General features: G+C 68.0%; 113 protein-coding genes, 1 pseudogene and 1 riboswitch (2 of these 115 cut by a window edge). Of the genes and pseudogenes, 58 read left to right on the forward strand and 56 right to left on the reverse strand.

From position 1 onward, the window contains the following. A protein-coding gene (locus G6N67_RS32305; RefSeq protein ID WP_051579190.1) for a cytochrome P450 crosses the window boundary here: on the forward strand, positions 1-1166 show its 3' portion. The gene continues 115 nt to the left of window position 1, outside the view; only the last 1166 of its 1281 coding nucleotides appear in the window; its start codon lies off the left edge, out of view; its stop codon occupies positions 1164-1166. Here the strand turns inward: G6N67_RS32305 and G6N67_RS32310 are convergent. Then, a complete protein-coding gene (locus G6N67_RS32310; protein ID WP_036440775.1) occupies positions 1123-1443 on the reverse strand; it encodes a hypothetical protein in 321 nt (106 codons plus the stop codon). The two genes, G6N67_RS32305 and G6N67_RS32310, sit on opposite strands and share 44 nt — an antisense overlap. Before the next feature lie 161 nt (positions 1444-1604). Here G6N67_RS32310 and G6N67_RS32315 point away from each other — a divergent pair, with 161 nt between their 5' ends. The 3 genes from G6N67_RS32315 to G6N67_RS32325 are packed head-to-tail and all read left to right on the forward strand — an operon-like array spanning position 1605 to position 3763. Then, positions 1605-2339, forward strand: coding sequence for a helix-turn-helix domain-containing protein (locus G6N67_RS32315; protein WP_081812794.1), 735 nt, complete (start codon positions 1605-1607; stop codon positions 2337-2339). Positions 2340-2387: 48 nt separating this feature from the next. Beyond that, positions 2388-3110, forward strand: coding sequence for a FadR/GntR family transcriptional regulator (locus G6N67_RS32320; protein ID WP_036440090.1), 723 nt, complete (start codon positions 2388-2390; stop codon positions 3108-3110). Then, the gene (locus G6N67_RS32325) at positions 3107-3763 is read left to right on the forward strand and encodes a sterol desaturase family protein (RefSeq protein ID WP_036440087.1); all 657 of its coding nucleotides are present in this window, start codon (positions 3107-3109) and stop codon (positions 3761-3763) included. Before G6N67_RS32320 ends, G6N67_RS32325 begins: the two co-directional genes overlap by 4 nt. On the opposite strand, the gene G6N67_RS32330 is transcribed toward G6N67_RS32325, so the two are convergent. The 4 genes from G6N67_RS32330 to G6N67_RS32345 form a co-directional block, all read right to left on the reverse strand. Continuing rightward, entirely contained in the window at positions 3747-4526 is a 780-nt protein-coding gene (locus tag G6N67_RS32330) for a L,D-transpeptidase (RefSeq protein ID WP_036440084.1), read from the reverse strand. The genes G6N67_RS32325 and G6N67_RS32330 overlap by 17 nt on opposite strands. Before the next feature lie 126 nt (positions 4527-4652). Further along, on the reverse strand, positions 4653-5222 hold the full coding sequence (locus tag G6N67_RS32335) for a Pr6Pr family membrane protein (protein WP_051579224.1): 570 nt from the start codon (positions 5220-5222) through the stop codon (positions 4653-4655). A 45-nt stretch (positions 5223-5267) separates the two neighbouring features. Continuing rightward, positions 5268-6605 carry a DUF7159 family protein gene (locus G6N67_RS32340; protein ID WP_419724281.1) on the reverse strand — a complete coding sequence of 446 codons (1338 nt, stop codon included), beginning with the start codon at positions 6603-6605 and terminating at the stop codon, positions 5268-5270. Positions 6606-6984: 379 nt separating this feature from the next. Next, complete coding sequence (locus G6N67_RS32345) at positions 6985-7950, reverse strand: threonine ammonia-lyase (protein ID WP_036440074.1); 966 nt, start codon at positions 7948-7950, stop codon at positions 6985-6987. A gap of 158 nt (positions 7951-8108) precedes the next feature. Between G6N67_RS32345 and G6N67_RS32350 the strand changes: the two genes are divergently transcribed. The 4 genes from G6N67_RS32350 (at position 8109) to G6N67_RS32365 (ending at position 10269) form a co-directional block, all read left to right on the forward strand. Then, positions 8109-8528 (forward strand): acyl-CoA thioesterase, encoded by a 420-nt coding sequence (locus G6N67_RS32350; protein ID WP_036440072.1) that lies wholly within the window; start codon positions 8109-8111, stop codon positions 8526-8528. A gap of 107 nt (positions 8529-8635) precedes the next feature. After that, a complete protein-coding gene (gene speB, locus G6N67_RS32355; protein WP_370466294.1) occupies positions 8636-9625 on the forward strand; it encodes an agmatinase in 990 nt (329 codons plus the stop codon). An 85-nt stretch (positions 9626-9710) separates the two neighbouring features. Next, a complete protein-coding gene (locus G6N67_RS32360; RefSeq protein WP_036440066.1) occupies positions 9711-9923 on the forward strand; it encodes an Rv3202a family protein in 213 nt (70 codons plus the stop codon). 28 nt (positions 9924-9951) lie between these two features. After that, the gene (locus tag G6N67_RS32365) at positions 9952-10269 is read left to right on the forward strand and encodes a hypothetical protein (RefSeq protein ID WP_036440064.1); all 318 of its coding nucleotides are present in this window, start codon (positions 9952-9954) and stop codon (positions 10267-10269) included. Here G6N67_RS32365 and G6N67_RS32370 read toward each other — a convergent pair. The 3 genes from G6N67_RS32370 to G6N67_RS32380 all read right to left on the reverse strand — a co-directional run bounded on the left by G6N67_RS32370 (position 10175) and on the right by G6N67_RS32380 (position 12598). Beyond that, positions 10175-11110 (reverse strand): cytochrome c biogenesis CcdA family protein, encoded by a 936-nt coding sequence (locus G6N67_RS32370; RefSeq protein ID WP_051579189.1) that lies wholly within the window; start codon positions 11108-11110, stop codon positions 10175-10177. The genes G6N67_RS32365 and G6N67_RS32370 overlap by 95 nt on opposite strands. A 7-nt stretch (positions 11111-11117) precedes the next feature. Continuing rightward, the gene (locus G6N67_RS32375; protein WP_036440062.1) at positions 11118-11615 is read right to left on the reverse strand and encodes a disulfide bond-forming protein DsbE; all 498 of its coding nucleotides are present in this window, start codon (positions 11613-11615) and stop codon (positions 11118-11120) included. 104 nt (positions 11616-11719) lie between these two features. Beyond that, the gene (locus G6N67_RS32380) at positions 11720-12598 is read right to left on the reverse strand and encodes a TIGR03854 family LLM class F420-dependent oxidoreductase (protein ID WP_036440060.1); all 879 of its coding nucleotides are present in this window, start codon (positions 12596-12598) and stop codon (positions 11720-11722) included. Between the two features lie 75 nt (positions 12599-12673). Between G6N67_RS32380 and G6N67_RS32385 the strand changes: the two genes are divergently transcribed. Continuing rightward, entirely contained in the window at positions 12674-13102 is a 429-nt protein-coding gene (locus tag G6N67_RS32385; RefSeq protein WP_036440058.1) for a DUF6188 family protein, read from the forward strand. A 63-nt stretch (positions 13103-13165) separates the two neighbouring features. Here G6N67_RS32385 and G6N67_RS32390 read toward each other — a convergent pair whose 3' ends face one another. Continuing rightward, on the reverse strand, positions 13166-13627 hold the full coding sequence (locus tag G6N67_RS32390) for a hypothetical protein (protein WP_051579188.1): 462 nt from the start codon (positions 13625-13627) through the stop codon (positions 13166-13168). 170 nt (positions 13628-13797) lie between these two features. Between G6N67_RS32390 and G6N67_RS32395 the strand changes: the two genes are divergently transcribed. The 3 genes from G6N67_RS32395 to G6N67_RS32405 all read left to right on the forward strand — a co-directional run bounded on the left by G6N67_RS32395 (position 13798) and on the right by G6N67_RS32405 (position 17785). Next, positions 13798-15252, forward strand: a complete 1455-nt coding sequence (locus G6N67_RS32395) for a glycosyltransferase family 39 protein (RefSeq protein WP_063835188.1) — start codon at positions 13798-13800, stop codon at positions 15250-15252. Between the two features lie 70 nt (positions 15253-15322). Beyond that, complete coding sequence (locus tag G6N67_RS32400; protein WP_036440051.1) at positions 15323-16591, forward strand: cytochrome P450; 1269 nt, start codon at positions 15323-15325, stop codon at positions 16589-16591. Positions 16592-16672: 81 nt separating this feature from the next. Beyond that, positions 16673-17785, forward strand: a complete 1113-nt coding sequence (locus tag G6N67_RS32405; protein WP_036440048.1) for an Rv2629 family ribosome hibernation factor — start codon at positions 16673-16675, stop codon at positions 17783-17785. On the opposite strand, the gene G6N67_RS32410 is transcribed toward G6N67_RS32405, so the two are convergent. The 6 genes from G6N67_RS32410 to G6N67_RS32435 all read right to left on the reverse strand — a co-directional run bounded on the left by G6N67_RS32410 (position 17778) and on the right by G6N67_RS32435 (position 24425). After that, complete coding sequence (locus G6N67_RS32410; protein WP_036440046.1) at positions 17778-18170, reverse strand: cupredoxin domain-containing protein; 393 nt, start codon at positions 18168-18170, stop codon at positions 17778-17780. The genes G6N67_RS32405 and G6N67_RS32410 overlap by 8 nt on opposite strands. A gap of 78 nt (positions 18171-18248) precedes the next feature. Beyond that, positions 18249-19454 (reverse strand): acyl-CoA dehydrogenase family protein, encoded by a 1206-nt coding sequence (locus tag G6N67_RS32415; protein ID WP_036440767.1) that lies wholly within the window; start codon positions 19452-19454, stop codon positions 18249-18251. A 17-nt stretch (positions 19455-19471) separates the two neighbouring features. After that, positions 19472-20815, reverse strand: coding sequence for a glutamine synthetase family protein (locus tag G6N67_RS32420; protein ID WP_051579186.1), 1344 nt, complete (start codon positions 20813-20815; stop codon positions 19472-19474). Further along, positions 20812-22239, reverse strand: coding sequence for an APC family permease (locus tag G6N67_RS32425; RefSeq protein WP_036440043.1), 1428 nt, complete (start codon positions 22237-22239; stop codon positions 20812-20814). Before G6N67_RS32425 ends, G6N67_RS32420 begins: the two co-directional genes overlap by 4 nt. 88 nt (positions 22240-22327) lie before the next feature. Then, positions 22328-23431, reverse strand: a complete 1104-nt coding sequence (locus G6N67_RS32430) for a glycosyltransferase (protein WP_036440040.1) — start codon at positions 23429-23431, stop codon at positions 22328-22330. Between the two features lie 94 nt (positions 23432-23525). After that, complete coding sequence (locus tag G6N67_RS32435) at positions 23526-24425, reverse strand: dienelactone hydrolase family protein (protein ID WP_036440761.1); 900 nt, start codon at positions 24423-24425, stop codon at positions 23526-23528. Between the two features lie 66 nt (positions 24426-24491). On the opposite strand from G6N67_RS32435, the gene G6N67_RS32440 reads away from it, so the two are divergent. From G6N67_RS32440 to G6N67_RS32450, 3 genes are all read left to right on the forward strand, one after another. Continuing rightward, positions 24492-25418 (forward strand): SDR family oxidoreductase, encoded by a 927-nt coding sequence (locus tag G6N67_RS32440; protein ID WP_036440036.1) that lies wholly within the window; start codon positions 24492-24494, stop codon positions 25416-25418. A gap of 100 nt (positions 25419-25518) precedes the next feature. Next, positions 25519-27309, forward strand: a complete 1791-nt coding sequence (locus G6N67_RS32445; RefSeq protein ID WP_036440035.1) for an N-acyl-D-amino-acid deacylase family protein — start codon at positions 25519-25521, stop codon at positions 27307-27309. Continuing rightward, complete coding sequence (locus G6N67_RS32450) at positions 27299-27742, forward strand: nuclear transport factor 2 family protein (RefSeq protein ID WP_036440033.1); 444 nt, start codon at positions 27299-27301, stop codon at positions 27740-27742. The genes G6N67_RS32445 and G6N67_RS32450 overlap by 11 nt, the downstream gene beginning before the upstream one ends. Here the strand turns inward: G6N67_RS32450 and G6N67_RS32455 are convergent. The 5 genes from G6N67_RS32455 to bfr form a co-directional block, all read right to left on the reverse strand. Next, positions 27739-28104 carry a VOC family protein gene (locus G6N67_RS32455; RefSeq protein WP_036440031.1) on the reverse strand — a complete coding sequence of 122 codons (366 nt, stop codon included), beginning with the start codon at positions 28102-28104 and terminating at the stop codon, positions 27739-27741. The two genes, G6N67_RS32450 and G6N67_RS32455, sit on opposite strands and share 4 nt — an antisense overlap. A gap of 48 nt (positions 28105-28152) precedes the next feature. Beyond that, positions 28153-29508, reverse strand: coding sequence for a type I glutamate--ammonia ligase (locus tag G6N67_RS32460; RefSeq protein WP_036440027.1), 1356 nt, complete (start codon positions 29506-29508; stop codon positions 28153-28155). Between the two features lie 29 nt (positions 29509-29537). Then, positions 29538-30020, reverse strand: coding sequence for a carboxymuconolactone decarboxylase family protein (locus G6N67_RS32465; protein WP_036440025.1), 483 nt, complete (start codon positions 30018-30020; stop codon positions 29538-29540). 42 nt (positions 30021-30062) lie between these two features. Then, positions 30063-32117: an MDR family MFS transporter gene (locus tag G6N67_RS32470; RefSeq protein WP_036440023.1), complete on the reverse strand. Its 2055-nt coding sequence runs from the start codon at positions 32115-32117 to the stop codon at positions 30063-30065. A 147-nt stretch (positions 32118-32264) separates the two neighbouring features. Then, a complete protein-coding gene (gene bfr, locus G6N67_RS32475) occupies positions 32265-32744 on the reverse strand; it encodes a bacterioferritin (RefSeq protein WP_036440020.1) in 480 nt (159 codons plus the stop codon). 240 nt (positions 32745-32984) lie between these two features. Between bfr and G6N67_RS32480 the strand changes: the two genes are divergently transcribed. Both G6N67_RS32480 and G6N67_RS32485 read left to right on the forward strand, forming a co-directional pair. Continuing rightward, a complete protein-coding gene (locus G6N67_RS32480; protein ID WP_036440017.1) occupies positions 32985-33629 on the forward strand; it encodes a hypothetical protein in 645 nt (214 codons plus the stop codon). Further along, complete coding sequence (locus G6N67_RS32485) at positions 33629-33889, forward strand: (2Fe-2S)-binding protein (RefSeq protein WP_036440015.1); 261 nt, start codon at positions 33629-33631, stop codon at positions 33887-33889. The genes G6N67_RS32480 and G6N67_RS32485 overlap by 1 nt, the downstream gene beginning before the upstream one ends. Positions 33890-33933: 44 nt before the next feature. Here the strand turns inward: G6N67_RS32485 and G6N67_RS32490 are convergent, their stop codons facing one another. Both G6N67_RS32490 and G6N67_RS32495 read right to left on the reverse strand, forming a co-directional pair. Continuing rightward, positions 33934-35079, reverse strand: coding sequence for an oxidoreductase (locus tag G6N67_RS32490; RefSeq protein WP_051579185.1), 1146 nt, complete (start codon positions 35077-35079; stop codon positions 33934-33936). A gap of 84 nt (positions 35080-35163) precedes the next feature. Next, positions 35164-35667: a YkgB family protein gene (locus tag G6N67_RS32495; protein WP_036440755.1), complete on the reverse strand. Its 504-nt coding sequence runs from the start codon at positions 35665-35667 to the stop codon at positions 35164-35166. 162 nt (positions 35668-35829) lie between these two features. On the opposite strand from G6N67_RS32495, the gene G6N67_RS32500 reads away from it, so the two are divergent. Beyond that, positions 35830-36762, forward strand: a complete 933-nt coding sequence (locus tag G6N67_RS32500; protein ID WP_036440011.1) for an AraC family transcriptional regulator — start codon at positions 35830-35832, stop codon at positions 36760-36762. Between the two features lie 21 nt (positions 36763-36783). Here the strand turns inward: G6N67_RS32500 and G6N67_RS32505 are convergent, their stop codons facing one another. Beyond that, positions 36784-37542: an enoyl-CoA hydratase/isomerase family protein gene (locus G6N67_RS32505; RefSeq protein ID WP_036440008.1), complete on the reverse strand. Its 759-nt coding sequence runs from the start codon at positions 37540-37542 to the stop codon at positions 36784-36786. Positions 37543-37570: 28 nt separating this feature from the next. Next, on the reverse strand, positions 37571-38284 hold the full coding sequence (locus G6N67_RS32510; RefSeq protein ID WP_036440751.1) for a hypothetical protein: 714 nt from the start codon (positions 38282-38284) through the stop codon (positions 37571-37573). A gap of 87 nt (positions 38285-38371) precedes the next feature. Here G6N67_RS32510 and G6N67_RS32515 point away from each other — a divergent pair, with 87 nt between their 5' ends. After that, positions 38372-40360: an FUSC family protein gene (locus tag G6N67_RS32515; RefSeq protein ID WP_036440748.1), complete on the forward strand. Its 1989-nt coding sequence runs from the start codon at positions 38372-38374 to the stop codon at positions 40358-40360. Between the two features lie 11 nt (positions 40361-40371). On the opposite strand, the gene G6N67_RS32520 is transcribed toward G6N67_RS32515, so the two are convergent. Both G6N67_RS32520 and G6N67_RS32525 read right to left on the reverse strand, forming a co-directional pair. Continuing rightward, positions 40372-41001: a PaaI family thioesterase gene (locus tag G6N67_RS32520; RefSeq protein WP_036440006.1), complete on the reverse strand. Its 630-nt coding sequence runs from the start codon at positions 40999-41001 to the stop codon at positions 40372-40374. Between the two features lie 36 nt (positions 41002-41037). Beyond that, positions 41038-41619, reverse strand: a complete 582-nt coding sequence (locus tag G6N67_RS32525; protein WP_230022734.1) for a DUF5701 family protein — start codon at positions 41617-41619, stop codon at positions 41038-41040. 170 nt (positions 41620-41789) lie between these two features. On the opposite strand from G6N67_RS32525, the gene G6N67_RS32530 reads away from it, so the two are divergent. The 3 genes from G6N67_RS32530 to G6N67_RS32540 are packed head-to-tail and all read left to right on the forward strand — an operon-like array spanning position 41790 to position 45300. Then, positions 41790-43469: a hypothetical protein gene (locus G6N67_RS32530; protein WP_036440001.1), complete on the forward strand. Its 1680-nt coding sequence runs from the start codon at positions 41790-41792 to the stop codon at positions 43467-43469. 40 nt (positions 43470-43509) lie between these two features. Further along, the gene (locus G6N67_RS32535; protein ID WP_036439998.1) at positions 43510-43989 is read left to right on the forward strand and encodes a nucleoside deaminase; all 480 of its coding nucleotides are present in this window, start codon (positions 43510-43512) and stop codon (positions 43987-43989) included. A gap of 3 nt (positions 43990-43992) precedes the next feature. Next, complete coding sequence (locus tag G6N67_RS32540; protein ID WP_036439995.1) at positions 43993-45300, forward strand: alpha-amylase family protein; 1308 nt, start codon at positions 43993-43995, stop codon at positions 45298-45300. Here G6N67_RS32540 and G6N67_RS32545 read toward each other — a convergent pair. Continuing rightward, entirely contained in the window at positions 45293-45724 is a 432-nt protein-coding gene (locus G6N67_RS32545; RefSeq protein ID WP_036439991.1) for a DUF1810 domain-containing protein, read from the reverse strand. The genes G6N67_RS32540 and G6N67_RS32545 overlap by 8 nt on opposite strands. A gap of 81 nt (positions 45725-45805) precedes the next feature. Here G6N67_RS32545 and G6N67_RS32550 point away from each other — a divergent pair, with 81 nt between their 5' ends. From G6N67_RS32550 to G6N67_RS32560, 3 genes are all read left to right on the forward strand, one after another. Next, on the forward strand, positions 45806-47971 hold the full coding sequence (locus G6N67_RS32550) for an adenylate/guanylate cyclase domain-containing protein (RefSeq protein WP_036439988.1): 2166 nt from the start codon (positions 45806-45808) through the stop codon (positions 47969-47971). Then, on the forward strand, positions 47968-49368 hold the full coding sequence (locus G6N67_RS32555; protein ID WP_036439985.1) for a mechanosensitive ion channel family protein: 1401 nt from the start codon (positions 47968-47970) through the stop codon (positions 49366-49368). Before G6N67_RS32550 ends, G6N67_RS32555 begins: the two co-directional genes overlap by 4 nt. A gap of 178 nt (positions 49369-49546) precedes the next feature. Beyond that, entirely contained in the window at positions 49547-50554 is a 1008-nt protein-coding gene (locus tag G6N67_RS32560; RefSeq protein ID WP_036439980.1) for an esterase family protein, read from the forward strand. Positions 50555-50614: 60 nt separating this feature from the next. On the opposite strand, the gene G6N67_RS32565 is transcribed toward G6N67_RS32560, so the two are convergent. Then, positions 50615-51361 carry an SDR family oxidoreductase gene (locus G6N67_RS32565; protein WP_163642383.1) on the reverse strand — a complete coding sequence of 249 codons (747 nt, stop codon included), beginning with the start codon at positions 51359-51361 and terminating at the stop codon, positions 50615-50617. Beyond that, positions 51358-52284 carry an NADP-dependent oxidoreductase gene (locus G6N67_RS32570; protein ID WP_036439974.1) on the reverse strand — a complete coding sequence of 309 codons (927 nt, stop codon included), beginning with the start codon at positions 52282-52284 and terminating at the stop codon, positions 51358-51360. Before G6N67_RS32570 ends, G6N67_RS32565 begins: the two co-directional genes overlap by 4 nt. Before the next feature lie 78 nt (positions 52285-52362). Between G6N67_RS32570 and G6N67_RS32575 the strand changes: the two genes are divergently transcribed. Beyond that, positions 52363-53016, forward strand: a complete 654-nt coding sequence (locus G6N67_RS32575) for a VC0807 family protein (protein ID WP_230021265.1) — start codon at positions 52363-52365, stop codon at positions 53014-53016. A gap of 37 nt (positions 53017-53053) precedes the next feature. Continuing rightward, the gene (gene lon, locus G6N67_RS32580; protein WP_036439971.1) at positions 53054-55375 is read left to right on the forward strand and encodes an endopeptidase La; all 2322 of its coding nucleotides are present in this window, start codon (positions 53054-53056) and stop codon (positions 55373-55375) included. Positions 55376-55429: 54 nt separating this feature from the next. Here the strand turns inward: lon and G6N67_RS32585 are convergent, their stop codons facing one another. Then, positions 55430-57007 carry a PucR family transcriptional regulator gene (locus G6N67_RS32585; protein WP_235684077.1) on the reverse strand — a complete coding sequence of 526 codons (1578 nt, stop codon included), beginning with the start codon at positions 57005-57007 and terminating at the stop codon, positions 55430-55432. A 147-nt stretch (positions 57008-57154) separates the two neighbouring features. Between G6N67_RS32585 and G6N67_RS32590 the strand changes: the two genes are divergently transcribed. From G6N67_RS32590 to G6N67_RS32655, 14 genes are all read left to right on the forward strand, one after another. Further along, complete coding sequence (locus tag G6N67_RS32590) at positions 57155-58522, forward strand: MFS transporter (RefSeq protein WP_036439967.1); 1368 nt, start codon at positions 57155-57157, stop codon at positions 58520-58522. Between the two features lie 44 nt (positions 58523-58566). Then, positions 58567-59598 carry an agmatinase gene (speB, locus tag G6N67_RS32595; protein WP_051579184.1) on the forward strand — a complete coding sequence of 344 codons (1032 nt, stop codon included), beginning with the start codon at positions 58567-58569 and terminating at the stop codon, positions 59596-59598. Between the two features lie 88 nt (positions 59599-59686). Continuing rightward, positions 59687-59784: riboswitch (glycine riboswitch) on the forward strand. Positions 59785-59950: 166 nt separating this feature from the next. Further along, the gene (cycA, locus tag G6N67_RS32600; protein ID WP_036439964.1) at positions 59951-61417 is read left to right on the forward strand and encodes a D-serine/D-alanine/glycine transporter; all 1467 of its coding nucleotides are present in this window, start codon (positions 59951-59953) and stop codon (positions 61415-61417) included. Between the two features lie 19 nt (positions 61418-61436). After that, positions 61437-61826: a nitroreductase family deazaflavin-dependent oxidoreductase gene (locus tag G6N67_RS32605; protein WP_036439961.1), complete on the forward strand. Its 390-nt coding sequence runs from the start codon at positions 61437-61439 to the stop codon at positions 61824-61826. After that, positions 61826-62158 (forward strand): TfoX/Sxy family protein, encoded by a 333-nt coding sequence (locus G6N67_RS32610; RefSeq protein ID WP_036439959.1) that lies wholly within the window; start codon positions 61826-61828, stop codon positions 62156-62158. The genes G6N67_RS32605 and G6N67_RS32610 overlap by 1 nt, the downstream gene beginning before the upstream one ends. Positions 62159-62197: 39 nt before the next feature. After that, on the forward strand, positions 62198-62845 hold the full coding sequence (locus G6N67_RS32615) for an endonuclease (RefSeq protein WP_036439957.1): 648 nt from the start codon (positions 62198-62200) through the stop codon (positions 62843-62845). An 85-nt stretch (positions 62846-62930) separates the two neighbouring features. Continuing rightward, entirely contained in the window at positions 62931-63155 is a 225-nt protein-coding gene (locus G6N67_RS32620; protein WP_036440736.1) for a hypothetical protein, read from the forward strand. 14 nt (positions 63156-63169) lie between these two features. Further along, complete coding sequence (locus tag G6N67_RS32625) at positions 63170-64045, forward strand: oxygenase MpaB family protein (protein ID WP_036439953.1); 876 nt, start codon at positions 63170-63172, stop codon at positions 64043-64045. A 6-nt stretch (positions 64046-64051) separates the two neighbouring features. Continuing rightward, a complete protein-coding gene (locus G6N67_RS32630; RefSeq protein ID WP_036439950.1) occupies positions 64052-64303 on the forward strand; it encodes a hypothetical protein in 252 nt (83 codons plus the stop codon). Beyond that, positions 64279-64893 (forward strand): hypothetical protein, encoded by a 615-nt coding sequence (locus tag G6N67_RS32635; RefSeq protein WP_051579183.1) that lies wholly within the window; start codon positions 64279-64281, stop codon positions 64891-64893. Before G6N67_RS32630 ends, G6N67_RS32635 begins: the two co-directional genes overlap by 25 nt. Before the next feature lie 9 nt (positions 64894-64902). Beyond that, positions 64903-65637 carry a DUF72 domain-containing protein gene (locus G6N67_RS32640; protein ID WP_036439944.1) on the forward strand — a complete coding sequence of 245 codons (735 nt, stop codon included), beginning with the start codon at positions 64903-64905 and terminating at the stop codon, positions 65635-65637. A gap of 6 nt (positions 65638-65643) precedes the next feature. Next, positions 65644-66864 carry an NAD(P)/FAD-dependent oxidoreductase gene (locus G6N67_RS32645; protein WP_036439941.1) on the forward strand — a complete coding sequence of 407 codons (1221 nt, stop codon included), beginning with the start codon at positions 65644-65646 and terminating at the stop codon, positions 66862-66864. Between the two features lie 106 nt (positions 66865-66970). Beyond that, positions 66971-67600, forward strand: a complete 630-nt coding sequence (locus tag G6N67_RS32650; protein WP_036439938.1) for a hypothetical protein — start codon at positions 66971-66973, stop codon at positions 67598-67600. Beyond that, positions 67600-70755, forward strand: coding sequence for a helicase HerA domain-containing protein (locus tag G6N67_RS32655; RefSeq protein WP_036439935.1), 3156 nt, complete (start codon positions 67600-67602; stop codon positions 70753-70755). The genes G6N67_RS32650 and G6N67_RS32655 overlap by 1 nt, the downstream gene beginning before the upstream one ends. A gap of 87 nt (positions 70756-70842) precedes the next feature. On the opposite strand, the gene G6N67_RS32660 is transcribed toward G6N67_RS32655, so the two are convergent. The 10 genes from G6N67_RS32660 to G6N67_RS32705 all read right to left on the reverse strand — a co-directional run bounded on the left by G6N67_RS32660 (position 70843) and on the right by G6N67_RS32705 (position 81257). Then, the gene (locus G6N67_RS32660; RefSeq protein ID WP_036439932.1) at positions 70843-71892 is read right to left on the reverse strand and encodes a substrate-binding domain-containing protein; all 1050 of its coding nucleotides are present in this window, start codon (positions 71890-71892) and stop codon (positions 70843-70845) included. 89 nt (positions 71893-71981) lie between these two features. After that, on the reverse strand, positions 71982-73031 hold the full coding sequence (thpA, locus tag G6N67_RS32665) for a sugar ABC transporter xylitol/D-threitol-binding protein ThpA (protein WP_036439930.1): 1050 nt from the start codon (positions 73029-73031) through the stop codon (positions 71982-71984). Between the two features lie 52 nt (positions 73032-73083). Then, positions 73084-74124: an ABC transporter permease gene (locus tag G6N67_RS32670; protein WP_036439927.1), complete on the reverse strand. Its 1041-nt coding sequence runs from the start codon at positions 74122-74124 to the stop codon at positions 73084-73086. A 2-nt stretch (positions 74125-74126) separates the two neighbouring features. Then, positions 74127-75668 (reverse strand): sugar ABC transporter ATP-binding protein, encoded by a 1542-nt coding sequence (locus G6N67_RS32675; RefSeq protein ID WP_036439922.1) that lies wholly within the window; start codon positions 75666-75668, stop codon positions 74127-74129. Further along, a complete protein-coding gene (locus G6N67_RS32680; RefSeq protein WP_036439920.1) occupies positions 75665-76714 on the reverse strand; it encodes a zinc-dependent alcohol dehydrogenase in 1050 nt (349 codons plus the stop codon). The genes G6N67_RS32675 and G6N67_RS32680 overlap by 4 nt, the downstream gene beginning before the upstream one ends. Next, positions 76708-77475, reverse strand: a complete 768-nt coding sequence (locus G6N67_RS32685; protein WP_036439917.1) for an SDR family NAD(P)-dependent oxidoreductase — start codon at positions 77473-77475, stop codon at positions 76708-76710. The genes G6N67_RS32680 and G6N67_RS32685 overlap by 7 nt, the downstream gene beginning before the upstream one ends. After that, complete coding sequence (locus G6N67_RS32690) at positions 77472-78500, reverse strand: NAD(P)-dependent alcohol dehydrogenase (RefSeq protein ID WP_036439913.1); 1029 nt, start codon at positions 78498-78500, stop codon at positions 77472-77474. The genes G6N67_RS32685 and G6N67_RS32690 overlap by 4 nt, the downstream gene beginning before the upstream one ends. Then, positions 78497-79144 (reverse strand): ribulose-phosphate 3-epimerase, encoded by a 648-nt coding sequence (locus G6N67_RS32695; RefSeq protein WP_036439910.1) that lies wholly within the window; start codon positions 79142-79144, stop codon positions 78497-78499. The genes G6N67_RS32690 and G6N67_RS32695 overlap by 4 nt, the downstream gene beginning before the upstream one ends. Beyond that, positions 79141-80628: an FGGY family carbohydrate kinase gene (locus G6N67_RS32700; protein ID WP_036439907.1), complete on the reverse strand. Its 1488-nt coding sequence runs from the start codon at positions 80626-80628 to the stop codon at positions 79141-79143. Before G6N67_RS32700 ends, G6N67_RS32695 begins: the two co-directional genes overlap by 4 nt. After that, positions 80625-81257 (reverse strand): SIS domain-containing protein, encoded by a 633-nt coding sequence (locus G6N67_RS32705; protein WP_036439904.1) that lies wholly within the window; start codon positions 81255-81257, stop codon positions 80625-80627. The genes G6N67_RS32700 and G6N67_RS32705 overlap by 4 nt, the downstream gene beginning before the upstream one ends. 168 nt (positions 81258-81425) lie before the next feature. On the opposite strand from G6N67_RS32705, the gene G6N67_RS32710 reads away from it, so the two are divergent. Together G6N67_RS32710 and dthD are read left to right on the forward strand one after the other, a co-directional pair. Beyond that, positions 81426-82367: a sugar-binding transcriptional regulator gene (locus tag G6N67_RS32710; RefSeq protein WP_036439901.1), complete on the forward strand. Its 942-nt coding sequence runs from the start codon at positions 81426-81428 to the stop codon at positions 82365-82367. A 27-nt stretch (positions 82368-82394) separates the two neighbouring features. Beyond that, on the forward strand, positions 82395-83168 hold the full coding sequence (dthD, locus tag G6N67_RS32715) for a D-threitol dehydrogenase (RefSeq protein ID WP_036439898.1): 774 nt from the start codon (positions 82395-82397) through the stop codon (positions 83166-83168). 4 nt (positions 83169-83172) lie between these two features. Here dthD and G6N67_RS32720 read toward each other — a convergent pair whose 3' ends face one another. Both G6N67_RS32720 and G6N67_RS32725 read right to left on the reverse strand, forming a co-directional pair. Next, positions 83173-84648 carry an acetyl-CoA acetyltransferase gene (locus G6N67_RS32720; RefSeq protein WP_036439895.1) on the reverse strand — a complete coding sequence of 492 codons (1476 nt, stop codon included), beginning with the start codon at positions 84646-84648 and terminating at the stop codon, positions 83173-83175. 121 nt (positions 84649-84769) lie between these two features. After that, positions 84770-85657, reverse strand: coding sequence for a TIGR03619 family F420-dependent LLM class oxidoreductase (locus tag G6N67_RS32725; RefSeq protein WP_036439892.1), 888 nt, complete (start codon positions 85655-85657; stop codon positions 84770-84772). Positions 85658-85752: 95 nt separating this feature from the next. Here G6N67_RS32725 and G6N67_RS32730 point away from each other — a divergent pair, with 95 nt between their 5' ends. Further along, entirely contained in the window at positions 85753-88122 is a 2370-nt protein-coding gene (locus G6N67_RS32730; RefSeq protein WP_036439889.1) for a phosphoketolase family protein, read from the forward strand. A 38-nt stretch (positions 88123-88160) separates the two neighbouring features. Further along, complete coding sequence (locus G6N67_RS32735; RefSeq protein ID WP_036439887.1) at positions 88161-88928, forward strand: CPBP family intramembrane glutamic endopeptidase; 768 nt, start codon at positions 88161-88163, stop codon at positions 88926-88928. Here G6N67_RS32735 and G6N67_RS32740 read toward each other — a convergent pair. Then, complete coding sequence (locus G6N67_RS32740) at positions 88925-89506, reverse strand: CGNR zinc finger domain-containing protein (RefSeq protein WP_036439885.1); 582 nt, start codon at positions 89504-89506, stop codon at positions 88925-88927. The genes G6N67_RS32735 and G6N67_RS32740 overlap by 4 nt on opposite strands. Positions 89507-89628: 122 nt before the next feature. Between G6N67_RS32740 and G6N67_RS32745 the strand changes: the two genes are divergently transcribed. Continuing rightward, complete coding sequence (locus G6N67_RS32745; protein ID WP_230021253.1) at positions 89629-90192, forward strand: hypothetical protein; 564 nt, start codon at positions 89629-89631, stop codon at positions 90190-90192. Positions 90193-90195: 3 nt separating this feature from the next. Here the strand turns inward: G6N67_RS32745 and G6N67_RS32750 are convergent, their stop codons facing one another. Together G6N67_RS32750 and G6N67_RS32755 are read right to left on the reverse strand one after the other, a co-directional pair. Further along, the gene (locus tag G6N67_RS32750; protein WP_110798656.1) at positions 90196-91209 is read right to left on the reverse strand and encodes a zinc-binding alcohol dehydrogenase family protein; all 1014 of its coding nucleotides are present in this window, start codon (positions 91207-91209) and stop codon (positions 90196-90198) included. A 13-nt stretch (positions 91210-91222) separates the two neighbouring features. Further along, positions 91223-91525: a GlsB/YeaQ/YmgE family stress response membrane protein gene (locus tag G6N67_RS32755; RefSeq protein WP_036439883.1), complete on the reverse strand. Its 303-nt coding sequence runs from the start codon at positions 91523-91525 to the stop codon at positions 91223-91225. A 448-nt stretch (positions 91526-91973) separates the two neighbouring features. Here G6N67_RS32755 and G6N67_RS32760 point away from each other — a divergent pair, with 448 nt between their 5' ends. Further along, positions 91974-92231 (forward strand): CDGP domain-containing protein, encoded by a 258-nt coding sequence (locus G6N67_RS32760; protein ID WP_036439881.1) that lies wholly within the window; start codon positions 91974-91976, stop codon positions 92229-92231. A 16-nt stretch (positions 92232-92247) separates the two neighbouring features. Here the strand turns inward: G6N67_RS32760 and G6N67_RS32765 are convergent, their stop codons facing one another. From G6N67_RS32765 to G6N67_RS32775, 3 genes are all read right to left on the reverse strand, one after another. Next, a complete protein-coding gene (locus G6N67_RS32765) occupies positions 92248-93264 on the reverse strand; it encodes an alanine and proline-rich secreted protein Apa (protein WP_163642385.1) in 1017 nt (338 codons plus the stop codon). A gap of 221 nt (positions 93265-93485) precedes the next feature. Then, complete coding sequence (locus G6N67_RS32770; RefSeq protein WP_036439878.1) at positions 93486-94568, reverse strand: sulfate/molybdate ABC transporter ATP-binding protein; 1083 nt, start codon at positions 94566-94568, stop codon at positions 93486-93488. Further along, positions 94565-95359, reverse strand: a complete 795-nt coding sequence (locus G6N67_RS32775; RefSeq protein WP_081812810.1) for an ABC transporter permease — start codon at positions 95357-95359, stop codon at positions 94565-94567. The genes G6N67_RS32770 and G6N67_RS32775 overlap by 4 nt, the downstream gene beginning before the upstream one ends. A 174-nt stretch (positions 95360-95533) precedes the next feature. Between G6N67_RS32775 and G6N67_RS32780 the strand changes: the two genes are divergently transcribed. The 3 genes from G6N67_RS32780 to G6N67_RS32790 all read left to right on the forward strand — a co-directional run bounded on the left by G6N67_RS32780 (position 95534) and on the right by G6N67_RS32790 (position 98636). Beyond that, positions 95534-96208 (forward strand): SDR family oxidoreductase, encoded by a 675-nt coding sequence (locus G6N67_RS32780; protein ID WP_036439874.1) that lies wholly within the window; start codon positions 95534-95536, stop codon positions 96206-96208. A gap of 18 nt (positions 96209-96226) precedes the next feature. After that, positions 96227-97153, forward strand: a complete 927-nt coding sequence (locus G6N67_RS32785; protein WP_036439871.1) for an LLM class F420-dependent oxidoreductase — start codon at positions 96227-96229, stop codon at positions 97151-97153. Between the two features lie 97 nt (positions 97154-97250). Continuing rightward, the gene (locus tag G6N67_RS32790; protein WP_036439869.1) at positions 97251-98636 is read left to right on the forward strand and encodes a type II NADH:quinone oxidoreductase Ndh; all 1386 of its coding nucleotides are present in this window, start codon (positions 97251-97253) and stop codon (positions 98634-98636) included. Here G6N67_RS32790 and G6N67_RS32795 read toward each other — a convergent pair. The 8 genes and pseudogenes from G6N67_RS32795 to G6N67_RS32830 form a co-directional block, all read right to left on the reverse strand. After that, a pseudogene (locus G6N67_RS32795) lies at positions 98633-99279 on the reverse strand (urease accessory protein UreD). The gene G6N67_RS32790 and the pseudogene G6N67_RS32795 overlap by 4 nt on opposite strands. Next, the gene (gene ureG / locus G6N67_RS32800) at positions 99279-99953 is read right to left on the reverse strand and encodes an urease accessory protein UreG (protein WP_036439867.1); all 675 of its coding nucleotides are present in this window, start codon (positions 99951-99953) and stop codon (positions 99279-99281) included. Before ureG ends, G6N67_RS32795 begins: the two are co-directional and overlap by 1 nt. 10 nt (positions 99954-99963) lie before the next feature. Further along, positions 99964-100599 (reverse strand): urease accessory protein UreF, encoded by a 636-nt coding sequence (locus G6N67_RS32805; protein ID WP_036439864.1) that lies wholly within the window; start codon positions 100597-100599, stop codon positions 99964-99966. Further along, entirely contained in the window at positions 100600-102321 is a 1722-nt protein-coding gene (locus G6N67_RS32810; RefSeq protein ID WP_036440723.1) for an urease subunit alpha, read from the reverse strand. Further along, positions 102314-102631 carry an urease subunit beta gene (locus G6N67_RS32815; RefSeq protein WP_036439861.1) on the reverse strand — a complete coding sequence of 106 codons (318 nt, stop codon included), beginning with the start codon at positions 102629-102631 and terminating at the stop codon, positions 102314-102316. Before G6N67_RS32815 ends, G6N67_RS32810 begins: the two co-directional genes overlap by 8 nt. 9 nt (positions 102632-102640) lie before the next feature. Then, a complete protein-coding gene (locus G6N67_RS32820) occupies positions 102641-102943 on the reverse strand; it encodes an urease subunit gamma (RefSeq protein WP_163642387.1) in 303 nt (100 codons plus the stop codon). Between the two features lie 54 nt (positions 102944-102997). Then, positions 102998-103402: a PaaI family thioesterase gene (locus G6N67_RS32825; protein ID WP_036439858.1), complete on the reverse strand. Its 405-nt coding sequence runs from the start codon at positions 103400-103402 to the stop codon at positions 102998-103000. 156 nt (positions 103403-103558) lie between these two features. Further along, complete coding sequence (locus G6N67_RS32830; protein WP_036439856.1) at positions 103559-104329, reverse strand: hypothetical protein; 771 nt, start codon at positions 104327-104329, stop codon at positions 103559-103561. 225 nt (positions 104330-104554) lie between these two features. Between G6N67_RS32830 and G6N67_RS32835 the strand changes: the two genes are divergently transcribed. The 8 genes from G6N67_RS32835 to G6N67_RS32870 all read left to right on the forward strand — a co-directional run. After that, a complete protein-coding gene (locus tag G6N67_RS32835) occupies positions 104555-104971 on the forward strand; it encodes a BlaI/MecI/CopY family transcriptional regulator (protein ID WP_036439854.1) in 417 nt (138 codons plus the stop codon). Positions 104972-104985: 14 nt separating this feature from the next. Next, a complete protein-coding gene (locus tag G6N67_RS32840) occupies positions 104986-105936 on the forward strand; it encodes a M56 family metallopeptidase (RefSeq protein ID WP_036439851.1) in 951 nt (316 codons plus the stop codon). Between the two features lie 57 nt (positions 105937-105993). After that, positions 105994-107448: an NADP-dependent phosphogluconate dehydrogenase gene (gene gndA, locus G6N67_RS32845; protein ID WP_163642389.1), complete on the forward strand. Its 1455-nt coding sequence runs from the start codon at positions 105994-105996 to the stop codon at positions 107446-107448. Positions 107449-107493: 45 nt separating this feature from the next. After that, positions 107494-108930 carry a GuaB1 family IMP dehydrogenase-related protein gene (locus G6N67_RS32850; RefSeq protein ID WP_036439847.1) on the forward strand — a complete coding sequence of 479 codons (1437 nt, stop codon included), beginning with the start codon at positions 107494-107496 and terminating at the stop codon, positions 108928-108930. A 243-nt stretch (positions 108931-109173) separates the two neighbouring features. After that, complete coding sequence (locus G6N67_RS32855; protein WP_036439845.1) at positions 109174-110535, forward strand: hemolysin family protein; 1362 nt, start codon at positions 109174-109176, stop codon at positions 110533-110535. Continuing rightward, entirely contained in the window at positions 110535-111587 is a 1053-nt protein-coding gene (locus G6N67_RS32860; RefSeq protein ID WP_036439842.1) for a hemolysin family protein, read from the forward strand. The genes G6N67_RS32855 and G6N67_RS32860 overlap by 1 nt, the downstream gene beginning before the upstream one ends. 212 nt (positions 111588-111799) lie before the next feature. Then, a complete protein-coding gene (locus G6N67_RS32865) occupies positions 111800-112735 on the forward strand; it encodes a 3-methyladenine DNA glycosylase (RefSeq protein WP_235684078.1) in 936 nt (311 codons plus the stop codon). A gap of 51 nt (positions 112736-112786) precedes the next feature. Further along, on the forward strand, positions 112787-114298 hold the 5' portion of the coding sequence (locus G6N67_RS32870; protein ID WP_036439840.1) for a malate synthase G. It continues 687 nt past the right edge of the window; 1512 of the gene's 2199 nt are visible here — the first part of the coding sequence; it begins with the start codon at positions 112787-112789; its stop codon lies beyond the right edge, outside the window.

Genomic DNA, 114298 nt, shown 5'->3' on the forward strand with positions numbered 1-114298 from the left:
ACGAGCAACCGATGGGGACCGGCGGTTTCGATGACGGCGGGTTCTGGGTGGTCACCAAACACAAGGACGTCAAAGAGGTGTCCCGGCGCAGCGACGTGTTCTCGAGTCAGGAGAAGACGGCTCTCCCCCGTTACCGCGAGGGGACCGTGCCGCAGCAGATCGACCAGGGCAGGTTCGTGCTGTTGAACATGGACGCCCCGCATCACACCCATCTGCGCAAGATCATCTCGCGAGCGTTCACCCCGCGTGCGGTCGAACAACTCAGGGACGACCTGCGCACGCGGGCCCGGGCCATCGTGCGGACCGCGCTCGCCGAGGAGCGCGGCGACTTCGTCGAGCAGGTGTCGTGCGAGTTGCCACTGCAAGCCATCGCGAGCCTGATGGGCGTGCCCCAGGAGGACCGCAAGAAGCTCTTCGACTGGTCGAATCAGATGGTCGGCGATCAGGATCCGGAGTTCGCGTCCAACGACGCGATCAGCGCCTCGGTCGAACTGATCATGTACGGCATGAAGATGGCCGCCGATCGCACGGCCAACCCACGTGACGACCTGGTGACCAGACTCGTACAGGCCGACGTCGAGGGACACAAGCTCTCCGACGACGAGTTCGGCTTCTTCGTGATCCTGCTCGCGGTTGCGGGCAACGAGACGACCCGCAACTCGATCACGCAGGGGATGATGGCCTTCACCGAGTTTCCCGACCAATGGGAACTGTTCAAGGAACGGCGCCCGGTGACCGCCGCCGACGAGATCGTGCGGTGGGCGACTCCGGTGACGTCATTCCAGCGCACCGCGTTACAGGACACCGAATTGGCCGGGGTGCCGATCAAGAAGGGCCAGCGGGTCGTGATGTTCTACCGCTCCGCCAACTTCGACGAGGACGTCTTCACCGACCCCTACAGGTTCGACATCCTGCGCGACCCGAACCCGCACGTGGGGTTCGGCGGCACCGGCGCGCACTACTGCATCGGCGCCAACCTGGCCCGGCTGACCATCGACGAGATCTTCAACGCGATCGCCGACGAAATGCCCGACCTCGCGCCGCTGGCCGCGCCGGAGCGGCTGCGGTCCGGCTGGCTCAACGGCATCAAGCACTGGCAGGTGGATTACCGCGGCGAAGCCGCTACTGCCTCGAAAGGCGCTGCCCGGCAACGGGATAGTCGATGATCGAACGCCAGTAGTCCTCCGGTATCTCGGTGTTGGACCGCAACACCATCGCGAGCCCGGTGGCCATCGCGATGCCGAGCAGCCCGAGCCAGAGCCCCGCCACGGCGATCACACCCCACAGCACCGCGGTCAGCGCCGGCCACGGCGACACCACGATGAGAACCGGAGCGAAAAAGAAGCCGGCCCCGATATAGGCCGCCGACCCCGAGCGATCGGCGATCAACACGAACCGCAACCAGGCCGGAATCGTACTGTCGGACCTGAGCTTGTCTCGCATCGTCATCTCCTTCACCTGCGAACGTCCCAACGGTCGCGCACCCTGGGTAATGGCGGCAATTACCTCACAGGTAGTGGCCCGGGATCGACTCCTCGACGACACTGAGTCGGGTGACCACCGTTTCGTCCCGCTCGCTGCAATTGACGTCGTTCGGCTCACTCATGCGGTCGTGGCGGCAGCGCCGCAGGATCAGTCAGCTCGACCTCGCGATCGAGGCCGACGTGTCGGCCCGGCACGTCAGCTTCATCGAGACCGGCCGTTCGGCGCCCAGCCGGGCCATGGTGCTGCGGTTGGCCGCAGCCCTCGACGTGCCGTTGCGCGAACAGAACCAGCTCCTGCTGGCCGCCGGGCTGGCGCCGGTGTACGCCGAACGCACGCTCGACGACCCCGACATGGCTCCGGTCCGTGCGGGCGTCACGCGAGTTCTGGACGCCTACAACCCTTTTCCCTGCGTGGTGGTCGATCGCGCATGGAACCTGCTGCAGGCCAACGCAGGTACCGCAATCATGCTCGAAGGCGTGGCCGAACATCTGCTGGTGCAGCCCAACGCATTACGCATAACCCTGCACCCCGAGGGCATGGCACCCCGCATCCGCAACCTGGCCGAATGGCGCCACCACCTGATCAGTCGGTTACGCCGTGAGGTCGCGGTGAGCGGATCTACCGATCTCGCCGCGCTCCTCGACGAAATCGATTCCTACCCAGGTGGATCAGACAGCTCACGAGATCTCGGCGGCGTCGTCGTGCCACTTGAGTTGGCCACCGCCGACGGCGGCACGCTGACGTTCCTGAGCACTGTGACGACATTCGGGACGGCGCTCGACCTCACCGCGGCCGAGCTGAGCATCGAGGCCTTCCTGCCCGCCGACGAGGCAACCGCGGCCGTACTACGCTGACTGGTCTTACCACTTGACCTCTTACCGGTGTCGGTGCATTGTGTACGCATGGCCCTGCAACCGGTGAACCGCCGCTCGGTACCCGAAGACGTGTTTTCACAGATCGTCACCGAGGTACTCAGCGGGCAAATGCAACCCGGCGAGTCCCTGCCCAGCGAGCGGCGCCTGGCAGAGGTGCTCGGGGTGTCCCGCCCCGCGGTACGTGAAGCGATCAAACGCCTGACCGAGGTCGGGCTGGTCGAGGTGCGCCAGGGCGATGCCACCACGGTGCGCGACTTCCGCAGACACGCAGGTCTCGACCTGCTGCCGCGTTTACTGATCCAGGGCGGCGAGCTCGATGTGGCGGTCGTGCGCAGCATCCTGGAGACCCGCCTGCACAACGGCCCCAAGGTGGCCGAGCTGGCCGCGCTACGGCGGTCACCCGAACTGGCCGCGCAGCTGAACGAGGCCGTACGGACATTGCGGGAGGAGTCGGATCCCGTTGAGCAACAACGACATGCGCTCACATTCTGGGATCACGTCGTCGACGGGGCGGATTCGATCGTGTACCGATTGATGTACAACACGCTGCGGGCCACGTACGAGCCTGCGCTACCGGCCTTGGCCGCGATGATGGCCGACGAGGTGGGCCGCCCCGAGGCCTATCGGCGCCTCGCCGAGGCCATCACCGCGGGCGAACCCGCCGCCGCCCGACACGCGGCCGAGGAACTCCTCGGACCTGCCACCCGCGGACTGCTCGCGGCCCTCGATGCCTTGGGAGACAACCGATGACGCGACGTGGTTTCACGCTTGGCGCCGCCGCGCGAGAATTCGCCAAGCACCCCTCCCCTTTGATGATCGGCGCGACGCTGGTGGCGGCGGTCTGCGCGCGAATCATCGCGGGCGACTGGCAACCGACCGATGCGCTGGCCCCTGTGGTGATGGTGGCACTGTTCCCGTTCTTCGAATGGATCGTCCACGTGTTCGTACTGCACTGGCGCCCAAAACGAGTCGCGGGCTTCACAATCGATCCGCTGCTGGCCCGTGACCATCGCAGACATCACGTCGACCCCCGTGACGTGCCGCTCATCTTCATCCCGTGGCGGGCGCTGCTGTGGGTGCTGCCCGCGGCAGTGGCGATCGCGCTCCTGGCGTTTCCCCGGATGGGGCTCGGGCTGACCTTTCTGGCCTTCCTCGCAGCGCTGGGCCTGGGCTACGAATGGTGCCATTACCTGATCCACACGGACTACAAGCCCAAAACCGCGGCCTACCGCGCCATCTGGCGCAATCACCGGCAGCACCACTACAAGAACGAGCACTACTGGTTCACGGTGACCAGTGCAGGCACGGCCGACCGGGCACTGGGCACCTATCCGGAGCCCTCGACCGTGCCCACGTCACCGACCGCGAAGAACCTCCACGCCGGCGCTACTGCCGGACGATGATGGGGTCGCCGACGTGCACCGTGTCGAAGTACCACGCCGCGTTGTCCGGGCTGAGGTTGATGCAGCCGTGGCTGACATTCGCATAGCCCTGGGAGCCGACCGACCACGGAGCCGAGTGCACGTAGACCCCGCCCCACGTCACCCGCACCGCGTCGTTGACCGTGAGCTTGTAGCCCTCGGGATCGCTCAGCGGGATGCCGATGGTCCGTGAATCCATCACCACCACAGGCTCTTTCGCCAGTGCACTGAACGTACCGATGGGAGTCGGGAACTTCGGCTTGCCCATGGAGGCGGGCATGGTGCGCACGACCTGGTCATCGATGCTCACGGTGAAGGTGTGCGCGTCGATGTCGGCGACGCCGACGACGGCCGAGCCCGTCTCGAAGCTGGTCTTCGCGCCACCGGCCATCGCCGAGATCGTCGAATGGGCCGGCCAGAACGAATCGGGTGTCCACTGCATGACGTCGTTGCCGAGCCACGTGAACGTGCCGGTCGGAGCGTCCGGCGACGTCACCTTGAAGCTGCGTTCGGCCGCCGGCCGATTGCTCACGGGCGCGGCGAACGTGACGGTCAGCGGGTGCGCGACGCCGACCACCGAACCGGGCGCCGGCTCGATGGCCGCAACCGGGTTGGGGGCGCTCGCCGCGGCCGAGGCGACGTTAACCGAGCTGGTCACAGCGAGCGCAGCGATGCCGATCGCCGCAAACGCTCTTCGAACCGATCCACGCGCGAATCGTGGTCTGGGCGACACGGTGTTCAGCATTCCTCCAGTGTAATTCGTGATGAGAGATGAACCCGGCAGGCGCAACTCGGAGCCGACCGGCGTCGGATGCCCGGAATGCGGATTTCTGCCCATGATCAAGCCATCGCGAGAGCAGGTGAAAACGTTTCACACGACCTCCCGGGCGACCGTCACCGGCCGGCGGCCGAGCGCCATCAGCGCATAGCCGAGGCAAACGAACATCCCGGCGAGAAGACCGACGGACAACGCGACACCCGCGCCACCGACGGCCGCGGGATCCAGAAAGTAATACGGAATTCGCCGGCCGGCCATGGTCAGCACCAGCAACGCGAATCCGATGTAGGCAGCCGGATACGCGAGCCAGACCAGCGGTTGCCACCAGCACATCGGGCGTTGGCCGGCACCGATCAACAGCCACTCCGCGACCGCCACCACGGGCACGACGACGTGCAGCAACACGTTCGCCGCGGTGTACCCCATGCTCACGTCGGTCAGAAACAGATTCCACACGACGCCTGCCGCCACCACGTAGACCACCACGGCGCCACGAATCCCGGCACGGGCATCGGCCTGCTGCGACATCAAGGACCACAGGTAGAACACCGCGGCCAAGAGGTTTGCCTGGTAGGTGAACGTGACCAGGCGCCACGACACACCCGACCGCGTGGACAGCTCGACGAGCACCAGCGCCAGCACCACAGCCGCGATCGCGGTCATTCGCAGGGCCGCCCGCGCCCCGGTCACCGTCACGGCATCACCCTGTTACGGGACCGGCTGTTGCGGCGGCACAGGCGCCGGCGCGGGCTCGACCGGCGGCACCGGCTCGACGGGCGCCGGAGTCGTCTGTTCGGGCGGCGGCGGGAGTTGTTCGGGCGGCGGCGGTTGTTGGGGTGCCGGCGGTTGTTGGGGTGCCGGTGCGGGCGGAACGGCGTCAGGTTGCAAGACCTGCTGCTGGATCTCGTGTGGTCCTGCGACGCCGGGCTCCGGAACCGGCGCGACCACAGGCGCTTCGGCCGTCGCACCGTCGACAGGCGGCGGGACGACCTGCTCGGCGTGGGGATCCGTACCGATCTCCGGCGCGGCGGGCACGACCGCAGGCATCTGGTTGAACACACCGGATTGCGGTGCCGTGGCAGGCTCGCTGACCGGCGGCTCGACCACGAACTGGGCGGCCTCCTCCGACTCGGGCTCGGGCGGGGCCGGCGGGATCACCACCGGCGGCGGAGCGTGTTGTACGGCGACCGGGGAACCCGACGTATTGGAAACCGGTCGCGGCGGTTTGGGGGTCGGCTCCCGATCAGGTGAGATCTGCAGGCTGATCGCCAGCGACAACGAACCCACGAATGTCACGACGCCGCCGGCCAGCAACGCCACGGGCGCCATCCGGGCCGGTTTCTTGCGGACCGAGCGCGCGCCGGATCCCGGCTCGGCCGCAACGAAGCGACCCCGACGGATCGAGGCCAGCGCCGCGCCACGCGCCAACGGTTGATCGGCCTCGGCCGGGGTGAACACGGGAACGTCCAGCGCACTCTGCAGCTCGGGCAACATCGCGTCGAGGTCGTCGTCAGGGCCGACCACCACCAGGGCGTCGGGACGCCGGTTCGTGGTCGCGAAGACCATCCCGAGCCAGTCGATCAGGGCGCCTGCCCCGGCGATCGCGTGGTTGACCGCGGTCTGTATCGAGCCCCGCGCGGGATTGACCATGTACGCATACGCCGCGTCACCCTCGACGACGCACACCGCGGTGGTCTCGTAACCGACGACGTCGGCGATCCCCCGGGCCAATGCCTCGGTCGCCTGCGGCAACCGCACCGGGATGACGTTGTCGAAGCCCGCGTCTGCGAGCGTCTTGAGCAAAACCGTCGCCTCGCTGTCGGCGTCGGCGGTCCAGGTCACCCCGATGACCCGCAACCGGTGACCCTGGTTGGCGGCCGTCGACTCGGTCCGAACCACTGCCGTGGCCGCCTGCTGACCGCTGTCGGCCTGCACCGAGAAGGACTCATGGTCGATGGTCACGCCGTCGGCGTCATGGCCTTCGACCAGAACCAGACTGACGGTGGAGGGTGTCATCGACACGCCGAGCACCGCGTCCACATGCACCCCCTCGGAGCTGTGGCCACACAAGAACAGTTGTCCGCCGAAGCATCGGAACGGACCGGGAAAACGGTGGCCGTCGTCCACTTTGTCCCGGTGACATTACCTGTGCCCGTCGCGGCGGGTACACCGCGGACCGTTCCCATGGCCGGGACCGGACGTACCCGAAATGTGCTGTGCCGCAAAACACCGAGGACACAGCGTGGCATCGGTTTGCCCGCGGGGCCGCGAAATTCGTGCCCACGAGACCGTGGCGAGGCGGCTGGAAACCGACCCCGCGTCAGACCGGTTGCGTGGATGCGACGGCCGGCGTGCCGGTGCCGCCGCGGCAGGGTGTCCGGGCTCACCGCAGGGCACCCATGGCAAACCAATTGCCTTTGCTGTGTCAGCCGGCCGATGGGACGTGTGCACCGAGGATCTCGCGCAGCAGCAGCGGTTCGACGTTGCCGCCCGACAGCACGATCACGGTGGCGCCGGCCGAGGTGCCGCCCTTGCGGTAACCGGCCAGCGCCACCGCACCGCTCGGTTCGGCAACCAGATGCGCGCGGTCGGCCAATTCTGCTACTGCTGAACGGATTTCGTCTTCACTCACGGTGATCACCCCGTCGAGCACCTGTTGCAGATGGGCGAACGTCAGGGCGGACGGTGTCGACCGCAAGCCATCGGCGATGGTCCGGTTGCGCTGTGCGACAGGCCAATCCACGCGTTCACCGCGGGCCAGGCCCTCGGCGGTGTCTGCCGCGAGTTCGGGTTCGACGCCGAACACCTTGGCCTGTGGGCACAGGGCGCGGATGGCGGTTCCGATGCCGGAGGCCAGCCCGCCGCCGCTGACCGGCACCAGAACCGTGGCGACATCGGCCAGATCCTCGGCGATCTCGAGTCCGATGGTGCCCTGCCCGGCGATGATGTCGGGATGGTCGAACGGCGGGACCAGCACACCGCCGGTCGACTCGACCAGGTCGGAGGCAACCCGCTCACGTTGCCCTGCCCCGCACAGCACCACGTTCGCACCGTGGCGCCTTGTGGCTTCGACCTTGACGGCCGGTGTCTCCTCGGGCATGACGATGTGGGCCGCGACACCGTATGCGGCAGCGGCGTAGGCGACCGCCTGGGCGTGGTTGCCGCTGGAATACGCCACCACTCCCCTGCTGCGCACCGCGGGATCCAGCCGCCCGAGGGCGTTGAAGGCGCCACGGATCTTGAACGCACCGATCGGCTGCAGGTTCTCCGGCTTGATCCACAGCGGCCGGTCCGCGTCACCCCAGCTTGCGGGGAGCAACGGCGTGCGCACGATCTCCGTGGAGATACGGCGCGCCGCGGCGCGGATGTCGTCGACAGTCACGAGTTCCACGGCGTCCAGTCTCGCCCACCCGCTCGGCGCGCACGCGACGAGTCACCGGAGGCGTCGCCAGGGGCGACATCGGGCACCTCGTCCGTGGTCGGCAAGATCTATGGTCACCGGCGCCGGCCGCGCCGGTGACCGACGATGCCGTCGCAGGAGGAGCACCAGTGACCGGGTTCAGTTTTCCGATCGTGCCGCGCTACGCCGAGATCGACCAGCAGGGCGTGGTGTTCAACGGTCATTACCTCACGTGGTTCGACGAAGCGATGACCGGCTTGTTCGACCACCTCGACGTGAGTTATCCCGGTTTGATCGGTTCGGGCTTCGACCTGCAGGTCGTGCACAGCGAGATCGACTATGTGTCCCCGGTGCGGTGGCGGGATGCGGTGCGGGTGGCGGTCGACTGCCGGCATCTGGGGACGACGAGCTTCAGCCTGGGCTTCACGGTGCTGGCCGCGGGCCAGGCGGCACCGGAACGGGAGGCCATCCGGGGACGCAACGTCTATGTCGTGGTGTCGACCGAGGACTGGGGTAAGCGTCCGATCCCCGAGAAGCTGCGCGCGGCCCTCAGTTCTGTTGCGGGGTAATAGCTGACGAATTCCGCGAGGTTCGCTCGGCGCGGCAGGCGCGGAGCTAATGTCGGCCCATGGGTGACCACCACGAACACGGGCCACAGCGTGATCTGCCGCCGGGAATGGCCGAGCAACTCGATCTGCCGCACTCGGGGCTGGTTTCGTTCGGGCACCGGCCGTTTCTCACCGAGGTCGAACAACTCGACTCATGGCGACCCGACGTGGCCATCGTCGGTGCCCCGTTCGACATCGCGACCACCAATCGTCCGGGTGCCCGGTTCGGGCCGCGGGCCATCCGCGCGACTGCCTACGAACCGGGCACCTATCACCTGGATCTCGGCCTGGAGATCTTCGACTGGCTCGAGGTCGTCGACTTCGGCGACGCGTACTGTCCGCACGGGCAGACCGAGGTGTCCCACGCCAACATCCGGGAGCGGGTGCACGCGGTGGCCTCGCGCGGCATCGTTCCCGTGGTGCTGGGCGGCGACCACTCGATCACCTGGCCGTCGGCCACCGCGGTGGCCGACGTGCACGGCTACGGCAATGTCGGCATCGTGCATTTCGACGCGCACGCCGACACGGCTGACACCATCGAGGGCAACCTGGCCAGCCACGGCACGCCGATGCGGCGGCTGATCGAGTCGGGCGCCGTGCCGGGCACCCACTTCGTGCAGGTCGGCCTGCGCGGATACTGGCCACCGCAGGACACGTTCGAGTGGATGCTCGAGCAGGGCATGACCTGGCACACGATGCAGGAGATCTGGGACCGCGGCTTCAAGGAGGTCATGTCCGACGCTGTCGGGGAAGCCCTCGCCAAGGCCGAAAAACTTTATCTCTCAGTGGATATCGATGTACTCGACCCGGCCCACGCGCCGGGTACCGGCACCCCGGAGCCGGGCGGTATCACCAGTGCCGATCTGCTCAGGATGGTGCGCCAACTCTGCTACAGCCACGACGTCGCAGGCGTGGACGTGGTCGAGGTGTCGCCCGCCTACGATCACGCCGAGCTCACCGTGAACGCCGCGCACCGCGTGGTCTTCGAAGCCCTGGCGGGCATGGCGGCCCGCAGGCGCGATGCCGCCCAGGCCCGGCCGGGCCCGCCCGCGCGGTGATCGACGACTCACCACGTTGAAACGTCCGTAGGCTGGTAGGACAATCGTGAATGGTCATTGACGGGCCTACCAGGGAGGGACGATCATGCCAACTGCCGCCGATCGTGGGTTCGATGACGATGCCCCGGAAGCCGACGCGGTCGAGCAACTCACCCCCGTCACCGTCGACGACGATGACGATGCCGCGCTGAGCCCTGGGCGGGTGCGGATCTCGCCGTTCACGGAGGCCGACGAAGCCGACCTGCTGGAGCAGGCGATCGCGGTGCCGTTGGACGACGATCTCGAATTCGACCGCTAGAGCACCCGAACACGAAGGAAACCCGAATATGCGCTTGCCCGACACGATCGAGGAATTGACCGCCGATGGCTCCCGGGTGTTCGGTGAGCCGTATCAGACCCCGGACGGCGCCACAGTCATCCCGGTGAGCACCGTCAGGTCACGCGATGGCCGGGTCACGGCCAAACCCCTCGGCGTGTTCGTCGTCAAGGACGGCAAGCCCACCTGGACCGCGGCGGTCGACCACACCCGGGTCGCGCTGCTGGGCGAGGTCATCGGCCTGGTCGCAGCAACTTTCGCGACGCTGGCGATGGTGCGCCGGCCGCCGTGGCCGGACGTGCGCGCCGATTTGACCCGCCGAATCTGACCACCGTCCACCAGATCAGCGCCAACGCGACCAGCCCGCCCAGCGTCACAACCCACGGCAATGCCCCGTGGCGATGGACCCATCCGGCGAGCGTGCCCTGCAGCCGGCCCGCGGCGGCGATCACCGGATCCGTCGGGTTGCCACCCGCGGTGAACAAGCGAACCTCGTAGAGGCCGTAGTAGGTGACGTAAGCGCCGACCACGATCAGCAGCGCACCGCTGATCCTGTTGACGTACGGCACAATTCGACGCAGCCGGTCCACCACGGCGGTGCCTGCGAGCGCGGCGGCCACTGCCAGCACACCGACGATCAGCGCGAAACCGGCTGCATAGGCGAGGAACACACCTGCCGTGTGCGTCGGCGTCCCCGACCTCATCCCGGCGCCGGTGACGGCGAGGAACGGGCCGGCCGTGCACGACAGCGACGCGACCGCATAGCCGACGCCGTAGCCGAACATCGAGCCCAGCCGCGCACTCGGAGCCCACCGGGTGCGGCGTGCGAGCACGCCGGGCACGAGCAGGCCGAAGTGCCGCCCGGCCAGCAGCCAACCACCCAAGCCGATCAGCAGCAGGCCGATGACCATGGTGGCGTAGGGCAGGTAGCGCTGCACCGTGCCGGCCGCCGCCACCGTCAGCGCCCCGAACGCGCCGAACACCGCGACGAACCCCGCAGTCATCACCGTGGTGGCCAGCACCGCCCGGCTCAGCGCGCTGAGCGCCCCTGAGGACGATCCGCCCCGCACGGCGAACGCGAGATAGCCAGGGAGCAAGGCGAATCCGCATGGATTCAGCGCGGCCACCAGACCGGCGCCGAACGCCAAGCCCAGCAGGTTGTCATTCACCGAGGAACTAGGCGTTCAACGCCGCGACGCGGCCGGCCAACTCCTGCTGCGGCATCGCCGAGGTGGGGTTGTTGACGAACGTCGACGACCCGTCCGGACGGTAGAAGACGTAGGCCGGCTGCCAAGGCACGTCGTAGCGGGCCCAGATCGAACCGTAGGCGTCGTTGAGATTGGTGAAGTTCAGGTGGTACTTGTCCACGAAGGCCTGCATTGCCGCCACGTCGGACCGCGCTGCCACCCCGACGAAGGTGACTTGCGGATTCGCCGCGGCCACCTGGCTGACCGACGGCGCCTCGGCGTTGCAGAACGGACACCACGGTGTCCAGAACCACAGCACCGCGGGACGGCCCGCCAGCGTGGCCCCGCTGAACGGGGCACCGGACAATGTCGTGCCGGTGAACTGCAGCCGGTCGTCAGCAGTCGCGTCAGGCGCGGCGACCAGCGCCACCGCCACGGACAACGCCGCAAGGACACCGGTCACAAGCCGCCAGAATCGCGTCCTCATCACACCATCTCCTCGGCTCGGCGTGCAGCGCGCGTGCGCTGATCACACCCATGACACGACCGTAGGCACGGCAGGGTTCAACGGGACCGGTTTCAGCACAACACTCAGTTCTGTCTGGGCAGCAATTCGTCGACGAAACGGCCGAGGAACACCTCGCGGTCCATCGCGCCCGCGGGACGAACGACGAACTTGCTCAGCCCCGCGGCGAGGTACGCGTCCAGTTGGCGGTGCAGCGCGGGCCAGTCGGCGGCCACCAGCTCGGTGGGATCCACGTCGGGTCGACGCCGCCGGACCGCGCCGAGCACGTCGTCGGACACGGTTCCGTCGCCCACCGCGAGCGACAGACCGAAATGGTCGGGTTCGATCTCGCGGCCGGCGGCAGCGGCCTCGTGTTGGATGCGGGCCCGGGCAGCGCCCGCTTCGGCCGGGGTCAGGAAGCTGCCCAGCCAGCCGTCGCCCAACCGGCCCACGCGCCTCAGTGCGGCGGGCGCAGAGCCGCCGAGCCAGACGTCGATCGGCCGGCTCGGCAGCGGTTGCACCCGCGCCGAGCGCACCGTGAAGTAGTCGCCGTCGAACGACACGTCGTCACGCCCCAGCACGGAGCGCAACAGCTGCAGCGCCTCGTCGAACACGGCGGCACGACGGCCGGGCACCACGAAGACGTCGCGCTCCTCCGGTATCGCCGAGTGCAGGCCGAACGCGGGCAACACTCGCTTGGGTGCCAGCGCCGCCAACGACGCCAGCTGCTTGGCCACCAGCACCGGGTGCCGGCCGGGCAGGATCGCGACCGAGGTACCGACCTTCAGCCGGCGGGTGCGCGACAGCGCGTAGGCCATGCCGATGAACGGATCCACGGCCGGGGTGTAGACCAGTTCGGAGAACCACACCGAGTCCACGCCGGCGCTTTCCAGATGGTCGACGATGCCGTCCAGTTCGCTGGGCTCGGTGTCGGCACCGAGGCCGACACCGAAACGGATCTTCACCTCTTCAGTCACGCCTACCACAACACCCGGAGCGGGCCACTTGTGCCCGGTGTTCAGGAGGTTCACAGTGAAGTTATGTCCGAATTGTGGATCCAGGGGTGCTTGGTCCAGCGGATCATGTTTCGCGACGGCCTCGTACTGAACCTGAGTGATTACAACGAACTCGTGATCTCGGTGCCGATCGACCTGACCCTGCCGGCCACCGAACACGACGCATCCGAAGTGGTCACCGTCGACCCGACCGCGATCACCGACGTGCAGCGCCCGCTGTTCGACTTCGCCGGCCAGCAGTGCAGCGTCGCCGAATGGGACGACGACGACGGCAGCCTGCACCTGCAGTTCTCCGACGGGCATCGGATCGACGCGCGGGCCGCAGCCCACCACACCGCGTGGGAGCTGTACGGCAAGTACCACGGTTACGCAGCCTGTCAGCCGCGCGGCAAAGTCCACGTCGTCCGGCATGACGTCGAGGACGACTACGGTCAGAACCTGGAAACGGGCTGACGGGCACCCGGTCGCCGCGTCACCTTCACGCAGCGTCCGGATACCCGCCTGCCCGCGGTCCGATCAGCCGACGCCGACTCCGAAAATCGGGATCCACACGCCGAACAGCCACACGCCCCACTGGCGGAACCCGTTGTCCCACACCGGGTTCAGGTTGTACCCCCAGTAGTTGATGGTGGGTGGCAGCGGACCACCGCGCCACTGTACCGGTGGCGGCGGACCCCAACCCCACGGCGGCGGGCCGTTGCGGTCGTCCCACCAGTCGTGCCGGTTGTTGGCCCACCACGGGCCCTTGTCATCCCAATGGTCGTCCCAGTGGCCACCGCGATTGAAATCTGGGCCAGGGCCACCCCGCCCGGGCCCGCCCCCGTCACAGAACGGGAAGCAATCGTCGTTGCCGTGTCCGGGCTTGAGTGGGGCCGGCGCGATGGGGCTCGCCGAGGCGGCAGGCATACCGTATGCGGTGGCGCCGAAACCCAGCGCACCCACTGTCAGCCCCGCAGCCACGATCTTCGTCAAATTCATCCAGAACCTCCTACTGTGGCGACCCAGGTGCTGGGTCATCCCCCAATGGCCCAGCACCGCAACGCCTTGCGACTTCACCGCAGCGAGACGTCCACCCCTGTGGCATATCGAGCGGAGCCGACGCCGTGTTACGCCCGGCGGTCGTTGCGTTCGCCACTAGTCTGGGCCGGATGGCCGAGCACCAGGGTGAGGAGCCGAGCCGGCCCCTGCCACAATTCGCTGCAGCCGCAGTTCTGCCGATAGCGGCGCTGACCGCGTTAGCTCATTGTGGCGCAGCGCTGTTGGGCCGCGGGTACTGGTTCGACGAGGTCTACATGCTGGCCATCGGCCGCTTTCACCTGGACTGGGGCTCGGCCGACCAGCCCCCTGTCACGCCTGCACTGGCAGCACTCGCCGACGGGCTCGCGCCAGGCGCGCAGTTGGTGCTGCGGGCGCCCGCGATTCTGGCCACCGCGGCCGCGGTGGTGCTCGCGGGCCTGATCGCGCGCGAGCTCGGCGGTGGCCGGGGTGCGCAGGCGCTCACCGCGCTCGCCCAGGCGACCGCACTGTGGCCGAGTCTGACCGGGCACTGGCTGACGCCGTACAGCCTCGAACCCGCGCAATGGTTGCTGCTCGTGTGGCTGCTGATGCGGTGGGTCCGAACACGCCGGGACCGAGTGCTGATCGCTGCCGGCATCGTCGTCGGGGTGGCCGCGATGACGAAGTTTCAGGTGGTGCTGCTGAGTTTGGTGATGTTGGCGAGCATCGCAATGTTCGGGCCGCGCGCGATGCTGTGCCGGCCGGCCTTGTGGCTCGGCGCCGTGATCGCGGTGTTCATTGCCGCCCCGACCGTGTGGTGGCAACACACCCACGGTTGGCCCCAACTGCAGATGACCGAAGTGGTGGCGGGCGAGGCAGGAGCGCTGTACGGCGGCAGACCGGGCATCGCGGTGCAGCTGATCCTCTACGCCGGGGTGCTTGGCGTGGTCCTGATGGGCTACGGCGCATGGCGACTGCTGCGGGACACCACGATGCGTGACTATCGGTTCATCCTCGCAACGGGCGTGGTCCTGTTCGTCGCATTCATCGCACTGCAGGGCCGTCCCTACTATCTGGCCGGGCTGTACGCGCCGTTCGCCGCCGCCGGAGCACTCGGCCTGCAAACCCGATGGGCGCGCGGGCCCGGGCGGGGCCGCCGGTGGCTCCATGCGGCGTGCGTGGTAAGTGTGATCGCCGCCGTCGCGATGCTCGTGCTGTCGGTCCAGATCAACCGGTCCGACATCGGTGAACGCATCGCGCGTGACACCGCCCAGGTGTTCCGCGGGCTGCCGCCCGCCCAGCGGGAGCACACCGCATTGCTCGGCGAGTCCTACATCGTGGCGGCCTATCTCGACGGCTACGCATCGCAGTACGGACTGCCGAGCGCGTACAGCCCCAACCGCAGTTACGGCTACTTCACCCCACCGCCGGACACCGCCGAGACCGTGCTCTTCATCGGCAAAGACCCCGCGGCCCTACGGGAATACTTCACGAGCGAACACACCGTCGGAAAAGTGGGCGACGACATGCGAATCCACCTGCTGACGGGACGCGGCCAACCGTGGTCGGTGATCTGGCCACGCCTGCGCACGCTGACCGTGTCGTGACATCCGGGTGCGCAGCCCCGTGCGCCGTACCCTGAAAACCAGCATTCTTCGACGACGAAGGGCGGCCGCCGTGACACTGACCATCCGGGCGAACGGGACGGCACCACCCGAAGTACCGCTGGCCGACGTCGACCTCGGTTGGGACTTCTGGGCCCTGGACGACGACTACCGCGACGGTGCCTTCGCGACACTGCGACGTGAGGCGCCGATCTCCTATCACCCGGCGTTCTACCAGGAAGGCTTCTCCGACAGCGCAGGTCACTGGGCCGTGACACGATACGACGACGTGTTCTACGCCAGCAGGCACCCGGACATCTTCTCGTCCGCGTCGGGCATCACGATCGGCGACCAAACCCCGGAGCTGGCCGAGTATTTCGGCTCGATGATCGCAATGGACGATCCGCGGCACACCCGGCTGCGCAACATTGTGCGCAGCGCGTTCACCCCGCGAGTCGTGGCACTGATCGAAGATTCGGTGCGGGACCGGGCGCGCAGACTCGTCGCCGACATGGTGGCCCGCCACCCGGACGGTCAGGCGGAACTGGTCACCGAGCTCGCCGGTCCGCTGCCGCTGCAGATCATCTGCGACATGATGGGCATCCCGGAAGCCGACCATCAGCGAATCTTTCACTGGACCAACGTGATTCTGGGGTTCGGCGACCCGGACCTGACCACCGACTTCGACGAGTTCTTCCACGTCGCAATGGACATCGGCGCCTACGCCACCGCGATGGCCGACGATCGGCGGTCGTCGCCGACCGAGGATCTGACCACCAGCCTCGTGCAGGCCGAGGTCGACGGGGAGCGCCTGACCTCGGCCGAGGTGGCCTCGTTCTTCATCCTGCTGGTCGTGGCGGGCAACGAAACCACCCGCAATGCCATCAGTCACGGCGTCCTGGCGCTCACCCGCCACCCCGAGCAGCGTCAGGATTGGTGGGCGCACTTCGACGAGCTCGCCCCCACCGCGGTCGAAGAGATCGTGCGGTGGGCCTCACCGGTGAGTTACATGCGCCGCACCGTCACCCGCGACACCGAACTCGGCGGAACACCGCTCGCCGCGGGCGCCAAGGTCACATTGTGGTACGGGTCGGCCAACCGCGACGAGTCGAAGTTCGACAACCCGTGGCTGTTCGATGTGCGCAGGCATCCCAATCCGCACGTCGGGTTCGGCGGCGGCGGCGCCCATTTCTGCCTCGGCGCCAACCTGGCACGCCGTGAGATCACCCTGGCGTTCGAGGAACTGCACAGACAGCTGCCGGGTATCGCGGCGGTCGAGGAGCCCGACCGTCTGCAGTCGGCGTTCATCCACGGCATCAAGCGGTTGCCGGTCGCCTGGTAGGTGGGGGCGGACGCGCTGGTTTGCCGAGCCGCCAGGCGGGCACCCCAGTGGAAGCGCGCAACTTCCACGAAGGGAGGCACCATGCACTCTGAACGCTTCCGTCCACTGTTGACCGGAGCCGGGCCGTACGCATCGGTCTACTTCGACGATTCGCACGACACCGCCGATGCCACCGCTCAGCTCGAGCTGAAATGGCGGGGTCTCCGCGAAGAGCTCGAGCGTCAGGACGCACCCGCCAAGGTCGTCGAGCACCTGCAGCGGGCGGTCGTCGAATCCCGGCCCGGAGTGGGCCGCGGCGGCCGGGGCCTCGTGGCGAGCCCGGACGGAGTGCTGATCGACGAGGTTCTCGACTGGGCGCCGGCCACCCCGGTCGTCCGGTTCTCGGAATTGCCCTACGTCATGCCGGTCATCGAGCACGGTACCGACGAGGTTCCGTATGTCCTGGTCGCCGTGGACCACAACGGTGCGGACATCGAGGTGCACAGCGGCGGCGTGAACACCGAAACAGTCGAGGGCGGAGCGTATCCCGTCCACAAGGCCGGCGGCCCGGAGACGTCCGGATACGGCGACCCTCAGCCCCGTACCGAGGAAGCCCGACGGACCAACATCCGGGCTGTCGCGGACAGGCTCACCACGATCGTCGACGATTGCGCACCCGATCTGGTCTTCGTCGTCGGTGAGGTTCAGTCCCGCAGTGATCTGGTCGCCGCACTGCCGAAACGGGTCGCCGCACGGGTGGTCCAGTTGCACACCGGCGCGCGGCACACCGGGTTCGACGAGCTAGAACTCGCCGACAGCGTCGCCACGCACCTCGCTGCGCGACACCATGAGCGGCTCGGCGAAATCGAAGAACAGTTCCGGACCGCGGTCGGACAAGGCTCGGGACTCGCGGCCGAAGGGCTTCCCGGTGTGTGTGCCGCGCTTCGGGCGGGCGCGGTCGAGACCCTGATCGTCGGCGATGTCGGAGCTGCAACCGTGTTGGCCGGTGACAATCTGAGCACACTCGCCCCCAATGCCGAGGTGTTGTCCGAGCAGGGCGCGGCACCGACGCACACGTTCCGGGCCGATGAGGCCCTGCCGATGGTGGCGATCTCGATCGACGCCGACGTCGTGGGCGACGACGGCATCTCGCCCGCTGACGGCGTAGCCGCCGTCCTGCGCTACCCTCCGCGCAAGGCGGCCGAGGTCAGCTGACCGTCAGCGTGCCCTTCATCGCCGGGTGGTAGATGCAGTAGAAGGCGTAGTCACCCGGCTCCGACGGCGCGGTGAACGTCGCCCGCTTCTTGCCGTCCACATGCACGTCGAACAGATCCTTGGTGCGCGAGGTCACGGAATGCTCGACCTCGTCGTCGTTGACGACGGTCACGGTGGCTCCCGGCGGCACCGTGAGGGATCCGCTGAAGCCCATGCCCGCGATGGTGATCGCCGGCCCGCTCGGCGGCGGCTCGGGCGTGGGACTGGCAGTCATCGTGTCGGTGCCCGACTCGCGCGTGGCGGTGCTGCCCGGCTGATCACACGCCGCCGTGAGCACCACCGCCAGACACGCTGCCACGCACAGCAGGAACTTCGTGAGTTTCATGGCGGCCCCTGAGGTTTACGTCCAGACCGATTATCGATGCGGCACGCACCACGAGTGCCCCCTTTCGCCGATCCCGGGTCAGAAGTACCCGTTGGCAGGCGGCCACACGCCATTGACCGCGTAGTTGCCTGCGGCATGGGACTTGTAGGCCAGCGGGTTGTGACTGGCCACCGTGCGAGCGTTGCGCCAGTGCCGGTCCAGATTGAGCGCCCGGGACGTCGCCGACGCCCCTCCGGTGTCGAACAACCGCTCGGCGGCAGACAGCGTGAGGCGCTCGGCGACCAGCTGCGCGTGTGCGACCGTTATCGCGAGGTCGGCCAGCGCCGGCGCGTCGTGCCCGCGGCCGCCGTCCACCACAGCGTCGATCGCGTCGGCGGCGGTGAGCACCAACGCTGTGGCCGCCGCCGCTTCGGCAGCGATGTCGCCGACCGCCTGTAGCACGAACGGATCCTGCGCCGCGGTGCCGGCCAGGGCGTGGGCCGCCGGACGTGCCCGGTTCCGGACGTAGGCGACCGCGTCGTCGACCACGCCGCGCGCGATACCCGCAGCGACCGCGGCCAGGTACAACTGCAGGAATGTCGTGCTGTGACCGATGTGCTTGCCGTCCGACGCGGTCGTCACCTCGTCGGGTTGCACGACGACGTCGGTGAACCTGGTTCCGCCGCTGGCGGTCAGGCGCTGGCCGAAACCGTCCCAGTCGTCGAACAATTCGACCCCGCGACGCTCGGTCGGCACGATCACCTGCACGTCGCGGCCTTCGGCGTCGATCGCCGAGACGGCGATGACGTCGGCGAACAGCGATCCGGTCGAATAGAACTTGTAGCCGTTGAGCCGCAGCGTTCCGTCCGCAGCGGGCAGTACGGTGGTGTCGGCACTCGACGGCGACCGTCCGGTGCCGTCGGTTATCGCGTTGCCGAACACCAGCCCCTCGTTGACGCGGGCGAACCACAGCTTGCGCTCGGCCTCGTCGGCTCGGTTGCTGAGCAAACGCTCGGAGTAGCCGAAGTGGGCACGCAGTGCTTGCGCCACATTGGAACTGGCCCGCGCGACTTCGATGACCACCCCGAGCACGTCGCGGACGCTGCCGCCCGGCCCGCCGTAGCGGACCGGTACCCGCATCCCGAGCAGACCCGCTGCGCGCAGGCGGTCGACCGCGCCGTACTGCAAGACCCGGTCGCGCTCGGCGGCAACATCCTCGCGAGCGAGATCCGCGACGATTCCCGGCAGCCGGGCCAGCCGGTCCCCCACCGAACCGCCCAGCGGCTGCCGGCGACTCGTTCCCACCCGGGGTGTGGTCGCCGTCATGAGGTGGCCAGGTAACGCCGCAGTTCCCAATCGCTGACGTGCTGGGTGTACGTCTGCCATTCGCTGCGTGCGATCGCCGCGAAGTCGTGTACCGAGTCGGTACCGAGAATGTCGGTGATGGTGTCGTCCTGGGTCGCGAGCGCGATCGCCACGCCCAACGACTCGGGCAGCGGCGTGCCCTTGCCGTACAGGTTGCCACCCTCTGCTGCCGGTGGCGTGCGGTCGGCCCTGATCCCGGCGATCACCGCCGCCAGTGCGGCGGCGATCAACCAGTACGGGTTGGCATCCGATGCGCCGCTGCGCAATTCGATACGGGTGGCGGCCGGATCGGATTCCACGAGCGATCGCACCGCCGCGCTTCGGTTGTCGCGGCTCCACGTGACCGTCGCGGGAGCGAACGAATCCGGGGTGAACCGCCGGTAGGCGTTGACCGAGTGCGCGCCGAACAGCGTGATCGACGGCAGGTGTTCGAGCAGCCCACCGATTGCGTTGAGCGCCAACGCGTTCTCGGAACCGTCGGTCGACGCGAACGCCGGCGCTCCGTCCCGCCACAGCGATATGTGCAGGTGCGCCGAGCTACCCGAGTGTTCCGTGAACGGCTTGGGCATGAAGCTCGCGATCTTGCCGTGCCTGCGCGCGACCTCCTTGGCGGCGTACTTCAACCGCGCCGCATCGTCGGCGGCTTCGAGCGCATCGGTGTAGATCAGGTTGGTCTCGATCTGCCCTGGGCCGTACTCGGTTTCGATGCCCTCCAGGCGCGTGAACGCGCAGAGGGTCTCGTGCAGATCGCTCAGCAGCGGGTCGAGCGCGTTGGCGTTCTCCAGCGAATAGGCATGGATGTCGTGCTGGAACGGCGAACCGTCCGGATCGAGCAGGTAGAACTCCAGCTCCACACCGACTTTCGCGGTGTAACCGAGCGCGGCCAGTTGCGCGAGCACGCGCTTGAGCACCGCCCGGGGATCGAGCAGGGAGGGCCGCCGGTCATGGGCGACGATGTCGGAGATCACGTGGCCGGCCGTGGGCCGCCATGGCAGGCGGCGGAACGTCGTGAGGTCCGGCACCGCGTGGACGTCCGGATAGCCACCGTCCCAATTGGTCAGCCTAAGTGAGTCGATCACGGTGCCGTCGGTGTTCCAGCCCAAAGAGGCTTCACAGAAGGCGAATCCACTGCCCCGGGCCCGGTCGAGGAAACCCGTCGCAGGAATGCGCTTGCCCTGCGCATGACCGAACGGATCACTCCAGGCCACCTCGACTTCGGTGATCGAGCCGTCGTCGAGGCCGCGCACCAGCTCCCGCTCGGGTGTCTGGGTAACCCGCTCGACAATGCCGTTGACGGTCATGCGCTCTTCCCCGCCCGGGTACCGACCACGGCGCCCGCTGCGAAGGCCGCGATCAGCACCCCGACGATCACCCACGCGAGCACGCTCGAGCCGCCGACGAGATCGTTCAGGTTGGCCAGGATGAGCACCAGGGCACCCAGCAGCCCCACCAAACCGAGCGCAGGCGCAACCCGTACGCGCCACCCGGAATTGCCGCGCCGGTCACGGGCGAAGAACACCAGCACCGCGATGCTCGTGGCGATCATCAGCACCACCACGCCGACCGTCGTCGCGCCGGCGAACCACGTGTAGAACTGCGCGGCCGGGTCGAGGCCGAACACCACCGCCAGCAGCACGCTGACCGCGACCACGCCGGAGATCCACAGGGACGCCTGATGTGGTGAGCCGTGCCGATCGTGCGGCCGGCTGAGGGTGGCAGGCAGCACGTCGCGCTGCGACAGCGCAAAGACATAGCGCGAGGCCACGTTGTGGAAGGCCAGGATGCATGCGAACAGGCTCGTGAAGTAGAGCACCGTGATGATGTCGGCGCCTGCCACTCCGAGGTAGCGGTGCGCGGTGTCACCGAGGAACGTGCTGCCGGAGTCTGTGGCTCGCGCGACGGCCTGGTCGTCGCCCCAGCCGGAGATGAGCGCCCAGCTGGTCACCGCGTAGAAGACGCCGATCAGGATCAGCGCAGCGTAGGTGGCCCGCGGGATCGTGCGCTCGGGTGTGCGGGCCTCGTCGCGGAAGATCGCGGTCGCCTCGAAGCCCACGTAGCTGATGATCGCGAAAAGCAGTCCGATGCCGAGACTTCCGGAGAAGACCGCGCTCGGGTTGACGATGCCCGATGACAGCCCGTGATCCCCACCGCGCGCGACGATCACCAGATCGAGCACCAGTACGATCGCGATCTCCGCGGTGAGCAGGATCCCCAGCACCCGGCTCGACAGCTCGATGTTGCGGTAACCGAGGTAAGTGGTCACCGCGAAGGCGACGGCCGCGAACAGCCACCACGGCAGCGCACGGCCACCCACCAACTCGACGATGCTCGCACCGGCCGGGCCCAGTAGGCCGTACACCCCGGCCTCCAGCGCCACGTAGCTCACCAGCGCGACGAACGCGACACCGATGCCCGCGGGAAACCCAAGCGCCTGACGAACATACGAGAAGAACGCGCCCGCCTCGTCGACGTGCGGGGTCATCGCGGTGAACCCGACGGCGAACAGCAGCAGCACGACGGTCGAGACGATGAACGTCGCGGGGAAGCCCGCACCGTTCCCCGAGGCGATGCCCAGCGGCACGACGCCGCCGATCACGCCGAGCGGCGCGGCCGCCGCGACAACCATGAAGACGATCGACGACACCCCGAGGTGGCCGCGCAGTTTTCGGTCACCCGGTGCTTGCGGGCTGTCTAAAGACTCGGGGACCGTGCTGGTTTCGGACATGACCGGGGACCATAGGATCGATGCGGGGTGCACACCAGATCTGTGGTCATCGTGCGCAAAAACCCGGCCGGTTACCGCTTGGCGTCGGTCAGGCGCCGAGCACGTCGAGCATTCCGGCGGCCGCTCGTGGCCAGGTGAACTGTTCGGCCCGTCGTCGCGCACTGCTGCGGCGCAGCGATTCCGGCCTGCTGATCACGGACGTCACCGCGTCTGCGATGGCCAGCGGATCGTTGTCGGCGGTCGCGCCGCTGTCCGACGTGAGGATCTCCGCGAGCGCCGACGTGCGCGACACCACCGCGGGTGTCCCGCTGGCGAGTGCCTCAAGCGCGGCGAGCCCGAAGGTCTCATGGGGCCCGGGAGCCAGCGCGACATCGGCCGACGCCAGGATCGTGGCCACGGTGTCGCGGCATCCGATGAACCCCGTGAAATCGACAGGAAGGCGCGCCGCCTGGCGTTCCAGCCGGGCCCGCATCGGCCCCTCACCGACCACCACCAGCCGGGCATCGACACCGGAATTCCTCAGTGCGGCAACCGTATCGATGCTGCGATGGGCGTGCTTCTCGACCGAGAGCCTGCCGCAGTGCACCAACAGCGTCTGCTGCGGCGCAGCCCACCGGCCCCGCATCTGCGCGCTGTGCCGCCGCGGGTGGAACTGTTCGAGATCGACACCGAGCGGCACGGTCGCGACATTCTCGGCACCGATGCGGTCGAACTCCTCACGCGCGAACGCGGTCGTGCACACCACGGCGTCGTAGTTGGCCGCGGTACGGCGGTTGGCGAAGTTGGCCACGGCCCTGGCCGCCGAGCGCGGCAGCACCTGGCCGACCAGCCGGTCCAGGCGTTCATGCGAGATCATCACCGTGGCCACCCGGTGCCGCCTGCCCCATGGTCCGAGCGAACGCAACGTGAGCCGGTCGGAGACTTCGAGCGCGTCGGGTTCGAGCTGGCGCAACAGCGCGGTGACCGGCCCGGGAAGAACCGCACGGTAGCCGCCGGTGAACGGGATCCGTCTGGCAGGCAACGAGATTCGCACGACTCCCGAAGGCAGCACATGCCGTTGCGATTCGGCACCGGGGACGATCAGGTACACGTCGTGGCCGGCGGCACTGTATTCCGCGCCCAGCCGGTCCACCGCGGTTCGCAGGCCCCCCGAGCGCGGGCCGTAGAAGTTGGCAACCTGGACAACCCGCATTGCAGAATCAGAACCGGACTGTGTGTGCGGTCAACAAAGCGACTCCGACCGATGGGCGAACACGCGTTGAACAAGGCAGGAGGGCATCACCGGATCAGCCGACGTACTTACCGAGCCAGTCCCGCACGCGGGTCCAGGCGTCGGCGGCCGCGGCCGCGTTGTACCGGTCGCCGGTGTCGTTGAAGAACGCGTGGTTGGCATCGGGTTCGGTGACGAGGTCGTGGACCAGGCCGGCCTGCTCGAGCGCGGCGCGCACGACCGGCTCGGTGGCGTTGACGCGTTGGTCGAGCGCACCGTAGAACGCGAGCACCGCCACACCTTTGGAACCCGCGAAGTCGGGATTGTCCGGGGCAGGCCCGTAGAACGGCATCGCCGCCGCGAGTTGCGGCGCGCCCGCGGCCAAGAGCTGCCACACCAAGCCACCGCCCATGCAGAACCCGACCGCCGCCAACCTGCGCCCGGGCACGCGGCGCTGCAGCTCGTCGACACCGGATCTCAAGTTCGCGACGAACTCGTCCTGACCGATCTTGCTGAGCGCCGCAGTCGCTTCGGCCGGGTCGGCAAATGCACCGGTGCCGCCCTGCCCGGACAACAGGTCGATCGCCAGCGCGGAGTACCCGATACCGGCGAAGCGGCCTGTCACCGAACGGATGTAGTCGTTGAGGCCCTTGTTCTCGTGGACGACGAGCACGCCTCCGCGAGGTTGGGTGACATGCGCCCAGGCACCCTGCAATTCACCGGCCGGGCCGGCCCAGGTGACGGGCTCGGTGGGCAGTGCGCCCGCGGCGCCCGGCGGCGCTGCGGCGGTCGCGCTCGTGCTGGTCGTGGACGGCGCCGGCTGCTGCTTCTCCCCGCACGCCGCGATCAGGGCGCCTGCCGCCGCCGCGGACATGCCCAGCAGCGCGAGCCTGCGCAGGGCCTCACGCCGTGACAGCAACCCGTCGATGTGATCGGTGGCGATTTCCTCCGCGATGTAACGCTGTAAAGGAGTCACCACCCGAGTATGCGCGGTAATGCCGAACTGCCATGACAGATCCACTTGCGGCGGGATACTCATGCGGTGACGTGGACACCGGACCCCAATGCCCTGCGGGGTCGGCTCGCTGTGGTCGCCGGCGCGACCCGCGGCGCCGGTCGCGGCATCGCCGCGGGCCTCGGTGAGGCGGGAGCCACCGTCATCTGCACGGGCCGCAGCAGCGTCTCCGGCAACCGGGACTCCGACTACCAGCGGCCGGAGACCATCGAGGAAACCGCCGAACTCGTGTCTACGCTGGGCGGAGTCGGCATCGCGATGCAGGTCGACCACCTCGACATCGCGCAGGTACGCGAATTGGCGCGGCGCATCGCCACCGAACACGGGCACATCGACATCCTGGTCAACGACATCTGGGGAGCCGAGATCCTCAAGGGCCCGCCGCCCACCTGGGGCAGGCCGATGTGGCAGCACGACCTCGACGACGGACTGCGCATCCTGCGGCTCGGCATCGACACCCACTTGATCACCTCCCATTGCCTGCTGCCGCTGCTGGTCGACCGCCCGGGCGGCCTTCTTGTCGAAATCACCGACGGCACAAGCGAATTCAACCTGGAAAACTACCGACTCTCAGTGTTCTACGACCTGGCGAAGGTCGCGGGAAACCGGCTGGCCTTCAGCCACGGCCACGAGCTGAGCCCGTTCGGCGCGACCGCCGTGGCCGTGACCCCGGGCTGGCTGCGCTCGGAGATGATGCTCGACAACTACGGCGTCACCGAAGCCAACTGGCGGTGCGCGCTCGAACCGGCACGCGCCGACGGCTATCCGATGGCTCCGCCCGGGTTCGCCGAGTCCGAGACCCCGCGTTTCGTCGGCCGCGGCGTTGCGGCCATCGCCGCCGACGTCGAGAAAGCACGCTGGAACCAGCGCTCGGTCAGCTCGGCCGAGCTCGCCCGTCAGTACGGGTTCACCGATCTCGACGGCCGTGTGCCCGACGCCTGGTCACCGCTGTAATCACAGGTCAGGGCATATACACAAGCGCTAGTAGACATTTTTCTGAATCTGTTCACGATTTTCGTTGACACTGACGCTCGCGCGCTGTTCTGATGTCGGGGTGAGCTTCGACACAATCATTCGCAACGGCCGTTGGTTCGACGGCGCGGGCGCTCCGTCGGCGGTGCGCAACATCGGCATTCGCGACGGGCACGTGGTTGCCATCTCGCCCGAAGAACTCGACGAGACGGACTGCCCGCAGGTGATCGACGCGACCGGCAAGTGGGTGCTGCCCGGCATGCTGGACATCCATACGCATTACGACGTCGAGGTGCTGGACGGGCCGGGGTTGTCGGAGTCGCTGCGCCACGGCGTCACGACCGTGATGCTGGGCTCGTGTTCGCTGTCGACGGTGCACGTCGGGGGTGTCGACGCCGGTGACCTGTTCGGCCGGGTCGAGGCCATCCCCCGGGACCAGGTCATCGCCGCGGTCGACAACAACAAGACCTGGTCGAACTGTGACGAGTACGTGGCCGCACTCGAATCGCTGCCGCTCGGGCCGAACCTCGCCGCGTTCATCGGGCACTCTGACATGCGGACCGCAGTGATGGGCCTCGATCGGGCCACCCGCAAGGACGACGGCCCGACCCGCGCCGAACAGGTCAGGATGGAGCAGATGCTCAAAGAGGCGATCGACGCCGGATTCGTCGGAATGTCGTCGCAGCAACTACTTTTCGACAAGATCGACGGGGAAACCTGTCGGTCCCGGACACTGCCATCGACGTATGCCAAACCGCGCGAACTGCGTCGGCTCAAGTCTCTGCTGCGCCGCTCCGGACGCGTGCTGCAGTCCGGGCCCGACATCCAGAACCCGCTCAACCTCATGTCGCAACTGGCCCAGTCGCTCGGCATGTTCCGCAACCCGTTGAAGACCAGCCTGCTCTCGGCCGCCGATGTCAAGGCCAATCCGTACGCGATCCTGATGATGGGCCCACTCGCCCGCGCCGTCAACGCGCTCGGCGGCAATTTCCGCTGGCAGCACCTTCCGGTGCCGTTCGAGGTCTACGCCGACGGTATCGATCTCGTGGTGTTCGAGGAGTTCGGCTCGGGTGCCGCGGCGTTGCACCTGCGCGACGAGGTCGAACGCAACAAACTGCTACGCGACGAGTCCTATCGCAGGCAGTTCCGCAAGGACTACGACAACAAGTTCGGCGTGCGGGTGTGGCACCGCGACTTCTTCGACGCCCAAATCGTCGCCTGTCCGGACGAATCCGTGATCGGCAAGTCGTTCGGCGAGGTCGGCCGGGACCGTGGCAGTGTGCACCCCGTCGACGCGTTCCTCGATCTCGTACTCGAGCACGGCACCTCGCTGCGGTGGCGCACCACGATTTCCAACCACCGCCCCGAAGTGCTCAAGAAGCTCGCCCGCGATCCGGGAATCCAGATGGGCTTCTCGGATGCCGGCGCCCACCTGCGCAACATGGCGTTCTACAACATGGGCCTGCGACTGCTGCGCCACGTCCGCGACGCCGAGCAGGCGGGGCAGCCGTTCATGACCATCGAGCAGGCCGTGCACCGGCTCACCGGCGAGCTCGCCGACTGGTACCGCCTCGACGCGGGCCACCTGCGTATCGGCGATCGCGCCGATGTGGTGGTCATCGATCCAGAACGTCTCGACGACTCGCTCGACGCCTACCGCGAGAACCCCGTCGACCACTACGGCGGGCTGTCGCGGATGGTGAACCGCAACGACGAAACGGTCAACGCCGTGCTGGTCGGCGGGCGCGCGGTGTTCCTCGACGGCAAGCTCACCGACCTCGTCGGCACCCGCCGGACCGGCCGGTTCCTGCGGGCCGCCCACCGCGCCCCGTCCATCCCCACGGAGAAAGGCGAATTCGCCAGTGTCAGTTGAAGACACCGTTCGCGGTATGTGGCAGGCCCTGTCCGACCGCAACTGGGATCTGCTCAAGACCTACCTGTCGGAGGACTGTATCTACCTCGACATGCCCGTCGGCCCGGCTGCTGCGGCAAGAGGACCGGACGACATCGTCAAGCGCCTCAAGATCGGCCTCGAACCGCTCGCGTCCTACGAGAACTTCTCCGGCCTGCTGCTGGCGAAGGACGGCGACGTGATGTACGAGCATCACGAGGAATGGCACTGGGTCACCGGTGAAAGCGCGGTGCTCAAGTTCGTCACCGTGCACCGCGTCGAGGCGGGCAAGATCGCGCTGTGGAAGGACTACTGGGACATGGGGGCGCTGGCCAACCATGCGCCGCCGACCTGGATGGCGGACTTCGCGAACGCCGACATGTCCTGGGTGTTCGACGCGACGGGGCTCGTCTAGTCCGTACCCCACACCAGGCAGAACGTGTGCCCCGCGGGATCGCGGAACACCCGGAAGGTGTTCTCGCCGACCGCGTCGGTTACCCGGGTCGCGCCGGCCTCGACCACTGCGCGCGACGCGGCGTCCGGATCGTCGACCTCGATGTCGAGGTGGAACTGCTGGGATCCACGCGGATCGGGAAACGTCGGCGGCTCGTGTTCGGGTGAGTACTGGAACGCGAGCCTTCGGCCGCTCGGATCGGTCAGGACCACCCACGTGTCGTCCTGGACCGTCACCTCTCCCCCGATCACGTCGGCGTAGAACGCGGCCAGGGCGCGGGGGTCGCGACAGTCCAGAACCACGGAACGAAGATTTCCGATCATCTCGCCAGTATTACCACCGCCGCCGGCAGGCAAACCCTAGGCGCTCACTCACACGCTCCAGGCCATCCGGAACTTCGCGGCAAGCTCGTCGGGCGGAAGGTGACCGAAATTCTGTTGTTCGTAGCGCCGCACCGCGAGCACCGCGTCGACGGGCTCGTTGCCCAGGATCTCGCGCAGCAGCGTTGACGCGTCAAGTGCGGTGAGCGCATCGGCCTGCGTGGCGGGCAGTTGCGCGACGGCGTCGTGCGCGCGCTGCGCGTCGTTGAGCGCGGCCGGGTCGACCGTGGTCTCGGGGCCGAGCTCAAGGCGCTGTTCGATGCCGTGCAGGGCCAGCCCGAGGATGGTCGCGCTGGCCAGGTACGGGTTGGCCGACGGGTCGATGACCTTGACCTCGACGTTGGCGCCGTAGGGGTTGCTGGGACCACCGATCAGGAAACGCACTGCGGCTTCCCGGTTCTCGGTGCCCCAGCAGTTGTACGCGCCGGACCAGTGGCCCGGTTGCATCCGCAGGCCCGACAGCACGGAACCACACAGCACGCCTTGCGCCGCGGGCAGCCCCGCGAGCAGCCCGGCCACTGCCGCTTCACCCTCCGGGGTCATGCCGCGTGTCCCGGAGCCGCCGGAGAACAGTGGTGTATCGCCCTTGCTCATGGAAAAGTGTTGGTGCGCGCCTGATCCCACACTGCCCGCGAACGGCACTGGCGACAGGCTGACCCGCAGACCATATTTCCTGGCGACCCGCCCCGTGATGATGCGCATGAGCACCAGCTGATCGGCAGCAGCGACGGGCGATTGCGGAGACAACGATATCTCGAACTGGTTGGCACCGTATTCGGGGTGGAACTGCTCGATGGCCACGCCCGACGCGGTCGCGGCATTGGTGACATCGCGCACGAAGCCTTCGAATTCCAGCAGCCCCGACAAGCCGTACTGGGCCCACAGCACCGACGGCAACCGGGAGCCATCCGGCCCCACCAGAACGAATTCCATCTCGTGGCCCACGAGGGCTGTGATGCCCGCCGCGCTCAGACGGTCCTGTACCCGGCTCAGCGTGCCGCGACTGCAGTACGGGTCCGCGGATCCGTCCTGGTTGAAGAATGCGCCTGGGGCCCAGGCCAATCCGTCGCCCAGGATGCGCAGGGCCCCGAGGTCGATGCGGATGCGCTGGTCTCCGACGACGCCGATGGCGTCGCTGAACACGATGCCGGTCTGGTCGATGGTGAACGCGTGGAACACCGGGCTCGCGCCCAGTCCGGGCTCGGCGAAGATGCCCATGCGGCGCAGCGGAACGGTCTTCGCGTGGATCAGGCCGGCCGGGTTGACGACCGTACCGATCAGCGTCGCAACGCCGTCGGACTCGAGCTGGGCGATCGCAGCCGCGGCAAGAGGTTTGGCGGATGTCACAACCTCATTCTGCGCTGCCGGGCGGTGAGCTACAGCGTGATCTTGCAGCTTTGGCCGATATCGAGCGTGCGCAGCATGCGCCCCATGCCGAGCCACATGGCACACGACAGCGCCAGGTCGGTCAGCAGTTCGGCGTCGAAATGCTCACCGGCGCGCTCCCAGAAATCCTCGTCGTCGCGCAGCTCGGTGTGGCCGGTGGCGAACCGGTGGGCGAACTCGGCGGCGATGCGTTCCTGCGGGCTGTACCCGGGCCAGCTCTGCCATTCGCCCGCATGGTCGTACAGATCCTCGTCCACTCCGGCCGCCAATCCGTCGGAGTCCCGGGTGTTCTGGCACACCACGCACTCGTTGTCGAGCGCGATCACCATGCGCGCGAGTTCGCGCACGCGCAACGGCAGGCGACCTTTCGTGTACACCGCGTTGGTGAAGTTGGCCATCGCGGTGCCGATGTCGGGCGACCTCAGCACCCAGCCTGCCACGTCGTCGTCGGGAAACTCTCCGATACGGCTCATGCGCCGAATGGTACGCGCGCGACGCCGGATCTGGAACAGGTTCTAGTTTTTCGTTCCGGCCCCGGCCAGTTCGGCGCGGTCGTCGCCCCAGTCCCGTTGCAGCACAAACCGATGGGCGATCCGCTCCAGGGCCGCTTCGACCTGGATGCGGTCCGGCCTGCCGTCGAAGGTCGGTGACTTGGCGAGCTTGTCCACGATCCGCCCCACCAGCGCGGCCGACACCGCGTCGACCTGGCTCAGCCCGTGCTGCGTGAGCCACAGCTGGTCGCCCGTACGCAACGCGTAGCCGTCGGCCACCAGCCCCGCGAAGGTCGGTTCGAGGACTTCGTGCGGGACGTGCAGCCGCTCGCCGATCTCGGTCAGCCGCGCGGTGCCGAACACCTGGCTCTGCCGGTAGATCTGCAGCAGCGCCCACAGCCGGGCCACGTCCAGTTCGCACCCGGGCCCGCCCGCGACGGTGCGCAGCCGGATCTCCGGCGAGTTGCGCATGAGCCGGCTGATCGCCGTTTCCAGCACTTTCTCGGCCGATTCGGTGCTGGGCATGCCGAACCCCTCACCGAGGTCGAGCGCTGCCGTGGCATCCATCTCACGCAACGGCACCTCTTTGAGGAACAGCGCGACGACGAAGCCGAGCAGCGCGACCGGCGCGGCCCACATGAACACCATGCCGAGCGAGTCGGCGTACGCGTCGACGATCGGCGCCGCGACGTCGGCGGGCAGCTCGTGCAGGGCCTTGGGAGAGTTGGCCGCGGCAGGCGGGGCGCCGCTCGCCGCGAGCGCCGCCGGGATGCGCCCGGCCAGGAAGTTGGCGAACAGCGAACCGAATATGGCTGCGCCGAAAGAACTTCCGATGGTCCGGAAGAACGTCACACCTGATGTCGCCACGCCCAGATCGGAGAACCGGGAGGTGTTCTGCACCGTGAGGATGAGCGTCTGCATACACATCCCGATGCCGGTGCCGAGAATGAACAGGTACAGCGATTGCAGCGGCATCGGTGTCGCGGCATCCATCCGGGACAACAGCAGGAACGCGACCACCATCACGGCGGTGCCGACCACCGGGAAGATCTTGTAGCGGCCGGTGCGGCCGACGAGGGCACCGCTGCCGGTCGACGTGATCAGCAGCCCGGCCACCATCGGCAGGGTGCGCAGGCCCGACTCGGTCGCCGAGACGCCGTCGACGAACTGCATGAAGGTCGGCAGGAATGTCAGCGCGCCCAGCATCGCGAAGCCGACGATGAACGACAGCACACAGCACATCGTGAACACGGGGCTGGTGAACAACCGCATGGGCAGGATCGGTTCGGCCGCGTGGAGTTCGGCGCGAACGAACAGCGCCAACGCGATGACCGACCCGACGAACAGCCCGATGATCGTGGGTGAGGTCCAGGCGTACTCCGCGCCACCCCAGCTGGTGGCGAGCGTCAGCCCGGACGCGCCGAGCCCGACGAACAGAATGCCTGCGTAGTCGATCACCGGCCGGTCGGTGCGAGCCAAGGCCGGGATGGCGGTGGCGGCGACCATCACCACGACGATGCCGACGGGGATGTTGATCCAGAAGGCCCACCGCCAACTCAGGTGGTCGGTGAAGAAGCCGCCGAGCAGCGGCCCGATCACCGTCGTGACGCCGAACACCGCACCCAGTGCGCCCTGATAGCGGCCGCGGTCGCGCAGCGGGATGACCTCGCCGATCAGTGCGGTCGCGGTGACCATGATGGCGCCACCGCCGATGCCCTGCAGGGCCCGCGACGCCACGAGCATGGTCATCGATCCCGACAGTCCGCACAGCACCGAACCGACGATGAAGAATCCGACCGCACCCTGGAAGACCACCTTGCGACCGAACAGGTCACCCACCTTGCCGACCACCGCCGTGACGATCGTCGACGCCAGCAGATAGCTGGTGACTACCCAGGACTGGTGGCCCGCGCCGCCCAGATCAGCGACCACCGTGGGTAACGCGGTCGCCACGATCGTCTGATCCAGTGCCGCGAGCAGCATCCCGAGCAGCACCGCGACGAAAACGAGGTTGCGTCGTCGCGGGCTCAGCAGCACATCGGCCGGTTGCCGGTCCTCGGTGGTGGGTGGGCTCGTCATAGGCATCCTTTCGCCGGCCGGGGTGTCCGGCCCAGCAGTCATATCGTTAGATGCACTAGAAAAGTTACGGCGCAAACACCACTGCCCCGGGTGACCGGCGGTTCACCGGCTACCCGAGGCAGTGAGAGCTGAAACGTGCGCGAGGCGCTACTGCGGCGGCCTCGACACGCACTGCGCGGCGTAGAGCTGCTCGCCGAGCTTGTCCATCAACTCCAGCTGGGTCTCCAGGTAGTCGATGTGGCCTTCCTCGTCGCCGAGGATCGTCTCGAACAGGTTGGCGGTGACCGCGTCCTGCTTCTCACGGCACATGATGATGCCCGGCTTCAACCGGGCGACGACCTCGTATTCGATGGCGAGGTCGGCCTCGAATTGCTCACGCAGGGTCTGCCCTACGCGCAGGGAGAACAACCGCTGATAATTCGGCAGGCCGTCGAGCAACAGAATTCGATCGGTAATCGCCTCGGCGTGCCGCATCTCTTCAAATGATTCCGAACGGGTGTGTGCCGCCAGTTCGGTGAATCCCCAGTTGTCCTGCATTTTGGAATGGAGGAAATACTGGTTAATGGCCGTGAGTTCGCTCGTCAATTGCTCGTTGAGCAATTTCAGAACGTCCGCATCCCCTTGCATCGTCGCTCCTAAGCACCTTGAGGGCTGATCAAGTGTTGCTGTTTGCCGTGCACATCCAATGTAGTGCAGAAAACCCGGTGTGGCGCAATGGTTAATCGGCATTGCGAGGTGTCGCGCGGTGATCGGACGAACCCTGATGCCCGGCCGACCCGTGCGTGGCCACGAAGGCTGGACTGCCTGTCCTAACTAAGGTTAGACTCCGCTAACACGCTGAACGGTCGCCCAGAAAGGTCAGGAATCATGAGTGAGTACGATTTGCACTCGCTCATTCTTTCCTGCGATTTCCGGGTCGACGACGTCGATCAGATGTGGAAATGGATGAAGAAACATCGCGCGGCATTGTCGACGATCGGCGCGCACCACGTGGTGTTGTACACCTCCATTTGGGAACCCGGGCGCGTTCTCGTGACCATCGGGATCCGGCAGGCGCGCTCGATTCGGGACGTGTTGCGCTCGCCGGCGATATTCGAATGGTTCGACATCTCCGGTGTCGAGGACATCCCGCCGATATTCGGCGGTGAGGTGGTCGAGAAAATCGATCTGGCCGAACCCACTCCGCACGAGTACGTGGCCGGCGTCATCGTCGGCGCGGTCGCCGTGGTCGACGACGTGTCCACCCTGATGCGCAAGGTGCACGACGGGCTGAGCCGCTTCGAATACAGCGGTATCCGCAAGGTATGGGTCTACCAGGCCCTCGACGACGGCCAGGAAGTCATGATCCTGCAGGAGGTCGAGGACGAGGTCAGCGCGCGACGCTGGATCGACCACCCCGACGCGGCCGCCGAATGGATGACCAAGGCCGGGTTCGGCGGATACCCGAGCCTGTTCGTCGGCAAGTTGGCGCACATCATGACCGTCGAAGAGCCGGATGACCGGGTGAGCTGATGTTTGTCTGCCTGTGCACCGGAGCCACCAGCCACGTCGTCAACGAGGTCATCGCGGCGGGCGCCGCCACGTCCAAACAGGTCGCCGACGCGTGCGGCGCGGGGGCCGACTGCGGCCGGTGCAAGCGCACCATCCGCGCCATCCTGGCCGCCCACCGGGTCGACGGCTGCACGACTCAGTTCAACGGGTGCCCGGCACGCACCCCCGGGGCCAACCGGCTCTGCAGCGAGAACATCAAGTCGTCGCAGAACGCCCCGTAGTCGGAGGCGAGCCACGTTCGAGTTTCTCCTGTCCCGCAATGCTTTTAGCGCCCGGAAGGCTGGCCTGCCAGGTTGGGCGAACGGGTCACTTCCCAGTCTTTGACGGTTGCGGTAGGACCGAAGAGATCGGCCGGCAGGTCGGGCGACAGCGGTTGTCCTGAGCGCACGCGACGCGGCCAGTCCCGATTGGCCAGCGCAGGTTTGGCCAGGGCGACGACATCGGCGGCCCCCGATTCGATGATGGCGGCGGCGTCGCGGGGATCATCGAGGTGGCCGTTGGCGATGATCGGCAGCCCACTGTAGCGCTTGGCCAGTTCCGCCAGTGAGCTGGCGTTGCCTTCGAAAGCCGGTGCCAGAGCTCGGTATTCGGTGGTGTGAAGGTAGTCGATACCGGTTTCAGCCAGAGCGCCGAAGATGGCAGCGGCGTCGTCTTCGCGGCCCGCCCACCGATGATCGTGGTCTGAAACCTTGCCCTGGGAGATGCGCATACCGACGGCGATGTCCGCACCGACTGCCGCTGCGACATCAGAGCCCACCTCGGCGGCCAACCGGACGCGGTTGGCGATGCTTCCCCCGTACTCGTCCGCGCGGGTGTTCATGTAGTCGGTGAGGAATGCGTCCAGCAGGTAACCGTTGGCCCCGTGGATCTCCACGCCGTCGAACCCCGCGTCGCGTGCCAACCGGGCCGCATTGACGAACGCCGCGCGGACCTGGCCGATCTGCTCAGCGGTCATCGCCTCGGGTATCTGGTAGGGCCCCGACCCGCGGTACATGGCCACCTGCTCGCCTCTGGGACGCACGGCCGAGGGGCCCCACGTGGTGGTCGTGTGCACGTTGCCTTGTGACTGGCTGCCGGCGTGCATGAGTTGGGCGAAGAACTTCGCCCCAGCGCCATGTACGCCGTCCACCACTCGTTTCCACGCCGCGACCTGAGCGGCGTTCGAGATGCCGGGCTGGAAGTAGTAGCCCTGACTGGTCTCGTCATCGATGTAGAGGCCTTCGGTGAGCAACAGGCCGAACCCTCCGTCGGCGAACTTCCGGTAATAGGCGCCGATCCGATCGGTGGGAACACCTTCAGCCGTCGCGCTGACGCGGGTCATCGGCGCCAGGGCGACGCGGTTGGCCAGGTCAACTCCTCCGATCGACGTGGGCCGGAAAAGGGACTCGTATCGCGCATTCTGGACAGACATGGGGTTGGTCGCCTTCCTCGTGGAAACACGTCGGGGCCGAACTGGCCACTGGGGTTGGTGGTGGTGCTCACCGGGTCCGGACGGTCACCTGCGGCCCCCGGCCCATCCCGACCTGATCGCATCGGCCAACGTCCAGAACGAAGCACCCAGCAAGACAACGTCTTTCAGAAGAAACTCCGCGAGGAGCGAAATCGCGGGAAACCCACCGCCCGCCGGTTCGCCGATGCCCGGGGTGGTGAACAGGAAGCTGATCGTCGCGAGGAACAACAACACCGACAGCAAGCTTCCGAGCGCCGAGACGCGTGGCGCGAACGGCTTCACCGCAAGCAGTACCGCCGCGGTCACTTCCACGACGCCCAGGAGCACGGAAAACGTGTATTCGGGGAAGATCCCATAGAGCCAGCCCATGAACGGGCTGTGCGCGACCAGGGGTGCTATCTGATGCGCCTCGTAATGGGCGAACTTCAGCAGGCCGATCCAGCCGATGACGACGACGAGTCCGTACCGCAGCAACACCGCGGCAACCACGTCGACAGGCGGCAGTACGCGCACCGCGACGCGATCGAGATCTGTTCTGCGGGTGGACATGTCCCTGGGGTCGATCTGTTCGGTCATGACGACTTCCTTCCTGCTGCGTGCAGGCGGCGCTTCTGGAGCGCCGACCTGCGATGACATGTCTGGAAACCGTAGGCAGCGAAGATTAATACCAATAGATCGAGATAGCTCATTTTTATGCTCTAAAGTCTCATCATGGACGCCGTCAGTCGTTTGTTGGACCTGGCTCGGCTTGGCGCCAACGTGGACAAGCGCTGCCTCCTGGGCGGCACCACCCGAATGGATGTCGAGGGGTACCGGGAGCTGCAAGCCCCATTTCACGCCGTCCTCGAGGGCGAGTGTCAACTCGTGGTCGGCACCCGGGTGCTGGAGATGCGGCAGGGAGATGTCGTACTGCTACCCGGTCGGGCTCCCCATCGAATCGTCACCGGCGGCCCAGGTCGCCTCCGGGGCACAATCGACACCGCCGGAGATGCGTTCGTGAGCACCCGCAGTAAGGGCAGCGGGCCCGCCGTCGTCGATTTGTTCTGCGGACACTACACGTTTGACGCGGGCGCGGGCGCGGTGTTCTTCCGCAGCCTGCCTGATCCGCTGCACGTTTCGTGCGGGGAGTCCGACGGCGACGCCGAGATGCTGGCGATGCTGAGCACGATGATGCGCGCAGAGGCGCAGCGGGGAACCAAGGGCACTGCGGCGATCCTGTCCGCCTTGGCCACGGTGCTGCTGACAATGGTGTTGAGATCCGCCAGGACTGTGACGACGACGCCGGCCTTGTGGACCGCCGCGGCCGACCCGCGGATCGCGACGGCGATCGAGAGCATGCTGGCCACGCCGGGCGCCGACTGGACCATCGAGCGGCTCAGCCGCACCGCCGCCATGTCACGGGCGACATTCCTGCGTCATTTCAGTCAGGAGACCGGCATGACCGTGGGCGTTTTCTTGGTACGTGCCCGGATGATGGCTGCCGCCGACCTTCTCAGTTCCAGTGACGCGACAGTCGGCGCCATCGCCGACCAGGTCGGCTACCAGTCCGAGTCGGCATTCTCCCGCGCCTTCCGTGCCGAGATCGGGATGACCCCGGCACGTTTCCGGCGCTACCAGCAACGGCGACGGCAAGTGACCCGCTGAACGCCGACCCGCCGCGGAGCGCTAGCCGCCCTTGCGGTCGGAGAACGCCGCGAGTGCGTCGACGTTGGCCGCCTGGCCGACGAGTTCGACGAACAGCGCCTTCTCCCGCTCGGTCGCCGCGACGATGGCGTCGCGGATCGGTGCGACCATGGTCTGCTTGACCGCCATCAGGCTCGATATGGGCTTGGCGGCAAGGATTTCCGCGTGCCGGCGGGCCTCGGCCAGCAGCTCGTCAGGCTCGCACACGCGCCACACCAGACCCATGTCCAGGGCCTCCTGCGCACTGATCCACTCCGAGGACATCAACAGCCACGCCGCGTTCTGCCGACCGATCAGCCGCGGCATCAGATAGGACGACGCCGCCTCCGGCGCAACGCCGAGGCTGGTGAAGGGGCACTTGAGCCGTGCGGTCGACGCCATGAACGCCAGGTCGGCATATCCGAGGATGGTGGCGCCGATCCCGACGCCGACGCCGTTGACCGCGCAGATGAGGGGTTTGGGGAACGTGGTCAACGCGTCGAGCATCCCGTAGAAGCCGTGCTCGCCCGGGGTGAACGCGGGGTTGGTGATGCGGCTCTGCATCTCGACGAGATCGTTGCCCGCACTGAACGCTCGGCCGGCGCCCGTCAACAGCACCACCGCGACCTCGGGATCCTCGGCGGCCGCCCGCAAAGCCTTCGTCGTCTCGTCGTACAGCGCCTCGTTGAACGCGTTGAGCGCGTCGGGGCGGTTGAACGTCAGGGTGCGTACCCGGTTGGCGTCGTCGATCGTCAGGTTCACCCTCGCAGCGTAACTAGAACACGTTCCACTACGGCCGGTCGGGTGTGACGAATGGACTGCGAAACTCGTACCGGCTGGTCGGCACGGTGTCGATGTTGCTGCTGGCGCCGAAGGCATCCGTACTGGCCACCATCCGCCGCATCCGGTCGGCGAGATCGGCGTCGTCGGCCGCACCGAAGAACGCGTGCAGGTCCGACACGGCCTGCTGCGGGAACAGCTCCTCGACGATGGCCGCCAGCACCGGCGCGTCGTCAGTGAGCGCCCGCACCACGGTGTTCTGGGTGTACCCGAACGTGGCCTGGGTTTCGATCGCGACCGGCGTGTGGTCGACGTGCCAGCGGCGCAGCCACGTTACCGGGTCGAGTTCCGCGGGCCGGCGCAGCAGCGCGATGTTGGCCAGTCCGTCGACACGCTCGCCGGGCGCCGTCCGCGGTACGGCCATCGGCACCGACTCGGTCACCAAATAGGCAGCCGCATGGTCACATTCGGCACTCAGCCGGTCGATCGCGGCCCGGGCCACCTCGCCGTAGTACTGCTGAACCCACAGGCTCACCACCGCGACCACCGGCGGGTCGAGCGTGGTCAGGGTCATGAGTGAATCGCGCACCGCGTCGTCACGCACGTTGACCGTCAGGCCCGGCACCCCGAGCGCCAGCAGTTCGTCGGCGACCTGCGACCGCAGGCGCACACACCAGTTCTCGTCGGACCGTGCCGCCCGCAACGTGACGATGACCTTTTCCACGCACCGAACGTACAACCGGCGCACCGGTGCCGCGCCACGGTGCACCAGTTGGCGGCCTGCCGGCCCGGATCGCGCCAGAATGGATCCGTGCAGACAGGCGGGCAGGCAGCGGACGCGCTGCGGCTGAGTACGCCGGACGCCGGGGCGGTGGCGCGGAGCCTGACCGGGGTGCTGGCGGTGACCGCGATCGCGATGTTCGCGGTGTCGACGGCGACCGCGATGTGGACGCTCGCCGCGGGCATCATCGCGAGTGCCATCGCGTTGCAGCGCAGCCCTGGCGGCCGGGTACCCCTGGTGGTCACCGGATCGATCGAACTGGCGATCGTCGTGTTTCTCGGCACGGTGAGCGGCTCGCACAGCATCGTGTTCGTCGTCGTGGTCGCGCTGTGGTGTTTCGCGGCAGGCATGCAGTGGTCGCTCGGGGCCAACGCGGGCCTGGTCGCGTCGGCCGCCAGCGCACTGCTGGTGATCGCCCCGTCCACCGCGCCGACACTGGGCGACGTGCTGCTGGCACCGGTGTTCGTGATCGCCGCGGGCGTGGTCCAGGCGCTGCTCATCGCGATCTGGCCGCCGCGCCGGTGGCGGGCCCAGCGCGAGGGACTCACGCGGGCGTACCGGTCGCTGGCCACCGATGCGCGCAACGTCGCCGCGAACTCCTCGGCCGATGTCGACGATGCGCCGCTGACCTGGCTGCGTGAGGTGTTCGCCGACAGCCAGGTGGCCCAGCGTCCCCGCGCCTACCACGGTGGCTACCGGCTGCCCGAGCGGCTTGCCGCGACCGTGGCGGCACTGCGCTCGACCGGCGACGCCGACCGTGCGGACGGCGTTTCGCAGGTGCTCGCAGCCGCCGCGGTACTGCTCGACGCGATCGCGGATCACGGGCACACCGCGCGCCGCGACGCCGAGCACGCGCTGGTGCGCGTCGACTCCGCGGTCGCCGCCGTGACCGGGCCCGAAAAGTCCATGGCGCAACGACTCTCCGAACAGCTACGGGAGGCCGCGGTACTGCGGTTCGGACAACTGCACCGACCCGATCTGATCGGTTCGCTGGCCTCGGCGCCCACGGTGGTCCGCTCACACCTCACGTGGAATTCACCCATCCTGCGGCACGCGCTCCGGCTTTCGGTGACCACGGCCATCGCCGTCGCGGTGGCCCGCTTCACCGGTATCGAGCACGGCTACTGGATGGCACTGGCCGTCGTGGTGGTGCCGCGCCCGGAGACCGCGCACACCTACACGCGCTGCGCGGGTCGCATCGCCGGCCTCGCGGTGGGCATCCTGATCGCCTCGGTGATCGTCCTGGCCTGGCAGCCCGGCCCCATGGCGTCGGCCGTGTGTGCCCTGGCCTTCACCGGACTGGCCTACGGCCTATCCCGGTTCGGCTATCTCGCGGTCGGCGGAGCCGTCGGGGCCCTTGTCGTCTACGTGGTCGGGGTCGGGCAGATCGGACCCGCCGTAGGCCTCACCGACCGGCTGTTCAGCGTCCTCATCGGCGGCGGCCTGGCCGTGATGGCTCATGTGGTGCTACCCGACCACGCCCTGATCCGGTTGCGGCAGCGCGCCGGCGAGCTGCTCATGACCGAGATCGATTACGCGGCCATGGTGGTGAGAGCCTTTGTGCACGAGGTCGACCATCCGGCCGAGACCCTGTCGGCGGCATGGCAGCGGGCGTTTCGGGCCCGCGCCGCGTTCGAGGCGGCCTGGGGCGCGGCCCGGCTGGACTCCCCCACGCTGCGGCGCTGGTTACGGTCCTACCGCACCGCACTGAACACCGTGACCAGTGCGTGCACCACCTTGGAGAACAGTCTGCCCACTCACCCGTCCTCGGCGCTGCCCGGCGAATTCATCGCTGCCGTGGACGATTACGTGGAGGCGCTGCGCGGGGCGCCGCCGAGCCCGGCCGTGCCGTGGAGCCTCGACACCGCCGAGCTCAGCTCAGCCCTCAACCGCGTGCACGACGTGGTGTCGAGCCTGGCCGCCGACAACGGCGCGGCGCGCATCCTGGTCGCCGAACTGACGACCATCACCCGAAGCCTGGCCGACGTCGCAATCGACCGGGTCGATTCACCGTCCTGAGCGCCCCGGCGTCAGCGCCGCGCCCACTTGGGCAGGATGAAAACGCCGTCCGCCTCGGCCGTGACGCCGTCGGCATCGGAAACCCGGCCCGACGCAAACGCTTTGATGCCGTCGGTGCGCGTGATGCGGCCTTCGGCGTGCAGTGCGCCCAGCGGCGTGGCACGCAGATACCGGATCGTCAGCGTGCCCGTGAACCGGGGACTGTCTGGGTCACTCGCGGCAACCTCGCCGAGCACGTGGTCGAGCACCATCGCGACGATGCCGCCGTGCACGTGCCCCGGCGGGCCCTCGTAGGCGGCCCCGAGGTGAAAGTCGGTGTGGATGGCGCCATCCGGATCCTTGACCATCACCAGCGGTGGGGCGATCGGGTTACGGAGCCCGATCGCCGGATTGCCCCACGGCAGCCGATCCCCGTCGGACGTGAAGCGGACACCGAACGGTCCGTCGATCTGTTTGGCCTGCAGCCGCGCCGTCGCCCTGTCGATGTCAGCCTTCACCGCGGCCACCTCGTCGGCGTCGACCTCGGACCGGATCGTGGCGTCGATCAGGTGCCGCACGGACTCGGCGAGCGGCGCGTAGGTCGCACGCAGTCGCGCGATGTCGGCAGAGGTCAGACCTTCGAGATGGGTGTAACCCGGCATCCCTGAACTAGAACACGTTGCAGCGACGGTGTCGAATCACGCCTGCCGCGGGGCGTGCCGCCCGCCGGCCGACGCGAAACCCAGCCAGGTGTGCCGATTGCCCGCCCAGCACCACCCAACCTTGGCAGCATCGCGATGCTCGATGCCGTCGCGACCGGTGCCGTTGCTGATCCACAGCGCGGGCGTACGGGGATCCCAGGAGCCGTCGGGTTTGCGCACCCGGGAACCGATGGTCATGAAGCATCGGCCCCGTTGCAGGATCTCGGGCTTTTGCAGCACCCAGTGCAGTCCCTCCGTGAGGGTCAACGGAGTCCGGCCCGCGTCGAGGATCGCGGGCAGTGCCTCGTCGGGGGACCAGTTGCGCATGGCGTCACCGCGATCCAGCGACGTCACCACGTAGACCGGCGCATCGGGCGGCGCGGCGGACTCGACCGCGCCGAACGTGTCGACGTCCGTCATGTCCGACACGACGAATCCCGCCTTGCCCCCGAACCGCAACAACGGCGCCAGTGCGCTCGCGGCGAGCAGCTCCGGCCGGACGACCAGCAGGGCATCGCCTTCCGCGGTGAAGTCTTCGAACGCCGCGGGGTCGAGACCGCTCACCCCGAGTGACGTCAACCGTTCAGCTTGGGCAGCAAGTGAGGGCAGCACGGGAGCGCTGGATACGGTAGTCGGCATGGGTGACCAACGGCCGGCACCCGGCCGTTGGTTCCCACTTGCGCACCTTTCGGCTCACCGGTTGACGCAACGCTTCTCGCGGTCCGGCTCGCTCAACTATCGTGCGAGCCGTGACGGAACTCGCGCCGACCGAGCCGTATTACGACCTCGGATCCCATGGCCGGCCTGTCGACACCGACTCGGCCGAGGCACAAACCTGGTTCGACCGTGGCCTGGTGTGGGCATACGCGTTCAACCACGAGGAGTCGATCCGCTGCTTCGAACGCGCGTTGGAATTCGACGGCGAGTTGGCGATCGCCCGCTGGGGCATCGCCTATTCCATCGGGCCCAACTACAACAAGGCCTGGGACGCATTCGACCCGGCCGACCTCGCGAGTTCGCTGGCGCGGGCCCGCAGCGAGCTCGAGCTGGCTGACCGAGGCCGGGCGTCGGATCTCGAGCGGGCCTTGATTTCCGCTCTGCGGCAGCGGTTTCCAACAGCGGATCCCGACGATGCGGCGGGTCTTGCCGCGGGACACACGGCCTACGCCGACGCCATGGCCCAGCTCGCGCAGGAGTACCCCGACGACGTCGACGTGCAGGCCCTGGCCGCCGATGCGCTGGTCAACGTCACCGCGTGGGCACTGTGGGACACCCGCACCGGCGAGCCCGCCCCCGATTCCCGCGTGCTCGCGGCCAAGCGGATTCTCGACGACGCCCTGGCCACTCCCGCGGGCCGGGCCCACCCCGGCATCCTGCACCTCTACATCCACACCATGGAGATGGCGCGCACGCCGCAGGAGGCACTGCCCGCCGCCGACCTGTTGCGCGGACTGGTGCCTGACGCCGGACACCTTCAGCACATGCCCAGCCACATCGACGTGTTGTGCGGCGACTACCGTAACTCGATCACGTCGAATCTCGCTGCGGTCACGGCAGATCGCAAGTTCGTCGAACGGCAGGGGCCGCTGAACTTCTATTCCCTCTACCGCGCGCACGACCTGCACTTCGTGGTGTATTCGGCGATGTTCGAAGGAAGTTCGCAGATCGCGCTGCGGGCCGCGGACGAACTCGCGGCGCAACTCACCCCCGAGTTGCTGGCGATCGAATCTCCTCCGATGGCCGACTGGCTCGAAGCCTTCGTACCGCTGCGGATCCACGTGCTGGTGCGCTTCGGCCGCTGGGACGATCTGATCGCCGAGCCACTGCCCGCCGACCCGGCCCTGTACTGCACCACGACGGCCACCATCCACTACGGCCGCGGCGTGGCCCATGCCGCGAAGGGCCAGCTCGTGAAGGCCCGCGCCGAACGCGACGCGTTCGCCGCCGCCTACCGGCGGATCCCGGATTCGCGGTACCTGTTCAACAACACCAGCCTGGACATCCTCGCGATCGCCGGGGCGATGCTCGACGGTGAGATCGCCTACCGGGAAGGCCGATTCGACGACGCGTTCAGCCGGCTGCGGCGCGCGATCGAACTCGACGACGCGCTGCCCTACGACGAACCGTGGGGTTGGATGCAGCCCACGCGGCACGCATACGGCGCGCTGTTGCTCGAACAGGGCCGGGTGGAGGAGGCCGCCCAGGCCTACGCAGCGGACCTCGGCCTCGACCCGACGCTGAGCCGGTCCAGCCACCATCCGAACAACGTGTGGAGCCTGCACGGCTATCACGAATGCCTGCAGCGGCTGGGCCGCGACGCCGAAGCGGCCATCATCGGCCAACAGTTGGAACTGGCGAGCGCCCGCGCCGACGTGCCGATCATGGCGTCGTGCGCGTGCCGGCTCGACGTCGGCTGCTGCGGTGCGTGATCTGCCCGGTCCCGAGGCGATCCGCGCGTAAACTCCGGCTGTGGCCATCAGCGACAGTGACCTCCGGCATCTCCGCAAGTGCGTCGACCTCGCCCGGGAAGCCCTCGACGACGGCGATGAACCGTTCGGATCGGTCCTCGTCGACTACACCGGCGCGACCCTGTTCGCGGACCGCAACCGCGTCAAAGACGGTGACGCCACGCAACATCCCGAGTTCGCGATAGCCCGGTGGGCGGCCGAGCACCTGCCGCCGCAGCGGCGTCCCCGCACCACGGTCTACACGTCCGGTGAGCACTGCCCGATGTGTTCGGCCGCGCACGCGTGGGTGGGGCTCGGCCGCATCGTCTACGCCACGTCGTCGGCCCAACTAAGCGGCTGGCTCGGCGAATGGGGCGCTCCACCGGCGCCGGTGGCTGTCCTGCCGATCACCGCGGTGGCACCCGGAATCGAGGTCGACGGCCCGGTGCCCGAACTCGAGGAGCCGATGAAAGAGTTGTACGCAGCGAAATTCCGGCCCTGAGGCATGGGCGAACCGGCGTGGGTCGAACACGCGATCTGGTGGCACATCTATCCACTCGGCTTCGTCGGCGCATTTCCGGCCGATCAACCGCCCACCCCCGATGAGCACCGGCTGAGCCGCGTCGTCGAATGGCTCGATCACGCCGTCGCGCTCGGCGCGTCCGGCATCGCGCTCGGCCCGATATTCGCCTCCCGCACGCACGGCTACGACACCACCGACCACTTCCGCATCGACCCGCGCCTGGGTGACGACGGCGACTTCGATCGATTGGTCACCGAGGCGCACGGCCGCGGGCTACGGATCCTGCTCGACGGGGTCTTCAACCACGTCGGCACGGATTTCGCCCGCTACCGCGAAGCCGTCGACGGCGGACCCGAGCATCCGGCGTCGGCCTGGTTCCGGCGCCGCGGCGCCGACTTCGACACGTTCGAAGGCCACGGTGAGCTCATCGCACTCAATCACGCCAACCCGGAGGTGGTCTCCTACACCGCCGACGTGATGCGGCACTGGTTGGGCCGCGGCGCCGACGGGTGGCGGCTGGACGCCGCGTACGCGGTCCCGGACCGGTTCTGGGCCCAGGTGCTGCCCCTGGTGCGGCGGGATTTCGGGGACGCCTGGTTCGTCGGCGAGGTGATCCACGGTGACTACCCGGCGACCGTGACCGCTACGGGATTCGACTCGCTCACCCAGTACGAGCTGTGGAAGGCGATCTGGAGCAGCCTCAACGACGGCAACTTCCACGAGCTCGATTGGGCCCTGCAGCGGCACAACGAGTTCCTGCAGACGTTCGTACCGTTGACGTTCATCGGGAACCACGACGTCACGCGCATCGCGAGCCAACTGGAGAACCCCGCGCATCTGGAGCACGCCCTGGTGCTGCTGACCACCACCGGAGGCACGCCGAGCATCTACGCGGGTGACGAGTCGGCCTATCGGGGCGTCAAGGAGGACCGCCGGGGCGGAGACGACGCGGTGCGACCCGAATTCTCCGCGCCGCCAAGCGATTACACCGACATCGAACGGTCACACCAGTACCTGATCGGGTTGCGCAGGCGCCACCCGTGGCTGCACACCGCGACCACGTCGGCGCTGATGCTGACCAACACGCAGTACGTGTACCGCAGCGCCGCGGGGTCCGAGTCGCTGGTGGTCGCGCTCAACGTGGACGACGCGCCGTTACCGGTGGCGCTGCCCGAGCTCGGGGTGGCGTCGGGTCGGGTGATCGCCGGTTCGGGCGCGCCGCCGCAGGAGCAGATCACCCACACCGAGGTGCCGCCGCAGGGCTGGCTGATCGTCGCACCGCTCAGCTGAGCAGTTCCAGCGTCCGTGGATCGGCGTGCCCGTCGTAGAGCCGGTCGAGCACCCGCGCGAATTCCGCGTTGTCATCGGTGACCGCCGCGAACAACGTCATCGACGACTGCAGCTTGAGGCAGTCCGGCCAGCCCATGATCTCCTCGGCTGTGCGGCCGTCGATCTCGGATACCAGCCGGGCGCACTCGCGCAGGCGCGGACCGAGAACTTCGTGCGCGAGGTATGCGTCCGCCTCGGCGCGCGACGAGATGCCATAGTGAACGGCCGTCGCGCTGTGACCGAGCCCGCGCAGCTGCGGAAAGACGAACCACATCCAATGCGTGCGCTTGCGTCCGTGGCGCAACTCGTCGAGCACCTGTGGGTAAACGCGATCTTGAGCTTCCGTGAATCGGCCCAGATCGAACGGATCGTCAGGGGGCGTCATCCTTCGAATGTCGCATACGCTGCCGCCGGAGCCGGGCAAAAGCGCGCTGCCCAGCCGGTTTGCGGCTAATGTTCCGTCCCGATGACGACGACCGAGCCGGTGGCCACCGAGGCTGCCCCGCCCGCAGCGAAACCCGCGCGTCGTCGTGTGCTGTCGCGAATCAGCATCCAGTCGAAATTGCTCACCATGCTGCTCGTCACGAGTGTGCTGTCGGCCGCCGTGGTCGGATTCATCGGCTATCAGTCGGGCCGTAGCTCGTTGCGGGCATCGGTGTTCGACCGGCTCACCGAGATCCGGACCGCGCAGACGCGTCAGCTCGAAGCCGAGTACCGCTACATCCGCAACTCGCTCGTCGTCTACACCAGGGGCACGACCGCCACCGAAGCCGTGCGCGCCTTCACCGCGGGTTTCGACCAACTGGCGGACGCCGCGATCAGCCCGGCCCAGCAGCAGGCGCTCACCGACTACTACAAGTCGCAGTTCGGCACGGCCGAGGACACGCAGAGCGGATACGAGACAGATGTCGACGCACTGCTGCCGACGTCGAACCCGCAGAGGTACCTGCAGGCGTACTACACCGCGCCCTTCACCGACTGGGACAAGGCCCTGGCCTTCGGCGACGCGCATGACGGCAGCGCCTGGTCGGCGGCGAGCGCCCGGTTCAACGAGTATTTCCGCGCGATCGTCACGCGGTACAAGTTCGAGGACGCGCTGCTGCTCGACACCAGGGGCAACGTGGTCTACAGCGCCTACAAGGGCGTCGATCTGGGCACCAACATCTACACCGGCCCCTATCGCGGAGCCAACCTCACCGACGCCTACAAGAAGGCGCTCGACGCCAACGCCATCGACTACGTCGGCGTCACCGACTTCGGCCACTACCAGCCCGCGTCGCAACCCACGGCGTGGATGCTGTCCCCGATCGGTGCCGACGGCCGGGTGGAAGGCGTCATGGCCCTGCAGTTCCCGATCACCGGGGTCAACAGCGTGATGACGGCCGACCAGCAGTGGGAACAGGCCGGCATGGGTGAATCCGGCGAAACGTTCCTGGTCGGCCCGGACGGGCTCATGCGCTCGAACTCCCGGCTGTTCCTGGAGAATCGCGATCAGTTCAAACGCGACGTCATCGACGCGGGCACACCACCCAACGTGGCCGAGGAGTCGCTGCGCCAGGGCGGGACCACGCTGGTCCAACCTGTCAACGGGACCGCGGCGCGCCAGGGTCAGCGGGGCGAATCCGGCACCGTGATCGAAACGGACTACCTCGGCAACGAGGCCCTTGAGTCGTACTCCCCGGTGAACCTCGACGGCCTGGACTGGGTTGTGGTGGCCAAGATCGACACCAGCGAGGCGTTCGCCCCGGTGACGGCGTTCACCCGGACACTCGTGCTGTCGACCGTCGCGATGATCTTCGTGGTGTGCATCGCCGCGATCCTGCTGGCCCGGTTCTTCGTCCGCCCCATCCGCCAGCTCGAAGCCGGCGCCCAGAAGATCAGCGCGGGCGACTACGGGATTGCGCTGCCCATCCAGTCTCGTGACGAATTCGGCGATCTCACAGTCGCTTTCAACGAGATGAGCCGCAATCTGCGGATCAAGGAGGATCTGCTCGAAGAACAGCGTCGGGAGAACGACCGGCTGCTGTTGACGATGATGCCCGAGCCCGTGGTGCAGCGCTACCGCGAAGGTGAGGAGACCATCGCGCAGGATCACCAGAACGTCACGGTGATCTTCGCCGACTTCATCGGGCTCGACGCGCTTTCGGCCGAGCTCAGCTCCGACGAACTGCTGGCCATCGTCAACGAGCTGGTACGGCAGTTCGACGCGGCCGCCGACAATCTCGGTGTCGAGCCGGTACGCACGTTGCACAACGGCTATCTGGCGAGCTGCGGGCTGACCGTGCCCCGGCTCGACAACGTACGTCGCACAGTCGATTTCGCGGCCGAGATGCAACGCATCGTCGACCGGTTCCGGGCCGAGACCGGGCATGACCTCAGGTTGCGCGCAGGCATCGACACCGGGACCGTCAGCAGCGGTCTGGTCGGCCGGTCCAGCCTCGCCTACGACATGTGGGGCGGCGCTGTCGATCTGGCCTACCAGGTGCAGAGCGGCACACCGCAGGCCGGCATCTACGTCACCAGCCGGGTGTACAACGCCGTCCGTGACATCCGCCAGTTCACCGCCGCAGGATCGGTGCGCGCCGGAGATGGCGAAGAACCGGTCTGGCGGCTCGCGGAGCGCCAGCCGTGAGAAGCGTGCTGGAGACCGACTGGTTCTACTGGGCCCTCGCGGTCGCCATCGGCCTGCCCGTCGGCCTGGTTCTGCTCACCGAGATCCACAACACCCTGGTGCGGCGCGGCAGCTATCTGGCCCGGCCGGTCGGCCTGCTGCGCAACTACATCCTGCCGCTGGGCGCTCTGCTGATCCTGCTGGTGAAGGGCAGCGACATCTCGGCGGAGGCGACCACGGTGCGGATCGTCGCGACGGCCTTCGGATTCGTGGTGATGATCCTGCTGTTGTCGGGATTGAACGCCACGCTGTTTCAGGGCGCCCCAGAAGACAGCTGGCGCAAGCGAATTCCGTCGATCTTCCTCGACGTCGCGCGCTTCGCGCTGATCGCCGTCGGGGTCGGCATGATCTTCGCCTACGTGTGGGGCGCCAATGTCGGTGGGCTGTTCACCGCGCTCGGTGTCACGTCGATCGTGCTGGGCCTCGCACTGCAGAACTCGGTGGGCCAGATCATCTCCGGCCTGCTGCTGTTGTTCGAGCAGCCGTTCCGGCTCGGCGACTGGCTCGACACCCCGTCCGCACGTGGCCGGGTGGTCGAAGTGAACTGGCGCGCAACACATATCGACACCGGCAGCGGCCTGCAGATCATGCCCAACTCGGTGCTGGCCGGTGCGTCGTTCACCAATCTGAGCCGACCTGAGGCGTCGTACTCGCTGTCCATCGTGAGCACATTCGCCCCGTCGGACCCACCTGACCAGGTATGTGCACTGCTCACCGACGTCGCGCGGCGGCTTCCGCACCGCCGCCCGGACGCCCCGGTCAAGGCGGTTGCGGTCGGAGGCAACGACTACCGCACCACGATCCCGTTACGCTCCCCCGCCGACGACGGTGCCGCCAAAGCCACGTTCCTGCGCTGGGTCTGGTATGCCGCGCGCCGCGCCGAGTTGCACCTCGACGGCGTCGCCGACGATTTCGGCACGCCTGAACGGCTGGCGAAGGCGTGCCGGTACATGGCCACGGCGCTGCGCCTCGGCCATACCGACCAGCAGGAGCTGCTCACCCACGCGGTCCTGACGCGATACGGCGTCGACGAGGCCATCCAGACCGCGGGTGACGTACCCACCCGCATGAGCTTCATCGTGGCCGGACGCGCACAGGTCACGGTGCGGGGATCTGACGGCACGGTCGCACCGGTCCGCACCCTGCACCCAGGCGAGTTCCTCGGCCAGAGTGCGCTCACCCGGGAGGCGACCCGGACTTCGGTGCACGCGGTCGAGGAGACCACGATGCTGCAGGTCGAGCGTGGCTTCCTGGAAGAGCTCGTGATGCGAAATCCCTTGCTGCTCCACGAGTTGAGCCGCATCATCGACGAACGCCGGGCCGATGCCCGGCAGGCGCTCGGCGCCATCGGCAACTGATCTGCCGCCCTGGCTATCGGCCGGAACGGTCTCGGCGCCGAGTTCCAATCGTTAGCCAACCGCGATCTGCGTACGCGGTGTTGTTACGCGTGTGACTGGAGTGACGCGTGGTTGACTTTGCTCGCAAAGCGACGGCAATTGCTTGTGGCATGCGAAGAAAGGTGGGTTGGTTGCCGTTATGAAGTTCATCAGGAATGTGCGAGGCACAGCTGCAACGTCATGGTTGCGCAAACTGGTGGTGGGATTCCTTGCGGCAGTGACCCTGCCCGGACTGATCGGTATCGCCGGGGGGTCGGCGACCGCGGGAGCGTTCTCCCGGCCCGGGCTGCCCGTCGAGTACCTCGACGTCTTCTCACCGTCCATGAACCGCAACATCCGCGTGCAGTTCCAAGGGGGCGGGCCGCACGCCGTGTATCTGCTCGACGGCCTGCGTGCCCAGGACGACTTCAACGGATGGGACATCAACACCCCCGCCTTCGAGTGGTACTACCAGTCGGGGCTGTCGGTCGTGATGCCCGTCGGCGGTCAGTCGAGCTTCTACACCGACTGGTACCAGCCGTCCAAGGGCAACGGCCAGGACTACACGTACAAGTGGGAAACGTTCCTCACCAACGAGCTGCCGACCTGGTTGGCTGCCAACCGCGGGGTCTCGCAGACCGGCAACGCCGTGGTCGGCATCTCGATGGCGGGTAGCGCAGCCCTGACCTACGCGATCTACCACCCGCAGCAGTTCATCTACGCCGGAACGCTTTCGGGCTTCCTGAACCCGTCCGAGGGCTGGTGGCCGACGCTGATCGGGCTGGCCATGAACGATGCCGGCGGCTACAACGCGGAGAGCATGTGGGGCCCGTCGAGCGATCCCGCGTGGCGGCGCAACGACCCGATGGTCAACATCAACCAGCTGGTCGCCAACAACACGCGGCTGTGGATCTACTGCGGCACCGGAACCCCGTCGGATCTCGATGCGGGTGCCTCGGGCGGCAACCTGATGGCCGCGCAGTTCCTCGAAGGGCTGACCCTGCGCACCAATGTGACGTTCCGGGACAACTACATCGCGGCCGGCGGCACCAACGCGGTGTTCAACTTCCCGCCGAACGGCACGCACGCGTGGAACTACTGGGGTGCGCAGCTGCAGCAGATGAAGCCCGACATCCAGCGGGTGCTCGGCGCACAGTCCGCCACCTAGATCCACCCACCCAGGGAGCCTGCCGTTACCCCCCGACGGCAGGCTCCCTGCTTTTCGTCGTCAGCCCTGCACCGTCGGCCGGATGGTGATGTCGCCGATCTCGACATCGTGCGGCTGAGAGATCGCGAACGCCACCGCACGTGCGACCGCGTCCGGAGGGAGACCGAATTCGTCCATGCTGGACCGGATCTGGGCCCGCGCGGCCGGATCGTCGATCGACGCGTCGAGCTCGGTCCGGACGAAACCCGGCGAGACAGAGGTGGTCCGGATGACACCGTCGGTCGACTCCTGCCGCAGTGCCTCCATGATCGTGCGCACCGCGTTCTTGGTCCCCGCGTAGACCGCCATGCCCGGCACGATCTTGAGCCCGGCGGTGGACACCGTCGTCACGAAGTGACCGCGGCCCTGCCGTCGGAACACCGGTGTGGCCGCGGCGATCCCGTGCAGTACGCCGCGCACGTTGACGTCGATCATCTCCGACCAGCCGTCCACGTCACCGTCGGCCAACGGTCCGATCTTGCTGATCCCCGCGTTGCTCACGAGCACATCGAGCCTGCCGAACTCCGAGACCGCGGTGTCGACCAGACGCTCGAGATCCGCCCGGCGGCCGACGTCCACCGAAACGGCCACCGCCGATGCCCCGGCCGCGCGGAGTTCGGCCACGATCTGATCGAGCCGCTCTGTGCGGCGGGCGCCGAGCACGACCGCGGCGCCATGGGCCGCCAGCAGCCGTGCCGTGGCTTCGCCGATCCCGCTGCTGGCACCCGTGATCGCCACCACCCGGCCCGCGAGGCCGTCCGTGGTCACGGGCGCAACACCAATTTGCCTCGGGTGTGCCGCTTTTCGAGTTCGGTGTACGCGGCCTGCACATCGTCGAGCGCGAACACCCGCGCAATGGGCACTTGCAGCTCGCCTGCCGCGACGAGACCTGCCAACTCGGCCACGATCGCGATGTCGGATCCCTCGGCATTACCCGCGGACTTGACCCCGTAGCGGTCCACCGCTGCGAAATCGATTATGGTGTCGACCCGTTCGGGTGCGACGCCGAGCTCGTCGACCGCGATCGCGACGTAGCCGCCGCCGAAGAGATCGAGGAACGCGTCGACGCGGCCGGACGGGGATGCCGCGCGCAGGCGGTCGGCCAGGCCGTCGCCGTAGTTGACGGGCGTGGCACCGTGCGCGGTCAACCAGTCGTCGTTGGCGGGCCCGGCGATGCCGAGCACCGTCGCACCGGCGCGGTGCGCCAACTGCACCGCGATGGTTCCCACACCGCCTGCCGCGCCGGCGATCGCCACCACGTCGCCGGCCCCAAGGCCGAGCGCGCGGACCGCGGCGTAGGCCGTCGTGCCTGCGACGAACAGTGATCCGGCGACCTCCCACGGCACCCCGGCCGGTTTGGCGGTGAGCTGGCCGGCGGGCACGGTGACGTATTCGGCTTGGCTGGACCGCCGTTCGGAGAATCCGATGATGTCGTCGCCGACGGCGAAACGGGTCACCCCCGCGCCGAGTTCGGCGACCGTGCCGGCAAGGTCGCTGCCCTGCCCGGACGGGAAGGTTGCCGGCCAGCGGTCATGCAACGCCCCGCGGCGGATCATCGCCTCGCCGGGATTGATGCCCGCGGCCTCGACCTTGACGAGCACCTCACCGTCGGCCGGAACGGGTCTCGGCACGTCACGTACCTGCAGGACACCGATCCCGCCGTATTCATCGAACTGGACTGCTCTACTCATAGGACCAACGACGGTGTGACGGGGCACGCTATTCCCCCTCCCAGGAACCCACCAGGTTCTCCACATACTTTGGCGGTGGTGAGCCAACCGGACCAGGCTGCATCGACACCCATTCGCCCGATCCTGCGATCGATCCTCATGGACGTCGCCCCCGCGCTGGTCGCCTACTACGGCCTGCGCGCCGCGGGACAGTCGGAGTACGTCGCACTGCTGACTGCCACTGTGCTGTCGGGCGCGAAAGTCGCCTACGACGCGGTGCGGGCCCGCCGCCTCGACCCGTTCGCGGGCTATCTCATGCTGAACTTCGGCCTGAGCCTCGCGGTGGGACTCGCGACCTCTGACGCCCGGATGCTCATGGCAGGCAACACGCTCGTCGGCGGCATCGGCGCACTGATCTTCCTCGGCAGCTGCTTCATCGGACGTCCGCTGACGCAGGTCGTCGCCGAGCGCGTGCAGCCCGCGAGCGGCCCGCTCGAGCCGGGTGAACGTGAGTTCAAACACCGCGTGCACATTCAGCTGTCAGCGATGTGGGGCATCGGGCTGCTGGTCGGCATGTTGGTCAGTTTGGCGCTCATCTTCGGCCTGTCCGTCGACGTCGCCAATGCTGTGAACACGGTGGTTTCGCTCGCGCTGACGGCCGCGCTCATGGTGGCGACGTTCATGGTGGCCAAACGGGCCAGGGCGGCGTGGGAGCACCGGGCCCAGCACGCCCGGGAACAAACCCAGGCGTGACAGAGTTGAGCGCATCAGACTGAACTTTGGAGGTTTGATGTCCGAGCCAATTTCTGTGCCGGTTTTGTTCGTGGGCGAGCCCGTCCTGCTGCCGGGCATGGTCGTGCCGATCGAGCTCGACGACGCCGCCCGCGCCGCCGTCGACGCAGCCCAGGCCAGCGAGTCCGGCAAGCTGCTGATCGCGCCGCGCCTGGATGACCGTTACCCCACGTACGGCGTGATCGCATCGATCGTGCAGGTAGGCCGCATGCCGGGCGGCACCGCGGCCGCCGTCGTCCGCGGCGAGCGGCGGGCCCACATCGGGTCCGGCACCACGGGCCCCGGCACTGCGCTGTGGGTCGAGGTCGAGGAGGTGACCGAGGTAGCGTCGAGCGACGACACCTTGGCGCTCGCGGCCGAATACAAGAAGCTGCTGCTGGCGATGCTGCAGCGCCGCGAGGCCTGGCAGATCATCGACGTGGTCAACAAGATCACCGATCCGTCGGCGTTGGCCGACACGGCCGGCTACGCGTCATACCTGACCGACGTCCAGAAGCGGCAGCTGCTGGAGACCGCCGACGTCGCCGAACGGCTGCGGGTTCTGATCGACTGGACGGGCGAGCACCTGGCCGAGGTCGAGGTCAACGACAAGATCGCCGAAGATGTCCGGTCCGGCATGGACAAGCAGCAGAAGGAATTCCTGCTGCGCCAGCAGCTGGCCGCGATCCGCAAGGAGCTCGGCGAGGGTGAACCTGAAGGGTCCGACGACTACCGGGCCCGCATCGAGGCCGCCGACCTGCCCGAGAAGGTCCGCGAGGCCGCGCTGCGCGAGGTGGGCAAGCTCGAACGCGCCAGCGAGCAGAGCCCCGAGGGCGGCTGGATCCGCACCTGGCTGGACACTGTGCTGGACCTGCCGTGGAACGTGCGCACCGAGGATTCGACCGATCTCAAGGGGTCTCGGGAGATCCTGGACGCCGACCACCACGGGCTCGACGACGTCAAGGACCGCATCGTCGAGTACCTGGCCGTGCGGGCCCGTCGCGCGCAGCGCGGAATGGCCGTCGTCGGCGGCCGCGGGTCGGGTGCGGTGATGGTGCTGGCCGGCCCACCCGGGGTCGGCAAGACGTCACTGGGTGAGTCGGTCGCCCGGGCGCTGGGCCGCAAGTTCGTGCGTGTCGCGCTGGGCGGGGTGCGCGACGAGGCTGAGATCCGTGGCCACCGGCGCACCTATGTCGGCGCGCTGCCCGGCCGGATCGTGCGGGCCATCGGCGAGGCGGGTTCGATGAATCCCGTTGTGCTGCTTGACGAGATCGACAAGGTGGGCTCGGACTACCGGGGCGACCCTTCGGCGGCGCTGCTCGAGGTGCTCGACCCGGCGCAGAACCACACGTTCCGCGACCACTACCTGGACCTGGATCTGGACCTGTCCGACGTGGTGTTCCTGGCGACGGCCAACGTCATCGAGAACATCCCCTCGGCCCTGCTCGACCGCATGGAGCTGGTGCAGATCGACGGGTACACCGAGGACGACAAGGTCGCCATCGCACGCGACTACCTGCTGCCCCGGCAGGCCGAGCGCGCGGCATTGACCTCCGACGAGGTGACGGTGACCGAGGCGGCACTGCGCAAGATCGCCGCGGACTACACCCGCGAGCCGGGTGTGCGGCAGTTCGAGCGGCTGCTGGCCAAGGCGCTGCGCAAGGTGACCACGAAGCTGGACTCCACTGAGGCCCCGATCCTGATCGATGAGCCGGATCTCGTCGAGTACCTGGGCCGTCCACGCTTCACGCCGGAATCCACCGAGCGCACCGCGGTGCCGGGCGTCGCGACCGGCCTGGCCGTCACAGGCCTCGGCGGCGACGTGCTCTACATCGAGGCCAACTCGAACGACGGCGAACCGGGTCTGCAGTTGACCGGTCAGCTGGGTGACGTCATGAAGGAGTCGGCGCAGATCGCGCTGTCCTACGTGCGGGCCCACGCGGCCGAACTGGGTGTCGACCCCAAGGCACTGGACCGCCGCATCCACGTCCACGTGCCTGCGGGCGCGGTGCCCAAGGACGGTCCGTCGGCCGGCGTCACGATGGTCACGGCACTGGTGTCGATGGCCACCGGACGGAACGTCCGCGGCGACGTCGGCATGACCGGCGAGGTCACGCTGAACGGCCGGGTGCTGCCGATCGGCGGCGTCAAGCAGAAGCTGCTCGCGGCCCAACGCGCCGGGCTGTCAACGGTGTTCATCCCGGCGCGCAACGAGCCCGATCTGGACGACGTGCCCGCAGAGGTGCTCGAAGCGCTTGAGGTCAAACCCATGACCGATGTTGCCGACATCATCGCGCAGGCGCTGGAACCGGCCGCCGCGGCGGCATCGGCTGCCGCCTAGGGCGATACACGGGCGTGCGGTGCCGGCCGGCACCGCACGCCCGTGGTGTAGGTGTCAGACGCCGGGCAGCCGCCGCGACGGACTGGTGTCACGGCTGCGCATGTCACGCTCGGCGTCCAGCAGTTCCGCGGCCCGCAGGGCCAACCACAACTCGGCCACCGAATCGGTTTCTGCCAGATCACGTTTGGTGATCTCCTCGACCCGCCGCATTCGATAGATGACCGTTTGCCGGTGCACGTGCAGCGCTTGCGCGGTCCGCTGCCACGATCTGCGGTTGCGCAGAAACGCGTCGAGGGTTTCGACGAGGCTGGCATTCTGCCTGCCGTCGTACTCCTGCAGCGGCCGCAGGACGCGGTCGACCAGGGCCTGTGCGTCGCCCACGCTCGACAGGCCCAGCCAGGACTGCGCACTGCCGTACCTCGACACCGGGACACCGCGCCGCTTGGCAAGCGAAAACGCCCAGGACGCTTCGCGAATCGACTCTTGGAAGCGGTTGATCGAGTCAAGGCGTTGGCTGACCCCGATGCGTGCCGTCGGACCCAGCGCGCGCGCCAGCACATCGTCGAACGGCGTACCGTCGAGCGCCACCGCGTAGAGGATCCCCTCACGCGTCGTACACAGGTACGGGATGGAATGGCGCCACAGCGCGTTGTGGACGTGCGACACCGGATCGTCCTCGGCGCTGTGCGCGACGATCACCACCGCCGCCGCGGGATCCAGTCCGACATCGGCCAGTTGGGCGGCCGCCGCAGGCCCGTCGACGCGGCTCTCCAGCAACCGGTCGAGGAATACCGAGCCCTGACGGCGCCCGTGCTCCAGCACGAGCTGTGTCTGGGAGAGCTCGAGGCTGACGACGGTGGCCGCGTGTTGCAGCTGGATCGGGTCGACCCGCCTGCCTTCGGGCGTGACCGCGACCAGTGCCGCGCTCGGATGACGCTGAATGTCGGTGAGCAGGGCCGTCTTTCCGGCGACAGCCGGCAGCCCGAACGCTCCCGCGGCGACGTTGGTGAGGCTCTCGGACAGGTCGGCGACCGCTGCCTTGGTGACCGGATCGAGGCCCGCGGTGTCGGGGAACCAGGGCTCACCGCTGTGCCGGTCGCAGACATGCAACTCACAGCCGAGTTCACGTTCGAGGGCGCCGAACAGATCGGCGGACGTGGTGGCGCGCGCGATGTGCCGGCGAACCAGGTCGTAGATCCGCACCGTGCGGGTGAGGCGGCTGGATTGGTCGAGCAGCGTCGCCTCGGCCACGGCCCGCGAGATGGCCACGAACGGCAGCGGATACCGGATGTTGAGCAGCGGCAGACCGAGACGGTCGCAGGTGGCCGTCAACTCATCGGTGAGGGCCGGGCAATACATCTTCTCGCCGATCGCCAGCCCGGACACCCCCGCGTCGTTCAACCGTTCGACCAGCCGGGCCTGCGCGTCGGCGTGGGCGGGAAACGACAGGCCGTTGGTCATCAGGAGCTCGCCGCCCGTGACCCACCGCCACGGTTCGGGCAGGTCGGAGGTGTGCGTCCAGCTGATCTCACGGCCGAGCCCCGCTGTCCCGGCCAGAACTTCCAGGCCGAGGTGGGGCACGTCCGCCAGCTCTCCGACGGTGATTGCGATGGCGACTCCTCGATGCGGCACGGTTGGCCGCTGCCGTGGTTTATACGATCGCTCAAACCATAGGTCGTCATTTTGCGCATCGTCTACTCGCGCCGGCGCCGCAAGCGCCGCCATGCTGTGTCTCGGCTCACAACGTCCCTTCGCGAGCCCCGTCACGCAGGAGCTTCCATGTCCCAAGCCGGCCACCTCATCGACGATGCGCCGCTCACCGCCTTCCACAAGAAACTGACCCTGTTCTCGTCGGGCGGGCCCTTCATCGACGGGTACGCGCTGTCGATCATCGGCGTCGCGCTCATCACGCTCGAACCCGCCATGAACCTGTCGGCGACCGAGATCGGTCTCGTCGGTGCGGCCAGCCTCGTCGGGATCTTCGTGGGCGGCGGCGTGTTCGGGTATGTCACCGACAAGGTCGGCCGGCACCTCATGTACATCGCCGACCTGATCGCGCTCGCCGTGTTCTCCATCCTCTCGGCGTTCGCCGCGGAAGCCTGGCAACTCATCGTGCTGCGTTTCCTGCTCGGCGTCGCGATCGGCGCCGACTACCCCATCGCCACATCACTGCTGGCCGAGTTCCTGCCGAAGAAACACCGCGGCAGGCTCCTCGGCGCGATGTTCGTCGTATGGGCGGTGGGGGCGGCGGCCGCCTACGTCGTGGGTTTCCTGTTGCGGGACTTCGGCCCCGACGCGTGGCGGCTGCTGCTGGCCAGCCCGGCCGTGTTCGCCGTCATCACGTTGCTGGCGCGGATGGGGACGCCCGAATCGCCGCGCTGGCTGTTGAGCAAGGGGCGCGTGGCCGAGGCCGACGCCGCGATCAAACAGGCCTTCGGCCCTCGGTTCGGAGTTGCCGACCTGGACGACAGCGACGGGCAGACGGCCCGAACCACGTCGTTCACACAGGTTTTCAAACGTCCCTGCCTCAATCGCACCATCTTCGTCGCGGTGTTCTGGACAGCTCAGGTGATACCGCTCTTCGCGGTGTACACATTTGCGCCCGACCTGTTGGCGTCCTTCGGCCTCGAGGGCGACGCCAATCTGTACGGTGGATCGCTTTTGATCTCACTGCTGTTCGTGGTCGGCGGAATCCCGGGGTTGTATCTGGTCGAGCGGATCGGCAGGCGGGCCTTGCTGATCGGATCCTTCGCCGTGATCGCCGTGGCCCTCGCCATCCCGGCTCTCATCCCGGGGATTCCCCCGATCGTGTTCTTCCTCGCCCTGGCCGTGTACGCAGTGGCTTCGGGTGGGTCGAGCTTTCTCGAGATCGTCTACCCGAACGAGCTTTTCCCGACGGAGGTGCGGGCGACCGCTGTCGGCGTCGGGACCGCGGTGAGCCGTATCGGCTCCGCGGGTGGCACGTACCTGATGCCGCTGGCCCTGACCGCGCTCGGCGCCGGAGGTGCGCTCGGAGTCGGCGCCGCAGTCACCGCCGTCGGGTTGGTCGTGGCGATCTTCATGGCCCCCGAGACCCGCGGCGTCGCACTGTCCGAGAGTGCGGGCTCGGCCGACACCGCGGCCGGCGAACAGCTGCCCGCGTCCTGATCCCTCCCCTACCCACCTTCGATCGACCGAAAGACAGGAAACCAGTGAGCATTCGACCGACCCCTGCCCCCGTCGACGCGAGCACCGGCCTCGTCGGGGCGGTTCCCGCCACCGAGGTACCCCGCTACGCGGGCAAGGCCACGTTTGCGCGTATCGCCGACATCCACGAGGTGAGCGACTACGACATCGCGATCCTGGGTGTGCCGTTCGACGGTGGCACCTCCTACCGGCCGGGTGCCAGGTTCGGGCCCCTCGCGGTGCGGCAGGCGGCCCGTACCATCCGCCCGGGGTATCACGTCGAACTCGGGGTCGCACCGTTGCAGACCGTCCAGGTCGTCGACGCGGGCGATGTCGCGGTCACGCCGTACGACATCGCCGCCGCGTGCCGGCAGATCCAGGGCCACACCGCCGAAGTGCTCGGCCACCGCGACCGGCGCATCGTGGCGATCGGCGGCGACCACACGATCGCGCTGCCGAATCTGCGTGCGCTGCATGCCAAGTACGGGCCGGTGGCACTCGTGCACTTCGATGCCCACCTCGACACGTGGGACACGTACTTCAACGCGCCGGTCACGCACGGAACGATCTTCCGCCGGGCATTCGAGGAGGGCTTGCTGATCGAAGACCACTCGATCCATGTGGGCATCCGCGGCCCGATCTACGACCAACTCGACCTGCGCAACGACGCCGACATGGGCTTCAAGATCATCCGCGCGGGTGACCTGGACACGATGGGCACTGACGCCGCAGTGGACATCGTTCAGCGGCGCGTCGGTGACATGCCGGTGTACCTGTCGATCGACATCGATGTGCTCGACCCGGCATTCGCGCCCGGCACCGGCACACCCGAAGCCGGCGGTTTCACGTCCCGCGAACTGCTGCGCATGCTGCGCAAGCTACGCGGCCTGAACATCGTCGGCGCCGACGTGGTCGAGGTCGCCCCGGCCTACGACCATGCCGAGATCACCTCCGTGGCCGCGGCGACCATCGTGTTCGACCTCGTGTCGTTGATGGTTGCCGACCGGGCCGAAGCGGCGCAACCGCGTGCGGATCGCGCCGCGATCGCCCAGTCCTGACGGGGGGACGTGCGCAATCCAGGTTCGGCTGCTAACGTGACGCGCGGCACACTTCCGAACGGGAGTGGCCGACAACTCAAAACGCCGTTGAGTCGCAGCGGGAGAGCCCCGTCGCATCCAGTCGACGGGCGCCGCAGGAGCAACTCCTCCCAGGAATCTCTCAGGCACCGGTACCGCCGCGACTAGGCACCTCTGGAAAGCAGTCGACGTCAAGTCGGCTCACCGAAGGGGCAAGCGCACCGTCACGAGACCACTCGGCGACGGTGCGTGAAAACTCTCAGGTCCAATCGACAGAGTGGGGAGGCGCCCGCAGCCCGCGCTCTCCACCGCGCCTGAGATCCTTGAGGTTGTTATGACCCAATCCAATGACCTGACCGCTGCTTCAGCGGACTCGACACCCCCGTCCGGCGAGGAAAAGCACCTCTCCCGGCAGCTCGCCAACCGGCACATTCAGCTGATCGCGATCGGCGGCGCAATCGGCACCGGACTCTTCATGGGCTCGGGCAAGACGATCTCACTCGCCGGCCCCTCGGTGATCTTCGTGTACATGATCATCGGCTTCATGCTGTTCTTCGTGATGCGGGCGATGGGCGAATTGTTGTTGTCCAACCTGCATTACAAGTCGTTCGCCGATTTCGCCGCCGACCTGCTCGGACCATGGGCCGGGTTCTTCACCGGCTGGACCTATTGGTTCTGCTGGATCGTGACCGGGGTCGCCGACGTCGTCGCGATCTCCGGCTACGTGCACTACTGGTGGGGCGGCCTGCCCTTGTGGATTCCCGCGCTGGCCACCGTGGTACTGCTGATCACGCTGAACCTGCCCACTGTGAAGGCTTTCGGCGAAACCGAGTTCTGGTTCGCGCTCATCAAGATCGTCGCGATCGTGGCACTCATCGTGGTGGGCCTGGTGATGGTGCTCAACCACTTCGAGTCCCCCAACGGCGCCCAGGCCAGTTTCGCGAACCTGTGGAACGACGGCGGCTTCTTCCCCACGGGCATCATGGGATTCGTCGCGGGCTTCCAGATCGCGACGTTCGCGTTCGTCGGTATCGAGCTGGTCGGCACCACCGCAGCCGAGGCCAAGAACCCGGAGACCAACCTCCCCAAGGCCATCAACTCCATCCCGGTCCGCGTGATGTTGTTCTACGTGGTGGCCCTGGCAGTGATCATCATGGTGACGCCGTGGCGCGAAATCAGTGCCGACAACAGTCCTTTCGTGGCCATGTTCAGCCTTGCCGGGCTCGGGATCGCGGCGTCGGTGGTCAACTTCGTCGTGTTGACCTCGGCAGCCTCTTCGGCGAACTCCGGCATCTACTCGACCTCGCGCATGGTTTACGGCCTGGCCCAGGAGGGCGACGCACCCAGCCGGTTCGGCAAGCTCACGTCGCGTCGGGTGCCCGCCAACGCCCTGTTCCTGTCGGGGGTGTTCCTGCTCGCCGGTGTGGTCATGGTGGTGGTCGGCGACTCCATCATCGAGGCGTTCACGATCGTCACGACCATCTCGTCGCTGTGCTTCATGTTCGTCTGGACGATCATCCTCAGCAGCTACATCGTCTACCGCAAGCGCCGGCCGGAGCTGCACGAGGCGTCGAAGTTCAAGATGCCCGGCGGTATCGCGATGTGCTACGTCGTCCTCGCGTTCTTCGTGTTCCTGGTCTGGGCCTTCACCCAGAAGGCCGACACCCTGCACGCGCTGCTGGTCACCCCGGTGTGGTTCGCGGTGCTCGGGATCGCGTGGCTGATCCTGCGGCGCCGGCCGGGTCACCTGGCCCGTGAAGCCGCGTTCCGTGCCGATCTGGAGTCGACGGATTCCGACTGACACTCGGTAAGGTGACGCCATGGTCGACTTCGGGGATCTGAAGCGGCGCATCGTGCACGGCACGCAGCGCCGGCTGGTCAATCCGATCGGCAGGCAACTGCCCGTCACGATGTTGGAGACCACGGGCCGCAAGTCAGGGCAACCGCGCCATACCGCGGTCGGCGGCCGCGTGGTCGACAACCAGTTCTGGATGGTCTCCGAGCACGGCGACCGCTCGCACTATGTACTCAACATCAAGGCCAATCCGGCTGTGCGAGTGCGGATCAACGGCAAATGGCGCACGGGCGTGGCACATCTGCTGCCGGACGACGACCCGGTGGCGCGGCTCAAGGAGTTGCCCGCGCTCAACAGCGCAGTGGTGCGCGCCGTGGGCAGCGATCTGCTGACCATCCGGGTCGACCTCGACTGATGGCGTACGACCCGGACCTGGTGGAGCGCATTCGTGAGCTCACGGCGTCCGACCGCGGAATCGACGAGAAGCGGATGTTCGGCGGCGTGGCCTTCCTGGTCAACGGCAACATGTCGGTGGCCGCGAGCCGCGACGGCGGCCTGATGGTCCGCGTTCCGCGTGAGGACACCGACGCGCTGCTGCGCCGCGACCACGTCGAGCCGATGATCATGGGTGGCCGGGAGATGCGGGGCTGGCTGCGGGTCGCCCCGGCCGGCGTGAAATCCAAGCGGCAGCTGCAGAGCTGGGTCGATCGCGGCGTCACCTACGCCAAAGGGCTGCCGCCGAAGTAGGCCGGGTTTCCGATCTGCGTCACCGGGTATGCGCAGGTCATGTCGAAGGAAGACCTGGTCTCCCGACTCCTGGATGCGGCGGGCATGACGTACGCCACGGAAGCCGGGATCCACCTCAAGGACAAGCCGATGCCGCTGTTCGAACTGCTGACGCTGTGCATGCTCGCCAGCAAGCCGATCGACGCGGGCATCGCGACGCAGGCCGCACGCGAACTGTTCCGCTGCGGCTGGCGGACGCCGCAGGCGGCGCTGGATGCTGAGCGCCGGGACGTGATCCGCGCGTTCGGCCGGGCCCACTACGCCCGCTACGACGAGAGCTCCGCGACCAGGCTGGTGGCGATCGCGACCGCGGTGCGCGACGAGTATCACGGCGACCTGCGGCAGCTGGCCCGCCGGAGCGAGCACGACCGCGGGGCGGCGAAGCGACTGTTGATGCGGTTCAAGGGAATCGGCAGTACCGGTGCGGACATCTTCCTGCGAGAGGTGCAGGACACCTGGACGTGGGTGCGACCGCACTTCGATGATCGGGCGCTGGGCATGGCACGTGAGCTCGGGCTGCCCGATGCGCCTGACCGGCTCGCCGCACTGGCACCACACGACGCCGCGCGGCTGGCGGCCGCCCTGGTGCGCACCGCACTCGATGACGATCTGCGCGACGAACTGAAGCGGCAGCCCGCATCCGCGTAGCGCCAATCTCGCGGAACTGCCCCGGACAACGCAGAATCACCATTAACATATGGGCGGCCTGGCAACGACCGTGGGGGTGGCGCACGTGCTGACCGCAGTACGCAAGATCCTGGCATTCCAGATGACCGTGGCCGAATGGATCGGCACCGCGATCATCCTGGCAGTGCCCTACCTGGTCATCGGTCTGGTGTGGTCACTGACCCACACGGGCCATCTGCGGGGCATGCACGGCGTCGACGCGGTCGTGTCGTTTCTCGGCTCGACCGTGTCGTGGCCGGTCCTGCTGTTCACCAACGTCTGCATGAGCTGAAGGGATAGGCACGGATGCCGGTCGGGGACAACAACGGCGCCACCCGGATCTCGGTCACCAGACGAACCGCGCGATGGGACGACACCCCCGTCACGGTCGCCGACGCGATGGACTTCTGGGCTTTCGCGGCCGGGGCCGCCAACGTCATCATGCAGCTGTCCCGGCCCGGCGTCGGCTACGGCGTCGTGGAAAGCAAGGTCGATTCGGGCAACCTGCTCAAGCATCCGTGGAAGCGGGCACGCACCACGTTCAGCTATCTCGCGGTGGCCATCCTCGGCAAGCCCGCAGACCGCGCTGCGTTTCGCGACGCCGTCGACGGCGCGCACCGCCAGGTCCGATCGGGGCCTGCAAGTCCCGTGCGGTACAACGCCTTCGACCGCGATCTGCAACTGTGGGTCGCGGCCTGCCTCTATGTCGGCCTCGAGGACACCTACCAACTGCTGCGCGGTGAGCTGACCGCCGAGCAGGCCGAGACGTTCTACCGGTCCGGGGCGACGCTGGGCACCACGCTGCAGGTCAGCCCCGACCAGTGGCCCGCCACGCGCGCCGAATTCGGCGTCTACTGGGACGACGCCTGTAGGCAGATCGAGATCGACGACGTGGTCGGCCGCTACCTGCGCGACCTGGTGGACCTCAAGATGGTGAATCCTCTACTGCGGCTGCCGTTCCGGCCGCTGCTGCGGTTCCTCACCGCGGGGTTCCTGGCCCCGGTCTTCCGTGAGGCACTCGGCGTCGGCTGGAGCCGCGGCCGGCAACGGCTGTTCGAGTGGCTGTTCCTGCTCGTGGCGTTCGGGAACCGGTTCCTGCCGGTGTTCGTCCGCCAGGGTGGCAGCTACCTGCTGCTGGCCGATGTGCGCAGGCGGGCCCGGACCGGCCGGGCACTGATCTGAGCCGCCGTGCGCCGCATACTCAGCAGGCAGGTCAGCGTCGCCGGCCTGCTCGAATTCCTGTTGTGGCTCGCGATCCCGTATCTGGCCATCGGGCTGGCCTGGACGTTCTTCCACCCCGAGCAGGTTCAGCTCATCGAAACCGAACTGCTGACAACGCTTCCCGCGGGGGCCAACCTGGTGGCGTTCGGCGAGGTGACGCTGCTGTGGCCACTCCTGCTCGGCGGCGGCGACATATGCGTGGTCACACCGGTTGGCTAAGGTCGTGCACCGTGAGAGGTAGCGCGGTTCTCGTGGCGGCGGCGGCACTGCTGGCAGCGGGGTGCTCGACATCCGGGACGGTCGTCAACACCGGCGAGACGCCGCAATCCGTCGCGACCACCACGACGGCGCCGCCGCCGCAATTCGGCACGGCGCACCTCGTCGATCCCAACGGCTACATCGCGCAGGTCGACGGGCGCACCGGCTACTACTTCAGCACGCCGAGCGGCCGCTGGCACTGCGCGATCCTGCCGCGCGACAAGGCGGGGTGTCAGTTGGCCGGCGGACTGTCGTCCGGCATCGGCATCACCGGTGCACCTGAGGAGGTACCGGACGGAGCGGGCGGCACCACGACGCCCAACGCGCTCGCGGTCGACCGCGAACACGACGCGGCGTTCGTCGCGCTGACCACCCCCGAGTTCTCCCTGCCCGCCGCCAACGTCCTGCCGTTCGGCAAAGTGCTTGCGGTAGCGGGGTTTCGGTGCAACGTGCAGGAAGAAGCCGGTGTGTCCTGCGTGCGGGAACTGACTGGCAAAGGTTTCACGTTCTCGGCGGACGGCTTCACACCGCAGTACACCGACGTCCCCTAACGTGGATGGATGATCCGGATCGGTACGTCGGGATGGTCGTACGACCACTGGGCCGACGTGCTGTACCCGCCAGGCACGCCTGCGGCGGCGCGGCTGGGCCGCTACGCCGAGGAATTCGACACCGTCGAACTCAACGCGAGCTTCTACCGCTGGCCCCGCGACACCACGTTTGCCGGGTGGAACCGCCGCCTGCCCAGCGGGTTCACCATGTCCGTCAAGGCGCACCGAGGTCTCACCCACTATCGCCGGCTGCGCTCGCCCAAGCCGTGGATCGAGCGGTTCGACCGCTGCTGGACAGCGCTGGGCGACCGCGCCGAAGCCCTGCTGGTGCAAACCCATCCGGCGCTCGAACGCGACGACGACCTGCTCGCGGATTTCCTGTCGCAACTGCCGCGGCGCATACCTGCCGCGATCGAACTGCGCCACCCGTCCTGGCACGTGCCCGACGTCTTCCGGTTGCTGCGTCACCACCACGCGGCCTACGTCGTGATGAGCGGCCCCGGCCTGCCGTGTGAGCCGCAGGCAACCGCGGAACTGGTCTATGTCCGGCTGCACGGACCCGCCGAGGCCACGATGTACGCCGGCTCCTATCCCGACGACCAGCTGCGACAGTGGGCGGAGCGGATCAGCCGCTGGGACGACGACGGGCACCGCGTCGTCGTGTACTTCAACAACGATCTCGGCGGTCACGCGGTGCGCAATGCGCGAACCCTCAAGCGGCTGCTCGCGGCGGGAGTACGCTGATGTGGCATGACCGAATCGTCTTCAATCGTCATCATCGGCGGCGGACTTGCCGGAGCGAAGGCCGCTGAAGCATTGCGGGACAACGACTTTGATGGTCGTGTTGTGTTGTTCGGCGCCGAGGAGCACCTGCCCTACGAACGGCCGCCACTGTCCAAGGAATATCTGGCAGGCAAGAAATCCCTCGATGACTTCACCGTCGATGCCGCGGCCTGGTACCGCGATCACCACGTCGACCTGCGCTTGGGCACCGAGGTCACCGCGATAATTCCGGGCGATCACACCGTGACGCTGCCCGACGGCAGCACCGAGCGCTACGACAAGCTGCTGCTGGCCACCGGGTCGGCGTCGCGCCGCCCGCCCATCCCCGGCTCCGACGCGGACGGCGTCCACTACCTGCGCACCATCGATGATGCCGGGGAGCTCAACTCGGTGCTGAACGAGGGCGCGACGCTGGTGATCGTCGGCGCGGGGTGGATCGGGCTCGAAGTGGCCGCATCGGCCCGCCAGCGCGGTGTCGCCGTCACCGTCGTGGAAGCCGCCCGCATGCCGTTGCTGGCCGCGCTGGGCGCCGAGGTCGGCGAGGTGTTCGCCGAGCTGCACCGCGAACACGGAGTCGATCTTCGGCTCGGCCAGTCGGTCGAGGAGATCACGGTCACCGACGGCAAGGCCACGGGGCTGCGCCTGGGTGACGGCTCGACCGTGCCCTCAGATGCCGTGCTGATCGCCGTCGGTGCGAAACCGAACATCGAACTGGCCGAGCAGGCCGGGCTCGAGCTCGCGGGCGGCGGCATCGCGGTCGACGCATCCCTGCGCACCAGTGACCCCGACATCTACGCCGTGGGCGACATCGCCACGGCGCACAACCCGCTGTTCGGCACCGCCATCCGCACCGAGCACTGGGCCAACGCGCTCAAGCAGCCTGCCGCGGCAGTGGCCGGAATGCTCGGTCGCAGCGCCGAGTACGACGAGCTGCCCTACTTCTTCACCGACCAGTACGACCTCGGCATGGAGTACGTCGGACACGCCCCGGAGTACGCGCAGGTGGTGTTCCGCGGCAACACCGCCAAGCGCGAGTTCGTGGCATTCTGGCTGGCCGAGGACAACCGCGTGCTGGCCGGGATGAACGTCAACGTGTGGGACGTCCTCGATGACGTCAAGGCGCTGATCCGGGCGCAGCGGCCGGTGGATCCGCAGCGTCTCGCCGACCCAGAACAGCCACTGGCGTAACGGTCGCCGTCACCGCGCCGCTGTAACGTGCAGGGTGCGCCAGGGTGTCCGGGCGCGCCGCGCTGATGTGCGGTCGAACCGACTGCGGCAGAAAGGTTGAGCCTCGGTGAGCGTCACGCCCGACGAGTTGACCGGCACTGAGCAGGCGGTACTGCTGGTGTTGATGGCCGAATCCCGGCCTGTGCCCAATCCCGAACTCGAGCGGCTCGGCCCCAAGCTCGACAAACCGGGCCGCGACCGGCTCAACCGGTTGGGTCTGGTCGAGACGACGCCTGGCCGCCCGCTCGTGCACGAACTGACCGATTCGGGTTGGGCCGTGTGTCGCGAGCTGTTCGGCGCCCCGACGCCGCCGCGAACCACCGGGCAGGGCAAGGCGCTCTACACACTGCTGAAGGCGTTGCGGCGGCATTTCGACCGCGCCGACCTGGTGCCGGCCGACGTGTTCCTGCCACCCGGCCCGGCCACCGCCGCCGAGTCCGCTCCCGAGGACCAGGTCCGCGCGGCCTACCACCGCCTGAGTGCGAAACCCGGCGGCTGGGTGGGCCTGGCCCGGTTGCGCGACGAAGTGCCCGGCCTGGCCCGCGCCGAAGTCGACGCCGCACTGGTCAACCTGTACCGCCAGCCAGGGGTCAGCCTGATCCCCGAGGAGAATCAGAAAGTGCTCACCGACGCCGACCGGGCAGCCGCCGTGGAAATCGGCGACCAGAACAAACACCTGATCGCGATCGAGTCCTGATGGAATTGCAACAGCGAGAAGCGCTCAGCGCGCTGCGACTGACCTGGGCGCCGACGGCCGATGACCTGTGGCATTCGCAAGGTGCGCTGCACGTCAGCGGTCTGCACGAACGGCCGATCGCCGACGTGCTCGCCGCCTTCGGCGATGCCGAACGCGAACCCGATTCGAGCCCGCTCGGCGTCGTGGTGCGCGGGCCCGCCGGTTCGGGCAAGACGCATCTGCTCGGCCAGGTGCGTGAGCAGGTGCAGACCTCGGGCGGCTTCTTCTTCCTCGTCGAACTGCTCGACGCCACCAGCTTCTGGCAGTCCGCACGCGCGGGCATCCTCGAAAGCCTCGGCCGGCCCGGCGCGGAACGCGAGACCCAGCTCAAGGATCTGTTGTGGGAGCTGTCGTCGGTCGCCCACATCTCACGGGCCAACCGCCGCGCGGTGATCGGTGACGACGAGATCACGCCCGAAATCCTCAGCGACTTCGTCAACGCGCTGCACAAGGCGCGCCGCGAGACCGTGCGGCGTGCGCATCACACGTTGCGGGCCCTGGTGCTGCTGGCCGCGATGGATCTCGAACTGCAGGACATCGGCGAGGCGTTCCTCACCGCGAGTGCCACCGACGACGCCGACCGCGACGAGCGCAACGCGTGGGGATTGCCCGCGCCGAGCCTGAGCCCGCAGGAATCGGTGCGCGACATCTCCCGGCTCATCGCGCTGGCCGGGCCGTCGGTGCTGGCGCTCGACCAGATCGACACGCTGCTCGCGCAGTCGTCCGACCGCACCGACAGCGACCGGGCCGGCGATACTGCGGCGCCGGGCAACCACGACCTGGAACACGTCGCACACGGCCTGATGTCGATCCGCCAGACCATGCGCCGCACGGTGGGCGTGGTCGCCTGCCTGCCCGCTGCGTGGGAGGCCATCCAGGAGCGGGCGACCGCGACCGTGCAGGACCGGTTCCGCACCACCGCGCTGCTGCAAGGGCTGCCGACTCCCGACATCGGCCGCGCGATCCTGGAACGCCGGTTCACCGCGAGCTACCGGGCCGTCGGCTTCACCGCGCCGTATCCGAGCTGGCCCATCCTGCCCGCGGCGTTCGACGAGGCCACGCAGTACACACCGCGCCAGCTGCTCAAGCGGGCCGACGCCCACGTCCGCCGCTGCCTCGAACGCGACACCGTCGAGGAGCTCGCGCGGCTCACCGGCGAGGTGGCCGAAACTCACGACGAGGTCTCCGAGGACTCCCCGCGTGGTGACACCGGTGAACTCGACCGCAGGTTCGCCGAATACCGGCGCCGGGCCGTGACACTGGCCGCGCTGGATCCCGACGGCGAGGACACCACGATGCCGGGCCTGCTGTCGGCCGCGCTGGAGGCCTGGATCACCGAACGCGGTGAATCCGAGCAATCCTTCCGGCCCGACCCGCCACCCGGTTCGCGCGTGGTGCTGCACGCGCGGCTACGCCAGACGCTCGACGCGGCCACCGACGACGAGCGGCACTGGGCGTTCCGGGCGATCGCCTCGGGAAATGCCGTCGCGGTCCAGAACCGGATCCGGAAAGCTTTGGAGGCAACGGGTTTCAACCCGCAGCGGCGACAGCTGTTCCTGCTGCGCAACTCCCGCTGGCCCAGCGGCGCCAAGACCGCGGCCCTGCTCGACGAGTTCGAAGCCGCCGGTGGACAGGTGCTGCCGCTGAGCGACGACGACTTGCGCACCATGACGGCGCTGCGCGACCTGATCGACGACAATCACGCGGACCTGCCCGAGTGGCTCCGCACGCGCCGCCCGGCGCACGGCATCACGGTGCTGCGCTCGGCGCTCGGCGACGAGGCGGGTGACGCCCCGGAGCCGCTGCCCGCGGCCCAGGCCCCGGAGCCGGCCGAGCTGCCGGTCGCGGAACCCGTCGAAGCGTTCGAGCACTCCCCCACGGCGGTGACGCTCGGAGTCGATGTCGTGGGGCGCAAGCCCATATCGGTCGACCTGGCCGCGCTGCGCAAGCACACCGCGATATTCGCCGGCTCGGGCTCGGGCAAGACCGTGCTGATCCGTCGGCTCGTCGAAGAGTGTGCGCTGCGCGGCGTGTCGTCGATCGTGTTGGACCCCAACAACGATCTGTCCCGGCTGGGCAGCCCGTGGCCAGAATCACCACCCGGCTGGAATCCCGCCGACGACGAGCGTGCCGACGACTACTTCACCAACACCGAAGTGGTGGTGTGGACGCCGCGCCGGTCGACGGGCCGGCCCCTGTCCTTCCAGCCGCTGCCGGACTTCGCGAGCGTCATCGACGATGACGACGAGTTCTCCGATGCCGTCGAATCCGCGGTGGCCGCGCTCGAGCCGCGAGCCCTGATCTCCGGAAACACCGCCAAGGCCAATCGATCCCGCGCGGTGCTGCGCGAGGCGCTGCGGTACTACGGCAGGCACCGGTCGGTCACCTTGAGCGGATTCATCGACCTGCTCGCCGACCTGCCGCCCGACGTCAGCGGGTTGACCGGGGCCAACGCCCTGGCGGCCGAACTCGGGCAGAACCTGCGCGCCGCGATCGTCAACGACCCGCTGTTCGGTGGCGCGGGCGCCGCGGCGGATCCGGGTGCGCTGCTGACCCCGTCCCCCGGTTATCGCGCAAGGGTTTCGGTGATCAGCATGGTCGGGCTGACCAACGAGCAGCAGCGCGAGGGCTTCGTCAACCAGTTGCAGATGGCGTTGTTCGCCTGGATCAAACGCAATCCCGCGGGCGACCGGCCGCTCGGCGGGCTGCTGGTGATGGACGAGGCACAGAACTTCGCGCCGTCGACCCACACCACGGCCTGCACGCACAGCACGCTGGCGTTGTCGTCACAGGCCCGCAAGTACGGGCTGGGCCTGGTCTTCGCGACCCAGGCGCCGCGCGGCCTGCACAATCACATCCCCGGCAACGCCACCACACAGTTCTACGGTCTGCTGAACTCCCCCACCCAGATCGCGGTGGCCAGGGAGATGGCGCGGGTCAAGGGCGGGTTGGTGCCCGACATCAGCAAGCTACGGTCGGGCGACTTCTATCTGGCCTTGGAGGGCAACGCCTTTCACAAGGTCAAGACGCCGTGGTGCCTGTCGTATCATCCGCCGAGCCCGCCGACCACCGACGAGGTGCTCCAACTGGCGCAGCGGGAGCTCGCCGCGCGCTAGGGATCACCGGACACGAGTGTGGGCCTCGTGCACGCGAATCTTCGAAAAAGCGTGCAGGAGGCCCACAGTCGTCCGTGCGGCGAAGGCTCAGGGCTGTTTCTGCCCCGGGATGCCCTCGTAGGCGATGTCGCCGGTCTTGAGGTTCTGATTGGTCAGCTCGACCAGCCCGTCGAGGAACTTCTGCCGGTCGGTGACCACGTGAGCCAGCGCCACGTCGACGTTGTCCTTGGTGATGGCGGGCATGACATACACCGGATCGGTGTCGACCTGCTCACCCTTGACCAGGGCGTTGGCCACCGCGAGGCCCGCCGACAGTTCGACCGTGCCGTTCTGCAGTGAGGTGCCGATGAATTCGCCGCTCTTGACGGCGTTGAGGCCGTCCTCGATACCGTCGATCCCGACGATCGGGACGCCGGCCCGGCCCGCCTCCTTGAGCGCCTGCAGCGCACCCAGACCCATGTCGTCGTTCTGCGACACCACGCCGTCGATCTGATTGCCGAAGCTGGAGATCCAGTTCTTCATCTTGTTGACGGCCTCGTCGCGCTTCCAGTTCGCGGTGTCCTTGGCCAGCACCTTGATGCCCGGGTACTTCGCGAGCACCTGGTCGATACCCTTGCCGCGGTTGATCTCTCCGGAACCACCGAGCGGGCCCTGCAGGATCACGATGTTGCCCTTGCCGCCCAGCTTGTCGGCCATCATCTGCATTTCCTGCGCACCCGCGGCGACGTCGTCCGGTTGGACGTTACCCGCCAGCTCGGTGCTCTCCAGTTCGGCGTTGACCGCGAGCAGCGGGATGTTCTTGGACTTGGCCGACGCGACCTGCGGACCGAGCGAATCCGCCTGCACCGGAACCACGATGATGGCGTCCACACCCTGGTTGATCAACGAGTCGACCTGGCTGGCCTGGGTCGACACGTCGTTGTTGGCCGAGTTCCACACCAGCTCGATGTTGTTGGCCTTGGCGTAGGCCTCCATGCCCTCCTTGCCCGCGGTGATGAACGAACTCATGTCGTACACCGTGACCCCGATGCGGGAGGTGTCGCTGTTGGCGTTGGGATCACCGGCGCCGCACGCGGTCATGCCGAACCCCAGTGCGCCCGCCGCGGTGATCGCGGCGACCTTGGTCAGTAGTCTCATGTGCTTCTTTCGTTTTCATGGCGAGCAGACGCGTAGGTACCCGGGAACGCGCTTTCCGGGGTACTTACACGTCTGCTCGCCGGGGACGGTTAGGGCTGCTTCTGGCCGGGGATGCCCTCGTAGGCGATGTCGCCGGTTTCGAGGTTCTTCTTGGTCAGCTCGGACAATCCGTCGAGGAACTTCTGCCGCTCGGTGACCACGTGCTCGATCGCGACGTCGACGTTTTCCTTGGTGATGGCGGGCATGATGTACACGGGATCGGTGTTGACCTTCTCGCCCTTCGCGAGCGCATTGGCCACCGCGAGGCCCGCCGACAGTTCCACGGTGCCGTTCTGCAGTGAGGTGCCGATGAATTCACCGCTCTTGACGGCGTTGAGGCCGTCCTCGATACCGTCGATGCCCACGATCGGCACGCCGTTGCGGCCCGATTCCTTGAGCGCCTGCAGCGCGCCGAGCCCCATGTCGTCGTTCTGGGCGACCACGCCGTTGATCTGCGGCCCGAAGCCCGAGATCCAGTTCTTCATCTTGTTGACGGCCTCGTCGCGCTTCCAGTTCGCGGTGTCCTTGGCCAGCACCTTGATGTCGGGGTACTTGGCCAGGGTCTGCTCGATGCCCTTGCTGCGGTCGAGTTCACCGGACTGGCCGAGCGGGCCCTGCAGGATCACGATGTTGCCCTTGCCGCCCAGCTTGTCGGCCATCATCTGCATCTCCTGCGCACCCGCGGCCACATCGTCGGGCTGGACGTTACCCGCGATGTCCTTGCTGTCGAGCGCGGCGTTGACGGGAACGAGCGGGATGCCCTTCGCCTTGGCGGAGGCGACCTGCGGCCCGAGCGAATCCGCCTGCACCGGAACCACGATGATGGCGTCCACGCCCTGGTTGATCAGCGAGTCGACCTGGTTGGCCTGCGTGGACACATCGAGATTGGCTGAGTTCCACACCAATTCGATGTTGTTGTCCTTGGCGTAGGCCTCCATGCCCTCCTTGCCCGCGGTGATGAACGAACTCATGTCGTACACCGATACGCCGATGCGCGTGGTGTCCTTGTTGGCGTTGGGGTCACCCGCCCCGCACGCCGTCAGCCCGAGGCCGACGGCTGCCGCCGAGGCGATCGCGAACACCGTTGTTCCCAGTCTCATGTGCCTTCTCTTTCGTTGGTGTTGTGGTTGCGGTGCAGTCACGTTCGTGTCGTCAAGTCCTGCGCCGCGACGACCACACGTCGACGGCGACGGCGGCCACGATCAGCACGCCCTTGATGACGTCCTGCCAGTAGGCCGGCACCACGAGGATGTCCAGGCCGTTGTTGAGCGTCTGAATCATCAGCAGGCCCAACGCTGTCCCCCAGATCGTGCCGCGCCCGCCCATCAGGCTCGCGCCGCCGATCACGACTGCCGCGATGGCGTCGAGCTCGTAGCCCTGCCCCAGGTTCGGCGGTCCCGAGATGACGCGGGAGGCCAGCATCACCCCGGACAGGCCGGCCAAGAGCCCGGAGAACGCGTACACGCTGAACAACACGTTCTTGGCGTTGATACCGGCGATCTCGGCCGCGTTGCGGTTGCCGCCGACCGCGTACACGCGCATGCCGTAGGTGGTGCGCTTCATGATGACGGCCAGCGCGATGATGCCGACGATCATCAGCAGCACCGGGATCTGCAGGCCCAGGATCTTGGTGTTGGCGATCGAACCGAATTCCGCAGGCAGCCCGTTGATCGGCGCGCCTCCACCGATCACATACGCCATACCCGAACCCGCCGTGAGCGTGCCCAACGTCGCGATGAACGGGGGAACGTTGATGCGCGACACCAGGAATCCGTTGATGCAGCCCACGGCCAGCCCCACGAGCATGGCCACCAGCACCGTCATCCACACCTGGCCGGGATTGGCCTTGGCGGTGGCGGCGCCCGCCATCGCCGACACCGCGATCACGCTGCCCACTGAAAGGTCGATGCCGCCCGTGAGGATCACCAATGTCTGGCCCAGTGCGATCAGCGCGAACGGTGCCGCCGCGACCAGGATCGTGATGAGGTTGTCCGGAGTGGCGAAACGCGCACTGCGGTAACTGAAGTACGCGATGACCAGCAGCATCACGATCACCATGGAGTAGCGCACGGCGATGCCGCCGAGCCACTCGCGGGAGAACAGCCGTACGGGCTCGCCCGTCGTCGGCGACGCGACCGTGGCTGCGCCGGACGAATCCGGCGCCGCGCCGTCGGGTTTGAGTTCTGTTGACACGATTACGCCTCCTGGCTTTCCTGGTCGCTTCCCGATTCGGGCCGGGCATCCAACGCCGTGGCCAGCCGGAACACCGACTCCTGAACCTCGGGATGGTCCAGGGCGTCCCGGTCGAGTTCGCCGACGAGCGCGCCGCCCCGCATGACGAACGCCCGGTGCGAAAGGCCGACGACTTCGGGCATGTCCGACGACGCCATCACCACGGCCATGCCTTGCGCCGCGAATTCGGTGATGATGCGGTAGATCTCACTGCGGGCGCCGACGTCGACACCGCGCGTCGGCTCGTCGAGCAGCAGCACGTTGACATCGCCGGTCAACCAGCGCGCCAGCACGACCTTCTGCTGGTTGCCGCCCGACAGCGTGCCCACTTCCTGGCCGAGTCCCCTGCTGCGCAACCGAACCGACGACATCACGTCCGAGACCGCCTTGGTGCGGGCCTTGCCGCGCAGCCAGCCGGCCACACTGAACGACGCCAGCCGCGGCAGGGTTCCGTTGTCCAGCACACTCATGGAGAGCACCGCGCCGGACAGCTTGCGGTCCTCGGGCACCATCGCCATGCCGGCCGTGATCGCGGCCGCGGGATGGTTGCGTTTCACCGCTCTGCCGCGCACCACGATCTCACCGGCGCTGGTGTGCCTGGCCCCGAAGATCGCCTCCAGCAATTCGGTGCGTCCGGCGCCGACCAGGCCTGCCAGGCCGAGGATCTCGCCGGCCTTGACACTGAAAGACACTGGTCCCGAGGCACCTTCGACGTGCAGGTCGCGCACTTCGAGCACGGTTTCGCTGCCGGGTTCGGGCCGATCGGGGAAGAGCGCTTCGAGTTCACGGCCGATCATGGCCGTCACGATGTCGTCGTCGGATACGTCGGCGATGGGGCGATCCAGGATCAGCCCGCCGTCGCGCAGCACGACGACGCGGTCGGCGATGGCCCGGATCTCGGCCATCTTGTGGGTTGTGTACACCATCGCCACACCGCGGTCGCGCAACTGCCGCACGATCTTGTACAGACCTTCGACCTCGCGTTCGGAGATGGCCGATGTCGGCTCGTCGAGCATCACCACCTGGGCACCGGTGCGTGCGGCCTTGACGATCTCGACGATCTGGCGCAGCCCGACCGGCAGGCTGCCCATGCGGGCCGTCGGGTTGATCGCGACGTCGAAGACCGCCAGGGTTTCCTTGGCCTCTGCGATCATCGCGCGGCGGTTGAGGAACGGCCCGCGCTTGAGTTCGCGCCCCACGAACAGGTTCTCGTACACCGTCATGTCCTCGATCGACGCCAGCTCCTGCGGCACGATCGCCACGCCGTGTTTGACGGCGTCGCGGGTGTTGCCCGACGCCAGGTGATTCCCCTGCACGGCGACGGTGCCGTGGTCGGCGCTGTACTGACCCGACACGATCTTCATCAGCGTCGACTTGCCTGCACCGTTCTCACCGGCCAGCGCGGTCACGGTGCCCGGCTCGAGCTCGAGCGTGATGCCCTTGAGCACCGGCACGCCGCCGAAACTCTTCTCGATGTCAGTGCATTCCAGCAGTGCCTGGCTCATGCGGAGCTCCCAACCGTGACCAGAACCTTGACGTTCTCGGCGTCCGCCGATGCGGTGAACGCCGCCGCAGCGTCCTCGAATCCGAATTCGGCGCTGATGATCTCGTCGACCGGGACCGCGCCGGAGGCCAGCAAATCGACGGCCGCCAGGAAGTCTTCCCGGACATACATGAGGTTGCCGATGAGGGCCAGCTCGCGGTCCTGGATGAGTCCGAGCGGCACCGGGGTCGCGCCTTCGGCGACGCCGACGATCATCACCGCGCCGCCCTTGTCGACCAGGTCGACCGCCTGAGCCACCGAGCTCTCCCGGGACACGCAGTCGATCACGACGGCTGCCGGGCCACCGAGCAGGCCGAGCGCGGTCTCGACAGCGTCGGGGGCCGTCGGGTCGAATGTGCCCACCGCACCGAGCCGTTCGGCTCTGGCCCGCTTGGACTCGAGCAGATCGGCCACCACGACCCGGGCCCCGGCGTGACGCGCGGCCAGCAGTGTGAACAGGCCGATGGGGCCCGCTCCGATCACCACGACGGGCCGGCCGGCCAGATCCCCGACCACCTCCGCGGCGCGCCGCACGGTGTGCACCGGCGTGGCCAAGGGTTCGATGAGGATGGCATGCCGGTCGTCCAGTCCATCGTCGAGCGCGACCAGCCGATCCTCGGCGATCGTGAACGAATCGGCCAGTGCGCCTGCGGTTTGGCAGCCGAACACCAGCAGTTCGCGGCAGATGTTGTACCGCCCCGCACGGCACTGCGTGCACTGCCCGCACGCCAGGTTCGGCTCGATGGTCACGCGCCGGCCCAGCCAGGATTCGTCGACGCCCGCGCCGACCGCGTCCACCACGCCGACCGCTTCGTGCCCCGGACGGTACGGCAGGTCGATGAACGGATGGCGGCCACACGCGGCGTGCAGGTCGGAGCCGCAGATGCCGACCACGGTCGTGCGCACGCGTGCCTCACCCGCGGCGGGCTCGGGCTCTCCGACGGTCTCGATGTCGATGTCATCGATCGTGTTGACGACGACTCTTCTGTTGATACCGGTCCCTACCATGCGGTGTACCCTCCGTCGGCCACGAGGACCGAGCCCGTGATGAACGACGCGGCGTCACTGGCCAGGAACACCACGCTCGGCGCGATCTCCTCGGGCAGCGCGTACCGGAGTTGAGGCGTGTCATCGATCCAGTGCCGCTTGAACTCCGGCCGGTCGACGGGCGCCATCTCGGTCTTGACGTAGCCCGGTGCCAGCGCGTTCACCCGGATACCGAGCGGGGCCCATTCGGCGGCAAGCGATTTCGTCAGGTGGTGGACCGCGGCCTTCGATGCGTTGTAGGCCGGTTGCATTTGCGGACGGTTGACGATCAGGCCTGACATCGAGCCGATGTTGACCACCGAACCGCTGCCCCGTTCCCGCATGTGGGCGCCCACCGCGAGTGAACACGCCCACAGCGCTTTGACATTGAGGTCGAAGACGTCGTCCCACTGCTGTTCGGTGACATCCCAGGATTCGGCGTGGTAGCACGTCCCTGCGTTGTTCACCAGGATGTCGATGTGGCCGAGCGCGTCGATGGCCTCGGCCGTCATCCGCGTGACATCGTCGGCCTTGGTGATGTCGACCGCGATGGGATGGAAGGTATGGCCGGCGGTCGCCGCTTCGGCGACGACCTTCTCGTTGCGCTCGGCGCTGCGCCCGGCGATGGCGACCTGCGCGCCGGCTTCGGCCAGGCCGAACGCGAACGCGCGGCCGAGGCCTTGGTTGCCACCGGTCACCAGCGCGGTGCGGCCCGTGAGATCGAAAGGATTCGACAAGGTCATGAAGGGTTCACAATCGACTTGAGGCTGGCGGGGTCGGTGTCGCTGTCGAGGGCTTCGGCGACGTGTTCGAGGTCATAGCGGCCGGTGACCAGCGCGTCGAGGTCGACGGCGCCCGACGTCACCAGATGGATTGCCGCGGGCCAGGTGTCGGTGTAGCGGAACACGCCGGTGACGGTGATCTCCCAGTTCTGGATGTAGCCGACGGGCAGGGTCACCTCGTCGGCGCCCATGCCGACCAGCACCACCTTGCCGGCAGGCCCGACCGCCTTGATCCCGCTGACGACGGCCGGGGCGGCACCGCTTGCGTCGACGAACGCGTCGACCTTCGGATCCAATGCGGCCACATCATCTTTCGCGGGGTCCAGCACTTCGGTGGCGCCGAACTTCAGTGCGCGTTCGCGGCGCGAGGCCACCAGGTCGGACACCACGATGCGGGACGCGCCGAACGCGCGGGCTGTCTGCGCGCAGATCACGCCGATGGGCCCGGCGCCCGCGATCAGGATCGACGATCCCGGGACGATGCCGGCCTTGCGCATGGTGGTGATGGCCACCGAGAGCGGTTCGAGCAGCGCGGCGGCGTCGTCCGACATCGAATCCGGCACCGGATGGGCCATGTCGTCGTCGATCGTGACGTAACGGCAGAACGCGCCGTCCACCGGCGGGGTGGCGTAGAACTTCATCTCGGGGCACAGGTTGTAGCGCCCTGCCTTGCACTGCTTGCACCTGCGGCACGCGTGCTGCGGCTCGACCGCGACGCGCTGACCCACGCGAGCCGGATCCACCCCCTCGCCGACTGCGGCGATGCGCCCTGACAGTTCGTGGCCGAGGATCATGGGTTCCTCGACGACGAAATCGCCGATGCGCCCGTGCCGGTAGTAGTGCACATCCGAACCGCACACGCCGACCGCCGCGACCTCGACGAGCACCTCGTGTGGTCCGGGCGTGGGCACCGGCCGGTCCTCGATGACCAGCGTGCCCACGCCGGTCATCACGCTGGCCCGCATCGTGCCGGATGTTCCGGTCATGTCAGATTCCTTTCGCTCGTCCCGGCGCCGGCGAGCAGGGCCCGCCCGACGACCATGGCTTGGACGCCGGCTTTGATACACAGCGGCGCAATGTCTTCGGTGATGCCTCCGTCGACGATCACCGGTGTCCAGACCGCACACGACGCGGCGATGTCAAGCCGTTCGGTCCGGCAGGGGTCACTGCTGCCCGGCTCGATCAGCATCACCAACGCACCGTCCGGCACCGCGGGCCAGGGCGGCGCCTCACCGCTGCGCCATCCGGGCCAGTCCTGCCAGACCGCGATCCACGCACCGGCATCCGCCGCGCGGATCGCCGCGGCCCGCTCCTCGCTGAACGCCGCCCACGGCACGTAGACGCGCGCCGGGCGTAGTGCCAGCACGTCGGTCAAGGTGCGTTCGACGAAGTCGACGCCGCCGATCAGGTGGACTTCGAGTTGCGACCGCTCGACGCGACCGGCGATGTCGCGCAGCTCCGCGAGGGTCACGCCGGTGGGCAACCCTTCGTCGTCGGCCATCACGTCGACGTGGACCGCGAGTCCGGCGTCGGCGAGGGCGCCGGCCAATCGGGTTCGGGTGTCGGCCGGTGCAGCGTACACCGAGCCGGCCAGCTGGCCGGGGTAATCCTGGTGCCAGCGCGCGATCATGACCGCTCCTGCGTGTCGAGCAGCGGCGAGGCCGCCAGTTCGGCCCAGCGGGAACGTAATCGGTTGAGGTCACGGGCGCTACGCCGCGGCGCGATGCTGTGGCGCACGCCGGGTTGCCACCGCTTGGCCAGATCGACCAGTCCCGCGACGTCCATGCGCCCTGCCACCGCGGCGGCCTGCACGCAGGCACCGCGCGCCGTGGCCTCGTCGGCGTCGAGCACCGTCACCTCGTCGTCGAGCAGGTCCGCCAGGAGTTGCAGTGTCGCGGTCGAGCGGGCACCACCGCCGACCACCACGGCGGCTCCGTCGAGGCCGACTCCGCCGGCGCGCAGGCTGTCCCGTGCGCTCATCAGCGACAGCAGCGGTCCCTCGACGAACGCTCGGGCCAGTTCTTCACGCGTGGTGTGCGACGTGAGGTCGGCGAACATGCCGCGGGCCGCGGGCCGGTCCGGCTTGCGTTCGCCGTCCAGGAACGGCACGAGCACCGGGCCCTGCGTGTCGCCCGCGGCGAGTGCGAGCTCGGCGAGCCCCGCCAGGTCGGTGCCGAGCAGACGGGCCGCCAGATCGCCCACCCGGGCGGCATTGAGCGTGCTCACCAGCGGCAGGTAGCCTCCGGTCAGGTCGGCGACGCCGTCGACCATGCCGGTCGGGTCGAAAACCGGTGTGCGCGAGGATGTTGCGACCACACCCGACGTACCGATACCGATGTACTGGTCGCCGTCACCCAAGCCGAGGCCCAGATAGGCTGCGTGCTGATCGCCCCCTCCTGGGGCCACCGGCACCCCTTCGGGCAGCCCGAGAAGCTCCGCGGCGTGGGCACGCAGTGCGCCGGCGGGCTCACAGGGGCCGAGCACGGTCGGCAGCATCGCGCCCCAGTCCCTGACGCCCGCGGCCGCTTCGAGATAGTCGGCGATCCATTCACCGGTCACGGCGTTGAAATACCCGGTGCCCGACGCGTCGGACCGGTCGGTGACGCGCGCCCCGGTGAGCCAGTACGTCAGGTAGTCGTGCGGCAGCAGCATCGTCGCCGCACGGTCCAGCACAGCCGGTTCGTGTTCGGCCAGCCACGCGAGTTTGGCGATCGTGAACGCGGCGGTGGGCAGCGATCCGATGCAGCGGACCCAGTTGTGGGCCCCGATGCGCTCGACCAGTACGGCCAGATTGGGCGCTCCGGTGGTGTCATTCCACAGTTTGGCTGCGCGCAACGGGTTTCCGTCATCATCGAGCAGCACCAGCCCGTGGCATTGCGCGGCCACCGAGACCGCGCGGATCGCGGGCTGCTCGGCACAGTTGCCGAGTGCGGCGCGGATCGCCGAGACGAGCGCCTCGACCCAGGCGTCCGGATGTTGTTCGCTGCTCGGTGGGAAGGCCGGCGGGTGCGCGGCCGACCCCGAACCCAGCAGCCGGCCGGTGGTGAGTTCGCGGATCTCGACCTTGCACGACTGGGTGGACGAATCCACCCCGAGGACAGCCGATTCCGTCATCGGCCGACCACCGGTACGTCGCCGACAGTCTCGCCGCGGGCCCCGACGCCGCCCGCCGGGTGGCTGTCGACCACATCGCGCAGGGTGTGCCCGCGCAGCGCCATCGTCACCACCGCCAGGGCATCGCCCCATGCGCCGACGGCCAAGGTGCTGGCCATGGCGATCATGTCGCCGGGGTCGGCATCGGCAGGGGTCGGCGGCAACGCGACCACGGTGCGTGCCGCGGACGCGAACGGCGAGTCGGGACTCTCGGTGACGGCGACGACCGAAACCCCGCGGGCCGCAAGCCGTTCGGCCAACCGCGTGAGCTCACCGGACTGCCCGGTCTTGGAAAACGCCAGTACCAGATCGTTCTCTGTGATCGCGCCCATTCCGCCGTGCAGCGCGTCCATCGACGGCAGATAGACCGCGGGCGTGCCGCACACCGACAGCAGATGCGCCAGGCGCTCAGCCATGATCCCGGACGTCCCCGAACCTGTCGTGACGACCTTGCCTGCCAGGGTCAGCAGGCGCCGGGCGATGTCGACGACGTCAGCCTCGACGCTGCCGCTCAGCGCGGCCACCGCGGCGGATTCTCGAGACAACACCGCGCCGGCCAGAGCTGCCAGTTCGGTGTCGTCGGTCCGCATACGTGATCTGCCTCCACAGTCCCTGGTCGCTCATCTGTCCGAAAAGCCACTCATATGATTGGTTGTGATGTGGATCATGCAATGCTCTATGCTCATATGTCAATGTGGTTGCACATATGTGCGCGGACGTCGCGGTGAACGACGACCGCGGCGGAAAGGAGACACCGCATGGGCCCAGATGAGCTGTTCCAGCGGGCGGTGATCGCGCGCCGCTACTACCTCGAGGGACGCACCCGGGTCCAGATCGCCGAGGAGTTCGGCATCTCGCGCTTCAAGGTCGCGCGGATGCTCGACGAGGCACTCGAATCGGGCATGGTCGAGATCAAGATTCACAACCCCGGCTCGGTCGATGTCGAGCTCTCCACCGCACTGCAACGCCGCTACGGCCTCGAACACGCCTACGCTGTGGTCTGCGGATCCGAGAACCATGACGGCACAACAGATTCAGCCGACGAGCGAGTTGCGGCGGTGACCAAGGCGATGGCCGAACTGCTGCAGTCGATCCTGCGCGACGGCGACGTGGTCGGAGTGGACTGCGGGCGCACGCTGGCCCGGGTCGCCGACCACCTCACCACGTTGCCCCGTTGCGACGTCGTACAACTCACCGGCATGGCCGGCGCGATCACGCACAACGGTGCCGATCTGGCGCGCCGCGTCAGCGAGATCAGCGGCGGCCGATCGTGGCCGCTGTACGCACCGCTGGTGGTGCCGGATGCGCGCACCGCCGCGAGCCTCGTCGGCGACCACCAGATCCAACAGACCATCGACCGGCACAAAAAGGTCAGCTGCGCTTTGGTTTCCGTCGGCGCGTGGCTCGAGGGCGCATCGCAGGTCTACGGTTCACTGTCCACCGAGGAGGTCGAGCGACTCGCCGCCGCCGGGGTGTGCGCCGAGTCCTGCGCGCTGCTTCTCGACGCCGACGGCAACCGCCTGGCAGGTCTCGACGACCGCCGGATGGGTATCGACGAAGCCACGCTGCGCGCGATCCCGACGGTCATCGCGATCTCCACCGGCCCCGAGAAGATCGCCGCCACGCGGGCGGTGCTGCGGTCCGGCATGGTCTCGTCCCTGGTCACCGACGTCGATATCGCCGCCGCGGTGCTCGACTAGCCCTCAACACGAAAGGTTCACTCAGAGATGACCCAGACTGAGCAGCCCGCAGTCGATTTCGACTTCCGCCTGGACGGCCGGACTGCACTGGTGACCGGCGCCGCGTCGGGCATCGGCGCGGCCATCGCCGAGGCCTACGCGGCCAAGGGCGCTCGCATCGCCGCGGTCGACCTCAACGCGTCCGGCGCCGACGCCGCGGCGCGCGCTCTGGGCGACGAGAACCGCGGATTTGCTTGCGACGTGGCCGATCCCGAATCGGTGAGCCGGGCTGTGGACGAGGTCGTCGAGGCCTTCGGCCAGATCGACATCCTGGTCAACAGCGCGGGCATCGCGCGGCTCGCGCCGGCCGAGGAGCTGTCGCTCGCAGACTGGGACACCACCATCGCGGTCAACCTGCGCGGCACGTTCCTGATGTGTCAGGCAGTGGGACGACGCATGCTCGACTCGGGCGGCGGGTCGATCATCAACATGGCCTCGCAGGCCGCGACCGTCGCGCTCGACCAGCACGTGGCGTACTGCGCGTCGAAATTCGGTGTCGTCGGGGTGTCGAAAGTCCTTGCCGCCGAGTGGGGTGGCCGTGGTGTCCGGGTCAACACCATCTCCCCCACCGTGGTCCTCACCGAACTGGGCCACCGCGCCTGGGACGGTCCCCGCGGTGATGCGCTCAAGCAGCTGATCCCGACTGGCCGGTTCGCCTATCCGAACGAGATCGCGGCGGCCGCGGTGTTCTTGGCCTCGGATGCCGCGCAGATGATCACGGGCGCGGACCTGCTGATCGACGGCGGCTACACCATCAAGTAGCGCGTCACAGCAACGTCGCGGTGCCGTCCGGGTGTACCTGGATCTTGGCGCCCGCGATGTCGTCGGCCACGGTCGCGCGCACCTGGTCGGCGTCGGTGACGCGCACCAGCGTCCGCGCATCGTCCGGCGTCCGGACGGCCAGGAAGGCCTTCTCGGGCTCACCGTCCCGGTTGAAGGGTGTGGTCCAGGTTTCGACGGTCCCGACGCCGGTCCACTCGACCAGGGCGGTTCTCGTGGGTTCCTGGTCGACCACGGGTTGCACGTCCTCCCAACGGAACTCGTGCGCAGGTGGCTCGGTGCCATACACCCCGAAGCTGTGTTTCGTGAGGTAGCCCCCGTTCGCGGTGATCAGTCCGCGCCTGCCGGGTTCGGCCGCCAACCGCTCGGCCATCGTGGCGATCGAATGCGTGACGTAGTTGTTCCACGGCCCACCGGCAAACGTCAGGCCGCCCGTGACGGTCAGCGGACGGTTCGGATCGCCAAGCGGCAGACCGAGTTCGGCGGCCGCGACCTGCACCGCCGACGGGAAACACGAGTACACGTCGATCAGCTCGATGTCGTCGGCGCCTACGCCGGCCAGCTCCAGGACGCGACGGCCGCCGATCCGGATCGCCGGTGACCGGTAGAACTCGGCTCGCTCGCCGATCGCATACGTGTCATGCGCGTCGGTACCGGCGTGCGGGAAAATCCAACGGTCGGTGGGGATCTGGAGATACGTCGCCTTCTCGACCGTGGTGAGGACCAGCGCCGCGCCCTGATCGACCATGTTGTTCGAGTTCATCAGCTTGGTGTAGGGCCAGCTGATCATCCGGTTGCCCGGCCCCGGTTGCCAGATCTGTTCGGCGCTCAGCCGGTCCCGGCTCCAGGCGTGCCCGTTGTCCGCCGCGACCGCGCTGAACCGAGACCACAGCTCACCGATGCGGCGGCGGTGCTCGTCGGGTTTCTCACCGGCCGCGATCCGCAGCGCCTGTTCGAACATCGGGTACACGTAGGCGGGGCGGTCCAGCTTGATCCGGATCTCCGCCTCTCCGGCCATCGGCACCCCGTCGTGCGCGCCGACGGCCTCCGGCACCGAATCGTCCTGGCGCGTCCAGTCCGAGCTCAGGCCGCGGCGCCGCAACCTCGTGCGGGTGCGCCAGGTTTCCGCCCCCGCAATGAGGACGACGTCGGCGCGCCCGGCCATCAGATCGCGGCAGGCCTCGTTGACCAAGGTTTGCGGCACATTGCCGCCGACACCGGTGTACCGGGTTCTCGCGTCGTCGGCGCGGATGCGCTGTGCGAGCAGCAATCCCGGATCACGGTAGTGCCACGACAGCAGGTTGACTACCCGCACCGAATCGACCGCTTCGACCACGCGGGGATCCGCGGCCGCCCTGGCCGCCGACGCCATGAGGTCGACCGGCTCCACATCGGGACTTTCGTCGCGCTGATTGACCTGGCCGTATCCGGCCAACACCGGTGTCCTGGGATCGAGTGCCATGGCCCGAACCTAGTCGAAGCGGTAGATCGACCTCAGCGTCCGGTAGCCGGCAAGCCCCTCAGGCCCCGACTACCGGTCGACACCGCTCGACTTGACGACGGGCGGCGCCGGACCCGACACCTCACCGCGCCACCAATCGCTCGACCCAGCCCAGCAGTCCGTCGACGTCGGACCCGACATACATGAGGTCGACGAACGCATCGGGAAATCCGTTGTCGGCGAGCACCTGTACCGCCTCGGCGACCTGGGCGACGGTGCTGCCCGCGGCCACGTTGACGCGCACCTGAGTCGCGATGGCGGCGGGGTCGCGCCCTGTCGCCACGGCTGCGTCGTCGATGATCCTCCGGTGCCGGTGCAAAGCGTCCGGCCGCACCCCGCCCGGCACGAGCACCGCGGGCAGCCAGCCGTCGGCTCGGCGTCCGATGCGCTGCAGACCGGCTGCGGTGAACGCGCCGAGGTAGATCGGCGGGCGCGGGCGTTGTACCGGTTTGAACTCGACCCAGGACGGCGGCACCGACCACCGCTCACCGTTGTACGTCACGGGGCCCCCGCTCGACCACAGCGCGTCGAGAACGTCGAGAACCTCGTCGAGTTGCTCGCCGCGACGCGCGAACGGGACGCCCGCCGCCTCGTACTCCTCGGGCGACCAGCCGATGCCGAACCCGGGCAGCAGCCTGCCACCGCTCACGGCATCGATGCTCGCGAGCTGGCGTGCCAACTGCACGGGCGGGTACCAGGGCGCGACGAACACACTGGCGCCCAACCGCGCCGACGCCGTCGCCGCGGCGGCCACCGCGAGCGCGGTGAACGGATCGAGGCTCGTGCGGAACTGCTCGGGGACCGTGTCGGCGCCCGCATACCCGACGCTGGGCTCCACCGCTGCGAGCAGCCGGTCGCCGACCCACAGGCTGCCGGCTCCGAGTTGTTCTGCGGTCGCGGCGAACCGGGCCAACTCGGCGGCGTTCGCCACGGCAGAGCGTCCGAATTGCGGCAACGCGAAACCCAGCACGCCGTCAGGGTATCCCGAAGAGTTGGGTTATCCGGCTGTCATTCGGGTATCCGAAAGACCCACAGTGTTCACACACAACCGGCACCCTGGAAGTTATGAGCGACGCGAACCTCTCCCCGGCCCTGACCGACCAGGAACTCGAACAGCTCGACGCGTACTGGCGCGCCGCCAACTACCTGTCCGTAGGTCAGATCTATCTGCTGGACAATCCGCTGCTGGCCGAACCGCTCTCGCCCGAACACGTCAAGCCCCGGCTGCTCGGCCACTGGGGCACGACGCCCGGCCTCAACCTCATCTACGCCCACCTCAACCGGATCATCCGCGACCGGGACGCCAACGTCATCTACATCACCGGCCCCGGCCACGGTGGCCCCGGCCTGGTCGCCAACGCCTACCTCGAGGGCACCTACAGCGAGGTGTACACCGGCATCGGCCAGGACGCCGATGGCATGCGAAAGTTGTTCCGGCAGTTCTCTTTTCCCGGCGGGATTCCGAGTCACGTGGCGGCCGAGACACCCGGGTCGATCCACGAGGGCGGTGAGCTCGGGTACGCGCTGGTGCACGCGTACGGGGCCGCGTTCGACAATCCGGACCTCGTGGTCGCGTGTGTCGTCGGCGACGGTGAAGCCGAGACCGGGCCGTTGGCCGCAAGCTGGCATTCCAACAAGTTCCTCAACCCCGTCACCGACGGTGCGGTGCTGCCGATCCTGCACCTCAACGGCTACAAGATCGCCAATCCCACGGTGTTGGCCCGCATTCCGCAGGACGAACTCGAGTCGCTGTTCTACGGCTACGGGTACCGGCCGATCACGGTCGCGGGTGACGATCCGGCAAACGTGCACCAGCAGTTGGCCACCGCGTTGGACGAGGCGTTCGATCAGATCGCGGCGATCCAGCGCGCGGCGCGCCTCGACGACGAGCCGGGCCGGCCGCTGTGGCCGATGATCATCATGCGCACCCCCAAGGGCTGGACGGGGCCTGCCGTCGTCGACGGCAAGAAGGTCGAAGACACGTGGCGTTCGCACCAGGTGCCGTTGTCGGAGACGCGCACCAACCCCGAACACCTGGCCCAGCTCGAGGAGTGGTTGCGCAGCTACCGGCCGGCGGAGCTCTTCGACGAAACCGGTGTGCTGCGTCAGGAACTGCGAGACCAGGCGCCCGCCGGGAACCGGCGCATGAGCGCCAACCCGCACGCCAACGGCGGGCTGCTGCTGCGTGACCTCGACCTCCCAGATTTCACCGACTACGCCGTCGCCGTCGAGCGGCCCGGCAGCGAGACCGCGGAAGCCACCCGGGTGCTCGGCACCTTCCTGCGCGACGTCATCACGCGCAACCCCGACCGGTTCCGCTTGATGGGCCCCGACGAGACCGCGTCCAACCGGCTCGCAGCGGTGTTCGAATCCACCGACAAAGCCTGGCAGGCCGAGACGTCACCGGACGACGAGAACCTCGCACCCGACGGGCGCGTCATGGAGGTACTCTCCGAACATCTGTGCCAGGGCTGGCTCGAGGGCTACCTGCTGACCGGACGCCACGGCCTGTTCAACTGCTACGAGGCGTTCGTGCACATCGTCGATTCGATGCTCAATCAGCACGCCAAGTGGCTGTCCAGCAGCTCACATCTGACCTGGCGCAGGCCCATCGCCTCGCTCAACTATCTGCTGACCTCACATGTGTGGCGGCAAGACCACAATGGTGCGTCGCACCAGGATCCGGGCTTCATCGACCACGTCGCGAACAAACGGCCCGAGGTGGTCCGCGTCTACCTGCCGCCCGACGCCAACACATTGCTGTCGGTGGCCGATCACTGCCTGCGCAGCAGGCAGTACATCAACGTGATCGTCGCTGGCAAGCAGCCCGCGCTCACCTACCTGACCATGGATGAGGCCATCGCACACTGCACGCGCGGTCTCGGAATCTGGGAGTGGGCCTCCAACACCACAGGTGAGCCCGACGTGGTGCTGGCGTGTGCCGGAGACATCCCGACGCTGGAGACCCTCGCGGCCGCCGACATCCTGCGCCGGCGCCTGCCCGATCTGAAGGTGCGGGTGGTCAACGTCGTCGACATCATGCGGCTGCAACCGGAGTCCGAACATCCGCACGGGCTGTCCGACCGGGAGTTCGACTCGATCTTCACCACGGACAAGCCCGTGATCTTCGCCTACCACGGGTACCCGTGGCTGATCCACCGGCTGGCCTACCGGCACGCCAACCACGACCAGTTGCACGTGCGCGGGTTCAAGGAGCGCGGCACCACCACGACGCCGTTCGACATGGTGATGCTCAACGACCTCGACCGCTTCCACCTGGTGATGGACGTGATCGACCGGGTCGACGGGTTGGGCGCCAACGCCGCGAGCCTACGACAGGAGATGGTCGACGCCCGGCTGGCGGCGCGCCGGTACACCCGCGAGCACGGCGAGGACGATCCGGCGATCTCGCAGTGGACGTGGAAATCTGAGTGACCTGGGTTATTGCGCGGCCTCGTTACACTGGGCAAGTTATGTCTGAGCAGAGCGCCGTGGCCGCGCATCCCCATCATCCGCTGGTGGCCCAGCTCTCGGCACTGCATCATTTCCGGATTTACGCCGACATCGGCATCGTCGTGGTCGTGCTGGCGATCACCAACCTGATCGCACACTTCACCACGCCGTGGGCCAGCATCGCGACCGTGCCGGTGGCCGCCGTGGCCCTGTTGGCCCTGGTGCGTGCGCGCGGGCTGGGTTGGGCTGAACTCGGCCTCGGTCGTGAACATTGGAAGTCCGGTGCCGGTTATGCCCTGGGTGCCGTCGCGCTCGTGGTGTCGGTGATCGCCGTCGGCGCGCTGCTGCCGTGGACCCGGCCGATGTTCATGAACGACAACTACGCGACCATCTCCGGCGCGTTGATCGCGTCTATGGTCATCATCCCGCTGCAGACCGTGATCCCCGAGGAGCTGGCGTTCCGCGGTGTGTTGCACGGTGCGCTGAACCGGGCCTGGGGATTCCGCGGTGTCGCGGCGGCGGGGTCACTGCTGTTCGGTCTGTGGCACATCGCCAGTTCGCTCGGCCTGACCAGCGAAAACGTGGGCTTCACGCGGCTGTTCGGCGGCGGCGTCTTCGGCATGGTTGCCGGCGTGGTGCTGGCCGTCGTCGCCACCGGCATCGCCGGGTTCGTGTTCACCTGGCTACGCCGACGCAGTGGCAGCCTCATCGCGCCGATCGCCCTGCACTGGTCGCTCAACGGGGTCGGAGCGCTGGCGGCCGCGCTGGTCTGGCACCTGTCGACCTAAACCCCGCTCCTGGCCCGCCTGCGAGCACGGAACTCACGATTCTTCATCTTGTTGCCGCAGTCGGCCATGTCACACCAGGTGCCTCCGCGGTTGCGGGACCGGTCGTAGAACGCCCACGCGCACTCGTCGTTCGCGCAGGCCTTGAGCCGCTGCCACGTGCCGTCGCGCTGGGCGTCGCGGATCACCAACAGCAGTTCGACCAGGCGTTCCGGGACGCTGTCGCCCGCGGCCACCAGCCGCACGGCGGCGTCGGGGTCCAGCACCGCCCTGGCGGTACCGCCCGCAGCCACGGCACGCAACGTCGCCAGCGCCCGCTCCGGCGGCGGCGGTCCGCCTGCGTTGCGAATCAGCAGCGCCCGTAACGCTTCTCGCACATCGCGGAGCAACTCGAGGTCCGTGTCCATGAGCCGCGCGCCATCGCTCAGCAGCCCGTTGGAGACAAGCCACGGCACGGCGTCGGCCGGATCGGCAAGCCGGTCGAGGCCGTCAGGCAGCTCGACCGTGTTGACCAGCGCCTGGACGCGCGCGAGCGGCTCCGGAGCGGGTTTGGTTTCGGCATCGCCGAGCCACGGCGTCATGACAGCATTCTACCTCAGCGTGACCATCAAAATAGTTTGACCAGTCACTCATGACCGGCGTAGCGTCGTAGATGGTCACGATGTCCTCGATGGGGATATCAGGAAACTACGAGGTAGCGGCGATGAGTGACAACCGAATTTCCAACGGCGGACGCGAGGAGCAAATCAGAAACGGCGGACGCGAGGAGCAAATCGGTAACGGCGGACGCGAGGAGCAGATCAACTCGGCGAAGGCGCCCGGCGATACCCGCGCCGAGCAGGACCGCACTCCGTCGATCCGAGCCCGCATCGTTGCCCGCGTGCGATCGGCCAAGCTCGACGCCATGCTGGCCGTCGGCGTGCCCGCCCCGGCCGGCAGCGCGTTGGCCGTGCGCGCCGCCAGGTTGACGTCGGTTGCCGAACGTGAGGCCATCGCACGCACGCTGCGCCATGTGGTGCGCGAAGCCGAACGCCAGCAAGACTGCGGGCTGTTGGTGACGGCACGAATTCCGCTGCACCACAAGAACATCGCCGCCGCGGTTGACGTCATCGACAAGATCACCCTGCGGCTGCACGCCCCGCTGCCGGTCAGCGCCCGCGGCATGGCGCGGCTCAACCGAATTTTGACCGACGGATGCGGACCGCTGTACGAACTGGGCCGCGGAGATCTGGCGGGCCGCCTCGGCGCAGCGCTCGCGGAGCTGTGACGGTCACGGCAGCAGGACCGCCGCTCCTGCGATCCGTCCTGCCCCGAGGTCGGCCAACGCCTCATCGGCGCGGTCCATCGGGTAGTGCGGCGTGGTGACCCGGACGCGGTGTTCGGCGACGAACCCCAAGAAATCCCGCGCGTCGGCCCGCGTGTTGGCCGTGACCGAGCGGACCTCGCGCTCCTGAAACAGGTGCCGCTGATAGTTCAGCGTCGGGATGTCGGTCAGGTGGATGCCGGCGATCGCCAGCACGCCACCGCGGTCCAGCGCCTCGAGGGCAGGCAGCACCAGATCGCCGACCGGCGCGAAGAGGATCGCGGCGTCGAGCGGTTCGGGCGGCGGATCGGCGCTGCCCTGCGCCGAGGTCACACCGAGCGCCAATGCCAGCTCGCGGGCCGCGTCCCCACGCGTCATGACGTGCACGCGCGCCCCCTTGGCGAGTGCGACCTGCGCGGTGAGGTGGGCGCTGCCACCGAAACCGTACAGGCCCAACCGCCCGCCTGGCGGCAGGTCGGTGCGCAACAGCGCGCGATAACCGATGATGCCGGCACACAACAACGGCGCGAGTTCTGTGTCGGAATACCCGTCAGGTAACCGATGTGCGAATGCCGCAGGGACCGTGGTGAATTCGGCATAGCCCCCGTCGGCGTCCCAGCCGGTGTAGCGCGATTGGGGGCACAGGTTCTCCCGGCCGCGCTTGCAGTAGCGACAGCTCCCGCAGGTGTGCCGCAGCCAGGCCACGCCAACGCGGTCGCCCACCGAGAATCCCGCGCTGTCCCCGGGCCCCAGCGCGACGACCTCGCCGACCACCTCGTGGCCGGGGATGACGCGCGGCCGGTGTACGGCCAGATCGCCCTCGGCCACATGCAGGTCGGTTCGGCACACGCCACAGGCCCGAACCGCGACAAGCAGTTCGTCGGGCCCCGGCTCCGGCGTGGCGAGCGATACGCGTTCGAGTGGCCGGGTGGCCATCGGCCCGGGCCGCGTCACCTGCCACGCCGTCATCGACGCCGTCATGTCGGACGGCCGATCAGGTGTCTTTGCGCACCAATCCGACGATCCACAACAGGATCACCGATCCCAGGATCGCGGTGAACAGGGTGAACCACCAGCCGCCCGCCGCCGTGTCGAGGAAGAAGCTGAGCAGAAAACCACCGATGAGCGCGCCGACGATGCCGATGACGATGTTCATCAAGATGCCGGATCCGCCACCTTTGACGATCTTCCCGGCAATCCAGCCGGCAATCGCACCGATGATGATGTAGCCGATCCAGCCGACACTGGTCAGTGTCGTCGAACGGGCGAGCAACTCGGTCGCCGCCATTACATCCATTCCAGATCTCCCGCCTGTCGCTGGCTAACCCAGCGGCCCGCTGGGCCTCTCTCAGGTGTACCTCCTGAACGTAACAATTCGGTTGGCTAATTGGGAACGGTCCGTAATCGGCGCCGTGACACATCCCGCTCGAGTTGATGCCGGGCCGCTATATCACGGCAAACTGAAATCACATTGTCGCCACGCCGTTACCTGGCTACCCTTGAGCTCATCTGGCAACACGCTGTGAATACCGGCGGCACGGTGGCCCCGATGCCGCGGGGGTGCTGGAAGGTTGCGATGTGCAGGGACGACGTGCGCGAGGACCGACCGGGTCGAGCCGCCCCGGGCGGATGCGGCCGAACACGCCGGCAATCTCACATTAGCCCCGCTAGCCACTCCAGCCACATCTGTAACAGCGCGTGCTCAGCAAACGTCCAACGTCGCCTTTTGATATGAGGAGGCAGAGATGAAGGCGCTCATCGGACTTGCCATTGGCGCACTCGCGGCAAGCGGAATCGCGCTGGCAGGCGCTCCAGCGGCGAGTGCCGGCTGCCAGGGCGGCTGGACGCCATGGGGCGGCGGCACCACATGCGACGGCCCAATCTCGCAGGACGGCACATTCCAGCGGTGCGTGACCGCCGGAGCCATGGGCTTCGGCGGCACCAACTGCTATCTGATGAACATCAACAACCTGGACGGCAACGTCCCGTACGTCGGCCCCTGACGGCCTTTCCGAACCGTCAGGCCGGGGGCATCATCCCCGGTGGGGCGTCCGTGACCGGAACGGGAACACCGACACCCGGGCGCGCGGGCGGAGGCGGCGGAGCGTTCGGATCAGCCGGCGGCGGTGGCGGAGCGTTCGGGTCCGGCGGCGGCGCCGCGGGCGGCGTCCACGGACGGATCGAGTTGGCAAGGGCGGTCGCGGCGGCCTTGTCGACCGGATGGTTCGCCGAGCCGAGCCAGACGACGAACCAGCGCTCGGGCGCGCGCTGGCCGCGCGGGGTTCCAGGCGGTGTCGGTGCGCCGACGACGCCGGCCCAGATCTGCCCATTCGGCTTGTTGGCGTCGGTGAACTTCACCTCATAGAACGAGGCGGTGCCCGCCATGCCGTTTGCGTTGAGCGGCACCGACTCCTGGTTGACCCGGGTGCCGGGGAACGGCATGAAGAACTCGCCCATGTCGGACGCCAGCCGGACGGCCGCCTTGCTGTTGTCGGCCTCGGCGCCGGCGAACAGCTTGAGGTCGAGCCGGCCCAGCAGCACGCTGGTGTCGTTGGGCGGTTCCGGAGTGCCCTCCGGCGGGATCTTGGTCAGCAGCGCCTGCCCGTACGACAGCTGGGTCGCGTCGGAGACCTTCCATCCCGCGGGCACGACATAGCTGAAGCCACCGGCCGCGTTGTCGACCCGGCCCGGCTCCGGCGCCGGAGGCGGTGCGGGCGCGTTCGGATCCGCGGGCGCGGCAGGCGCACCTGGGGCTGCGGGAGCGCCGGGAGCGGCAGGGGCCGGAGGCGCTGCCGGGGCATTGGGATCCGCGGGAGCCGCCGGGGCGGGTGCCGCAGGCGCAGGCGGAGCGTTCGGATCGGCCGGGGGCGGCGCGGGCAGGAAGGTGTTGCCAGGAGGCGGGGGCGGCGGCTCGGGATCTGCGTGCGCCACCGTGGGCAGCGCGACGGCCACCGCGGTCGCGCCGGTCACCGCGACCAACGCCAGCTTTGTCGACAGGCCCCTGCGTCGATGAGACATCGTGTCCGACTCCTCCATGGGGATGAAACTACCGTGTTACCGCCGTGACGCAAGTGTGAGTTGCTCTTAGAGTGTTTAACTGAGAGATTGCTGAATCACACCGAGTCAATGTTCAGATGCAGTTTCCATATTTGCCAATCCAACGGGGCCCCGCGCGCCACGCCGAGCCGGGCGAAACCCGCTCGGCAACCCCTTGGCGCCGGGAACTCACCGGTTCATCGTCACACCACACAGCCCCGTTACGGCGCCGGGTACACGGCGACCTCTTGCGCCTTGACAGTGAAGTACACCCGCTCGCCCGGCGCCAGTCGGAGCGCACTCGCCGACTCCGCCGTGATGTCGGCCGCCAGCCCGGGCGCACCGTCCGGTTGCTCGTCGGCCCGCACCCGAATCCCCGGACCGCGACCGTCGAGCTCGGCAATGGTGACCGCGACGGTGTTGCGCGGGCTGCCGTGCGGTTCCTGCCGGTACACGGCGACCGCGGCCGGAGCGAAGACCGCGACCGCGGCATCGCCCGCCGAAAGCTCGGCGACAGCCCCGCCATGCCAGGCCTCACCCCACGCCGTCACCAGCGCACCGCGGCCGTCGACAGTCCCGTTGATCAGGTTCAGGCCCGCGAAGCGCGCCCCGAAGCGGCTCTTCGGAGATGCGAGAACCGTTGCGGTAGAGCCGCTTTCGGCGATCCTTCCGGCTTCGAGGATGAGCACCCGATCGGCCAGGGTGACCACATCGAGCACGTCGTGGGTGATCAGCACGGCAGATCGCCCGTCCCGGTTGAGCACACCACGCAAGACCTTGCGCATCGCGGTGGCCACCGCGACGTCGAGGCCGGCCATCGGTTCGTCGAGCAGCAGCACGTCGGGGTCTGCGGCCAGCGCGCGTGCCAGCGCGACCCGCTGCGCCTGTCCCCCGGACAGCTGCCGCGGCATCCGGCCGGCAAGTTCGCGCGCACCGACCTCATCCAGCCAGTGCCGCGCCGCGGCCCGTGCCTCCCGGCGCGCGAGCCGGTGGCGGCTGCGCGGGCCGAACTCGACGTTCGCCGCGACATCCAGGTGGGGAAACAACAGCGGATCCTGCATGAGCAGGCCGACGCGACGCGCGTAGGCGGGCACCGCGAGACCAGCCGCGGTGTCGGTCAGCACCCGGTCACCCGCCTGGACCCGGCCGGCGTCGGGCACCAGCAATCCCGCGATGACGTGCAGGGTCGTCGATTTGCCCGCGCCGTTGGGGCCGAGCACCGCGAGCACCTCGCCGGGCGCAACGTCGAACTCCACGTCGAGCCCGCGCCGCTCGACGACCGCACGTACCGAAAGACCGGTCATCCCCAGCCGCCCGCCCGCAGCCGCCGACTGCCCAACCCGATGACGACCACGGCCGCCACCACGACCAGCAGCACCGAAAGCGCCACGGCGGCGTCGGGGTCGCTTTCCCGCTGCAGATAGATCTCCAGCGGCAGGGTTCGGGTCACGCCCTGCCGAGAGCCCGCGAACGTCAGCGTCGCACCGAACTCACCGAGAGCCCGGGCGAACGCCAGCACCGCGCCCGACAACAGACCGGGCCCCAACAGCGGCAACGTCACCCGCCACCACACGGTGCTCGGACGCGCTCCCAGCGTCGCGGCGACCACCTCGAAATCAGTGCCTGCCGTGCGAGCCGCACCTTCCAGCGAAACCACCAGGAACGGCAAGGACACGAATGTCTGGGCCAGCACCACCGCTGCCGTGGTGAACGCGATCTGCACGCCTGCGGCGTCCAGATAACGCCCCAGCAGCCCCAGCCGACCGAACGCGTACAGCAGCGCGATACCGCCCACGACGGGCGGCAGCACCAACGGCAGCAGGATCAGCGGCCGGGTCAGCCTGACGAATCGACCGTCGCTGCGCGCCAGCACCAGCGCCAGCGGCACGCCCACCAGCACGCACAACGCCGTGCTGGCCGCAGCCGTGCGCAGACTCAACAGCAGTGCCGTGGTCGCCGAATCACTGGTGATCAAGGCCCAGAATCGGGTCCAGTCCACCTTGACCACGACGGCGATCAGCGGCAGGACCACAAATCCCGCGCCGATCGTGGCAGGCAGGAAAATCCAGCGGGGCAACCCAGGCGTGCTGGTCAAGACGTGACACACCGGGCCGTGACGGCGACGGCAGCGTCCCCGATTCGCGTCATCGCACAAACCCTAAGCGAATCCGGCGGCGCGTTGAGTTTCGTCCTATAGCTACTGTCCAGTAACATCGTCCGGTGATCGCCCCCAACCGGTGTGGCGATCCCAGGTACACGGAGGTACATCATGGCGGAGGTGCTGGTCACCGGCGGCGACACCGAGCTCGGCCGGACGATCGCAGCAGGCTACAAGGACGCGGGCCACAACGTGGTCATCGCCGGTGCGCGCCGCGACGACCTGGAGATCGCGGCCAAGGAGCTCGACATCGAGTCGATCGTGTTCGACAACACCGACCCGGCCAGCCTCGAGGACGCCCGCAGCCTGTTCCCGCACCACATCGACACGCTGGTCAACGTGCCCGCACCGCGTTTCGAGGCCAAGGATCCGCGCACCTTCACGCTCGCCGACCAGGCCGCGGCGTGGCGCAACACGCTCGATGCCGCAGTGGTCTCGGCCGCGCTGACCGTCCAGATCGTCGGTGACCACCTTCGGTCCGGCGGAACGATCGTCAACGTGGTTCCCGACAGCCCGCGCGGCGGCAGCGTGGACGCCGCCATCAAGGCGGCACTGGCGGACTGGACCGCCGGCCAGGCCGAGTACTTCGGCACCCGCGGCATCACGGTCAACGCCGTCGCCTCGGGCCGCAGCGCCCAGCCCGGTTACGACGGCCTCGGCACCACGCCGCCGTCGGTGGCCGACGAGTTCGCCCGGCTCGCGGTGTTCTTGAGCACGCACGCCGCGCGGCACATCACCGGACAGATGTTGCACGTCAGTCGCGGTGCCCTCGCCACCCTGGGATAGCGCGCTAGGGTCGGAGAAGTGACAATCCGACTCGGACTCCAGATCCCCAATTTCTCCTACGGCACCGGCGTTTCCGAACTCTTCCCCACTGTCATAGCGCAGGCCCGGGAAGCCGAAGCGGCCGGCTACGACTCGGTCTTCGTGATGGACCACTTCTATCAGCTGCCGGGCCTCGGTACGCCTGACCAGCCGATGTTGGAGGCCTACACCGCGCTGGGCGCACTGGCCACCGCGACGGAAAAGGTACAGCTCGGCACCCTGGTGACGGGCAACACGTACCGGAACCCGACGCTGCTGGCCAAGGCCATCACGACGCTCGACGTCGCCAGTCAGGGCCGCGCGATCCTCGGTATCGGCACCGGCTGGTTCGAACTCGAACACGACAGCCTCGGCTACGAATTCGGCACCTTCACCGACCGGTTCAACAAGCTGGGCGAGGCACTGCAGATCATCCTGCCGATGCTCGCCGGCGAGCGCCCGACCTTCACCGGCAAGTACTACCGCACCGTCGAGGCGATGGCGAATCCGCGCTTCCGCGAACACATTCCGCTCATGATCGGCGGCAGCGGCGAGAAGAAGACCATCCCGTTGGCGGCGCAGCACTTCGACCACCTCAACATCATCGCCAACTTCGACGAACTGCCCCGCAAGCTCGACGTGATCCGGCAGCAGTGCGAGCAGATCGGCCGCGACCCGGCGACGCTGGAGACCAGCATGCTGGTGATCGCGCTGATCGGCGAGCACTACACCGCCGACGCCATCCCACCGGATTTTCAGCAGCGCGCAGTGTTCGGCAGCGCCGAGCAGATCGCCGAGCAACTCAAGACCAAGCTCTTCGACACCGGCGTCGACGGCGTCATCCTGAGTCCGGTGACCATGGGCGGCTACGTGCCCGGTGGAATTACCGCGGTAGCAGATGTCGTGAAACCGCTGATATCCGGGTAAACAGTCCGTGCGGTTACCCATCTCACCGCGCTGGCAGGAATCCTGCCTACTAACCTATCGGTTGTACTGAGTGGTAAAACGTCCGCGAGGAGCAGCAATGAGCCATCCCGGAGCTACGGCATCGGATCGGCATAGAGTCGTCATCATCGGATCCGGGTTCGGTGGATTGAACGCCGCGCAGGCGCTCAAGAAGGCCGATGTCGACATCAAGTTGATCGCCCGTACGACGCATCACCTGTTCCAGCCCCTGCTCTACCAGGTGGCCACCGGCATCATCTCCGAGGGCGAGATCGCCCCGCCCACACGACTCATCCTGCGCAAGCAGCGCAACGCGCAGGTGCTCCTCGGGGACGTGACCCACGTCGACCTGGAGAAGCAGACGGTCGACTCGATCCTGCTCGGCCACACCTACAGCACGCCGTACGACACGCTCATCCTGGCGGCCGGGGCGGGCCAGTCGTACTTCGGCAACGACCATTTCGCGGAATGGGCACCCGGCATGAAGTCGATCGACGATGCGCTTGAGCTGCGTGGACGCATCCTCGGTGCGTTCGAGCAGGCCGAGCGGTCGAGCGATCCGGAGCGGCGCAAGAAGCTGCTGACGTTCGTCGTCGTCGGCGCGGGCCCCACCGGTGTCGAAATGGCAGGCCAGATCCAGGAACTCGCCGACCAGACGCTCAAGGGCAGCTTCCGCCACATCGACCCCACCGAGGCGCATGTCATCCTGCTCGACGCCGCGCCCGCCGTGCTGCCGCCCATGGGCGAGAAGCTCGGCCTCAAGGCCAAGGCCCGGCTGGAGAAGATGGGCGTGGAGATCCAGCTCAACGCCATGGTCACCGATGTCGACCGCAACGGCATCACCGTCAAGGACAAGGACGGCACGCTGCGCCGGATCGAGTCCGCGTGCAAGGTGTGGTCGGCGGGCGTGCAGGCCAGCCCGCTCGGCCGGGATCTGGCCGCCCAGTCCGACACCGAGATCGACCGGGCGGGGCGCGTCAAGGTGAATCCCGATCTGTCCATCCCGGGTCACCCCAATGTGTTCGTGATCGGCGACATGGCGTTCGTCGACGGCGTTCCGGGAATGGCACAGGGAGCGATCCAGGGCGGCAAGTACGTCGCGAACATCATCAAGACCGAGGCAAAGGCACGCGAACACGGCACCATCCCCAAGCCGCGGGCGCCGTTCAAGTACTTCGACAAGGGGTCGATGGCCACCGTGTCGAAGTGGAACGCCGTGGCCAAGGTGGGCAAGTTCGAGTTCAGCGGCTTCTTCGCGTGGCTGGCCTGGTTGGGCCTGCACCTGATCTACCTGGTGGGCTTCAAGACCAAGATCGCCACGTTGCTGTCGTGGGCCGTGACGTTCCTGAGCCGTCAGCGTGGTCAGCTGACCATCACCGAGCAGCAGGCCTACGCCCGCACCAGGATCGAGGAACTCGAAGAGATCGCGGCCTCGGTCCAAGAGACCGAGAAGGCGGCTTCCTAACGCTCCGCAGCCTCAGGCGGCAGCCGGTCACCCTGCCAGGTGGCCAGGCTGCCGCCTACGGCCAGTGGCAGAACCAGCCCCGCACCGTCGAAGGACGTTTGCGGATAACGTAATTCGCTGATGCAGGCCCGCGGGGCGCCCAGCACGTCATCGCCGAGTGCGCCACTGCCCAGTTCGAGACGATGCCGCAGCAGCGGCGCCGCGTCGATGTCGACATGCAGAGCCCCCGACCAGAATCCGTGGCGCTCACCGGATCTGCCGATCTGCACGCGCTCCCGCAGTCGCACCCGCGCAGGACCGGCGAGCCGTAGCCGCGTCGTCGTGCGATGGCCGGAACCACCGGCCACCACTGTCGGCTGAGGATCGAGGTCCAACTCCCCGCCACATCGATCTCCCAACACGCCGTGGAGTCCGGCCTGTGCACGGCAGGCAACGTGACCATGGCGGCCACGGTGCGAATCCGCAGCCGCGCACCGGCTTCCACGATGAGCCGGACCGTCAACCCGTCGCCGCCGAGCGGCGTGGCGGCCGTCGACACCAGGTGCACGGTGTCCGGTTCGGTGCACCGGCCGGTGACCGCGCCGGTGGCCTCGATCCGGGGCATCCGGCCGGGGCACGCGACGACGAGCAGCGACGACTGCATCACACCTGCGCGGCGAGCTGCGCGCGCACCCAACTCAGCACCGGACCGGCCGTGGGATCGTCGGTGAGCGAGATCAGCACGGTGGGCCGCTCCTGGCGGACCTTGGCCGCGTCCCGGCGCATGACATCGAGGTCGGCACCGACCAGCGGCGCCAGGTCGGTCTTGTTGACCACCAACAGATCCGAGAACGTCACGCCGGGGCCGCCCTTGCGGGGTACCTTGTCTCCGCCCGCCACGTCGACGACGAAGATCTGCACGTCGACGAGCCCCGAGGAGAACGTGGCGGTGAGATTGTCCCCGCCGGATTCGACCAGGATCAGATCGAGCCCCGGGGTGGTCTCGATCAGGTCGTCGATCGCGTCGAGATTGGCCGTGATGTCGTCGCGGATCGCGGTGTGCGGGCAGCCGCCGGTCTGCACGGCGGCAATGCGCTCGTCGGGCAGCACCGCGTGCCGACGCAGGAAATCCGCGTCCTCGGTGGTGTAGATGTCGTTGGTCAGCACCGCGAGCGACAGTTCGTCGCGCAACTGCCGGCACAACGCGGCGACCAGTGCGGTCTTTCCCGAACCGACCGGACCGCCGACACCGATGCGCAGCGGTTCACCCGGCTCGCGTACCCGCTTGGGGCGATCAACATGGGTGTGCGGTTCGCCGTCGAGGAAATGAGGTGGCATGGCAGGCCTTTCAGGAGACGAACAACGGTCGCTCGCGTGCGGTGTGCCGCTGGGCCAGCACGTCGAGCAGCGGATCGGACAGGTCGGCCAGCCCGCGGGCGGCCTCGGCGGCCGTGGCGTCGCACAGCCCGGCCAGATCGAAGGTCAGGGCCGCGACGTCACCGGGATCCAAAGCCAGGAGGCGTTGCGCGGCGGTAGCCGAACCCGTCATGGTCTGGTACACGACCGACAACGCGGTCTGCGGTGGATCGAGCCCCGCCACCGCGCCCACCCTGCCGGCCGCGACCGCCAGGTGCGGCCGTCGCCCGAGGAGATCCCAGTCGCGGTCCGGCCATACCCGCCGGGCCAGCCGCGCCAAACCGCGCCCCTGCGCCCGGGATGCCTCGCGTGCCGCGGGAGCCGGTGTGCGGGCATCGGTTTCGGCGTCGGCCGCCGCGGCCGACAGGACACCCGTGTGCACCGCGACCGCGACCGAGCCCGTCACCAGGCCGTGGCTGCGGATGCGCCGGACGAGGTAGGCGCGCAACCCAGCCAGATCGGTGACCAGGCCGCTGGTCACCGCTTCTTCGACTCCCCCGGAGTGCACGTGCCCGCCGGTGGGTAACCGCGAATCGGCCAGGACCAGAAGCGTTGTGAGACCGGTCATCTAGAACAGGAAGTAGCGCTGCGCCATCGGCAGCTCGACGGCCGGCTGCTCCTGCCACACCTCGCCGTCGATGCGCACCGTGAAGGTGTCGGGTTCGACCTCGATGTGGGGCAGCGCGTCGTTGAGTGGCATGTCGGCCTTGCCGATGTGTCGAACGTCCTTGACCGCGACGAGGTTTCGCCGGATGTCGAGACGGTCGGCCAGTCCGTCGTCGATGGCCTGCGGAGCGACGAAATGAACCGACGTGGCAGCGGCCGCGGCGGGTGCCGCACCGAACATCGGCCGGGGCAACACCGGTTGCGGCGTGGGGATCGACGCGTTGGCATCCCCCATGGCGGCCCACGCGACCATGCCGCCCTTGAGCACCGCATGCGGGCGCACGCCGAAGAACGCGGGCTCCCACAGCACCAGGTCGGCGAGCTTACCGACCTCGACCGAACCGATCTCGTCGTCGAGCCCGTGCGCAATCGCCGGGCAGATGGTGTATTTGGCGACGTAGCGGCGCACGCGATGATTGTCGGCAAGGCCGTCGCCCGCCAGCGCACCGCGCCTGCGCTTCATGACGTGCGCGGTCTGCCACGTGCGCAGCACCACCTCGCCGATCCGGCCCATCGCCTGCGCATCGCTGCCGATCATCGAGATCGCGCCGAGGTCGTGTAACAGATCCTCCGCGGCGATCGTCGACGGCCGGATCCGGCTCTCGGCGAATGCCAGATCCTCCGGCACGCTCGGGTTGAGGTGATGGCACACCATGAGCATGTCGAGATGCTCGTCGAGCGTGTTGACGGTGTGCGGTCGCGTAGGGTTGGTCGAGCTCGGCAACACGTTGGCGTGGCTCACGACGGTGATGATGTCGGGCGCATGCCCACCGCCTGCACCCTCGGTGTGGTAGGCGTGAATCGACCGGCCCTTGATGGCAGCCAACGTGTCTTCGACGAAACCGGCCTCGTTGAGCGTATCGGTGTGAATGTTGGCCTGGACGCCTGCGGCGTCGGCGACCGTGAGGCACGCATCGATCGCCGCAGGGGTGGTGCCCCAGTCCTCGTGGAGCTTGAATCCCGCTGCCCCACCGCGCAACTGCTCCCACATCGCCTCGGCGCTGACGGTGTTGCCCTTGCCGAGCAGGGCCACGTTGAGCGGCCAGGAATCCAGCGATTCCAGCATCCGTGCGAGATGCCATGAGCCCGGAGTGACCGTGGTGGCCTTGCTGCCCTCCGCCGGGCCGGTGCCCCCGGCCACGATCGTGGTGATCCCGCCGCCGAGCGCTTCCTCCATGATCTGCGGGCAGATCAGGTGGACGTGACAGTCGATGGCCCCTGCCGTGAGGATGCGGCCGTTGCCCGCGATGATTTCCGTCGACGGGCCGACCACGAGATCGGGATGAACGCCGGACATGATGTCCGGGTTACCGGCCTTGCCGATCGCGGCAATACGGCCGTCACGGATCCCGATGTCGGCCTTGATGATTCCCCAGTGATCGATGATGACCGCGCCCGTGATGACGGTGTCGGGGGCACCGTCGGCACGGGTCGCCCGGGACTGCCCCATCGACTCGCGCAGCACTTTCCCGCCGCCGAACACCGCCTCGTCGCCTGCCAGTCCCGGGCCACCACTGCGATCCTCGGTGATCTCGATGAACAGATCGGTGTCGGCCAACCGGATCCGGTCGCCGGTTGTCGGTCCGAACAGCGCGGCGTAGCGGGCCCGGGACAGTTCACTCATGAGCATCCAATCGGCCGGGCGGGTTGAGGCTGATGCCGTGCACTTCGCGGGCACCTCCCAGCGGCACCAGGGAAACACGCTGGGCCACACCGGGTTCGAATCTGACGGCGGTTCCCGCGGGGATGTCGAGGCGGCGGCCGTGCGCGGCCACGCGGTCGAAGTCCAGCGCCGCGTTGGCCTGGGGCAGGTGCACGTGACTGCCGACCTGAACCGGGCGGTCGCCGGTGTTGACGACATCGAGGACGATCCGATCGGCACCGGCGTTGAGGCCGATATCGCCCTCACCGAACCTGATTTCACCAGGGATCATGGGGCCGCCTCAGGCGATCGGGTGATGCACGGTGACCAGCTTGGTCCCGTCCGGAAAGGTCGCCTCGACCTGGACATCGTCGAGCATCTCGGGAACCCCCTCCATGACGTCGTCGCGCGTCAGCACGCCGCGTCCACTGGCCATCAACTCGGCAACCGTCCGGCCGTCCCGCGCGCCTTCGAGCAGGTGGTCGGTGATCACCGCGACCGCTTCGGGATGGTTGAGCCGCAGCCCACGAGCCTGCCTGCGGCGCGCCAGTTCTGCGGCATACGAGATCAGCAAGCGGTCCCGCTCATGCGGCGTCAAACGCATAGTGCGCGATATTGCCACGGCCCGCGCCACCGCGCGCGCCGGAGCGCCTGCCGGCTACTCCGGCGGGATGTTCTGCAACCGCACCTGACCGCGCGCCACGAGCCGGTCGTTCTCGTCGGTGATGGTGATCAGCCACAGCTGCTGGCGGCGGCCGCGGTGGATCGGCGTGGAAACCGCTGTCACGGTGCCTGATCCGATCGCGCGCAGGAAGTCGGTGTTGTTGTTGACGCCGACGACCGTCCCGCCGCCGTTCTCCGCCAGCCAGACATGGCCTGACACACTGGCCAGGCTTTCGACGATCGAGCAGTACACGCCGCCGTGCACGATTCCCCACGGCTGCAAAAGCTTGTCGTGGATCTTGAGCTCGGCGCGCCCGCCGTCAGGCGTCAGGTCCAGGTAGCTGAGCCCGAGTTCGGCGTCGAAGCCCCTGCCGAGTTCTGCTGGCGAATCTGTCGTCACAATCCTCGTGTCTACACGTAGGGCCCGCACAAAGATGCGGGCGGGTTCCGCGCTGTTAACGCGGAACCCGCCCTCGAGTGGACCGGGGGTCTCTGCAGCCCTCAGGACTCCGGCGCGGTCCGTTAGCCTCGTACCGAAATAATAGGCAAGGCTGCCCTAATTTAGCAAGACCTTCCCCGCGCGGCTCTCGCCACGCACCGGAAGACCGAAGCCGACCAGCGCGTCGAGCACCGCCTGCCCTCGGCGCATGCTGACCACTTCGCTGCAGCCGGCGAGCAGGGGCACCTGAGTGGCCGCACTGACCACCGCAGCGCCGACCATGTGCCACATCGCCGGAATCGACATCGCGCCATCACTGATCTCCGCCAGCCGGCCGAACAGCGGTTCGAGTGCCCGATGGCTGCGGTGCGCGACCCACGTGGTCAGGGCCGCCTCGCTGGGCAGCGCGACTATGCCGTCATAGGACGCATTGGCGATCCGGGTGATCCGCCCCTTGAGGTATGGATCATCGGGCAGCGCGCGCAGGATCGGATCCACCACGCCGACCCAGTCGATGGCACCCTCGGAGTCGACGTGCACCCAGAGGTTCTCCAGGCCGGTGTCCCACGCCCGCCCCTCAAGCACCAGCAGCGGCACCACGCGACCGATCACCACGTGGGCCAGCGTCGCGGCGAGCTGCTGCGCGACCGCCGCCCGGTTGTCGGTCTCGGCGACCGCGACGTCGAACATGGCCTGCAACCGATCGGCATCCAGCGCGTCCGACAGCGGCCACCAGCGGCGCCGGGACAGATCGCCCATGACGGCGACACCGTAGACCCGCGGACACTCCGGATACAGCTCGCGCAGACGCCGGCTCGATTCATGCAACGGCAATGTCCGCCTGATGGCCATACCCGCGATCAGCGGATCCTCGACAACGACCGTCATGTCACCTCCCGAAGGCTCCTCGTTCACTTAGGTTAGCCTTACTATAGTCACGGGATCATCGAGGGCCAGAGGCTGTGACTCGTTTCACAACGCGCCTCACAACGGCCGCTGACCTTGGACAAAACGCTCACAGCGGGCGGCAGCGCGGCCACCCGCCAACGGATACGACGCACGGTAGTAACCCCGTAGTACGCTGGGATTACTGCTCAGGAGAGTGAACGGAACATGGCCAAACTGACGCGTCTAGGGGAACTTGAGCGCGAGGTGATGGACCACCTTTGGTCCGCGCCCGAACCCCAAACAGTGCGCCAAGTTCACGAGGCGCTGGCCGCCCGCCGTGACTTGGCTTACACCACGATCATGACCGTGCTGCAACGGCTCGCCAAGAAGAACTTGGTGGTGCAGCACCGCGACGATCGTGCACATCGCTATGCCCCCACCCACGGCCGCGACGAGCTGGTGGCGGGCCTCATGGTCGACGCCCTCGACCAGGCCGCCGACTCCGGCAGCCGACAGGCCGCGCTGGTCCATTTCGTCGAACGTGTGGGCGCCGACGAGGCCGAAGCCCTGCGTCGTGCGCTGGACGAACTCGAGAGCAAGCACCGGATACCGCCACCCGCTGGTAATTCCGGCGTCTCCTGAGGGAGACTAACGGCGTGTCCGCGCTGGCCTTCACCATCGTCGCGCTGGCACTGGTCGGACCAGTGCCAGCAATGCTGGCACGGGCGTCGTGGCCGTTGCGGGCGCCGCGCGCGGCCATCGTCCTGTGGCAGGCCGTCGCGCTGGCCGCGGTCCTCTCGGCGTTCTCGGCCGGCATCGCAATCGCCAGCCGCCTGTTCGTGCCGGGCCCGGACGGCCGTCCGACCGCGACCATCACGAGCGAGATCGAGGCCCTCGGCCTGCCGCTGTGGCTGCTCTACGTCGTGGTGTTCTCCCTGACCCTGTTCATCGGCGCCAGGTTGTGCGTCGCGGTCATCCAAGTCGCCATCGCAACCCGGCGCCGGCGCGCGCACCACCGCATGATGGTCGACCTGCTGAGTCGATCACGCGAGGCCGTGCCGCAGCATCTCTGTACACCGGCCAGCGGCCTGCGCATCCTCGACGTCGCACAGCCACTGGCCTATTGCCTGCCCGGCGTGCGGAGCCGGGTCGTGGTGAGCGAGGGCACCCTCACCACGCTGTCCGACCCCGAGATCACCGCGATCCTGACCCACGAACGCGCCCATCTGCGTGCCCGCCACGACCTCGTGCTCGAAATGTTCACCGCGGTCCACGCCGCATTCCCCCGGTTCGTCCGTAGCGCATCCGCGCTCGACGCGGTGCGGTTGCTGATCGAACTGCTTGCCGACGATGCCGCGGTGCGCACCGCGGGGCCGACACCGCTGGCCCGCGCGCTGGTGGCGTGTGCGTCCGGCCGCACGCCGTCGGGAGCACTGGCCGCGGGCGGCCCGACTACCGTGATCCGGGTGCGCCGCCTCGGCGGGAAGCCGAACAGTGTGCCGCTCGCGGTGACGGCCTACCTCGCCGCAGTCGCAGTCCTGGTCGTGCCCACGGTCGCGGTCGCGGTCCCCTGGCTCACCGAATTACACCGGCTCTTCGCCGGTTAGGGATAAAGCCATCTCTGTAATGCGTTCAATCACAACAAAACAACGAAAGGCTGCGGCATGACCGACACGAGCACCACGGGTACGGCACAGATCGGGGTCACCGGCCTGGCCGTGATGGGCTCCAACCTGGCCCGCAACTTCGCCCGCCACGGCTACACCGTCGCCCTGCACAACCGGTCGATCGCCAAAACCGACGCGCTGCTGGCCGAACACGGCACCGAAGGCAAGTTCGTCCGCAGCGAGACCATCGCGGAATTCCTCGACGCCCTGGAGAAGCCGCGCCGGGTGATCATCATGGTCAAAGCCGGCGACCCGACCGACGCGGTGATCAACGAGCTGGCCGACGCCATGGAGCCCGGCGACATCATCATCGACGGTGGCAACGCCCTCTACACCGACACCATCCGCCGCGAGAAGGCCATCCGCGAACGCGGCCTGCACTTCGTCGGCGCCGGCATCTCCGGCGGCGAAGAAGGTGCGCTCAACGGCCCCTCGATCATGCCGGGCGGCCCCGCCGAGTCCTACACCTCCCTCGGTCCGCTGCTCGAAGAGATCTCTGCCCACGTCGACGGGGTGCCGTGCTGCACCCACATCGGCCCCGACGGCGCCGGGCACTTCGTCAAAATGGTGCACAACGGCATCGAATACTCCGACATGCAGCTGATCGGCGAGGCCTACCAGTTGCTGCGCGACGCCCTCGGCCTGGAGGCGGCCCAGATCGCCGACGTGTTCACCGAGTGGAACAAGGGCGACCTGGACAGCTACCTGGTCGAGATCACCGCCGAAGTACTGCGCCAGGTCGACACCAAGACCGGCAAACCCCTGGTCGACGTGATCGTCGACGAGGCCGAGCAGAAGGGCACCGGCCGCTGGACCGTCAAATCCGCGCTCGACCTCGGCGTACCGGTCACCGGTATCGCCGAGGCCGTGTTCGCCCGGGCGCTTTCGGGCTCGGTCGCCCAGCGTAAGGCCACCACCGGTCTGGCCTCCGGTGAGCTCGGCGCAAAGCCCACTGACGCACAGCAATTCACCGAAGACGTCCGCCAGGCACTGTATGCCTCCAAGATCATCGCCTACGCCCAGGGCTTCAACCAGATCCAAGCCGGTTCGGCCGAGTACGACTGGAACCTCACCCCTGGCGACCTGGCCACCATCTGGCGCGGCGGCTGCATCATCCGGGCCAAGTTCCTCAACCGGATCAAGGAAGCCTTCGACGACCAACCCGAGTTGGCCACCCTGCTCGCGGCACCGTACTTCCGAAGCGCGGTCGAATCCGCGATCGACAGCTGGCGCCGCGTCGTCGTCACCGCCACCGAGCTGGGCATCCCGATTCCCGGTTTCTCGTCGGCGCTGTCCTACTACGACGCGCTGCGCACCGAGCGGCTGCCTGCCGCGCTGACCCAGGGCCTGCGCGACTACTTCGGCGCCCACACCTACGGCCGCACCGACGCCGAACCCAGCCAGAAATTCCACACCCTCTGGAGCGGCGACCGCACCGAAGTACCCGCCTGACCACGCGCCTGCGGCTGACCGGCGGGAAAACTAGACTCGAGGACGATGAGATTTCTTGACGGGCATACCCCGGCTTACGACCTGACCTACAACGACGTCTTCGTCGTACCGGGGCGCTCGGACGTGGCTTCGCGCTTCGACGTCGACCTGTCGACCGTGGACGGCTCGGGCACCACCATTCCGGTGGTGGTGGCCAACATGACCGCGGTCGCAGGCCGCCGCATGGCCGAGACCGTCGCTCGCCGTGGCGGTCTCGTGGTGCTGCCGCAGGATCTGCCGATCACGGCGGTCGAACAGACTGTCGGCTTCGTCAAGAGCCGCGATCTCGTGGTGGACACGCCTGTCACCTTGGGCCCCGACGATTCGGTGTCCGATGCCGCGGCGCTGCTCCACAAACGTGCACACGGCGCCGCGGTCGTGGTGTTCGAGGGGCGGCCGATCGGGCTCGTCACCGAGGCCAGCTGCGCAGGTGTCGACCGGTTCGCCCGGGTACGGGACGTCGCGATATCCGACTTCGTCACCGCGCCCGTCGGCACCGATCCGCGCAAGGTGTTCGACCTGCTCGAGCACGCACCGGTCGATGTCGCGGTGCTGACGGAGCCGGACGGCACCCTGGCCGGGGTGCTGACGCGCACGGCAGCGATCCGGGCCGGGATCTACACACCGGCGGTCGACGCGTCGGGCCGGCTGCGGATCGCCGCTGCGGTCGGCATCAACGGCGACGTTGCGGCCAAGGCGCGCAGTTTGGCCGAGGCCGGTGTCGACCTGCTGGTCATCGACACGGCGCACGGTCACCAGGTCAAGATGCTCGACGCCATCAAGGCGGTCGCGTCGCTGGAGCTGGGCCTGCCGCTGGCGGCGGGCAACGTGGTATCCGCCGAAGGCACCCGGGATCTGATCAACGCCGGTGCGTCGATCGTCAAGGTGGGCGTCGGCCCCGGTGCGATGTGCACGACGCGCATGATGACCGGCGTCGGCCGTCCACAGTTCTCGGCTGTCGTCGAATGTGCCGCGGCGGCAAAGGAACTCGGCGGCCATGTGTGGGCGGACGGCGGCGTTCGGCATCCGCGTGATGTCGCGCTCGCGTTGGCGGCGGGCGCCTCCAACGTGATGATCGGCTCCTGGTTCGCCGGCACCTACGAGTCGCCGGGCGACCTGCTGCGTGATCGCGACGACCGGCCGTACAAGGAGAGTTACGGCATGGCCTCCAAGCGCGCCGTGGCCGCCCGCACCGCGGGCGACAGCGCGTTCGACCGGGCTCGCAAGGCGCTGTTCGAGGAAGGCATCTCGACGTCCCGCATGGGTCTGGACCCGTCCCGCGGCGGCGTCGAGGATCTGCTCGACCACATCACCTCTGGCGTGCGCAGCACCTGCACCTATGTCGGCGCCGCTACCCTGCCCGAACTGCACGACAAGGTGGTTCTGGGAGTGCAGTCGGCTGCCGGGTTCGCCGAAGGGCACCCGCTGCCGACCGGGTGGTGACGGGCAGGCCCTCGGCTCGGTCGCGGCGTTCGCGATAATATGAGCAACACTGCAATTACCGCTGGCCAGACTCTGCTGTGCCAGACCGAACGAAAGGGTTCATGTGCCGCAGGCACCCACGGAGGCCTCCGGTGGTGAATCGGCCTTCCGGGCGGAGCAGCAATCGCCGTTGAGCGCCGAATCCGAGGATCCCTCCACTAGTCAGCCGGGCTCGCTGCCCGGCGCCCCCCTGGCGAGGACGCGATGAGCGGCTCGACCGAAGTGGTGTTCTCGCTGCTGTCGATCCTGGCCATCGTGGTGCTCACCTTCGGCACCGCGGTGTTCGTGGCGGCCGAGTTCTCCCTGACCGCACTCGAGCGCAGCACTGTCGAGGCCAACGCCCGCTCGGGCGACCGCCGCGATCAGTTGGTTCGCCGCGCGCACCGCACACTGTCCTTCCAGCTGTCCGGCGCCCAGGTCGGCATCTCGATCACCACGCTGGCCACCGGCTATCTCGCGGAACCCGTCGTGGGCAGGTTGATCCGGCCCGGACTCGACGCGCTCGGGCTGCCCGCGAACCTCGCGAGCGGGCTGGCACTGTTCCTGGCGGTGCTGATCGCGACCTCGCTGTCCATGGTGTTCGGCGAGTTGGTGCCCAAGAACCTCGCGGTGGCACGGGCCGTGCCGACCGCGCGCGCCGCGGCGCCCTTCCAGGTGCTGTTCTCGATGCTGTTCACACCGGTCATCCGGCTCACCAACGGCACCGCGAACTGGATCCTGCGCCGCATCGGCATCGAGCCCGCTGAAGAGCTGCGGTCGGCACGCACCGGCCAGGAACTGGCATCGCTCGTGCGCAACTCCGCGCGCAGCGGTTCGCTGGACCCCACCACAGCAACGCTCGTCGACCGTTCCCTGCAGTTCGGTGAACGCACCGCCGAGGAGCTGATGACGCCTCGGTCGAAGATCGAGACCCTCGACTCCGACGACACCGTGGCCGATCTGATGGCGACCGCGATCAGGACCGGTTACTCGCGTTTCCCCATCGTCGACGGCGATCTCGACGCCACGATCGGCATGGTGCACGTCAAGCAGGTCTTCACCGTGCCGCACAAGGACCGTGCGGGCACGCGCCTGGCCGCGCTGGCGTTGCCGGTCGCGACGGTCCCGTCGACGCTCGACGGTGACGCGGTGATGGCACAGATCCGGGCGAACGGCCTGCAGACCGCGCTCGTCGTCGACGAGTACGGCGGTACCGCGGGAATGGTCACGGTCGAGGATCTGATCGAGGAGATCGTCGGCGACGTCCGCGACGAGCACGACGACGCCACGCCCGATGTGGTGCCGGCCGGGCAGGGCTGGCGCGTGTCGGGCCTGTTGCGCATCGACGAGGTGGCCACCGAGACCGGATTCCGTGCTGCCGAAGGCGAATACGAGACCATCGGCGGCCTCGTGCTGCAGGAGCTCGGGCACATCCCCGAGGCAGGTGAATCGGTCGACCTGACGGCGTTCGACCCCGACGGGCCCCTCGACAATCCGGTGCGCTGGCGCGCGACCGTGGTGCGGATGGACGGCCGCCGGATCGACCTGCTCGATCTCACCGAGCTGGGCTCGGGAGGTGACAGCTGATGGGTGACATCTTCGGGGTTCTGCTGACGGTGCTGCTGCTCGGCGCCAACGCGTTCTTCGTCGCGTCCGAGTTCGCGCTCATCTCGGCGCGCCGCGACCGCCTGCAGGCGCTGGCCGAGCAGGGCAAGAAGAGCGCCGTTACGGTGATCCGGGCCGGTGAGAACCTCTCGCTCATGCTGGCCGGCGCGCAGCTCGGCATCACGATCTGCTCGATCCTGCTCGGCCGGGTCGGCGAACCCGCGGTGGCCCATCTGCTGGAGAAACCGTTTGCACTGCTTGGCATCTCGGAAGCGGTGCTGCACACGGTGTCGTTCTTCGTGGCACTGGCAATCGTGGTGATCCTGCACGTGCTCCTCGGTGAGATGGTGCCGAAGAACATCGCGATCGCGGGCCCCGAATCGGCCGCGATGCTGCTGATCCCGCCGTATCTGGTGTACATCCGCGCGGCCCGGCCGTTCATCGCGTTCTACAACTGGTGCGCCAACACGACCCTGCGAGCGTTCCGGGTCGAACCGCGCGACGAGCTTGAGTCCGCGGTGTCCACTGTCGAGCTGTCCGAGATGATCGCGGAGTCGGTGTCGGAAGGCCTGCTGGACACCGAGGAGCACAGCCGGCTGACCCGCGCGCTGCAGACCCGCAGCAGGACCGTCGCCGATGTCGCCATGCCGCTGGACCAGATCCATGTCATCCCGGTGGCGGCTCCGGGTTCCGGGCCGACCGTCGGTGCCGTCGAACGCGCGCTCACCGAGACGGGCTATTCACGCTTCCCGGTGGTGGACGCGTCGGGTGCGTTCATCGGGTATCTCCACATCAAGGATGTGCTGCCGCAGGTCGAGGATCCCGACGCGGTGCTGGACGTCGCGATGGTCCGGCCCCTGCCCCGGTTGGCCGCGTCGCTACCGGTGCCCGACGCGCTGTCGCGCCTGCGGCGCAACAACAGTCACCTGGCGCTGGCAACCGGACCCGACGGCGCCGTGACCGCGATGGTCGCACTGGAGGATCTGGTCGAGGATCTCGTCGGGACCGTGCGCGACGGCACGCACCGCATCTGAGCTCGGCTGCAAACCAGTCAGGCTTTGCTGGCGGCAGCGGATGCCGGCGGCAGCAGTTGAGGTGCGCTCGTGCTCGGCAAGACGCTCGGCGCCAGGGTGTTCGCAACCGCGGGCAGTGACCGATGACCGCGACGGGCCGCAGGTAGGCTCGAGCCGCACGGCCGGGGCGGGCCACCGAGTGGAGGAGACATGGCACAGCGACGGAACGCGCCATGTCCGAGCTGACCATGGAGCGCGTCACCGACACCGACACCACCGGCGAGGTTCTGCCTGCCGAAGATTGGACCGTCCGAGCCGAATCACACCGGCGCCGGGTGGACAACTTCCTCACACCGCACGTGCGCCGCCGCCAGGCGGGAGAACCACACCCGGTGTGGGATTTCCTGTTCACGTATTACAGCCTGCGACCTCGCCAGCTGCGTCGATGGCATCCCGGATACGGCGTGGTACTCGCAGGTGACGACGCCCGCGCCTACCTTGGCCGCACCGGATACGGTCCGCACCCCGACGGCGTCACGGTCCGCGCCGAACACCTGGAGTCCCGCATCGAAACGGTCCGGTTCGTCGCGCGCCTGCTGCGGGCCACCGCGAGCCGGCCGCCGCAGCTCAACTGTTTCGGCCTGCATGAATGGGCCATGGTGTACCGGGCGCCCGAGGTGCGGCACGGCCAGGTGCCACTGCGCCTGGGGCCGGCCGAAACCGACGCCGTGGTGGATTCGATGCCGTTGCGCTGCAGTCATTTCGATGCGTTCCGGTTCTTCACCGAGCCGGCCGTCGCACGCAACAGCCGACACCTGACCCGCGACGAACAGGTCGCCACCGAGCAGCCCGGATGCATCCACGCCGCCATGGACTGTTACAAGTGGGCCTACAAGCTGGGCCCACTGGTGCCGTCCGAACTCGTCATGGACGCTCTCGAACTCGCGGCCGACGCGCGGGCCCTGGATATGCGCGCAAGCCCGTACGACCTGACAAGCTATGGTTTCGAGCCGATTGCAATCGAAACAGCGACCGGGCGTGCCGAATACGTCAGGGCGCAGCAGCGGATCGCCGAACGAGCGGCCCCGTTGCGGGCCACGCTGGCAAACCGGTGTGAGCTGTTGCTCATCAGGACGGACGCACGAAATGCCGACGTTACCGATGGGTAAGCTGGATCAACGGCAGACGCCGCGCGGCGTCTGGAGCCGAGGGAGGAAAGCATGTCTGATCGCGTGACGGTCGGAAACCTGCGCGTTGCCAAGGTGCTGCACGACTTCATCACGAATGAGGCGCTGCCCGGCACCGGAGTAGACCCGGACACCTTCTGGTCGGGTGTGGACAAGGTCGTCGCCGACCTCACGCCCAAGAACCAGGAGCTGCTGGCCCGCCGCGACGACCTCCAGGCCCAGATCGACAAGTATCACCGGGCGCATGTCATCGAGCCGCTCGACGCGGCCGCCTACAAGCAGTTCCTGATCGACATCGGCTACCTGCAGCCCGAGCCTGACGACTTCACGATCACCACCGCGGGCGTCGACGACGAGATCACCACCACCGCGGGCCCGCAGCTCGTGGTGCCGATCCTCAACGCGCGGTTCGCGCTCAACGCAGCCAACGCGCGATGGGGCTCGCTCTACGACGCGCTGTACGGCACCGATGTCATTCCCGAGGACGACGGCGCCGAGAAGGGCACCGGCTACAACCAGATCCGCGGCGACAAGGTCATCGCGTACGCACGCAACTTCCTCGACGAGGCGGTCCCGTTGGCGGCCGGATCGTGGAGCGACGCCACCGGGCTGAAGATCGACGACGGGGAGCTGGTGGTCACCTACGGTGACGGCCTGTCGACCGGCCTCGCCACGCCAGAGCAGTTCGTCGGCTACACGGGCAAGCTGGGCGAGCCGCAGTGGTCGGTGCTGCTCAAGCACAACGGCCTGCATATCGAGATCCTGATCGACCCCGACTCCCCCGTCGGCGCCACCGACGCCGCGGGCATCAAGGACGTCGTGCTGGAATCCGCGATCACCACGATCATGGACTTCGAGGACTCCGTGGCTGCTGTCGACGCCGACGACAAGGTGCTGGGCTACCGCAACTGGCTGGGCCTGAACAAGGGCGACCTGGCCGAAGAGGTCAGCAAGGGCGGCAAGACCTTCACGCGCGTCCTCAACCCCGACCGCACCTTCACGACCCCCGACGGCGAGGGCGAGCTGACCCTGCCGGGCCGCAGCCTGCTCTTCGTCCGCAACGTCGGTCACTTGATGACCAACGACGCCATCGTGGATGCCGAAGGCAACGAGATCCCCGAGGGCATCCAGGACGCCCTGTTCACGGGCCTGATCGCGATGCACGGCCTCAAGACCAGTGACGACAACGGGCCGCTGCAGAACAGCCGCACCGGTTCGGTCTACATCGTCAAGCCCAAGATGCACGGTCCCGACGAGGTCGCGTTCACGTGCGAGCTGTTCAGCCGCGTCGAGGACGTGCTGGGACTGCCCGAGGCGACGCTCAAGGTCGGCATCATGGACGAAGAGCGGCGCACCACGGTCAACCTCAAGGCGTGCATCAAAGCCGCAGCCGACCGCGTGGTGTTCATCAACACCGGATTCCTCGACCGCACGGGCGACGAGATCCACACCTCGATGGAGGCCGGCCCGATGATCCGCAAGGGTGCGATGAAGTCGCAGCCGTGGATCAAGGCCTACGAGGACAACAACGTCGACATCGGCCTC

It is taken from the genome of Mycolicibacterium mageritense (assembly GCF_010727475.1).
Taxonomy (GTDB): domain Bacteria; phylum Actinomycetota; class Actinomycetes; order Mycobacteriales; family Mycobacteriaceae; genus Mycobacterium; species Mycobacterium mageritense.

Coding starts and splice junctions, on each gene's coding strand:
- G6N67_RS32310 (WP_036440775.1), bottom strand. CDS start 1,443: ATGCGAGACAAGCTCAGGTCCGACAGTACGATTCCGGCCTGGTTGCGG.
- G6N67_RS32315 (WP_081812794.1), top strand. CDS start 1,605: ATGCGGTCGTGGCGGCAGCGCCGCAGGATCAGTCAGCTCGACCTCGCG.
- G6N67_RS32320 (WP_036440090.1), top strand. CDS start 2,388: ATGGCCCTGCAACCGGTGAACCGCCGCTCGGTACCCGAAGACGTGTTT.
- G6N67_RS32325 (WP_036440087.1), top strand. CDS start 3,107: ATGACGCGACGTGGTTTCACGCTTGGCGCCGCCGCGCGAGAATTCGCC.
- G6N67_RS32330 (WP_036440084.1), bottom strand. CDS start 4,526: ATGCTGAACACCGTGTCGCCCAGACCACGATTCGCGCGTGGATCGGTT.
- G6N67_RS32335 (WP_051579224.1), bottom strand. CDS start 5,222: ATGACCGCGATCGCGGCTGTGGTGCTGGCGCTGGTGCTCGTCGAGCTG.
- speB (WP_370466294.1), top strand. CDS start 8,636: ATGGCCGAGCAACTCGATCTGCCGCACTCGGGGCTGGTTTCGTTCGGG.
- G6N67_RS32360 (WP_036440066.1), top strand. CDS start 9,711: ATGCCAACTGCCGCCGATCGTGGGTTCGATGACGATGCCCCGGAAGCC.
- G6N67_RS32365 (WP_036440064.1), top strand. CDS start 9,952: ATGCGCTTGCCCGACACGATCGAGGAATTGACCGCCGATGGCTCCCGG.
- G6N67_RS32375 (WP_036440062.1), bottom strand. CDS start 11,615: ATGAGGACGCGATTCTGGCGGCTTGTGACCGGTGTCCTTGCGGCGTTG.
- G6N67_RS32385 (WP_036440058.1), top strand. CDS start 12,674: ATGTCCGAATTGTGGATCCAGGGGTGCTTGGTCCAGCGGATCATGTTT.
- G6N67_RS32390 (WP_051579188.1), bottom strand. CDS start 13,627: ATGAATTTGACGAAGATCGTGGCTGCGGGGCTGACAGTGGGTGCGCTG.
- G6N67_RS32395 (WP_063835188.1), top strand. CDS start 13,798: ATGGCCGAGCACCAGGGTGAGGAGCCGAGCCGGCCCCTGCCACAATTC.
- G6N67_RS32405 (WP_036440048.1), top strand. CDS start 16,673: ATGCACTCTGAACGCTTCCGTCCACTGTTGACCGGAGCCGGGCCGTAC.
- G6N67_RS32410 (WP_036440046.1), bottom strand. CDS start 18,170: ATGAAACTCACGAAGTTCCTGCTGTGCGTGGCAGCGTGTCTGGCGGTG.
- G6N67_RS32420 (WP_051579186.1), bottom strand. CDS start 20,815: ATGACCGTCAACGGCATTGTCGAGCGGGTTACCCAGACACCCGAGCGG.
- G6N67_RS32425 (WP_036440043.1), bottom strand. CDS start 22,239: ATGTCCGAAACCAGCACGGTCCCCGAGTCTTTAGACAGCCCGCAAGCA.
- G6N67_RS32430 (WP_036440040.1), bottom strand. CDS start 23,431: ATGCGGGTTGTCCAGGTTGCCAACTTCTACGGCCCGCGCTCGGGGGGC.
- G6N67_RS32455 (WP_036440031.1), bottom strand. CDS start 28,104: ATGATCGGAAATCTTCGTTCCGTGGTTCTGGACTGTCGCGACCCCCGC.
- G6N67_RS32465 (WP_036440025.1), bottom strand. CDS start 30,020: ATGAGCCGTATCGGAGAGTTTCCCGACGACGACGTGGCAGGCTGGGTG.
- G6N67_RS32470 (WP_036440023.1), bottom strand. CDS start 32,117: ATGACGAGCCCACCCACCACCGAGGACCGGCAACCGGCCGATGTGCTG.
- bfr (WP_036440020.1), bottom strand. CDS start 32,744: ATGCAAGGGGATGCGGACGTTCTGAAATTGCTCAACGAGCAATTGACG.
- G6N67_RS32480 (WP_036440017.1), top strand. CDS start 32,985: ATGAGTGAGTACGATTTGCACTCGCTCATTCTTTCCTGCGATTTCCGG.
- G6N67_RS32485 (WP_036440015.1), top strand. CDS start 33,629: ATGTTTGTCTGCCTGTGCACCGGAGCCACCAGCCACGTCGTCAACGAG.
- G6N67_RS32490 (WP_051579185.1), bottom strand. CDS start 35,079: ATGTCTGTCCAGAATGCGCGATACGAGTCCCTTTTCCGGCCCACGTCG.
- G6N67_RS32495 (WP_036440755.1), bottom strand. CDS start 35,667: ATGTCCACCCGCAGAACAGATCTCGATCGCGTCGCGGTGCGCGTACTG.
- G6N67_RS32500 (WP_036440011.1), top strand. CDS start 35,830: ATGGACGCCGTCAGTCGTTTGTTGGACCTGGCTCGGCTTGGCGCCAAC.
- G6N67_RS32520 (WP_036440006.1), bottom strand. CDS start 41,001: ATGCCGGGTTACACCCATCTCGAAGGTCTGACCTCTGCCGACATCGCG.
- G6N67_RS32540 (WP_036439995.1), top strand. CDS start 43,993: ATGGGCGAACCGGCGTGGGTCGAACACGCGATCTGGTGGCACATCTAT.
- G6N67_RS32545 (WP_036439991.1), bottom strand. CDS start 45,724: ATGACGCCCCCTGACGATCCGTTCGATCTGGGCCGATTCACGGAAGCT.
- G6N67_RS32550 (WP_036439988.1), top strand. CDS start 45,806: ATGACGACGACCGAGCCGGTGGCCACCGAGGCTGCCCCGCCCGCAGCG.
- G6N67_RS32560 (WP_036439980.1), top strand. CDS start 49,547: ATGAAGTTCATCAGGAATGTGCGAGGCACAGCTGCAACGTCATGGTTG.
- G6N67_RS32570 (WP_036439974.1), bottom strand. CDS start 52,284: ATGAGTAGAGCAGTCCAGTTCGATGAATACGGCGGGATCGGTGTCCTG.
- lon (WP_036439971.1), top strand. CDS start 53,054: ATGTCCGAGCCAATTTCTGTGCCGGTTTTGTTCGTGGGCGAGCCCGTC.
- G6N67_RS32590 (WP_036439967.1), top strand. CDS start 57,155: ATGTCCCAAGCCGGCCACCTCATCGACGATGCGCCGCTCACCGCCTTC.
- cycA (WP_036439964.1), top strand. CDS start 59,951: ATGACCCAATCCAATGACCTGACCGCTGCTTCAGCGGACTCGACACCC.
- G6N67_RS32605 (WP_036439961.1), top strand. CDS start 61,437: ATGGTCGACTTCGGGGATCTGAAGCGGCGCATCGTGCACGGCACGCAG.
- G6N67_RS32610 (WP_036439959.1), top strand. CDS start 61,826: ATGGCGTACGACCCGGACCTGGTGGAGCGCATTCGTGAGCTCACGGCG.
- G6N67_RS32615 (WP_036439957.1), top strand. CDS start 62,198: ATGTCGAAGGAAGACCTGGTCTCCCGACTCCTGGATGCGGCGGGCATG.
- G6N67_RS32625 (WP_036439953.1), top strand. CDS start 63,170: ATGCCGGTCGGGGACAACAACGGCGCCACCCGGATCTCGGTCACCAGA.
- G6N67_RS32635 (WP_051579183.1), top strand. CDS start 64,279: ATGCGTGGTCACACCGGTTGGCTAAGGTCGTGCACCGTGAGAGGTAGC.
- G6N67_RS32640 (WP_036439944.1), top strand. CDS start 64,903: ATGATCCGGATCGGTACGTCGGGATGGTCGTACGACCACTGGGCCGAC.
- G6N67_RS32645 (WP_036439941.1), top strand. CDS start 65,644: ATGACCGAATCGTCTTCAATCGTCATCATCGGCGGCGGACTTGCCGGA.
- G6N67_RS32655 (WP_036439935.1), top strand. CDS start 67,600: ATGGAATTGCAACAGCGAGAAGCGCTCAGCGCGCTGCGACTGACCTGG.
- G6N67_RS32660 (WP_036439932.1), bottom strand. CDS start 71,892: ATGAGACTACTGACCAAGGTCGCCGCGATCACCGCGGCGGGCGCACTG.
- thpA (WP_036439930.1), bottom strand. CDS start 73,031: ATGAGACTGGGAACAACGGTGTTCGCGATCGCCTCGGCGGCAGCCGTC.
- G6N67_RS32675 (WP_036439922.1), bottom strand. CDS start 75,668: ATGAGCCAGGCACTGCTGGAATGCACTGACATCGAGAAGAGTTTCGGC.
- G6N67_RS32680 (WP_036439920.1), bottom strand. CDS start 76,714: ATGGTAGGGACCGGTATCAACAGAAGAGTCGTCGTCAACACGATCGAT.
- G6N67_RS32685 (WP_036439917.1), bottom strand. CDS start 77,475: ATGACCTTGTCGAATCCTTTCGATCTCACGGGCCGCACCGCGCTGGTG.
- G6N67_RS32690 (WP_036439913.1), bottom strand. CDS start 78,500: ATGACCGGAACATCCGGCACGATGCGGGCCAGCGTGATGACCGGCGTG.
- G6N67_RS32695 (WP_036439910.1), bottom strand. CDS start 79,144: ATGATCGCGCGCTGGCACCAGGATTACCCCGGCCAGCTGGCCGGCTCG.
- G6N67_RS32700 (WP_036439907.1), bottom strand. CDS start 80,628: ATGACGGAATCGGCTGTCCTCGGGGTGGATTCGTCCACCCAGTCGTGC.
- G6N67_RS32705 (WP_036439904.1), bottom strand. CDS start 81,257: ATGCGGACCGACGACACCGAACTGGCAGCTCTGGCCGGCGCGGTGTTG.
- G6N67_RS32710 (WP_036439901.1), top strand. CDS start 81,426: ATGGGCCCAGATGAGCTGTTCCAGCGGGCGGTGATCGCGCGCCGCTAC.
- dthD (WP_036439898.1), top strand. CDS start 82,395: ATGACCCAGACTGAGCAGCCCGCAGTCGATTTCGACTTCCGCCTGGAC.
- G6N67_RS32720 (WP_036439895.1), bottom strand. CDS start 84,648: ATGGCACTCGATCCCAGGACACCGGTGTTGGCCGGATACGGCCAGGTC.
- G6N67_RS32730 (WP_036439889.1), top strand. CDS start 85,753: ATGAGCGACGCGAACCTCTCCCCGGCCCTGACCGACCAGGAACTCGAA.
- G6N67_RS32735 (WP_036439887.1), top strand. CDS start 88,161: ATGTCTGAGCAGAGCGCCGTGGCCGCGCATCCCCATCATCCGCTGGTG.
- G6N67_RS32740 (WP_036439885.1), bottom strand. CDS start 89,506: ATGACGCCGTGGCTCGGCGATGCCGAAACCAAACCCGCTCCGGAGCCG.
- G6N67_RS32745 (WP_230021253.1), top strand. CDS start 89,629: ATGAGTGACAACCGAATTTCCAACGGCGGACGCGAGGAGCAAATCAGA.
- G6N67_RS32750 (WP_110798656.1), bottom strand. CDS start 91,209: ATGACGGCGTCGATGACGGCGTGGCAGGTGACGCGGCCCGGGCCGATG.
- G6N67_RS32755 (WP_036439883.1), bottom strand. CDS start 91,525: ATGGATGTAATGGCGGCGACCGAGTTGCTCGCCCGTTCGACGACACTG.
- G6N67_RS32760 (WP_036439881.1), top strand. CDS start 91,974: ATGAAGGCGCTCATCGGACTTGCCATTGGCGCACTCGCGGCAAGCGGA.
- G6N67_RS32765 (WP_163642385.1), bottom strand. CDS start 93,264: ATGGAGGAGTCGGACACGATGTCTCATCGACGCAGGGGCCTGTCGACA.
- G6N67_RS32770 (WP_036439878.1), bottom strand. CDS start 94,568: ATGACCGGTCTTTCGGTACGTGCGGTCGTCGAGCGGCGCGGGCTCGAC.
- G6N67_RS32780 (WP_036439874.1), top strand. CDS start 95,534: ATGGCGGAGGTGCTGGTCACCGGCGGCGACACCGAGCTCGGCCGGACG.
- G6N67_RS32790 (WP_036439869.1), top strand. CDS start 97,251: ATGAGCCATCCCGGAGCTACGGCATCGGATCGGCATAGAGTCGTCATC.
- ureG (WP_036439867.1), bottom strand. CDS start 99,953: ATGCCACCTCATTTCCTCGACGGCGAACCGCACACCCATGTTGATCGC.
- G6N67_RS32805 (WP_036439864.1), bottom strand. CDS start 100,599: ATGACCGGTCTCACAACGCTTCTGGTCCTGGCCGATTCGCGGTTACCC.
- G6N67_RS32810 (WP_036440723.1), bottom strand. CDS start 102,321: ATGAGTGAACTGTCCCGGGCCCGCTACGCCGCGCTGTTCGGACCGACA.
- G6N67_RS32815 (WP_036439861.1), bottom strand. CDS start 102,631: ATGATCCCTGGTGAAATCAGGTTCGGTGAGGGCGATATCGGCCTCAAC.
- G6N67_RS32820 (WP_163642387.1), bottom strand. CDS start 102,943: ATGCGTTTGACGCCGCATGAGCGGGACCGCTTGCTGATCTCGTATGCC.
- G6N67_RS32830 (WP_036439856.1), bottom strand. CDS start 104,329: ATGACGGTCGTTGTCGAGGATCCGCTGATCGCGGGTATGGCCATCAGG.
- G6N67_RS32835 (WP_036439854.1), top strand. CDS start 104,555: ATGGCCAAACTGACGCGTCTAGGGGAACTTGAGCGCGAGGTGATGGAC.
- gndA (WP_163642389.1), top strand. CDS start 105,994: ATGACCGACACGAGCACCACGGGTACGGCACAGATCGGGGTCACCGGC.
- G6N67_RS32850 (WP_036439847.1), top strand. CDS start 107,494: ATGAGATTTCTTGACGGGCATACCCCGGCTTACGACCTGACCTACAAC.
- G6N67_RS32855 (WP_036439845.1), top strand. CDS start 109,174: ATGAGCGGCTCGACCGAAGTGGTGTTCTCGCTGCTGTCGATCCTGGCC.
- G6N67_RS32860 (WP_036439842.1), top strand. CDS start 110,535: ATGGGTGACATCTTCGGGGTTCTGCTGACGGTGCTGCTGCTCGGCGCC.
- G6N67_RS32865 (WP_235684078.1), top strand. CDS start 111,800: ATGTCCGAGCTGACCATGGAGCGCGTCACCGACACCGACACCACCGGC.